The organism is Hydrogenispora ethanolica, from assembly GCF_004340685.1.
Taxonomy (GTDB): domain Bacteria; phylum Bacillota; class UBA4882; order UBA8346; family UBA8346; genus Hydrogenispora; species Hydrogenispora ethanolica.
In genome coordinates this window covers 57,672-157,895 of the sequence record NZ_SLUN01000008.1, presented here as the reverse complement: position 1 = coordinate 157,895, position 100,224 = coordinate 57,672, and the positions used below count along the sequence as shown (strand labels likewise).

Annotated in this window: 88 protein-coding genes, 2 tRNA genes, 1 rRNA gene, 2 riboswitches and 1 other annotated feature (1 of these 94 cut by a window edge); of the genes, 14 read left to right on the top strand and 77 right to left on the bottom strand. The window is 51.8% G+C overall.

Features of this window, described 5'->3' with window-relative positions:
- From EDC14_RS09040 to EDC14_RS09030, 3 genes are all read right to left on the bottom strand, one after another.
- Positions 1 to 316: ribosomal RNA gene (locus EDC14_RS09040) — 16S ribosomal RNA — on the bottom strand; the annotation flags it as partial.
- Between the two features lie 727 nt (positions 317 to 1,043).
- Entirely contained in the window at positions 1,044 to 2,078 is a 1,035-nt protein-coding gene (locus EDC14_RS09035) for a protein kinase family protein (RefSeq protein WP_132013958.1), read from the bottom strand.
- Complete coding sequence (locus tag EDC14_RS09030) at positions 2,059 to 3,555, bottom strand: hypothetical protein (RefSeq protein ID WP_132013957.1); 1,497 nt, start codon at positions 3,553 to 3,555, stop codon at positions 2,059 to 2,061. Before EDC14_RS09030 ends, EDC14_RS09035 begins: the two co-directional genes overlap by 20 nt.
- A 298-nt stretch (positions 3,556 to 3,853) precedes the next feature.
- On the opposite strand from EDC14_RS09030, the gene EDC14_RS09025 reads away from it, so the two are divergent.
- The 3 genes from EDC14_RS09025 (at position 3,854) to EDC14_RS09015 (ending at position 6,791) form a co-directional block, all read left to right on the top strand.
- Positions 3,854 to 4,864, top strand: coding sequence for a GHMP family kinase ATP-binding protein (locus tag EDC14_RS09025; RefSeq protein WP_132013956.1), 1,011 nt, complete (start codon positions 3,854 to 3,856; stop codon positions 4,862 to 4,864).
- A gap of 69 nt (positions 4,865 to 4,933) precedes the next feature.
- A complete protein-coding gene (locus EDC14_RS09020) occupies positions 4,934 to 5,662 on the top strand; it encodes a D-glycero-alpha-D-manno-heptose-1,7-bisphosphate 7-phosphatase (protein ID WP_165907905.1) in 729 nt (242 codons plus the stop codon).
- A 10-nt stretch (positions 5,663 to 5,672) separates the two neighbouring features.
- Positions 5,673 to 6,791, top strand: coding sequence for a glycosyltransferase family 4 protein (locus tag EDC14_RS09015; protein ID WP_165907904.1), 1,119 nt, complete (start codon positions 5,673 to 5,675; stop codon positions 6,789 to 6,791).
- Here EDC14_RS09015 and EDC14_RS09010 read toward each other — a convergent pair.
- The 12 genes from EDC14_RS09010 to EDC14_RS08955 form a co-directional block, all read right to left on the bottom strand.
- Positions 6,788 to 7,960: a THUMP domain-containing class I SAM-dependent RNA methyltransferase gene (locus EDC14_RS09010; RefSeq protein ID WP_132013953.1), complete on the bottom strand. Its 1,173-nt coding sequence runs from the start codon at positions 7,958 to 7,960 to the stop codon at positions 6,788 to 6,790. The two genes, EDC14_RS09015 and EDC14_RS09010, sit on opposite strands and share 4 nt — an antisense overlap.
- Positions 7,961 to 8,161: 201 nt before the next feature.
- A complete protein-coding gene (locus EDC14_RS09005; protein ID WP_132013952.1) occupies positions 8,162 to 8,359 on the bottom strand; it encodes a cold shock domain-containing protein in 198 nt (65 codons plus the stop codon).
- 182 nt (positions 8,360 to 8,541) lie between these two features.
- Positions 8,542 to 8,946, bottom strand: a complete 405-nt coding sequence (gene fliS, locus EDC14_RS09000) for a flagellar export chaperone FliS (protein WP_132013951.1) — start codon at positions 8,944 to 8,946, stop codon at positions 8,542 to 8,544.
- 39 nt (positions 8,947 to 8,985) lie between these two features.
- Complete coding sequence (flgN, locus tag EDC14_RS08995; protein ID WP_132013950.1) at positions 8,986 to 9,414, bottom strand: flagellar export chaperone FlgN; 429 nt, start codon at positions 9,412 to 9,414, stop codon at positions 8,986 to 8,988.
- Between the two features lie 29 nt (positions 9,415 to 9,443).
- Entirely contained in the window at positions 9,444 to 12,092 is a 2,649-nt protein-coding gene (fliD, locus tag EDC14_RS08990) for a flagellar filament capping protein FliD (protein ID WP_132013949.1), read from the bottom strand.
- A gap of 80 nt (positions 12,093 to 12,172) precedes the next feature.
- Entirely contained in the window at positions 12,173 to 12,535 is a 363-nt protein-coding gene (locus EDC14_RS08985; protein ID WP_243662867.1) for a flagellar protein FlaG, read from the bottom strand.
- 127 nt (positions 12,536 to 12,662) lie between these two features.
- Complete coding sequence (locus tag EDC14_RS08980) at positions 12,663 to 13,013, bottom strand: DUF8042 domain-containing protein (protein WP_132013947.1); 351 nt, start codon at positions 13,011 to 13,013, stop codon at positions 12,663 to 12,665.
- 311 nt (positions 13,014 to 13,324) lie between these two features.
- Positions 13,325 to 15,616 (bottom strand): flagellin N-terminal helical domain-containing protein, encoded by a 2,292-nt coding sequence (locus EDC14_RS27520; protein WP_132013946.1) that lies wholly within the window; start codon positions 15,614 to 15,616, stop codon positions 13,325 to 13,327.
- 537 nt (positions 15,617 to 16,153) lie between these two features.
- Positions 16,154 to 16,714, bottom strand: coding sequence for a stage V sporulation T C-terminal domain-containing protein (locus EDC14_RS08970; protein WP_132013945.1), 561 nt, complete (start codon positions 16,712 to 16,714; stop codon positions 16,154 to 16,156).
- A 116-nt stretch (positions 16,715 to 16,830) separates the two neighbouring features.
- Entirely contained in the window at positions 16,831 to 19,128 is a 2,298-nt protein-coding gene (locus tag EDC14_RS27515; RefSeq protein WP_132013944.1) for a flagellin N-terminal helical domain-containing protein, read from the bottom strand.
- Positions 19,129 to 19,742: 614 nt separating this feature from the next.
- Positions 19,743 to 22,031: a flagellin N-terminal helical domain-containing protein gene (locus tag EDC14_RS27510; RefSeq protein ID WP_132013943.1), complete on the bottom strand. Its 2,289-nt coding sequence runs from the start codon at positions 22,029 to 22,031 to the stop codon at positions 19,743 to 19,745.
- Between the two features lie 440 nt (positions 22,032 to 22,471).
- Positions 22,472 to 26,755: a glycosyltransferase gene (locus tag EDC14_RS08955; RefSeq protein WP_165907902.1), complete on the bottom strand. Its 4,284-nt coding sequence runs from the start codon at positions 26,753 to 26,755 to the stop codon at positions 22,472 to 22,474.
- 899 nt (positions 26,756 to 27,654) lie between these two features.
- Here EDC14_RS08955 and EDC14_RS08950 point away from each other — a divergent pair.
- Complete coding sequence (locus EDC14_RS08950) at positions 27,655 to 28,245, top strand: tetratricopeptide repeat protein (RefSeq protein WP_132013941.1); 591 nt, start codon at positions 27,655 to 27,657, stop codon at positions 28,243 to 28,245.
- Between the two features lie 329 nt (positions 28,246 to 28,574).
- On the top strand, positions 28,575 to 29,012 hold the full coding sequence (locus EDC14_RS08945) for a hypothetical protein (RefSeq protein ID WP_132013940.1): 438 nt from the start codon (positions 28,575 to 28,577) through the stop codon (positions 29,010 to 29,012).
- A gap of 290 nt (positions 29,013 to 29,302) precedes the next feature.
- On the opposite strand, the gene EDC14_RS08940 is transcribed toward EDC14_RS08945, so the two are convergent.
- A tRNA-Arg gene (locus tag EDC14_RS08940) sits at positions 29,303 to 29,377 on the bottom strand.
- 210 nt (positions 29,378 to 29,587) lie between these two features.
- Between EDC14_RS08940 and EDC14_RS27235 the strand changes: the two genes are divergently transcribed.
- Positions 29,588 to 32,050, top strand: a complete 2,463-nt coding sequence (locus EDC14_RS27235; protein ID WP_243662863.1) for a LysM peptidoglycan-binding domain-containing protein — start codon at positions 29,588 to 29,590, stop codon at positions 32,048 to 32,050.
- Between the two features lie 99 nt (positions 32,051 to 32,149).
- Here the strand turns inward: EDC14_RS27235 and EDC14_RS08920 are convergent, their stop codons facing one another.
- The 11 genes from EDC14_RS08920 to EDC14_RS08870 form a co-directional block, all read right to left on the bottom strand.
- Positions 32,150 to 32,551 carry a secondary thiamine-phosphate synthase enzyme YjbQ gene (locus tag EDC14_RS08920; RefSeq protein WP_132013939.1) on the bottom strand — a complete coding sequence of 134 codons (402 nt, stop codon included), beginning with the start codon at positions 32,549 to 32,551 and terminating at the stop codon, positions 32,150 to 32,152.
- A gap of 18 nt (positions 32,552 to 32,569) precedes the next feature.
- Positions 32,570 to 33,481: an MBL fold metallo-hydrolase gene (locus EDC14_RS08915; RefSeq protein WP_132013938.1), complete on the bottom strand. Its 912-nt coding sequence runs from the start codon at positions 33,479 to 33,481 to the stop codon at positions 32,570 to 32,572.
- 119 nt (positions 33,482 to 33,600) lie between these two features.
- Positions 33,601 to 33,888, bottom strand: coding sequence for a zinc-ribbon domain containing protein (locus EDC14_RS08910; protein ID WP_132013937.1), 288 nt, complete (start codon positions 33,886 to 33,888; stop codon positions 33,601 to 33,603).
- A gap of 164 nt (positions 33,889 to 34,052) precedes the next feature.
- Positions 34,053 to 35,093, bottom strand: coding sequence for a 3-deoxy-7-phosphoheptulonate synthase (aroF, locus tag EDC14_RS08905; RefSeq protein WP_132013936.1), 1,041 nt, complete (start codon positions 35,091 to 35,093; stop codon positions 34,053 to 34,055).
- A gap of 44 nt (positions 35,094 to 35,137) precedes the next feature.
- Positions 35,138 to 35,436, bottom strand: a binding site (T-box leader).
- An 89-nt stretch (positions 35,437 to 35,525) separates the two neighbouring features.
- Entirely contained in the window at positions 35,526 to 36,188 is a 663-nt protein-coding gene (locus EDC14_RS08900) for a histidinol phosphate phosphatase domain-containing protein (RefSeq protein WP_132013935.1), read from the bottom strand.
- Positions 36,189 to 36,248: 60 nt separating this feature from the next.
- On the bottom strand, positions 36,249 to 37,133 hold the full coding sequence (locus tag EDC14_RS08895; protein WP_132013934.1) for an HAD family hydrolase: 885 nt from the start codon (positions 37,131 to 37,133) through the stop codon (positions 36,249 to 36,251).
- A gap of 304 nt (positions 37,134 to 37,437) precedes the next feature.
- Positions 37,438 to 37,710 carry a YlmC/YmxH family sporulation protein gene (locus EDC14_RS08890; protein WP_243662865.1) on the bottom strand — a complete coding sequence of 91 codons (273 nt, stop codon included), beginning with the start codon at positions 37,708 to 37,710 and terminating at the stop codon, positions 37,438 to 37,440.
- Positions 37,711 to 37,821: 111 nt separating this feature from the next.
- Positions 37,822 to 38,121 (bottom strand): TMEM165/GDT1 family protein, encoded by a 300-nt coding sequence (locus EDC14_RS08885; protein ID WP_165907901.1) that lies wholly within the window; start codon positions 38,119 to 38,121, stop codon positions 37,822 to 37,824.
- Positions 38,122 to 38,275: 154 nt separating this feature from the next.
- Positions 38,276 to 38,352: transfer RNA gene (locus EDC14_RS08880), tRNA-His, on the bottom strand.
- A gap of 473 nt (positions 38,353 to 38,825) precedes the next feature.
- On the bottom strand, positions 38,826 to 40,250 hold the full coding sequence (locus tag EDC14_RS08875) for a glycoside hydrolase family 13 protein (protein WP_132013931.1): 1,425 nt from the start codon (positions 40,248 to 40,250) through the stop codon (positions 38,826 to 38,828).
- A gap of 723 nt (positions 40,251 to 40,973) precedes the next feature.
- Positions 40,974 to 41,837 (bottom strand): NAD(P)/FAD-dependent oxidoreductase, encoded by an 864-nt coding sequence (locus EDC14_RS08870; RefSeq protein WP_132013930.1) that lies wholly within the window; start codon positions 41,835 to 41,837, stop codon positions 40,974 to 40,976.
- Positions 41,838 to 42,057: 220 nt separating this feature from the next.
- Between EDC14_RS08870 and EDC14_RS08865 the strand changes: the two genes are divergently transcribed.
- Positions 42,058 to 42,657 (top strand): lysophospholipid acyltransferase family protein, encoded by a 600-nt coding sequence (locus EDC14_RS08865; protein ID WP_165907900.1) that lies wholly within the window; start codon positions 42,058 to 42,060, stop codon positions 42,655 to 42,657.
- A gap of 76 nt (positions 42,658 to 42,733) precedes the next feature.
- Here the strand turns inward: EDC14_RS08865 and hpf are convergent, their stop codons facing one another.
- From hpf to EDC14_RS08850, 3 genes are all read right to left on the bottom strand, one after another.
- Complete coding sequence (gene hpf, locus EDC14_RS08860; protein ID WP_132013928.1) at positions 42,734 to 43,264, bottom strand: ribosome hibernation-promoting factor, HPF/YfiA family; 531 nt, start codon at positions 43,262 to 43,264, stop codon at positions 42,734 to 42,736.
- 368 nt (positions 43,265 to 43,632) lie between these two features.
- Positions 43,633 to 43,827: a DUF1540 domain-containing protein gene (locus EDC14_RS27750; RefSeq protein ID WP_132013927.1), complete on the bottom strand. Its 195-nt coding sequence runs from the start codon at positions 43,825 to 43,827 to the stop codon at positions 43,633 to 43,635.
- Between the two features lie 122 nt (positions 43,828 to 43,949).
- Entirely contained in the window at positions 43,950 to 44,840 is an 891-nt protein-coding gene (locus EDC14_RS08850; protein WP_165907899.1) for a glucosaminidase domain-containing protein, read from the bottom strand.
- Between the two features lie 307 nt (positions 44,841 to 45,147).
- Here EDC14_RS08850 and yfcE point away from each other — a divergent pair, with 307 nt between their 5' ends.
- The gene (gene yfcE, locus EDC14_RS08845; RefSeq protein ID WP_132013925.1) at positions 45,148 to 45,696 is read left to right on the top strand and encodes a phosphodiesterase; all 549 of its coding nucleotides are present in this window, start codon (positions 45,148 to 45,150) and stop codon (positions 45,694 to 45,696) included.
- Between the two features lie 1,325 nt (positions 45,697 to 47,021).
- On the opposite strand, the gene EDC14_RS08840 is transcribed toward yfcE, so the two are convergent.
- From EDC14_RS08840 to EDC14_RS08695, 30 genes are all read right to left on the bottom strand, one after another.
- Positions 47,022 to 47,447, bottom strand: a complete 426-nt coding sequence (locus EDC14_RS08840; RefSeq protein WP_132013924.1) for an NUDIX domain-containing protein — start codon at positions 47,445 to 47,447, stop codon at positions 47,022 to 47,024.
- Positions 47,448 to 47,780: 333 nt separating this feature from the next.
- Complete coding sequence (rodA, locus tag EDC14_RS08835) at positions 47,781 to 48,905, bottom strand: rod shape-determining protein RodA (protein ID WP_132013923.1); 1,125 nt, start codon at positions 48,903 to 48,905, stop codon at positions 47,781 to 47,783.
- Between the two features lie 225 nt (positions 48,906 to 49,130).
- Positions 49,131 to 49,385 (bottom strand): cell division topological specificity factor MinE, encoded by a 255-nt coding sequence (gene minE, locus EDC14_RS08830; RefSeq protein WP_132013922.1) that lies wholly within the window; start codon positions 49,383 to 49,385, stop codon positions 49,131 to 49,133.
- 28 nt (positions 49,386 to 49,413) lie between these two features.
- On the bottom strand, positions 49,414 to 50,208 hold the full coding sequence (gene minD, locus EDC14_RS08825; RefSeq protein WP_132013921.1) for a septum site-determining protein MinD: 795 nt from the start codon (positions 50,206 to 50,208) through the stop codon (positions 49,414 to 49,416).
- A gap of 197 nt (positions 50,209 to 50,405) precedes the next feature.
- The gene (gene minC / locus EDC14_RS08820) at positions 50,406 to 51,074 is read right to left on the bottom strand and encodes a septum site-determining protein MinC (RefSeq protein ID WP_132013920.1); all 669 of its coding nucleotides are present in this window, start codon (positions 51,072 to 51,074) and stop codon (positions 50,406 to 50,408) included.
- A gap of 156 nt (positions 51,075 to 51,230) precedes the next feature.
- Positions 51,231 to 53,240 carry a penicillin-binding protein 2 gene (gene mrdA / locus EDC14_RS08815; RefSeq protein ID WP_132013919.1) on the bottom strand — a complete coding sequence of 670 codons (2,010 nt, stop codon included), beginning with the start codon at positions 53,238 to 53,240 and terminating at the stop codon, positions 51,231 to 51,233.
- A gap of 28 nt (positions 53,241 to 53,268) precedes the next feature.
- Entirely contained in the window at positions 53,269 to 53,769 is a 501-nt protein-coding gene (mreD, locus tag EDC14_RS08810) for a rod shape-determining protein MreD (protein WP_132013918.1), read from the bottom strand.
- On the bottom strand, positions 53,769 to 54,641 hold the full coding sequence (gene mreC / locus EDC14_RS08805; protein ID WP_132013917.1) for a rod shape-determining protein MreC: 873 nt from the start codon (positions 54,639 to 54,641) through the stop codon (positions 53,769 to 53,771). The genes mreD and mreC overlap by 1 nt, the downstream gene beginning before the upstream one ends.
- Before the next feature lie 134 nt (positions 54,642 to 54,775).
- Positions 54,776 to 55,816, bottom strand: a complete 1,041-nt coding sequence (locus EDC14_RS08800) for a rod shape-determining protein (protein ID WP_132013916.1) — start codon at positions 55,814 to 55,816, stop codon at positions 54,776 to 54,778.
- 176 nt (positions 55,817 to 55,992) lie between these two features.
- On the bottom strand, positions 55,993 to 56,682 hold the full coding sequence (gene radC, locus EDC14_RS08795) for a RadC family protein (protein ID WP_132013915.1): 690 nt from the start codon (positions 56,680 to 56,682) through the stop codon (positions 55,993 to 55,995).
- A gap of 9 nt (positions 56,683 to 56,691) precedes the next feature.
- Positions 56,692 to 57,270: a Maf family protein gene (locus tag EDC14_RS08790; RefSeq protein ID WP_132013914.1), complete on the bottom strand. Its 579-nt coding sequence runs from the start codon at positions 57,268 to 57,270 to the stop codon at positions 56,692 to 56,694.
- A gap of 2 nt (positions 57,271 to 57,272) precedes the next feature.
- Positions 57,273 to 57,533 carry a DUF4321 domain-containing protein gene (locus tag EDC14_RS08785; RefSeq protein ID WP_165907898.1) on the bottom strand — a complete coding sequence of 87 codons (261 nt, stop codon included), beginning with the start codon at positions 57,531 to 57,533 and terminating at the stop codon, positions 57,273 to 57,275.
- A 249-nt stretch (positions 57,534 to 57,782) separates the two neighbouring features.
- On the bottom strand, positions 57,783 to 58,979 hold the full coding sequence (locus EDC14_RS08780; RefSeq protein ID WP_132013912.1) for a TolB family protein: 1,197 nt from the start codon (positions 58,977 to 58,979) through the stop codon (positions 57,783 to 57,785).
- Positions 58,980 to 59,075: 96 nt separating this feature from the next.
- Positions 59,076 to 59,408 carry a magnetosome magnetite crystal formation protein family gene (locus EDC14_RS08775; RefSeq protein WP_132013911.1) on the bottom strand — a complete coding sequence of 111 codons (333 nt, stop codon included), beginning with the start codon at positions 59,406 to 59,408 and terminating at the stop codon, positions 59,076 to 59,078.
- Between the two features lie 175 nt (positions 59,409 to 59,583).
- Positions 59,584 to 60,576 carry a transglutaminase-like domain-containing protein gene (locus EDC14_RS08770; protein ID WP_132013910.1) on the bottom strand — a complete coding sequence of 331 codons (993 nt, stop codon included), beginning with the start codon at positions 60,574 to 60,576 and terminating at the stop codon, positions 59,584 to 59,586.
- A 697-nt stretch (positions 60,577 to 61,273) separates the two neighbouring features.
- Complete coding sequence (locus EDC14_RS08765) at positions 61,274 to 63,535, bottom strand: alpha-amylase family glycosyl hydrolase (RefSeq protein ID WP_132013909.1); 2,262 nt, start codon at positions 63,533 to 63,535, stop codon at positions 61,274 to 61,276.
- Positions 63,536 to 63,698: 163 nt separating this feature from the next.
- Positions 63,699 to 64,940, bottom strand: coding sequence for a DEAD/DEAH box helicase (locus tag EDC14_RS08760; RefSeq protein ID WP_132013908.1), 1,242 nt, complete (start codon positions 64,938 to 64,940; stop codon positions 63,699 to 63,701).
- 230 nt (positions 64,941 to 65,170) lie between these two features.
- Positions 65,171 to 65,662: a flavodoxin family protein gene (locus tag EDC14_RS08755; RefSeq protein ID WP_132013907.1), complete on the bottom strand. Its 492-nt coding sequence runs from the start codon at positions 65,660 to 65,662 to the stop codon at positions 65,171 to 65,173.
- Between the two features lie 3 nt (positions 65,663 to 65,665).
- Complete coding sequence (locus EDC14_RS08750; RefSeq protein ID WP_132013906.1) at positions 65,666 to 66,133, bottom strand: VOC family protein; 468 nt, start codon at positions 66,131 to 66,133, stop codon at positions 65,666 to 65,668.
- 244 nt (positions 66,134 to 66,377) lie between these two features.
- Positions 66,378 to 67,106, bottom strand: a complete 729-nt coding sequence (locus EDC14_RS08745; protein ID WP_132013905.1) for a sulfite exporter TauE/SafE family protein — start codon at positions 67,104 to 67,106, stop codon at positions 66,378 to 66,380.
- 3 nt (positions 67,107 to 67,109) lie between these two features.
- Complete coding sequence (gene fabG / locus EDC14_RS08740; RefSeq protein ID WP_243662864.1) at positions 67,110 to 67,853, bottom strand: 3-oxoacyl-[acyl-carrier-protein] reductase; 744 nt, start codon at positions 67,851 to 67,853, stop codon at positions 67,110 to 67,112.
- A gap of 11 nt (positions 67,854 to 67,864) precedes the next feature.
- Complete coding sequence (locus EDC14_RS08735; protein ID WP_132013903.1) at positions 67,865 to 68,671, bottom strand: AAC(3) family N-acetyltransferase; 807 nt, start codon at positions 68,669 to 68,671, stop codon at positions 67,865 to 67,867.
- Between the two features lie 570 nt (positions 68,672 to 69,241).
- On the bottom strand, positions 69,242 to 70,798 hold the full coding sequence (locus EDC14_RS08730; RefSeq protein ID WP_132013902.1) for an ABC-F family ATP-binding cassette domain-containing protein: 1,557 nt from the start codon (positions 70,796 to 70,798) through the stop codon (positions 69,242 to 69,244).
- A 64-nt stretch (positions 70,799 to 70,862) separates the two neighbouring features.
- Complete coding sequence (locus EDC14_RS08725; protein ID WP_132013901.1) at positions 70,863 to 71,483, bottom strand: HAD family hydrolase; 621 nt, start codon at positions 71,481 to 71,483, stop codon at positions 70,863 to 70,865.
- Between the two features lie 554 nt (positions 71,484 to 72,037).
- The gene (locus EDC14_RS08720) at positions 72,038 to 72,364 is read right to left on the bottom strand and encodes an antibiotic biosynthesis monooxygenase family protein (RefSeq protein ID WP_132013900.1); all 327 of its coding nucleotides are present in this window, start codon (positions 72,362 to 72,364) and stop codon (positions 72,038 to 72,040) included.
- A 48-nt stretch (positions 72,365 to 72,412) separates the two neighbouring features.
- Complete coding sequence (locus EDC14_RS08715) at positions 72,413 to 73,597, bottom strand: NYN domain-containing protein (protein WP_132013899.1); 1,185 nt, start codon at positions 73,595 to 73,597, stop codon at positions 72,413 to 72,415.
- Between the two features lie 300 nt (positions 73,598 to 73,897).
- Positions 73,898 to 74,422, bottom strand: a complete 525-nt coding sequence (locus tag EDC14_RS08710) for an O-acetyl-ADP-ribose deacetylase (RefSeq protein ID WP_132013963.1) — start codon at positions 74,420 to 74,422, stop codon at positions 73,898 to 73,900.
- A 122-nt stretch (positions 74,423 to 74,544) separates the two neighbouring features.
- Positions 74,545 to 75,717: a phage tail sheath family protein gene (locus EDC14_RS08705; RefSeq protein ID WP_132013898.1), complete on the bottom strand. Its 1,173-nt coding sequence runs from the start codon at positions 75,715 to 75,717 to the stop codon at positions 74,545 to 74,547.
- A gap of 313 nt (positions 75,718 to 76,030) precedes the next feature.
- Positions 76,031 to 76,735, bottom strand: coding sequence for a DNA alkylation repair protein (locus EDC14_RS08700; RefSeq protein ID WP_132013897.1), 705 nt, complete (start codon positions 76,733 to 76,735; stop codon positions 76,031 to 76,033).
- 245 nt (positions 76,736 to 76,980) lie between these two features.
- Entirely contained in the window at positions 76,981 to 78,834 is a 1,854-nt protein-coding gene (locus EDC14_RS08695; RefSeq protein WP_132013896.1) for a MutS family DNA mismatch repair protein, read from the bottom strand.
- Positions 78,835 to 79,148: 314 nt separating this feature from the next.
- Between EDC14_RS08695 and EDC14_RS08690 the strand changes: the two genes are divergently transcribed.
- Positions 79,149 to 79,595, top strand: a complete 447-nt coding sequence (locus tag EDC14_RS08690) for an RrF2 family transcriptional regulator (RefSeq protein ID WP_132013895.1) — start codon at positions 79,149 to 79,151, stop codon at positions 79,593 to 79,595.
- Between the two features lie 81 nt (positions 79,596 to 79,676).
- On the opposite strand, the gene cysK is transcribed toward EDC14_RS08690, so the two are convergent.
- Together cysK and metA are read right to left on the bottom strand one after the other, a co-directional pair.
- The gene (gene cysK, locus EDC14_RS08685; protein ID WP_132013894.1) at positions 79,677 to 80,612 is read right to left on the bottom strand and encodes a cysteine synthase A; all 936 of its coding nucleotides are present in this window, start codon (positions 80,610 to 80,612) and stop codon (positions 79,677 to 79,679) included.
- A gap of 171 nt (positions 80,613 to 80,783) precedes the next feature.
- Positions 80,784 to 81,701, bottom strand: coding sequence for a homoserine O-acetyltransferase MetA (metA, locus tag EDC14_RS08680; protein ID WP_132013893.1), 918 nt, complete (start codon positions 81,699 to 81,701; stop codon positions 80,784 to 80,786).
- A gap of 72 nt (positions 81,702 to 81,773) precedes the next feature.
- Positions 81,774 to 81,875, bottom strand: a riboswitch (SAM riboswitch).
- A gap of 209 nt (positions 81,876 to 82,084) precedes the next feature.
- A riboswitch (SAM riboswitch) is annotated at positions 82,085 to 82,198 on the top strand.
- A gap of 137 nt (positions 82,199 to 82,335) precedes the next feature.
- Here metA and EDC14_RS08675 point away from each other — a divergent pair.
- Together EDC14_RS08675 and EDC14_RS08670 are read left to right on the top strand one after the other, a co-directional pair.
- The gene (locus EDC14_RS08675; RefSeq protein WP_132013892.1) at positions 82,336 to 83,619 is read left to right on the top strand and encodes a homocysteine synthase; all 1,284 of its coding nucleotides are present in this window, start codon (positions 82,336 to 82,338) and stop codon (positions 83,617 to 83,619) included.
- Positions 83,620 to 83,930: 311 nt separating this feature from the next.
- Entirely contained in the window at positions 83,931 to 84,704 is a 774-nt protein-coding gene (locus tag EDC14_RS08670; RefSeq protein ID WP_132013891.1) for a tRNA threonylcarbamoyladenosine dehydratase, read from the top strand.
- Between the two features lie 189 nt (positions 84,705 to 84,893).
- Here EDC14_RS08670 and EDC14_RS08665 read toward each other — a convergent pair whose 3' ends face one another.
- From EDC14_RS08665 to EDC14_RS26725, 5 genes are all read right to left on the bottom strand, one after another.
- Entirely contained in the window at positions 84,894 to 85,100 is a 207-nt protein-coding gene (locus EDC14_RS08665; protein WP_132013890.1) for a hypothetical protein, read from the bottom strand.
- Between the two features lie 111 nt (positions 85,101 to 85,211).
- Positions 85,212 to 86,633 carry a sensor histidine kinase gene (locus EDC14_RS08660; RefSeq protein ID WP_243662862.1) on the bottom strand — a complete coding sequence of 474 codons (1,422 nt, stop codon included), beginning with the start codon at positions 86,631 to 86,633 and terminating at the stop codon, positions 85,212 to 85,214.
- A complete protein-coding gene (locus EDC14_RS08655; RefSeq protein WP_132013889.1) occupies positions 86,626 to 87,327 on the bottom strand; it encodes a response regulator transcription factor in 702 nt (233 codons plus the stop codon). Before EDC14_RS08655 ends, EDC14_RS08660 begins: the two co-directional genes overlap by 8 nt.
- A gap of 72 nt (positions 87,328 to 87,399) precedes the next feature.
- Complete coding sequence (gene copZ, locus EDC14_RS08650; protein WP_132013888.1) at positions 87,400 to 87,615, bottom strand: copper chaperone CopZ; 216 nt, start codon at positions 87,613 to 87,615, stop codon at positions 87,400 to 87,402.
- A 90-nt stretch (positions 87,616 to 87,705) separates the two neighbouring features.
- Entirely contained in the window at positions 87,706 to 87,855 is a 150-nt protein-coding gene (locus EDC14_RS26725; protein ID WP_165907897.1) for a hypothetical protein, read from the bottom strand.
- Positions 87,856 to 87,966: 111 nt separating this feature from the next.
- Between EDC14_RS26725 and EDC14_RS08645 the strand changes: the two genes are divergently transcribed.
- Complete coding sequence (locus tag EDC14_RS08645) at positions 87,967 to 88,857, top strand: patatin-like phospholipase family protein (RefSeq protein WP_132013887.1); 891 nt, start codon at positions 87,967 to 87,969, stop codon at positions 88,855 to 88,857.
- Between the two features lie 42 nt (positions 88,858 to 88,899).
- Here EDC14_RS08645 and EDC14_RS08640 read toward each other — a convergent pair whose 3' ends face one another.
- Both EDC14_RS08640 and EDC14_RS08635 read right to left on the bottom strand, forming a co-directional pair.
- The gene (locus EDC14_RS08640; protein WP_132013886.1) at positions 88,900 to 89,286 is read right to left on the bottom strand and encodes a hypothetical protein; all 387 of its coding nucleotides are present in this window, start codon (positions 89,284 to 89,286) and stop codon (positions 88,900 to 88,902) included.
- A 521-nt stretch (positions 89,287 to 89,807) separates the two neighbouring features.
- Positions 89,808 to 91,133 carry a S8 family serine peptidase gene (locus tag EDC14_RS08635; protein WP_132013885.1) on the bottom strand — a complete coding sequence of 442 codons (1,326 nt, stop codon included), beginning with the start codon at positions 91,131 to 91,133 and terminating at the stop codon, positions 89,808 to 89,810.
- A 400-nt stretch (positions 91,134 to 91,533) separates the two neighbouring features.
- Between EDC14_RS08635 and EDC14_RS26720 the strand changes: the two genes are divergently transcribed.
- Positions 91,534 to 91,698 (top strand): hypothetical protein, encoded by a 165-nt coding sequence (locus tag EDC14_RS26720; RefSeq protein WP_165907896.1) that lies wholly within the window; start codon positions 91,534 to 91,536, stop codon positions 91,696 to 91,698.
- A gap of 622 nt (positions 91,699 to 92,320) precedes the next feature.
- Here the strand turns inward: EDC14_RS26720 and EDC14_RS08630 are convergent.
- The 4 genes from EDC14_RS08630 to EDC14_RS26715 form a co-directional block, all read right to left on the bottom strand.
- Entirely contained in the window at positions 92,321 to 93,667 is a 1,347-nt protein-coding gene (locus EDC14_RS08630) for a S8 family peptidase (RefSeq protein ID WP_132013884.1), read from the bottom strand.
- A gap of 207 nt (positions 93,668 to 93,874) precedes the next feature.
- Positions 93,875 to 94,000: a hypothetical protein gene (locus EDC14_RS27505; protein WP_279388738.1), complete on the bottom strand. Its 126-nt coding sequence runs from the start codon at positions 93,998 to 94,000 to the stop codon at positions 93,875 to 93,877.
- Between the two features lie 454 nt (positions 94,001 to 94,454).
- On the bottom strand, positions 94,455 to 95,717 hold the full coding sequence (locus tag EDC14_RS08625) for a S8 family peptidase (protein WP_132013883.1): 1,263 nt from the start codon (positions 95,715 to 95,717) through the stop codon (positions 94,455 to 94,457).
- Between the two features lie 267 nt (positions 95,718 to 95,984).
- Positions 95,985 to 96,152: a hypothetical protein gene (locus EDC14_RS26715; protein ID WP_165907888.1), complete on the bottom strand. Its 168-nt coding sequence runs from the start codon at positions 96,150 to 96,152 to the stop codon at positions 95,985 to 95,987.
- Between the two features lie 577 nt (positions 96,153 to 96,729).
- Between EDC14_RS26715 and EDC14_RS08620 the strand changes: the two genes are divergently transcribed.
- Positions 96,730 to 97,137 carry a C40 family peptidase gene (locus tag EDC14_RS08620; protein WP_132013882.1) on the top strand — a complete coding sequence of 136 codons (408 nt, stop codon included), beginning with the start codon at positions 96,730 to 96,732 and terminating at the stop codon, positions 97,135 to 97,137.
- A 346-nt stretch (positions 97,138 to 97,483) separates the two neighbouring features.
- On the opposite strand, the gene ahbB is transcribed toward EDC14_RS08620, so the two are convergent.
- The 4 genes in view from ahbB to EDC14_RS08600 are tightly spaced (at most 22 nt apart) and all read right to left on the bottom strand, a layout consistent with a single transcriptional unit that may run on beyond the window.
- The gene (gene ahbB, locus EDC14_RS08615; protein ID WP_132013881.1) at positions 97,484 to 97,957 is read right to left on the bottom strand and encodes a siroheme decarboxylase subunit beta; all 474 of its coding nucleotides are present in this window, start codon (positions 97,955 to 97,957) and stop codon (positions 97,484 to 97,486) included.
- Positions 97,947 to 98,438, bottom strand: a complete 492-nt coding sequence (gene ahbA, locus EDC14_RS08610) for a siroheme decarboxylase subunit alpha (RefSeq protein WP_243662861.1) — start codon at positions 98,436 to 98,438, stop codon at positions 97,947 to 97,949. The genes ahbB and ahbA overlap by 11 nt, the downstream gene beginning before the upstream one ends.
- The gene (locus EDC14_RS08605; RefSeq protein ID WP_132013880.1) at positions 98,417 to 99,412 is read right to left on the bottom strand and encodes a radical SAM/SPASM domain-containing protein; all 996 of its coding nucleotides are present in this window, start codon (positions 99,410 to 99,412) and stop codon (positions 98,417 to 98,419) included. The genes ahbA and EDC14_RS08605 overlap by 22 nt, the downstream gene beginning before the upstream one ends.
- Before the next feature lie 22 nt (positions 99,413 to 99,434).
- A protein-coding gene (locus tag EDC14_RS08600) for a radical SAM/SPASM domain-containing protein (RefSeq protein ID WP_132013879.1) crosses the window boundary here: on the bottom strand, positions 99,435 to 100,224 show its 3' portion. It continues 383 nt past the right edge of the window; the window shows 790 of its 1,173 coding nt (coding positions 384-1,173); the start codon falls outside the window, past its right edge — the gene reads right to left on this strand; it ends in the stop codon at positions 99,435 to 99,437.

The following is a 100,224-nucleotide window of genomic DNA, read 5'->3' as shown; positions in this document are numbered from 1 at the left end:
GGCCGGTCACCCTCTCAGGTCGGCTACCCATCGTCGCCTTGGTGGGCCGTTACCTCACCAACTAGCTAATGGGACGCGGGCCAATCTTCTAGCGTATCCTTTCCTCTCCAAGAGATGTCTCTTTAAGAGCATATCCGGTGTTAGCAGTCCTTTCGAACTGTTGTCCCAGACTAGAAGGCATGTTGCCCACGCGTTACTCACCCGTCCGCCGCTCATGTACGGGTAAAGTGAAACCTTGCCCCTACATTCGCTCGACTTGCATGTATTAAGCACGCCGCCAGCGTTCGTCCTGAGCCAGGATCAAACTCTCCGTAAATTATTGGTTCTGCTGTTCCGGTTACCCGGTTCAGTTGAATTCTAATTCGTCAGAGCTTGATTGGCTCTTGTTTTCATTCTGGCTTTTGGTACGGAATGGTGTTAATCCATTCCCTACTAATTCGAAAAATAACCTCATCCAGTCATTTCTCTTTTTCTACTGTTCAGTTTTCAAGGTTCAGGTCCGTCGCGGCCGTTTCAACCGCGACTTTTATATGTTATCACATTCCGTAGCAGCTTGTCAAGAAGTTTTTTATTCATTCACCAGCTGGGTATCGGTCCGTGACAGCTTTATTATATTAACACAGGTGCTTTAGTTTATCAATATGTTTTTCAAAAATTTCTCTGATATAACCCGTGGAACTTGGCCATCAGTGAATTGAACCAAAATGCTCCAATGTAATGCTACCACGGATTCGATATTCGTTGAGAGTTAGGTCACAAGCACCCACCTCAGGAGGGGACTCTGCCGCCCCTCTGGGGGCGACCCTTGCCTCGGAAAAGGCAACCTTCACCCGGGACTTGGCCACCGTTGCCCCTTCCCAAATGCCTCTCGGACAAGCAGGGGCGATTCCTGCCTGTCCGCAGGCGGCATATGCGCCAGGGGAGGCGACTCCCGCCCGGCTTCGCGCAACTGTTGCCTAGCCCCGGGCACTTCTTGACCGGACGTAAGAAGAATTGGGACTGACCGAATACGAAGTAGGTTGATTTATTACGGAGGTATATAATTAAAGAAATCTCTTCAAAAAATCCTGCCGTTTGGCTTCGACGGCTAGCCGCCTTTCTAATTTTATAATGAAGTCATAGTGCGACCATGCAGACAGGTTAAAGTAATATTTCTGAGCGACCCGGAAAAGATCCCACGGAAACATGAGATATCCGATAAGCATTCGCTGCTCTAAATCAGTAACGGCGAAGTGTCGTTGATAGGCGTTCATGATAGAGTCATACCAGGCGCGTTGCCATTGGTTGGAACGCCCCGCCTTTACGAGCAATTCGGCAAGGTCCATGATTGCCAAATCCCAGCGCCACTTCTTGATATTCAAACAGATGAGACTCCCGTCTTCCCGCTTCCCGAAGTTTCTCCGGAGAAATTTATGAAGCAAAAATGTATTGCTCTCCGGCTCCTGCCTCCCATTGGGATACGTGTTGTCTCGAAGGACTTGATAAGCCCTCTCCGCCCAACTTAAAATATCGTCGACATGGGCCAAAAAAAGCCGGTCAAATCGAGTCGGACGGATCCGATACTTCGCTAATAAGGCGAACGAATGGATGTTGGCTATCATGCTTTGGATGGTTTCCAGTAAATTTAAGCCCTTGCTTTTTTCCGGGACCCATCTCATGATTTCGGCGCGGTTGAAAGCGACTATTTTACGAATCTTCGCAATAAGCTCGACCCATCCGCTCAAGGATTGCGGATCACAAAAACGAACTTTCCTTAATTCTGGCCATGCGGTGACGAAAAACCATGAACGGGGATCGACTTGGGCATAGCGGCTGCCATCCGCGAGTTGAATCGGATATAGAAAACCCTCAAAGCCTCCTTCATGAAACAAATCCAATATCTCAAGCTGGCACCGGAGGTCTTCTTCCTGACCGGCGTACATCCACAATCCAAAACGCCGTTCGGCGCCTTCCAGGACAAAACAGTCCGGCTGGTTCTGGGAGAAGCGCCGGATCGGTTCCGGAAGAAAGCTCAAAAGCTCCGGAGCGAAATTAAATTCCTTGAGACTTGAAAGTAGTTCAAGCTCTTCCAACTTCAAGCTTTTCCCTCTCTTTGATTGGTTTTGGAAAACTCGACCATTGTAAGGGTCTGACGGGTTGGGAAGTCTCCCTTGGCGCGGGGCCGTCCGGATATTGCTCCTCGGCCAGGGGATCCTCGCTTAGAACAGGAGTAGGCCCCGGTTCCGGGACGGGCTCGGTGACCACTTCAATCTGCTCTTGCGGGATGTTGGGCGGTTCTTCATTAATCTCAAAACCGCTGCTCTCGATCGCGGTGGTCGCGTCCACAATATTGCCGTCTCTCCCCCCCAGGATCCGGTCTGCATCCGGGTTGGTCAGTCTCTCGATAACTTCAGAGGGGAGTTTCTGATCGTATTGGACTTGGATGAGCGAATCGTCCCAGCCGATAAAATCTCCCCAGGATTCAACCGGCGAAAGCACCATCGAGAATTTACCCGGATCGTGGTCGGGATCCGATTCCGTTTTTGCCCAGGCCCAACGTTTCTGCGATCCCAGTTCTTTGCGCACCTTGGCCAGGCAACGCTCCTTGCGCGCCAGTTCTTTCACCACTTCTTTAAAGCTCTTATAGCCTTCGGTCTCCCCATCCTGCGATAGTAGCTCGATTGCCGGCTTGGGATATCTTAGCAGCGCAAAAAGCGCCTCGTATTCTTCCGGCCAGAACGGCAGGATCTTCGAATACTCATGAATGAAAAAGAGGATCCAATCCGGCTCCCATAGCCCGACATCGGTAATGAGTGTCGCCAGATCCATGACCCGCGGCTGGAACGACAGGTGCTCCCAGTTAATTAAGTTAAAATCATTGCCATTCCAGACCAAGTATTTTGCCAGCAGTTTCCCGTGGCCCAGCGTTCCCGATTGGCTGTGATGCTCTTGAATCGAACTAATGCCCGAGCTTCGCCAAGCCATCATGCTCTCTTCCATGGCCGACAAGGCATTTTTACGGATATCATTCACGTCTTTCCGCTCTTTCTCATGGAATGATTCTTCGGACAGATGGTCCAATTTTTCCCGCTCGGACTCCCATTCCATCTCAAGGACACTCCAACGGTCGCGATAAATCGGGATCCCTTTGCTTTCCCGGTAATCCCGGCCACTGCGGTATAATTCGGCCAAAATCTCGGCCACCCGGATAATGGCCGCCGGATCCTCGGGATTAAAACATTCTCTCCCGAAGAGCCAGGGCTGGAGCAGGTAGCAAAAGGAGTTTTCCTCCCAGATGATAGTCTTTTGCCAGGCTAAGGCCCAATTATTAAAAGAGCGCTCCTCCAGATATTCCAGCATATTGCGCAACCATTTCAGCTCATCCTTATCGTACTTGGTCAAACCCAACCGGTACCAACCATCGGCTGTGGCAATATAAACGGCCTCCCGATCCCGGACAAACTTGCGCGGTTTAAGCCCTAACCGCTGAAATAAAGGGTTCCATTGAACATAATCATTTTTCACCTGTTGAAAATCGATGAATTGCTCATCTTTCTTCGGATGTTGGTGTTTCAAGGTTCCACCTCCCAGGGACTTTTGAATAGACTATATTCCCAGATTGAGGCTTTGGTTTCCAAAGCACCTTCCCGGAGAACCATTCATAAAATATCCTATGCTTAAGTCCTTATATTTAGAAAATGAAGCTGAAACGAACAGTCAAATTCGCGCCAGTTGCATCAAATCGATCTCTTTTAGCGCCCATCCAGGGCGGATTCGAAATCACGGCCGCGTTTCGTTCATGAGCCAGACGGCCGGATATCGAATATTTCATTCCCATTGCAAATAGAATGATAGCACTCAAGGAGGAACCGTTTTGGAGATTCGTAGTAGGGCTCCTCTCCGGATCAGCTTTGCAGGCGGGGGAACCGATATCGAACCTTATCTCTCGGAAAAAGGCGGTGTCGTTTTAAGCACCACGATTAACCGTTATAGTTTCGGAACCCTGTTACCCCGCACTGATCAAGTAATTCAGATCGAATCGCTGGACGTCGAAATGTTTGCCAAGTTTTTAGCATCTCAAAAGCTGGACTTCAACGGCCAATTGGATCTGGTCAAAGCCGTCTTGAGAAAATTCGAAGGATGGAAGCAGGGGTTTTCGCTGTTTCTTCACAGCGATGCTCCGCCCGGGAGCGGCCTGGGTTCATCATCCACCATGGTCGTCACCATTCTCGGCCTATTCCGGCAATGGCTGAATCTGCCTTGGAGCAATTATGACCTGGCTGAGCTGGCATATGAAATCGAGCGGATCGATCTGGGAGTCCGGGGCGGCAAACAGGACCAATATGCGGCGACTTTCGGAGGCTTCAACTTCATTGAGTTCTACAATGACGGAACTATCGTCAATCCTTTGCGGATCTCTTCCATTATTATTAACGAACTGGAGTACCATTTACTGCTCTGCTACACCGGGAAAACCAGGCTTTCGGCGAATATCATCGCCACCCAAGTCGAGAATTACTCTAAAAAGCGCGAGAGTTCGCTACAGGCTCTGGATGAATTAAAAGCCATCACCATCGCCATGAAAAATGCCTTGCTGAAAGGCAAATTGAATCAATTCGGAGATTTGCTGCACCAGGCTTGGGTGCAAAAAAAGCAACTCGCCGGAGCCATTTCCAACCAAAAAATCGACAGTCTGTACCACATCGCGCGGAAAAAAGGCGCCCTCGGCGGAAAAATCCTGGGGGCCGGCGGCGGGGGATATCTCCTACTCTTCTGTCCTTACAATAAGAAGCATGTCATTGCGGCGGAACTCGAAAAAATCGGGACACAGATCACTCCTTTCAGCTTTGAGAGTCAAGGCTTGACAACCTGGAAAGTGCAGTAACGGCCGCTCTTACTACGCTGCTCCAGCGGCTGCAAGCCAGCATGTCTGAATTGAATGGCGAGGTTAATCATGCTTCCATACCCGCATCGTTGCACCGATCCGTTAATTTATTCGCGCTCCGGCCACTCGAAACGGATCGGTGTGTTTATTGACCGGGATGGCACTCTTATCGAAGAGAAGCACTATTTACACCGAATCAGCGATATGAAGTTCCTCCCCGGAATCGTTTCCGGGCTTCGGAAACTCACCAGTATTGGAATGTCCTTATACCTTTTTACCAACCAAGCCGGTATCGCCCATGGCCATTTCGATGAGGCAACATTAGCGGCAATCCATCATCACCTGCTACGGCAACTCCGGGCGGTCGGCATCGGTTTCCGAGGGCTCCTTTACTGCCCCCATCATCCCGAAGCGGAAATCAGCACCTACCGTTGTGATTGCGGTGGGAGGAAACCCAAGGCGGACTTATTGTTTCAAGCAGCCCTTTACGACCGGGTGAATCTGGCGAAGAGTTTTGTCATCGGCGATAAGCTGGGCGATATTGTCGCGGGGAAAAAAGCCGGAACCAAGACCATTTTAGTATTGACCGGTTATGGCCGACAGGAAGCCGCTAACATTGCGGAAAATAGCCTTCCTGATTATATTGCCCCCAATCTGGCTGCAGCCATCCATTGGGTCATCTCTCAAAGCAGCTGCGGACCGGATAATCCCTTTCGCGGCGAAGAGCTTGTTGACAAAATCGCCGACCCTCAGGATATTGGGTCCTGCACGCGGAAGAACAAGCAATACTTGCGGTAAGGAGCTGCGAATGAAGCTGGCGATCGAGGCGCGGCCGATTCGCTGGTCCTATGGGACCGGAATCGGCAATTATACGCACAGTCTAATCGAAAAGCTTTATGAAATCGACCGGGAAAATGAATATACCTTTCTTTGGACCGAAGGCGATCCCGGGACGCTGATCCCGTTCCGCAGAAAATACAGTTATTATTCGCTACCCCGGGAAGACCAACGGGAAGAGGTGGAAATCCCGCTTTGGCTGAACCAGGAAGGCGCAGAGGTTTTCCATTTGCCGCAGAACGGGTTTCGGACTCCGTCTCCCGGACAATATAAGGTTGTCGTGACAATCCACGACCTCATCCCCTATTTCTATCCGGAGTTCGTCCGCACCAGTTTTTTAAAACGCTTCGTGGCGGAGATGCCTTTCATTGTGGAACGGGCCGATCATATCATCAGTGTCTCCGAGGCTTCCAAAAACGATCTGATCACCGTCTTCGGTCTGGATCCCGACAAAATAGCGGTCATCCCTTCCGGACCCTCCGCTGCATACCAACCTCTGCCCAAGGAAAGAACCGCGCCATGGTTGCGCAAAAAGTATCGTTTGAGCTGCCGCTATATTCTGTATGTCGGAGGTTTAAACCCTCGGAAGAATGTTTCTGAGTTAGTATACGCGTACTCGAAAATAATCGGCGATCTCCCGGACCAGCAGCGGCTGGTGATCCTTGGCGGCGAAAGCAAGCATTTGGATAAGCTAAAACGTTTGGCGGAAGCGCTGAGCATTCAGGATGACGTAATCTTTCCGGGATTTGTGCCGACTGAAGATCTTCCTTATTTCTATAACGGAGCGGATCTTTTTGTCTACCCATCTTTCTATGAAGGGTTCGGTTTACCGCCCATTGAAGCGATGGCTTGCGCCACTCCGGTGATCACTTCCAATGTCTCGTCGTTGCCGGAGGTTGTCGGCGATGCGGCTTTAACAGTCAGTCCGACGGATACTTTGGCGCTGGCGGAAGCGATCTTACAAGTTTTAACCAGCCCTGCGCTCCGCGAATCCTTGATAAAAAAAGGGCTGCAACAATGCCAGCGTTATAACTGGACGAAAATTGCAACCCAAGTGCTCGAAGTTTACCGGAAAGTCCAGCAGAGTTAAGGCAAAGACTCCTCCATCACGGTTTCCCGCAATTCTCGCCGGGGTGGTCGGGGCCCGAAGTATTGATAAAACTGGCATTCGATCCGGCCGTTATATAGTTTGCGTTTACGGTCGGCTCTTTTTCCATAGACCTGCTCAAAGTCGGGAAATGCCGTCAGCACATACACCGACCAGGTGTCGAGCGGGGCGACAGCTTCCCGCAGTTCTTGATATAACCGTTTGATCTGCTGGACTTCTCCCAATCGCTCCCCGTACGGTGGATTGCAAATTAAACAGCCGTATTTGTTGCTATTCCGCAACTCCGATACGGGCATCCGCTGCAGGTGAATCTGATCGTCCAAGCCGGCCAGTTTACGGTGATAACGGGCCATGCTCAAAACGGCTTCATCAATATCCGTGCCGACAATCCGCAATTTGACATCGCGCCGGATTGAATCGTTCCCCTCATCGCGGGCGTTCCGCCAAAAAACGGCCGGAAGTTGCGGCCAAGTCTCGGAAACAAAATCGCGCCGCAGGCCCGGCGGAATATTCAAGCCGATCAATGCCGCTTCAATGGGGATCGTCCCGGAACCGCAAAACGGATCGACCAACACCCGGTCAGGATTCCAATAGCTCAGATTGATCATGGCCGCGGCGAGGGTCTCTTTGAGCGGCGCCTGACTCGTCAATTTACGATAGCCTCGCTTGTGAAGCCCGGCGCCGCTGGTATCAATCGTCAGCGTGGCACGATCTTTCAACAAGGCGACTTCTATGGTATATTTCGGACCGGTCTCCGTAAACCATTGCTGATGATAACGCTGCTTTAATTTTTCGACGATAGCTTTTTTCACAATCGCCTGGCAGTCCGGGACACTATACAATTTTGAATGCACCGATTTGCCTTCCACCGGAAAGAGCGCATCCTCCGGCAGCCATTCCGCCCATGGCAGCGCCTTGGTTCCTTCGAATAATTCTTCGTATGTAAGGGCTTGAAATTCTCCTACTTTGATCAAGACCCGGTCCGCGGAACGCAACCAGAGATTGCAACGGGGAATGGCCTCCAGATCGGCTTTGAATAGTACCCGCGAGTTCTCTACCCGTACATCGGAATAACCCAGCTCTTTCACCTCGCGGGCAACGATGGCTTCCAGCCCGAAGGTGGCGGTGGCGATTAAATCAACTGTTGACATATGACCCCCATATTTGTAAAAAGCGGACCGTAGCACCTTACGCTCCACTCCGCCAAATCTTACCTATCATAGCATAACCCACTTTGGCTGTCAAATTCATCGGTCCACCCAATATTTTGGGGCACACTGTGCTATCATGGGCATGTCATAAAATAAAAAGACTCCGGTATCATCCGGAGTCTGGTTTGACATTTTTTAAAATTATGCTCTGGTGACGTTGGCCGCTTGCGGTCCCCGCTCACCCTCAACAATATCAAACTCAACCAATTGGCCTTCATCAAGGGTTTTAAAACCATCCATCTGAATCGCGGAAAAATGGACAAACACATCTTTGCCGCCTTCTCTCTCGATGAAACCAAAACCCTTCTCGGCGTTAAACCATTTGACCTTACCTTGCATACACACATTCCTCCTAAAAAAATCTGTGGAGTACTCCTGAAAAGCCCAACCACATTTACCACTATAGCACAGTAAAAAATGGTTGTCAAACAAAAGAAATGGAATAATGATACAATTATTAGAAGAATTTGAAACAACTTTCCAGGAATAATATCAGCTCAAAGCCATATTGCTGGAACCGGCTATTTCGCCTGTTCCAAGCCGGGAGACGGCACGGGTTTCAAACTTTTCAGAGCCTGGGCCCATGTATCCCGTAGGTCCGTAACGATCGGCAATATTTCCGCTAGAATTGACGCGTCTTTCTTCAGGTTGGCCTCCACCAGCTGGCGATGGATGTAATCATAAAGCATATCCAATGATTGCGAGATTTCATATTGATGATCGAGCGTGATCCGGAACTCCATCACAATGTCTTGCGCCTTGATGATATAGTGATGGGCCTTGGCCGGATCCTTCTCTTCGATAGCATGTTGTGCCTGCATGATAAAGCGGATCAACCCATTATACAACATCAGGGTAAGCTCTCCGGGACTCGCGTTAATGACGGAATTTTCCCGATATAGATTATAAGCTTTGTTGGGTACCATATGCGCCGAACCTCCCCCTTATTTTAGTGTCACCCCTTATTAGCGCCGCTTATCCGTAAACATTCCCGCCGGATTCATATTTTGAGTGGAATTGTAGCCTGTCATTCCTTTTTTGCCGAGCCGGATGGCAGTCAGGCGTTTTTGAACCGCAGCTTTCTCTCTCTTTAAACGATTTTGACACTCATCGTTCAGTTTTTGAATCTCCGACATCGTTTGGCGCAATTCCTTATTACACGAGTCAACCATGGCCCGCCATCTCCCATCCTGATCTTCATGAAGGATGGACTGGAGGATAATCTCATTTTTAGCAATCTCGTTGATGCATTCGGATTTACGCTCCATAAAGGATTGGTATTCGGACGGATTCTCCATAAACGATAAAGCGGCCTGTTGCCGAAAATACGATAACATCATCTCATACATTTCTTTCTTCTTCCGGAGCAATTCTGCGACGTCTGCTTTATCCAACCGTTTACCATCTCCAGTTTATCAACTCATCATTGCGAATTACCAGTGTCAAACATCCCGAGGATCGCCGACAATTGACTGTTCATCCGGGCGATCATGGTGTCCATATTGTTATACATTGTATATAACCTGGATTCTTCGGCATCCAACCGGTCTTGGGTGGTCGTAATTTGTTTGCCGATGTTCGTCAGCTGTTTACCGATGACCGTCTGCGTGGAATCCGAGCCGGCCACGCCGGCCTCGGCATTGATCTTCTTCATCGTGGCATCAATCGAATCATAAAGACGGTAGAAAATACCCTGCCTGCTAACGTCGGTGGTCGGACCATCCTCAGTCGCAACCGAGCCGTTATTGGTCAAGAGAGCGATCACTCCCTCGGGATCCTCCATAATCGCCGCAGCCAGTTTATCCTTGTCCAGATAAAGCTTGCCTTTTTCCGCGTAGGCACTGGAACCGGTGGCTGTCGTAATCCCGATCTCCGCCAAACTTTTCACCTGTGGCTTCAGGGTGGCGCCATCGTTGAACCCGAGCAAATTGAGTCCGCTGTTGCTTGAGCCGTTATTTAACGAAACCTTGATACCACTGGTGGTCATGGTGAGCTGGTTGCTCCCGTTCAGCGCCACCTGAATACTGCCTTGGCCGAAGGCGGCATCCATTTTTTGTTGCACATCCTTGACCAGTTGATCATATTCACTGGCTGAATAGGAGCGCGCATCCAACTGGATCTCGCGCGTTTCATTGCCGAAAGTCACCAGGAACCGGTTCGCGCCGCTCAAGTTGATGGTACCCGAAAGCGCGGCGCCACTCATCATCGTCTGCACATTCCGCGTCGAAGCCAGATCCATCCGCATCGTCTTCAGACAACCGGATAGGATGTCATCGCTATGGAGCACGCCTTGTTTGGCTTTCTCCTCCCACTGTTTGATCTGGTCCTCGGAAAGTTCTTTGCGCTGATCGTCGGTGAGCGGCTCATAGTATGCGTATTTGTCGCCAGGGACCTTTGCCCGGGTCTCGGTAATTTCGGCATTCATCGCGGCGATAATGGTGTTGTATTTATCCACAAAGGCTTGAACCTTATCGGCGATCCCCGTGGTGTCGGGGGCTACGGTAATGGTGGCCAAGCCGAGACCGGTCAGGTTGAAGGTCGTGTTATTCATGGTAAAGCTATTGCCCTGCTGCTGCGTTTCATACCCGTTGATGGAGACAATGGCGTTCTTGCCGCTGACCTCTCCGGCGGCAGTGATATTCAACACCTGGCTCAAAAAATTGCTCGAATCGGTAATCTGAATATCCGGCCCATTAGTGTTCAGATCGCCGGTCTTGGTGGAGGTTAACACCAGTTTGTCCTTGTAACTGTCATAAAAGGCGAATACTCCGGCCGCGGTGTTGGAATTTATCCCGTTGATGATCTCATCCAGCGTATTGGATACGTTAAAGGTGAACGACTGTCCGTTAATGGAGAAGCTGAATACGCCTTTGGTAGCATCATTGGGATCCGCGTAATGGGTATCAAAAAAGTCCGAATTCAGGAAGCGGTCTTTCTGGCTAATCAGCGAAGCCGAGGTATTCAATCCGGCCTGTCCGGTGTTGGAACTGACCCCGTCGCTGAAACGGAGCACATCCAAAGCGTCGGCGGTAGAAGCCGCGCCTAGCTTGATCGATAACGGCTTATTGTCGTCGGCCACCGTCTCGATGCATAGCTGGTTGTAGTTGGTGGTCGATACCCGGACCTTATCATAATCGCCACCCAGGGCCCGGACCTTCGTCTCGATCTCCGCCGCCAACTCCGCAATGGTATAGCCGCCGTCCTTCTCGTCCAGCGTGACCTCTTGATAGGATCCGTCTCCCAACGCGATTTTGAACTTTTTATTATTGGAATCGATAACGATCTTCTGATCGGGCGTGAGAACCAACGGTTCGCTGACCAACGCCTTAGAAGTGGCTTTATTATGAAAGCCGATCACTCCCAAAGCATTATTGCTCGCGCTGTCCATCATGACCAACGTATGATTGGCTCCATCCGCCTTGGTGTAAAAGACGAGTTCGTTATCGGTGGTGGCCTTGGCGTACACCGGAACGGCGAAACCCGCCCCATTCAACTGAGTTTGAATGGCGCCCGCCAGATCATCCAGGGACTTTTCCCCTGAACTCGTCACCGGGTTCATCTTATACGTCCCATAGGCGCTCGGCGGCAATGTAATCGTCTTGGCCACGCCGTCCACCACGATGGAGAACTGATTATGTTCCGCGTCAATGACGGCTTCGGTAATGTAGTTGCCGGTCAAGGAAGAGCCGATCGTCATCGCGGTCTGGCTCGAATTCACAGCCGCGGTCGCCAATTGGGATACATTGATGCTATAGGTTCCGCTCAAGGAATTGGCGGCCGCCGTGGCATTCACCGCCTGCGAATTGGTCGTCGTGGCCTTCCGGGTGTTAAAGGTGGTTTCGTATCGTAAATCACGAACCAGATCCTGCAGGCTTGATAAAGCAGTATTCTGTTCCCTGTAAGCGTCCTGCTTCCAAGTTAACAACTGTTGTTGCTGTTTTAACTTATTCAAAGGCGCCTGTTTGGCCTTCATCGTCTGCTCGATGATGCTCTCGATGTCCAAACCGGTTCCCAATCCGGTCACGCGACCCACATTGGAGACGCCGCTGCTTGAACTTGCCACACTGGTCATTGCTATCAACCTCCATGCCGCCTGTCCTCGTTACCGGGACAGGAGAAAATAAAAACCGTGACTGTTGCGGAGAATTTTTATCAGGCCTTTTCGTCCACAAAAATCCCCCATAACTCGTACATCTTGGCGACCATCTTCAAGATATCTTCGGGCGGGAACTGTTTGATCACGTCCCCGGTCGCGTCATCGACCACCTGAATCACATCAATGTGAGTCGCCTCGTCCCGATAATACTTAAAGCTCAGATCGACCTCTTCCATCAACTGATTGGCCACTTCAACGGCTTTATCGATCTTCTTGGGATCCGCAGGCTGACTAACAGCGGCATCAGCCGGCTGATTTGATTGAAGACCCGTTTCATGATTGGGTTTGGGAGTTTCCGGCAGCATCCGTGCTGCGAGGGACGGCTGATTATTCGGGTCAGAGACAGGTTGAATCCGCATGATCTCCAATCCTCCTTGTCAAAGATTTGGCGGTTTCAAAATGAAAACCTTCTAATTATGTATCGGCTATTTCCGTAAAATAATTTAGAGGAATTTCCTTTTTTGCATCCTTCCGGCAAATCCTTGGCTACGCTTCGGAGGCGGCAGTGATCTTCAAATCGATTAATGCCGGGAACAGCGTCTGGCTGAATAGCGAATACATCCGGGTCAGGTCCTGCTTTTCGAACGTCTCGCCCAGCTCGTGGATGGTGCTTTGCAAGCATTGGAATTTCCGCTCTTCCAGCAGCCCCATGCCGACGAGCCCTTCCGCGGCGTCATAAATCCAGGCCACGCCGTCAATGATCGCCGGCAGCACTGTTTGAACCGCCTCCAGCTCCGTCTCCCGGATATCGTCGCAGATATGCCCGATCACCCCGGTCATTTTGTCGAGGTAGTCATTATACGTCAGAATCGTCTGGTCCAATTCTTCCCTGGTCATTCCGATCCGTCCCTTCAATTTTGAGGATTTCCTATTCTCTATGCAACGACATGAATCCTTCGTGGCTATGATTTGCGAAAATAACGAACGCTTCACCGTTTTTTCGCAAATCATGGGATTCAAATCATGTCGTCGCATATAATTGATCTTCGGTTTTTTCCCGAAAAATCTTTAGTTATACTTGGCTGACAGCAACTTCATTCCTCAGTTTAACCCGTAGAACCGATATCGTTGCTTCACAAAGAAAAAGGGCCGTTCCCGGAATTGCTTCCGGGACGGCCCCGCGTTTTGAAAAACGAACGGAACAAACCTTAACCTTGCAACAGTTGCAGCGCTTGTTGCGGTTTTTGATTGGCTTGGGCCAGCATCGCCTGGCTGGCTTGGCTGAGGATGTTCATCTTGGTGTACTCCATCATCTCGGAAGCCATGTCGACGTCGCGGATACGGCTCTCGGAAGAAGTCATATTCTCGGTGGCCACGCCCAGGTTGTTGATGGTGTGTTCCAGACGGTTCTGGACCGCGCCGAGGCTGGACCGTTGGGCCGACACCTGGCTTTTCGCCGCGTCGATGATGGTCACGGCTTTGGCCGCGGATTCGCGGTCGGTGACCAGGATGTTGTCCACGCCGAGCGCGGCCGCGCGCATGTCGCCGATGGCGGCGGTCATGTCCTGGCCTTCATTGGCGCCGATCTGGAAGGTTTGCGAATTATTCACCAAATTAATAGTAGTTTCATAAGAGCTGGCAGTATTGGCGACAGCTTTAAAGGTTTTGGTCGTAGCATCCCAGGTGGTGGTGATATCAGCCTGGCTGTCAAAGGCGACATCGATATTCTCATCGACCACGCCGACGATCTTATTGCCTTGAACGGAAACGTTCTGAGCAATGACGTTGGACGGGTTGGTGGCGTCGGTCACCGTCACCTTGTAGTTGCTCTCGGTGGCTTCTTGTACGTTCGATAGGCCAAGGGCCTTGACGATCTCCTCATCGCCGATGATATTGATCTGGCCGTCGGCGCCAGCTTTGGCGGAGCGGATTACCAGGGTGCTGGACGCTGTTTCAACGCCGGTAGTCCCCGGAGTGGTTACAAAGGAGACAAATTTATCGGCATCATCCGCATCGCTCAATAAAGCCTTTTGGCCAAGATCGTTCCCGATGGCGTCGTTCAATTTCTTGACCACATCTTGGAGCGTATCGCTGGCATACAGTTTGACCGTGGTCTTTTTGCCGTCGCCTTGGACCAAAGTCAAAGTCTTCGGTTGATCCAGCAAGAACTTGCCGTTCTCATCGGTGAACTTGTCAATATTGGCAAGTTTGGTGTCGAGCGCGGCCAATTTGCCGGCGCCGTCTTCGGCGGTGAAAGTGACTTCGTTGTTTGCGGCAACGGTCAAGCCGCCGACATCCAGGCTAATTTTACCATTGTAAACTTTACCATTGGCATCCACTTGATAGAAGCTCAGATCCGTTGATTTGTTGTTCAGGGCTCCAGCATCAAACACGTAAGTAGCTTTGACATTAGCGACATTGCCATCATTAATCGCGACGGTGGTATCAGCGCCGGCCGCGGCATCCGTGGGTTTGATAAATAAGGCCTGTTTGTCGCCGACTGTTATGTTACCAACAGTACCAGCAGCTATTGCAAGTTCATCGCCAGCCGCACCTATAGAACTGATATCAATATCACCGCCAGCGGTAATATCGACCGTAGCGTCAAAAGAACCTTCCGTGACGGCTCCGGTCTGAGAGATACTCTTATAAGAAATCTTATAAGTAACATTAGCACCGCTTATATCTGTGACTTCCATCAAAAGCGAAAGATTGTTAGTACCAGTATAGGTAAGAGTTGGATCAGTAGTAGAACCAAATACATTGGTAGCCGTAGAAGCGGTATTTTGCACATAAAGTCCAGCTGACGTCAGAGCTGCGGCACCACCGGCGCTAGCAGCGGCATTAACACCATAGGTCCCGTGTTGCAGACCGTCCACTTCCACTGAATTGATACCAGTCCCGTCGACAATGGTTAGATTGGAGGTCACATCGCCCGAAGCGACTTTAAAGACATTGGTTTTCTGAATCTGGCCTTTGCCTGCGGTTGCATCAATGGTCAGCTTGTAAGCGCCGCTGTTGGTGATGGCGCCGCGGGCATAGACCTGAGTGCTGGCCTTATCTGTGGAAACGATGGCCGAAGCGGAACCGTCGAGCAGGTTCTTGTTGTTGAAGGTGGTGGTATTGCCGATCCGGTCGATCTCGTCTTTCAACTGATCAATCTCTTTTTGCATCTCCAGCCGGTCGTTAGCGGTATAGGTGGCGTTCGCCGCTTGGTTCGCCAATTCGCGCATCCGGTCGAGGATCGAGTGGGTCTCAGTCAGGGCGCCCTCAGCGGTCTGAATCAGCGAGATGGCGTCCTGGGAGTTGCGGGTGGCCTGGTTCAAGCCTTTGATCTGGCCGCGCATGGTCTCGGAGATGGCCAGTCCCGCGGCGTCGTCGGCGGCCCGGTTGATCCGCAGGCCCGAGGAGAGTTTCTCCATCGACTTGGACATGGTGTTGCTGGCTGCGTCCATGCTACGGAACGCGGTCAACGCCGGGATGTTGTGGTTGATTCTCATTGTAAAGTTCCTCCTTGAAATTTTATTTTTTTACTTTTAGGATAAGCTACCGGTTCTCCCGTCCGCCTCACGGTCGGCCGCCCGCGAAAACATCCGGAGACCGGATCCATCGGCGATCCTCCTGATCAACCGACGCTATCCCCTCATAATCTTATTCGTCTATTTGACGGAAATCTTTAGGGGAATTTTTTCAACTTGAACAAAAAATTTCGACTGATACATTATGTAATGTTATGAGTCTTCGTAAAATACTGTAATACCAAGCATTTTCACAGTCTTCCCCAACAATTTGAACTTAACCGGATTGGTCCGGCCAAACGATTATTGGAAACTGGAATTTCATATCCGGAAATAAAAAAAATCACAGCCGTTATTCGCTCATTGGAGTAGGGCTGTGACTTTTGATTCCATCTAAAAATAATATTCGCGCGAAGAGGAGCTTGCTCGCCGTTTAACGATAAAAGCCAAAGTGGCGGGGCAATTACCGCCACTTTGGCTTAATCCGTTTCCATATACGGTCGAATGAAAAACCGAAAACTACTGTTTCATTTGTTTCGCTAAAAATTCGGCGGCAGTCTCGACGATCTGAGCCTCCAATTCGCCGATGGATCCATGCGGCTCCTGAGTGGAGAGGATCATGACGCCGATCGGCTCTCCTCCCGTGCAAATCGGAACAATCACCTGAGCGGTGAATCTGCAGCGCCCCGTCTCTGCCCTGGGGCATCCCGCGCAGTACGGGTGCGAGCCGGGTCTGGACATCCGCACGGTTTTGCGTTCCATGATGCTTCGCGCGACCGCCACGGCGAGGGGCTTATTCAGAAACTCTTCCGCCGGCGCGCCGGCAACGGCGATCACTTTTTCCCGGTCGGCAATGCAGACTTCATGTCCGGTCGACTCATACAGCGAGTCGGCGTAGTCCTGCGCAAAATCGCCGAGTCGGCCGGCGGGAGAATGTTTTCTGAGAATGACTTCGCCGTCCCGGTTTACCACAATCTCAATCGAATCGCCGTCGCCGATCCATAAAATTTTTCGAATTTCCTTGGGAATGACCACTCGCCCTAAGTCGTCGACCCGCCGCACAATCCCAGCCATCGCCATCCATCGTCCTCACATCGTAGTTTACGAATCTGCTAAGGAGTGGGCCGGATCGAAACGAGCCGGATGGCTGTTTCGCCGGCCACTCCCAGCATTTACATTATAAAGAGGTTACGCGCTTAGCCCTGCAACAGTTGCAGCGCTTGTTGCGGTTTCTGGTTGGCTTGGGCCAACATCGCCTGGCTGGCTTGGCTGAGGATGTTCATCTTGGTGTACTCCATCATCTCGGAAGCCATATCGACGTCGCGGATGCGGCTCTCGGAGGCGGTCATATTCTCGGTGGCCACGCCCAGGTTGTTGATGGTGTGTTCCAGGCGGTTTTGGACCGCGCCGAGGCTGGACCGTTGGGCCGATACCCGGCTCTTCGCCGCGTCGATGACGGTCACGGCTTTGGAAGCGGATTCCCTGTCGGTGATCAGGATGTTATCCACGCCGAGCGCGGCCGCGCGCATGTCGCCGATGGCGGCGGTCATGTCTTGGCCCTCGTTGGCGCCGATCTGGAAGGTCTGCGAATTATTCACCACGTTAATGGTGGTTTTGTAAGAGCTGGAAGCATTGGCGGCCGCTTTGAAGGTTTTGGTCGTCGCGTCCCAGGTGGTGGTGATATCAGCCTGGCTGTCAAACTGGACATCGACATTCTCGTCGACCACGCCGACGATCTTGTTGCCCTGGATGGAGACGTTCTGGGCGATGACGTTGGACGGATTGGTGGCGTCGGTCACCGTCACGCTATAGTTGCTCTCGGTGGCGTCTTGCAGGTTGGAAAGGCCGAGCGCCTTGATGACTTCCTCGTCGCCCACGATGTTGATCTGGCCGTCGGTTCCGGCTTTGGCGGAGCGGATGACCATGCTGCCGCCGGTGGCCTCCACGCCGGAGGGGTCGGCGGTGGTAACGTAAGAGACAAATTTGTCGGCATTGGCCGCGCCCACGATCTCGCCTTGGCCCAGATCATCGGCAATGGCTTTGTTCAATTTATTGACCACATCTTTGAGCGTGTCGCTGGCGTACAGTTGGACCGAGGTTTTTTTGCCATCTCCCTGGATCAGGGTAATGGTCTTCGGTTGATCCAGCAGGAATTTGCCGTTGGCGTCGGTGAACTTATCGATGGCGGAGAGTTTGGTATCCAAAGAAGCCAATTTGCCGGCACCGTCTTCAGCGGTGAAGGTCACAGCACCTGCTTGAGTAGTTAAACCACCGACCGTTAAAGCAATATTGCTGTCATAAACCTTTCCGTTTGAATCCAGAGAATACATTTTGAAGTCACTGGCCTTATTGTTGAGGACACCCGCATTCAAAACATATGTTTTTGCTTCTCCGGTATCAGCATAATCGCCGTCGCCGTTTGCGTCATATTTGGAGGTAACTGTGTCATTGACACCAGTGTTGGCATCCGCCTTGATAAAGTAAGTTGCCTTATCCCCAACTTTCAAATTAGTGGCAAGCCCGGCAGCATAGTCAATTGTAGGCAACCCGGCTCCCAGCGCAATGCTGCCGGCCGCGGATAAATTGGCAGAGGCTGTTGTCTCACCATCTAAAACAGTGCCATCCAGGTTAACAACATGATAACTGATCTTGTAAGATACATTATCTCCGGCAACGCCTGTCACCTCAAATAGAAGCGAAGCGTTTTGAGCCGTGTTGGCAGCAACATTAGCCGGAGCAGTTCCAAAGATACTAGCCGCACCATTTTGGAAATAATGTGATGTTTCTGTTAACGATGCATCCGGACCACCAGCGGCTGGATTTCCAGCGGCTATGTCAATCTCGTATTTACCGTGTTGGACTCCATTGACGTTCACTTTGCTGATGCCGGACTTACTGGCGTCATAGACTAGATTGGAAACTACATCGCCTTCCTTGACTTTGAAAACGTTGGTCTTCTGGATCTGGCCCTGGCCGGCGGTGGCGTCGACGCTCAGGGTATAAGCGCCGCTGTTGGTGACGGCGCCGCGCACAAAGACGCTGGTGTTGGCGTTGTCCGAGGAGATGATGGCCGAGGCGGAACCGTCGAGCAGGTTCTTGTTGTTGAAGGTGGTGGTGTTGCCGATCCGGTCGATCTCGTCTTTCAGTTGATCGATCTCTTTCTGCATCTCCATCCGGTCATTCGCGGTGTAGGTGGCGTTGGCCGCTTGGTCGGCCAGCTCGCGCATGCGGTCGAGAATGGCGTGGGTCTCGGTCAGCGCGCCTTCAGCGGTCTGGATTAAGGAGATGGCGTCCTGGGAGTTGCGGGTGGCTTGGGTCAAGCCTTTGATCTGGCTGCGCATGGTCTCGGAGATGGCGAGCCCCGCGGCGTCGTCGGCGGCCCGGTTGATCCGCAGGCCCGAGGAGAGTTTCTCCATCGACTTGGACATCACATTGCTGGCGGAATCTAAGTTGCGAAATGCGGATAATGCCGGGATGTTGTGGTTGATTCTCATTGTTTCTAAATCCTCCTTGAATTTTTCTTGTTCGGGTTTCCTTTACCCTAAGTTCCCTACGCTCTTTCGACGGCCGTCTGAAAAATGCGGGAAGCGGTATCCGCCGGGGTTCATCCTGAGCTCTGACGGTTACTTGATATTTTTTTCGTACGAATTCTCAAAAAGCTTTAGAAAAATTCCATTTTTATCCAATGTGTAAAGAAAGGTTCTCCCTCAATGATTCAGGTTAACTTATTTTGTTAACTGCCTGTGCGTCCTCTTTGACCCGTCACATATCCGGAGCGGAGATTTTCTTCGCATCTCAACAACCGAAACCCTTGGAATCTAGCCTTTTTCCCGAATTGGACTTCTGGATGAAAATCTAGGTTGACCGTATTTTTCGATCCAATATTTTGTAAGATATTTACTTTATATTACCGTCAACTTACTATGTTATTTCAATTACCTAAAACAAAGCACGAATTCCTTTATTTGTATTCGAAAGAAAAATATACAAAAAAATTTAACAATTCTTTTGATGAAACTTTTGAAAATAACTCTTCATTATTTTTTAAAATGAAAAAGCCGCCCTTGCGGACGGCTCTGATATTGAATCATTGGAATCGAAACCAATCTTACCCTTGCAGCAGTTGCAGAACGGCTTGGGGTTTCTGGTTGGCCTGGGCCAGCATGGCTTGGCTGGCTTGGGTCAAGATGTTCATCTTGGTGAATTCCATCATCTCGGAGGCCATGTCGACGTCGCGGATGCGGCTCTCGGAGGCGGTCATATTCTCGGTGGCCACGCCCAGGTTATTGATGGTATGCTCCAGGCGGTTCTGAATCGCACCGAGGCTGGAACGTTGGGCGGAAACTTGGTTGATCGCCTTGTCGATGATGGTGATGGCTTTGGAAGCGGAGTCGCGGTCCGTAACCAAAATATTGTCCACGCCGAGCGCGGCCGAGCGCATGTCGCCGATGGCGGCGGTCATGTTTTGAGCTTCATTGGCGCCGATCTGGAAGGTCTGGGCATTGCCGACCAGGTTGATGGTTGTCGTGTAACTGCCCGCTTTATTGGCCATCGTAAACTCTTTGGTCGTGGCGTTATAGGTGATGTCGATATCGGCGTTACTGGCGAACTTTACATCCACATTCTTATCCACCACGCCGACCAGGGTGTTGCCTTGAATTGAAACGTTCTGCGCGATCATATTGGACGGATTGGTGGCATCGGTCACCGTGACGCTGAACTTGCTTTCGGTCGCTCCTTGAACATCCGACAGACCCAAAGCGCTGATTAAGGCTTCGTCGCCGACAATGTTGATCTTGCCGTCCGCGCCGGCGTTCGCGGAGCGAATGACAATGGTGCTTTCCGCCGATTCGACGCCGCTGGAATCGGGGTTGGTGACGAAGGAGACAAACTTGTCGGCGTCGGCCGAATTCGTCAATACGTCCTTTTGGCCGAGCCCCTCGCCGATGGCCTGATTCAGCTTATCGACCACATTTTGAATGGTGTCGCTGGCATAAAGCTGCACCGAAGTCTGTTTGCCATCGCCTTGGATCAAGGTCAGTGTCTGCGGCTGATCCAGCAGGAACTTCCCATTGGCGTCGGTAAATTTATCAATGCTCGAAAGCTTGGTATCCAAAGCCGCGGTTTTGCCGGCGCCGTCTTCGGAAGTGAAGGTCGCGGCGCCATCCCCCATGCCGCCGATGGTGGTGGAAATGGTCCCGGCATAGCTTTTTCCGGTAGTGGTGTCCAGGGAAAACACTTTAAAGTCGGAAGTTTTATTGTCGAGCGCCCCTTCGGCGACCACGATATTGGCCAACGTGCCGGTGGCGGTCCCGCTAATGGTAACGGCGTCGTGCGCCGCGGCATCCCCATCCGCTTTGAGCGTAAAGGTTTGTTTGTCGCCCACCGTCAAACCGGCGGCAGTGCCTCCGCCAAGCGTAATGCCCACGGAATCCAGGGTCAAAGTCTGGCCGGCGGTCACATCATTCAAGGTCCAGTTGGTCGTGCCGGAGTTGGTGGTTCCGTCATTGGCCATACTGGACCATTCGATCTTATAGGTGATCGAATTCCCGTTGATCCCAGTGATCTCCGCCATGAAGGACAGGTTTTTGGCGCCGTCCACATCGGCGACGGCCAAATCGGCGCCGGCGTCAGCTCCGAAAATATTCAGCGCGGCGCCGGCATTCTGCCGGTAAAACTGCACCGCGGTCACTGCGGCGTCGCCCGTCCCGGTACCGCCCGCCGCTTGAGCGGCATCGGTCGTTAAGGTATAGTCATCATGCTGTAAACCGCCAGCTTCCAATTGGCTGATTCCGGTGGCTGCGGCAATGGTAAGATTCGAGGTCACGTCCCCTTCGCTGATCTTGAAAACATTGGTCTTCTGGATCTGGGCTTTGCCGGCGGTGGCTTCGATGGTCAGCTTAAATGCGCCGCTGTTGGTGATCGCGCCCCGCGCAAAGACCTGAGTATTGGCGTTATCGGCGGAAACGATGGCCGAGGCCGAACCGTCGAGCAGGTTCTTATTGTTGAAGGTCGTGGTGTTACCGATCCGGTCGATCTCGTCTTTGAGCTGGTTGATCTCCTTTTGCATCTCCTGACGGTCATTGGCGGTATAGGTGTCGTTCGACGCCTGATTCGCCAACTCGCGCATCCGGTCGAGGATCGAGTGGGTCTCGGTCAGCGCGCCTTCAGCGGTTTGGATCAAGGAGATGGCGTCCTGGGAGTTGCGGGTGGCTTGGTTCAATCCTTTGAGTTGGCCGCGCATGGTTTCGGAGATGGCGAGGCCGGCGGCGTCATCGGCGGCCCGGTTGATCCGGAGGCCGGAGGATAGTTTCTCCATCGCCTTGGAATTGGCTCCGGTGGCGGCATTCAGGTTCCGGTAGGCATTTAACGCGGGAATGTTGTGATTGATTCTCATGATAAGGTTCCTCCTTGAATTGAGTTGATCGGGTATCCGTACCCGTTTCCCTGTTCCGTCGCGGTTGGCCACTCCGGACGGTCAAGGGGGTAAGGCGCTGCTTCGGCATCCTTTCCTCCACCGCTGCCTCTTACTTATTCTTCGTAAAAAACGCTTCGGAACTTAACTTGTAAATTATAACAACGTCCAGTTAACGATAGGTTTTTCCAGTAATTTTATCCCAACTTTTGATGTAAAAAAAAACTTCCGGACTACATTGATTGGAGTCCCTTTTTCCCTCTTTTTATGTCAAAAACCAACCCGCTGCAACTGGTTGGTTTTTGACATAAGCCGTTAAAAGCCCGCCCATCTTTATCCATCGCCGCAACGTAATATTCGCTAAAAGCAAAAAATTTCGCATCTTCAGCGGGACCGCCCGGAAAGTTCCAGCGGATCCCGAACTAATTCTTAATACCCCGGATTAAATAAATTCTGGTATTCAACCCAATGGCAAAGGTGGAAATCTTGCCGATCCGGATCAATCGCTGATATCTTTGGATGATTTTTATTTCCGAATCAAACCATCGAACATGGCCCGCGGAATAAAAGTCGGGGACGCTGAATAAGACCTGCGCGCCCTCGCGGATTCGTTCTAAAACTTTCAGATCGTCTTCGATGTGTTCCAGTACTTCAAATAGGACCACCGTATTATAGGCCGTATCGAATATATCGGTGGTATAGGCGTTATCCACCCGAAATAATTGACGGTATCTATCGTTTCTGATTTTCGCCATTTGGATCGCTTCCACACTGAAATCGATCCCGCGGTATTGCGTCATTCCCTGATCAAAAAGATATTCCGCAAATTGTCCCGGTCCGCAACCAATATCGATGATATTCGGCTCCGGAATAGCTTTCATCATCTCCGCCGCCTGGACCCACATCGGAAAGTAATGCGTCTCGGAATAGTGCTTAAAATAAGTCTGATTCCATCCGCCGGTTTTATAGATGCGGTCATAAAATTCGTCGTTTCTTTCCGATTCGCGAGGGGCCGCCTCAGCGCTGCCGGATAAGCCGTTCGAAGCTGCGATTTCATTCAAAATTTCACTGAGACGCTTTGTTAATTCCCGGCGCTCGTATTGTTTTACTTCGTGGGTTACCGGCAGGTTTTCAATTTTCCCCTCGCGCCAAGCGCGATACATCCGGAGCAGATAGTTTTCGATGCCCGCAATATCGTTAAAATCGATGTTTTCGCCTCTACCGGTTCGCTGAATCAGCGCATCGACCAAACTCCCCCTGGGCGAAAGGGCCAGGATTGGCTTACTCAAGCGCAAGTATTCAAAAACTTTGCCGGTATACACCGCTTTATTGCTTTCTCCCGCTCCAACGACCAACAGCAGAAGATCCGCTTTCGCAGCCAACGTCAGGCTGTCTTGATGCGATAAATAGCCATGAAAAGTGACAACCTCCGCTAGATTTAATTCTTCTACGTACCGCTTCCAATGCTCTTCATTGTCCGTACCGGTGAAGGCGATCTCGATCTCTGCTTTGGGAAGCAACTTCTTGCGGATTAAATTTCGGATAGCCTGCAAAAAAGTCTCCGGCGTTCTGATCATATAAAAGATCCCGTTATGGACAATGGTAAATTTCCGCCGCTCCCGTTCGACAATGCCGATAGCTTGAAAATCATCCTCATCATAGCCGTTGGTAATCGTAACTACCTTTTCCCGATTCAGCCTGAAACCTTTGATATAGTTTTCAGCCGCCAGTTCCGTTGTGCTTAGGACCTTATGGGCGTTATTAACAATGACCTCTTCCATCCGCCGCTGTATCTTGTAGATGATGTGGCGTTTGTCGACATTGGGGAGATACGGATTATTAGTCCATTCATCCCTGAAATCCGCCACCCACGGTTTGCCGTACTTTTGTTGGAGGTAAAAGCCCACGATATGGTCGGAATAGGGCCCGGACGTCGTATAGATTCCGTCGATCGTATCGAAATCGATCTCGCTGGGGATTTTATCCAGGACTGTTTTGGCCCAGACGATCGGCTGCTCCGGCAGGAAGATAAATTTCTTGAAATTTTCCTTGGAGCGATTCAGCTCTTGGATATATTTGGCCATCAATGCGGCGTCTTGGACGACGCCTTGATACAAAGCGAGTAATTGTTGGACATCCTGACTGCCGATGGCGCTCGTCTCATGAATCCTCAGGATTTGGAGGTCCTCGGGGATTTCGGAGAGCATGGTCTCATCTCGGAAGTAAAAGTTCGCTTCCCCGACCGTCACCACGATCGGCTCCCAGCCGAATTCGCGCAAATACTTAATGAACTTTAACGTGCGCTGAACGCCGGAACCGCCCAGCGGGGGGAAGATATAGGCGATGATCAAGACTTTCTTTCTTTGGTTATACTCCTTGATGACGGCCAGTTTTTCATACTCCGCCAACTTGTCGTTGACGGCTGGCGAAATTTCAGAGCCGCACACCTTGCTCAATCGTTGGAATATCCGGTAGGCGCTGATAAGTTTATTTTTGATCTCATGCACGGAAGCCAGATTGTATAACAGATCACCGTTAAGCGGCTCCAGACTCAGCCCGGAGAGGATCATTTCACCCGCCTCATCGGGTTTTCCCTCCCTCACCGCAATGACGGCTTTGATACAAACGATCTCCGAATCCGCCGGCAACTTTTTCTCATATTCATGGACCATATATTTGGCTTCAGCGATTTTATCAAGCTGGATCAGTTTTTCCAGCATCTGCTTATAATTCCGTTTGACATCCTCAACGCTGCTCCTCGCCGCTTCGGACCGTTGCCGGGTTGCGGCCGGTTCCGGTCCCGTCCCTTCGGGTTGCACCATCGACGATTCATCCTTTGCCCGGCTGCCGCAGGAACTTCCCAGGGATTGCGGACTGACGTTGTCCGGCTTTTTCGCGGCTCGTTGCGAAGCCCACTCCATCAATTCCTGGATATTCTTGCCGCGGTACCCGGAGTCCAGCGCCTGGGCGAAATATTCCGCCGCCCCCCGGTAATCCTTCATTTTATAGCGGCAAAAACCGGCCTTGAAATAATAAACCCCGGTTCTATCCGCCCCCAGGCTCTTCGCCTGCAGCGGCTGGAGATAGACCTCCAGCGCCTGGCGAAACAGCTCCTGCCGGACCAGGATCTCGCCTAATTTAAAATAGTATTCCTCCGGAACCAGGGCGAAAAAGCTTTTTCCCAAACATACCATCCGCGCCAGGGATTCCGGGCCGCAAAGCCCGGCAAAGTCCGTTACTAGCTTCAAATAGCAGGAAAAATCCTCCTCCGTCAGCGAATCTCCCGCCCCGCCGCCGAAGAACGCACCGCTCAGTCTCCGCCATGAAGGATTCAAACCCGGCCCCAGTTGGCCCAGCCAACCGAGATCCCCGCCGAGCAGCAGCGCTCCCACTGCCAGGCGTTCCGCGTCACGATCGCCGGTTTCCCGGAAAACAGCGGCGAAATATTGAAAGGCCTTCTCAAACTGGCCGTTGCTTAGCAGCACCATTCCCCCGTATTCCCGGCGGCCGAACCGTTCCAGCCGGATTTTCTGATAATAACCCAGGACCAGCTTGGTTTTGAATCGCGACAATTCCGCCACCAAGAAGTCAAGATCCGCCGCATCGCCGGTATGATACAGGCGGTTCAACAAGAAAACCACCTCCGCTGGATTTTGAGCGGCAATGCGGAAGATTAGGCCCCGCAACGCTTCGGAGTTGTATCGCTCTTGCTCCAAGGCCTTAACATAGTGATCCAGGGCTTTGACGGGCTCATTCATTAAATTGTAAATCTTGGCGATGGTGGCATTCGCCTCCAACGCTCCCAGAAACGATTGCTGCGCGCTTCGGTATCGCCCTTGCTTCATCCAAAAACAGGCTTGGTGGAATAGAATCTCCGGATGACGGGGAAATTTTCGGACGGCCCGCTCCCGCACGGCATCGATGGCTGCTTCGTCATAGGTTCGCAGCTTCATCATGCTGTCCATCAGCGTCACATACGGCTTATAGGCGAGCATCGTCAGGAACGAGCCTTCTCGCTCGATCGCTTGATGGGCAAAACCGATCGCCTTTTCATACTCCCCCAGTTTCCAGTAACCGTCGCTCAGATAATAACAGGTCAGGTAGCGCCCCTTCCCCTGCTGTAACTCCTCTTCCAGCAACGCATTGTTGCGCCGGATCTTATCGGGCACCGTTTTCCCGGTATATCCGGTATGCCGGATGACGATCAGCCGGCCGGGGGCAGTGGCCGACCGGACGGGCCGACCGTTGCGGAAAATGCTCTCATGGACTTTTCCTTCATAACGGATTTCCCGGGAATTGCGGAACAGCCTCACGGTCGGATTGCTCCCCCGAAGGCTTCCGTCGACTCCATTCGTATTCTCCATCAGACAGGTCACTGCATCGATCTTTGGATTGCCATGCAGCTTTTCCAGCAGCGGGCGAATATTCGGGACGGTTTCGGCGAGAAAATACTCATCCGCGTCCAAAAAAATAATCCAATCCCTTTTTGCCTGCTTCAATGCGTAATTTCGCGCCGCGGCGAAGTCGTTTCGCCACTGGAAATAGAACACCCTGGCCCCGATCTGCTTGGCGATTCTTACCGTATCATCCGTCGAGCCGGTATCGACCACGATCATCTCATTGACGACCTCTCTCACGCTTTGCAGGCAACGGGCGATGGTCGCGATCTCGTTTTTAACGATGACGCATGCAGAAATTTTTACCACGTTTCCACTCCTGTAATATCCTTTCAATAGCAGCCGTTTCCTTGCTAACACAACTGCTGCTATCTCCATCGGGGATAAGTTAAACGAAGCACTTGAGTATTTTCCATCCAGCGCCGCGCGGATGGTTTGAGTCAAGTTCCGCCGTTCTGAATTGAAACAGATTGGCTGACTGAAGTATCGCTGCGGAATGTTGGAAATTCATTTAAGAAATAAAAGGATTGTTCTGAATCGGATCGTCATATGGTAAAAACTTTTCAAAGAAAAACCATGATGCCGAAGAACTGGTTCGTATCTCCAACCCCCCAAACATCCAAACCCCCTCGCTCACTCCCCGCGCGAGGCTCACGGGTTCCCAGCGTCTCCTTTCACAATTCCTGCGCAACCACACAAGGTAACCGTGTAACCTCGCTCCTAAACAGAGTGACCTTGCACGGCTATCATGCAAGCTCGCTCATCCACAGCGCAACCTCGCACAGTTACTGTGCGACCTCGCTTATTCACAGTGCATCCTTACACAGTTACTGTGCAAGCTCGCTCATCCACAGCGCAACCTCGCATAGTTACTGTGCAATCTCACTTATTCACAGTGCATCCTCTCACAGCTATCGTGCAAGCTCGCCCATTAACAGCGCAACACACTCAGCTGCAGCGCGAGCACTCTCATCAACTGATGGATCCGCCATTTTGAGCAGCGGACTCCTGTTTCGTTATTTTGAGAGAAATTTGATTCAGTCCAAATTTTTGCGCGAAAAAGAAATATCGATTTTTCCTTTTTTGTGATAAGCTCAAATGAGAAGATGGATAAGCCGCCCAATGTTCTTGAAAGTCACTTTTTCCGGCGAGACATCGGGTTCCAGCGCCGCCGGGAGCGCGCTGATTTGAAATAAGGAGGGATTGCGTTGCCCATCTGTCCCAATTGCACTCAATCGCATCCGGCGGCGGTTCATCGCTGCCCCGAATGCAGACTGGATTTAATCACCGATCAAACCATGCTTTCCGAAGCCAAACTGTATCAGGCGGCTTTTGCGCTGCAAAATCAAAACCAGTTTCAAGCCGCTTTAAATCTTTATCATTGGTTGATAGAACTCTACCCCGGCACTCCGGAAGCGGACCATGCCGCGACCCAAGTCCAAACGATCGAGTCAACTCCCATCGACCAAAGGCCCGGGCCCGAGAAGAACGCCGAAAAACCGGAAGCCCTCCCTCTTCCCGGTCCGAACCGCGAAAACAGCCTGGCGAACGTCAGGAAGCCGATGTTGACGGTCTTTTTCAACATCGTCGGCATCTTCTTTCTCTCCGGCGGCGCAGTCTATGCCAAGCTGCTCTGGCCCGATATTTACGTGACCGGCGGTTTGAGCACTGTCGCGTATATTCCGAGCGTGACCTGTTTGATTTCTGGAATCATTCTGGCCATTGTCTTTTACGCCTTGGGGAAGATCATCGATGATCTGGCCTTCATACGGCACCAAATCCGGCAGCTGAGACAATGACGCAGGCGCGGGTCGGAAAGCAAATCAAATCAGTGAAAGCACGCCTTTCCGAACCAAAAGGGCCGTCCCGGAGTCTACTTGCCGGGACGGCCCTTTTCACTTGGGAAAATTCCGTTGATTCGGCAACTTATTTCCAACATCCGGCAGGATTCTGATGAGATTTACAGAAATCCTCGGTAATATTATTTCACTCGATAAAAAATAGCTCACAATTTGAAACCACGAAAACTCGGATCAGTTTCTGAAGCTCCAAAAAAGGGCTGAACTTTCCAACATGATATTTCAATAACGGCCCGCGCGGCCGTTTTTTTTATGTGGGGGTGAGCTCATTGTCAGCCAATCAAGAGAGGAACGAATCGTTTCTACTTTTGGCGGGAATTGTCATCGTTTTGACCTTCCTCGCCGTGATCAGCGCTTCTCCCCGAAACGCCCGGCCGGCGAGTCAGGCTCAAACCGCAGCCCAAAAGGAGCATCAAGGCAGCTATCTCGATTATCCCTACTCCTATTCACGCCAAGACGGCAAATTCATTTTCCGCTTCTCGCCAACTCCCCTCCCCCCGGATGAAGGCACCGTCCTGGGAGCAATGCTCAAAGCGATCAAAGACATCGATCATCCCATGCAGCTCTCCGATACGACTCCGCACATTAAAAAGGCCTCCGCTGGGACCGAGATTGTCTACTTCATCGGAACCCATTGGACCTATAATTTTTTACGTCAAAAAAACGCCGATGGCACAGTTCGCGGATTCACGGCCTGGAAGGAATGAGGCGGAATAGAACAACCCGGCGACTGATAATTTTACCCAATCGCCGGGCTTCAAAAAGGAGGTAATGGGGGTATGCGCTTGCCCGGAGAGCCTGGTCTCACTCTCCTTACTTTATTTAACGTCTTCGGGCCGTTTTTGTTCCCGACCCGGGTTTTTCATTGCACTTCTCCCTTCCCACCCCCGGAACGGAGGAATAAGATACCCGCTGAGACGCTCGCACAAGCACGATGAACCGTTGTTTATAAAAACAAAATGACAGCCGAAAAGGCTGTCATATCAATTTCTTTGTATGGTGCGCCCGACAGGAATCGAACCTGTGCACCTGGCTCCGGAGGCCAGTGCTCTATCCCCTGAGCTACGGGCGCTCAGTCAGTAGGATTATTGTACAATATCCTGAGTGAAAAGGCAAGAGAAAAACCTATCCAAAGATGGACTTTTTTTCTGATGCACACTCCCGGGCATCGACCGGAGGTCATTGGGTCGACCGTGGGAAACACAGGTTTTTGGCACAGTTTGGGCCATCCGCCAGTATACTGTAGTATCAAGATCTATGTATCAAAAGAGGTGATCCCGAGATGGCTCGACAATGCCCCCCCGGAACGACAGCTTACACCATTAAAGCCGGGGATACCTTCTACAGACTGGCCCAAGAATACAAAACCACCGTTGCGGCGATCAGTGCCGCCAATCCGAATGTCAACCCCAACGCGCTTCAAGTCGGCCAAGTCATCTGCATTCCGCGCGAACCGACTCATCCTGCCTGCCCGGAAAAGAACTATTATACTGTTAAAAGCGGAGACACGCTGTATAAAATTGCCCGGACTTTCAAGCTTTCCGTGGATGATCTGGAAGAAGCCAACCCCAGCATCGATCCGAACCGGCTCCGAGTCGGCCAGGTCATCTGCATCCCGCTGGCGGTCCCGCCCGCGGTTTGTCCCGAAGGCACCAGTGCCTATACCATCAAGGCGGGGGATACATTTTATAATCTAGCGGTTCGTTTTAACACCACGGCGGATGCGATCGCCTCGGCCAATCCCGGACTGAATTCCGAGGCGCTTTTGATTGGCCAAACTATTTGCATCCCCGGTAATACTGCTCCGGCTCCGGCGCCGGATCAAACCGAAAAGTCCGCGACCGCCAATCCCGAGGTTAACACCTGCCCGACCGGGACTTTCTCCTACACTGTGAAGGCCGGTGATACTTTTTACTCCCTGGCCCAACGGTATCGCACGACAACCGATGCGATAATCCGGGCCAACCCGGGAATCAACCCTAATAGTCTACAGTTGGGACAGACGATTTGCATTCCCGGACCCCTGTCTACGCCTACGCCGCCCGTTACGGCTTGCCCGAGTGGTTCCACGAGTCATACCATTCAAGCCGGCGATACGCTTTATGCGCTCGCTCAAGCGTATGATACCACGGTTCAAGCCATCACCAGCGCCAACTCCGGACTTGATCCCAATAACCTCCAAGTAGGCCGGAAGATTTGCATTCCGGGCACTCCGCCCCCGGTGACACCTGCCGCGGCCTGTCCCAGTGGCTCGACGACTTATACGCTCCGGGCCGGAGATCTGCTTTATAATCTAGCGCAAAGGTATAATACCACCGTCGAGGCCATTATCAACGCCAACCCCGGGCTCAATCCCAATCTTTTGCGGGTTGGACAACGGATTTGCATTCCTCCCACTCCGTCCGTGCCAGCGCCGCCCACCGGTCCCTGCCCCGGCGCCAGTTATACCATTCAAGCCGGGGATACAGTCTACGCGCTGGCTCAGGAATATAATACCACCATCGCGGAGATTCTCGCCGCCAACCCCGGACTCGATCCCGATCGTTTACGGATCGGGCAGCGGATTTGCCTTCCCGGCACCGCTGCGGGAGGAACTCTCAGAGAGGAAACTGCACCGGAAACTTTTCATGGCGATTTCGCCGAAGCTATTTCCTGCACCATTGGCACCTTCGCTTACACGATCCGCTCCGGCGATACTCTCTATCTTCTGGCTCAAAAATACCGGACTACGGTCGACGCCATTCTCAGGGCCAATCCGGGTATTAACCCCAACGCTTTGCAGATCGGCCAGTCGCTCTGCATCCCTGGCTCCGCGCCGACCAGTTGCCCCACGGGAACCTCGGCCTATATCGTCCAATCCGGCGACACACTGTACAGTCTGGCCCAAGCACACCAAACTTCGGTGGATGCTATCGTCCAAGCAAATCCGGATCTAGATCCGAATCGTCTGCAGATCGGCCAATCCATTTGCATCCCCGGTACGGCCCAGCCTCAGCCTCCGGCGGCTTGCCCGGACGGTTCATCAGCTTACAACGTTCAACCCGGCGATACGTTGTATGCGCTGGCGCAGCGGTTCAACACCTCCGTCAACGCAATTCTTCGTGTAAACCCCGGCCTAGACGCTAACGCCTTACAAATTGGGCAATCCATCTGTGTTCCGGGCCAAATATTGAGGCCCTGCGCCGACGGGGACGAACGTTATACCATTCAAGCCGGGGATACCCTAAATACGATCGCCCGACGGTTCAATACTACGTTCGAAGCCATCCTGCTTGAAAATCCCGGTCTCCAGCCCGACCGTTTGCGAATCGGAGAACAGATTTGCATTCCGAAACGCCGCCTCATCTACACCAACCGGCAGTTTGGAGTCGTCTTGCTATACCCCGCGGGTTGGCAGCGGGTTAGCGATGAACGGTATGAGGGTTCCAGTGGCTTCTTCCAAGTTTCGGCCGCCGGAAGCGGCATAACTTCGCTGGAAGAAATGTGCCGGAATGAAGCCTTCCAAAATTTAAAACCCTATGGCAGCAATCCTACAGTCAACCGGACCACCGTCGACGGTCAGGAGGCCTGCTCCATTCTGCCCTCTTCCGACCAGCCGGCGGAGATGAAACAACAAGCCGCGGTGATCGTCCGATATCCGCGGCCAGTCGAGATTAGCGGGCAGACCTATAACTTTTTCGTGCTCTGGGCCGACCGAAACCACTTGAATGGCCTGGCGGCGACGCTTGAATTCCTGTCTTCCTAAAAAAGAGCGGGGTATCGTTGCGACAGTACCCCGCTCTTTCCTCTGATACTGAGCTTTTGTGAACACCCCGGCCTTCGGACGGGGTTTATCACAACGCTTCTAACCTTGGGATAAAAAACCGATCCGGACTTTCCGGTTGCGCGGACCGTCAAATTCGCAAAAATAAATCCCTTGCCAGGTGCCAAGCGCCAAGCGGCCATCCTCCACCGGAACCATGCAGGAAAAGCCCAATAGCGACGCCTTCAGATGGGCGTCCGAGTTGCCCTCGCCATGCCGGTAATCGCCATGGCGCGGCACCAACTTTTCAAGCGTGACCAGAATATCGCGGACCACATCGGGGTCGGCGTTCTCGTTCATCGTGATGCCGGCGGTGGTATGGGGAACAAAACAGTAGCAAACCCCATTTCGAACATTAACCCGGTCCAGCTCGGACTGGATGCGGGCCGTCAGATCAATCAGTTCCGTTCGTTGCCGGGTCGGAACTCTCAGCTCTTGCCACATGCGAACTCTCCTCTCATCCTATATCTTGCCCCACAACCATCGATTCGCTTGAAAGAAGAAACGAATCCGCTTCAATTCGTACAGGTATTTAAGAAGCGCCAGTACCAAGGTCCGGTTTAAAACATATTGAACCGGAGTAACCAGCGGCGTCGCCAAACGCTCCGCCATTTGTCCGTAGACTTCTTCCTCGCTCAACGGCCCTTTTTCTTCTAAAATCAGTTCCGTCATATCGGCCAACATCGCCAGATAAGCAAGATTCTCCCTGATTTGAGCCTGGTATTGTGATGGCGTCAAAAGCGGGCCATGACCGGGCACCAGCCAGTCGTAGGAAGCTTCGGAAAGCAGCTCCAGCGTGCGCCGGGCCTTGGCGATGTCCGAGTAAAAAGGGAACTTATATTTCTCAATGAACTGCGTCAATGTAAGCACATCGCCGCCAAACAAGATATTCCGGTAAACAATGCCGATCTGTCCCGGCGAATGGCCGGGCAGGCTCCGGATGCCGAACTGGACGCCCCCCAGCTCCCAGACACCCTCGCGCAACCTTCCGGCGATCGGCACCGGTTTGGCCAGCAGGAACTTATGGGTTAACTCAGGGATGGGTTCGGCGCCGCCAAATAAAAAAAGCGGCTCCAATAGCGGCTGTTCGATTAATGCCGCTTCGAATTCGGAAGCGAAAAAGGCGAGCGGAGCCTCACTCTTTAAAAAATGAGCCGCCCCGAAATGATCGGCGTGGGCATGCGTGAAAACTACGGCCCCGATGGCGAGGCCAAGTTCCTGAAGCGATCGCTGCAATTGCCTGGCGCTATCCCGGTCTTGTCCGGGATCAATGACCAGACAGGTCCGCCCGTCCTCCAACGTAATAACGCCGGTATTGGTCCGTCCCGGATATACCCAGCATTCTTCGGCCAAAGATAGTAACTGTTCCGCCATGGTTCCTCCATTCCAAAATACAACTATCTTTCATGTGGAATCTGAACAACTTGACATTTTGATCACACCCATATGCCGGGTTACAAAAAACCCTCCCGAAGGAGGGTTAAGGCTACGCATTATTTATGGCGTTGGAAGCAGTCCCGACAATAAACCGGACGATCCTCGCGCGGTTTGAAGGGAACCTGAGTAGGCGCGCCGCAATCGGCGCAGACCACATCATACATCTCTCGCGCTCGACTTTGTTCGCCATCCCGTCCCTGCTGTTTCCGGGCTGACCGACAACTGCCGCAACGCCTTGGTTCGTTCGTAAAACCCTTGCTGGCATAGAACTCTTGTTCTCCAGCGGTAAATACGAATTCCGCCCCACAATCAACGCATTGTAAAGTCTTGTCCTGAAATGCCACCCGTATCGCCTCGCTTGCATTATCATAATCACCACGATCGCCCTCATTATACCACCGGTACGTTAAGCGTCGCAATAGTTTCTTAGGTCGCGGCGAATACTCCAATGCATTTCGCCAGTCACGGTTCACATATAAAAAAGCATAAAATATTTTTGAAACAGATATCATCCTTGCGCGGTGGCGGCTGAAACCGAGTCGTCCGCTTCACGCCATTTCACCAACTGCCGCACCGAACCTACCAACCGTTGAAAATCCGGGATATCCAATGATTGCTCTCCATCGCTCCAGGCGTGAGCCGGATCGGGATGGACCTCGATTAATAAACCGTCGGCCCCGGAGACCACCGCCGCTTTTGCCATCGGTAGCACCAGTTTTCGTTTCCCCGTCCCGTGGCTTGGATCGACCACTACCGGGAGATGGGTAAGGCTCTTCACGAGCGGTACAGCGCTTAAATCCAGAGTATTCCGGGTTGCCGTTTCAAAAGTGCGGATACCCCGCTCACACAGGATGACTTGGTGATTTCCCTCCGCCATAATGTATTCGGCGGCCATCAGCCACTCTTCAATGGTTGCCGCGAGACCCCGTTTCAATAATACCGGTTTGGAGCACCGGCCTACCGCCCGCAGTAATCCAAAATTCTGCATATTGCGCGCGCCGATCTGGATGATATCGGTATACTCCTCCACCAAATCCAATTCAGTCAGGTTCATCAGCTCGGTGATGACCGGCAAACCGGTCTTCTCCCGGGCTTTGGCCAATAATTTCAATCCTTCTTCTTCAAGCCCCTGGAAGCTGTATGGAGAAGTACGGGGTTTAAAAGCACCTCCCCGGAGTCCATCCCCACCGGCGGCTTTAATTCCCTCCGCCGCTTGGAGCAGTTGTTCCTCGCTTTCCACCGCGCATGGACCGGCTACAATTCCGAACGAACCGCCGCCGATTTTAAGTTTTCCTACTTCAATTGTGGTCCCTTCCGGCTTGATTTCGCGGGAAACCAACTTATACGGGCTAAGGATGGGAATTACCTTCTCCACGCCGGGGATGTTCTCGAGAAAACGGAAGTCGACGCGGCGTTTATCGCCCACCGCTCCAATGACTTTCTTCTCCACTCCTTGAATCACATGAATCTGAAATTCCAAGTCTTCCAGTCGTTTGCATAGATTTGCCCATTGCTCCTCAGTGATGGCTTGACTCGTGACGATGATCATCCGCTTTTCCTCCAAAAAAATATTAGCCCACGATCCATCCCTTCGATTGGGACGAAACGTGGGCCAAATTCCGCGGTACCACCCATTTTAGTCATACACTGACTCGCTCTCGGGTACGGAAAACTGTTCTTTCGATACCCTATCCCTGTTAACGGCGGGCTTCCGGGCCAACCTAATCGGGTCGCTTGACCGCATTCAAAATAACCTGCGGTCAAACTCCGCCTTTTCAGCGGCCAACTCCCAAGGGAACTTCCCCTGATTCAATCCTAAAAGGGTTTGCAGCCGGTGACCCTTTCTCTCTAAAGGAACTCCACAGAGTACTTTCCTTGATCATTGTCTTTCAACATATATTGTAATACATTATATGCGAACTCATCCGAAATTTCAACCAGTAAATCCAAAATTTAACGATCGGCTCTGATATTTAAGAATTTAGCGGCCATGAATCCGCTCAATGAGCTGTAAGGGATTGGTCTGAAGCGCCGCCGTCACTTCAGCATCGTCTAACCCGGCACCCCGGGCCACCGTCTGTGCCCATCCATCGGTCAACAAGTTCTCCGGGTCGTGTGTATCGGAATCGATGACAAACTTAACCCCTGCCGCTCGCCCGATCCGAACTACATGTCCGTTGCCTACATTATGACCACCCCGAGCGGTAATCTCGACGAAAACGCCGTTTTGAGCAGCCAGACGAGCCGCTTCCAAAGAAAGCAGACCGGGATGGGCCAAGATATCTACGTCTTTGCAGCCGGCAGCCGCCAGATTGGTCCCCGGTTCAACCGGCTCCACCAGGGTTTCTCCGTGAACCACGACTAACCGCGCGCCCAAACGGCGGGCCTCGGCAGCCAATTCCGGAATACTGCCGGCCGGAACATGCGTCAGTTCAACTCCGGGAATCGCTTGAATCGGCCAATATTTCTCCGCCAGTTTACAGTCCTTGGTTAACTCGGCAATTACCCGTTCCATATTACTGGGAGCGGCATGATCGGTTACTCCGATCGCCTGATAGCCGTTGACCGCGGCACGCCGGATTAATTCCATCGGCAACAATGCCCCGTCGCTTAAAAAAGTATGGGTGTGAAAATCAAAAACCATATTTATCCTCCTACCTCGGTTGAGCCATACGTTTCAAACGAATAATTCCGGCAATCATCATCAAAATTTGGAATTGGAGAAGAATGCGCCCATGAACCGTTTGAACAGTGGTTTCCGGTATGATGAACCGGCAATCTCACCGTTCAGGAAACGGACAATTCCTTCCTTTTCCGGTCCGGGGATGACGAAGTCGGATTTGATCCGGACCAGATCCGGCGCTCCTTCCATGGCTACGCCCAATCCGGCGTGTTGCAACATATCAAGATCGTTAAATCCATCCCCGAAAGCCAGAATTTGTTTCAAGCGGATTGCAAGTTGCGGGGCGAGCCATTGTAAAGCTTGTCCTTTGGATGCTGCCGGATCGAATATCTCCAGAGACCAGTCATAGGTTTCCTGATCCGGAGGCCATAGAATCATATTCGGCTTAGGCTTGATCGTTTGATGAATTTGCATCGCCAAGCGTTTTATGGACTGTTCCGGTCCGGTGAAAAAATGTTTGACCACCGGCCTGGTTGGAGCGGCACCGAGAAAACATGGTTCGCCGCTGCGCTCATGCAACCACTTTCCGCCCTGAGTATTGACGTTGCCGGCATAATACGCGCCACCCTCATCCAGACAAAACTGATCGATATCATCGCCGTCCAAAATTTCCCGGAGCTGTTCGTCGATACCATGACGCAAATAAATTTGGCGAATGACCCGTTCGGTTTGAGGATCGAAAACGATGGCTCCGGCCTGCAAAATTACCGGAACGGTTACCCCGAGCTCCCGGGCTATGGAACGGGTTTGCTTCCAGCTTCTCCCGGTAGCGATTGTGAAGAGAATCCCTTGTTCCTGCAAGCGATGTATCGTAGTTTTCACATTCGGAGATACTCGATCGGAACCGTATGCGACCAGAGTTCCATCGAGATCACTGATGATGAGTCGGTAATTGTCGAATTGCATTGAAACTCCTTTCCATCTTACTCTAGCATAGTTTCCAAGCCGCGTCAAATTACTGAATCAAGTGAAATGCCCCGGTTCCCATTCCCCATCAGAAATGCAATGGCAATGACAGATGAAGCTGGGATTACACTTTTGACATCAAAAAAGTCAACCAGTCGGTTGACTCGAAACTTTTAAAAGCCATGTGATAAAGTCTTTCGAAACGGAAATCAGCTTGCGAAAAGATTTAAAACGACTTTATCACTTGCTTTTCTGAGCTTTTGTGTTCACCCCTGACCTTCGGGCAGGGTTTATCACAACGCTTTTAACTGAGACTGACTACGGTGGCCTTCTCATCCACGTAATTCGGTGCTTCTACCAGAATTACATCCACTCCAATCTTTTTAATCCGTTCCCAGGGAATTACGAAATCGTCGCTTTTGCCAAACAACCACAGAAACTTCCCGGGTCCGGGCACCACAATCGCCAGTATTCTACCGGATACGGCGTCGATCTCGAGATCGCTGGCCAGTCCCAGACGTTTGCCGTCTAAAACATTAACTACCTCGCGCTCCCGTAATTCCGAGGTCTTCGTCAACAACCAAACCGCCCCTTTCATCATTATTCATATGCAAAAGGCAACGGTTTTGGAACTACCCTGTTCTAAATTACTTCACCATGAAACGAGGAAATGCTCCAATTGACATTTTTACTTGACCACAGCTCCGCTTGAGAACACCTCGTAAAGTGTATAAAATCCGATTCCCACGAATAGCAATGCCGCCCCTATCTTCAAGAAATGCTGGGGAACATAACGAGTAACCAGGCCGCCAAACAGAACACCGATCATTGTTACCAACGCCAAAGCAAAACTGGCGCCCAGAAAAACCGAGAGCGGATTTCGAGATTCGGTAACCAGTGAAAAAACGGCCAGTTGTGTCTTATCGCCCATTTCCGCTATGAATAAGGTGGAGAAGGTTAAAAAAAACACCTGCCAATCAATGCTCATTTGGTTTGACCCCCCGGTATCGATGTTGTGGTAACGGTTCATCGGTTCGATCGTAATTTTCCATCTTCCATAGTATAACAATAAAGCTGGCCAAAAATTCCGGCAAACAAAAAAGGGACTTACGAAAGTCCCTGAATTGTTTTGCTTATTGATTTGGGGTGAGCGATGGGGTTCGAACCCACGACCTCCAGGGCCACAACCTGGCACTCTAACCAGCTGAGCTACGCCCACCATCCGTGCAGATGATATAATACCACAGTTTTGATATGGTGTCAACCATGCACGCGCAAATCTTTCATTGGAAAATCCAGGGGCTTCAATATGTAATTTTTAATATAGGGCTTGTTGGAAGCGGTGTGGTAAATCCTGGCCAAAGGCCAGGGTGAACACAAAAGCTCAGAGAAGCAAGCGATAAAGTCGTTTTAAAACTCTTTGCAGGACGATATTCTGATTCAAAAGACTTTATCACATGGCTTTTCGTTCGCCCTGGAAACGACCGATATCCTATTTATATTTCTGTTCACCATCAATTACGCTGATTTTTTCGGAAATTTCAGCCTATCATTTTAGCGGCTGCCCTCACCCCAATTAGCCTGGGGGCTAATTTCGTTTACCGTATTCTGAATACCCAGCGGACGCTATTTCCCTAAAAGAGAAGACCGGGCTCATTTCGCGCCGGTCTTCTCTTTCACTATATTCCCTCATTAACGGGATTGACTCCGCTTGAAAATACGAACTCCATTCGGAGGCATTTCCGGATAATTCAACCCGGATAAACTACAGCCGATGGCATATATCGGTTCCCAACCTCGGTTCCACTCGGCTGGTACTTCCAAGCAGCGACAATCGTTGTTCATGTTAAAACACGCCAAGATCTGTTCATTCTTGCCACTCCGGACAAAACCGAAGATCCCGTCTCCAAGGTGAAGATCATGATAGCCACCGGTCTGCAATGACGGGTGCTGGTTGCGAATGGTGGTTAATCTCTTGGTCGCTTCCAGCAGCGTCTGATCCTGACGTTCGGGCGTCCACAGCATGGTCTTGCGGCAGTCTGGATCGGCTTCGCCGGTCAGGCCCACTTCATCCCCATAGTAGATTGCGGGAACACCAGGGTACGTGAACTGAAAAGCTAGAGCTGCCAGCATTTTTCGCCGATCTTCACCGCAAAGGGTCAGAAAACGGGGCGTATCATGGCTGCCCAACAGATTGTAGGCGCTAATCACATACTCCCACGGTAAATTGTTCCGGTTATTCATCAGATCCAGCCGGAACTGATCGGCCGAAATCTGCGACTGCGCAAAATACTTGATAACCGCTTCCCGCCAGCGATAATTCATCACTGCGTCACAGCTATCGCCCCTCAACCAACCGAAAGGATCATCCCAAATTTCTCCGACAATATAGGCTTGCGGATTCAACGATTTCACTAACCGCCGGAAGATCCGCCAAAAATCCATCTTGACTTCATTGGGAACATCCAGTCTCCAACCATCAATTCCCAGGCTGGTCCAGAAGGCAACGACCTTTAAAAGGTAACGCACCACTTCCGGGTTGTCATGATTTAATTTAGGAAGCGATCCAAACCCCCACCAACATTCATAGTTTGGTTTGGGATCCTGGGTGATCGGGAAATGGTTGCAATGGTACCAATCCTTAAAACGCGACTCCTCACCCCGGCTCATGATATCCTGAAAAGCCCAAAAACTGTCCCCGGTATGATTGAAAACCCCGTCGATGATAATGCGGATTCCCGCTTGATGCAGTTTAAAGATCAATTCTTTAAAGACCTGAATATCTCCGAACTCCGGTGCGATCTTTAGATAATCGCGGGTATCGTACTTATGATTGGAAGGAGCGTCAAAGATTGGATTCAAATAAAGAGCGGTTACGCCCAGATCCTTAAGATATGGAATCTGCGCAATAATTCCTTTTAGATCCCCGCCAAAGAAATTAGTCCGGGAAGGCTGCTCATCCCAGGAAACGCTTCCCGCCGGATCGTTGTGATGATCTCCGTTGCAAAAGCGATCCGGGAAAATTTGATAGAACACCGCCCCTGCTGCCCAGCTTGGAGGGAGCATCGGAACAGAATCATGAAACTCTTCTTGCATCCGGTATTCCGGTTGACCCACCAAAGATCACCTCCTAACGTAATGCAAGATGAAAGAATGGCCGAATGCTCTCGGACGAGGTAACCCGTCTGATTCTTTCATCTTGTGAACACGGAATGTCGCTATATATGTTGCAATAAGTTTTTGTACCTTCAAAATCATTGCAACCTATTTCCTTGATTCAGAAGTTGAAATAAATACCGTGATTTGTCCTTTTCTAGCCTCTTTCACGGATGGAAAAGCTTATTCAAAAATTTATTTCAACTTATATCTATGTTCAAAGAAAAAATTGCGACATGTATTCTGTCAACAAGACTACTTTACGGGATATTGCGTAACTCTTCAACCGGTAAATTCCGGGGGGAATGGAATAAACGCAGCCGCTCCATTTTCATCGCGATGAGGGCAAGTTTGGAGCTCTGCCAGTGGTTCCAATCAAGGAGCGGCTTGTTAAAAAATGGCGGACTAGAAGGAAATATCCATACATTGGAGGGACAAGCGAGGGATAAAAAGCATCGGTTATGATAAAAAATAACCTTTTCACGCCGAATTGTTTTCCATTAAAGCCATGTGATAAAGTCTTCTAATTCGGAAATCATCCTTTCAATGGACTAAAAAACGACTTTATCACTTGCTTTTCTGAGCTTTTGTGTTCACCCTGGCCTTCGGACAGGGCTTATCACAACGCTTTTAATGAGGGGGAATTGGCATGAAAAGGTTATATGTTCGTAGCGTTAACGTGTCCTACGAATGGACTATTTTTCGGGAATCCAGATATTGAACCGCGCTCAATGCGGCAATTTGTCCTTGACCCACTGCCCGGCTGATCTGCCATGGTTTTCCCGTGCAGTCCCCCGCAGCGAACACACCGGGTAGATTGGTGGCTTGGTTGGAGTCGACGAGGATCATGCCAGATTCGGTCCGTAAATCGTTGAGCAATTGATCGACCGGGCGGTTTGCTCTTTCAATAAAAACTCCGTCCAACGGATAGTCATCCTGAGTCGTCTTTAAGGCCTCAACCCGTTCCGAACCCAGGATAGCCAAAGGTTTTCCGGAAATTATCGTGATCTTTGGCTCCAATTCCCGGGTCATTTTATATTGGGGCAAATAATAAACCTTGCCACAGATCTCAGCTAAAAAAGCCGCTTCGTGTTCCGCCTCCGGAATATACCCAATCAACGCCACCGTCTTTCCTTTAAAAAACATGCCGTCACACGTCGCACAATAACTGACTCCCTGCCCGGTGAGGCGGATTTCGCCATCTATCTCCGCGCCCAATGAGATGCCGACCGCCAAAATAACGGTACGGGCCTCAAGAGAGTTTTCGCGACCGAACAGGTGATAACTCTGCTCTTCATAATATATGCTTTGGATTTCATCTTTTAAAAAGATGGTATCCAGTTTCTCAGCATGCTCCCGCATACGAAGCGCCAAATCGCTCCCGCTAACCTGGGATATCCCCAAGTAATTGTCGATCTGGTGGGATTGAGTCAGCTTAGAACTATGCGGTTCCTTGGAGATCAGAACCGTCTCTTTATTCCGGCGGCGGGCGTTTACGGCAGCAGCCAGTCCCGCCGGTCCTCCTCCGACAATCGCAATATCGTACATGTTAGCCCCCGTTCCTGAATTGAGTAGTATTTGGTTTTAATTATCGCATGTTTTGCCGCGGTAGACAAGACGGTCGTTCCGTCAATGCCTCGACAAGAGAATTTCAACGTATCGACTAATTTACTTTTTTAAAATTTATGGTACCATAGAAACTGATTCTCAAATTACCCCATTCAATGAACCTTACTTACCATGCCGAATTTACAAAGGAGCAATGACAGTGCTTTATCTTATTTTTAAAACTTTTTTCCTTTATTTATTAAAAATCCTATCCCGGATGGAAGTCATCGGCGCCGAAAATATCCCGACCAGCGGTCCGGTTATCCTGGTTTCGAACCATATCAGCAACTGGGATCCGTTGGTTGTCGGCAGCGCTTCCCCTCGCCAGGTCAGGTTTATCGCCAAGGAAGAACTATTCAAGATTCCCGTGATTAAACAGTTGCTCAAAGCCTGGGGCGCCATGCCGGTCAAAAGGGGCCGCGGCGACCGCGAAGTGATCGCGAAATCGTTAGAGGTTTTGCGTGAGCAGAATGTACTCGGGATCTTCATCGAAGGGAAACGGAATAAAGGCAACCGGGAACAGATGCTCAAACCCCAGCCCGGCGCGGCGATGTTGGCTCTCAAAAGCAACGCCCCGGTCGTTCCGATGCTGGTCACCAACACTCATCACATTTACCGGCTGGGCAAGGTCCGCGTATATATCGGGAAAGCGTTGCAATTTCACCCTGAACCCGAGCGGGACAAAAAAGAATTGTATGCCGAAACTAGCCAGCGGATTGTCGGGGCTATCGAAAGTCTTCGCCAACAATCAAGGGCTTGAGTCCTCAAGCCCTTGAACCTTTACTACTTATCGATGTCAGACTCCTTACAGTCTAAAATTGAAACTGGGACGGTGCTTAAAACTCAGGCTCAATCAATCCATAATTTCCGTCTTTGCGGCGATAGACCACGTTAACTTCTTCGGTATCACTATTGGAAAAGACATAAAAATCATGACCGAGCAGGTCCATTTGCATAACCGCCTCTTCGACCGACATCGGTTTAATCGCAAATCGTTTGGTCCGTTTAATAACGGGCGCCGGTGCTTCTTCCTGCGTGGAGACAGGAGCCAGAACCACTTGATTCTCCTCGCCACGTAGCCGGCGGTTAATCCGAGTCTTAAACTTGTGAACTTGCCGTTCGATCTTTTCCACCGCGCCGTCGATGGATCCATACATATCGGCCGTTTTTTCCTCACCACGAAGCAAGAGTCCGTCAATTTGAACGGTAATATCGACAATATGCTTACCTCGTTCGGTACTCATAGTTACCTGAGCTCCAATCGGGCTTTTCTCAAAGAATTTGCTGACTTTCGCAACTTTTTTCTCAGCATAATCACGCAGTGCTTCGGTAATTTCCACATTCTTTCCCTTCACGCTGACTAACATGAAAATTCCTCCTCGCTCCGATTGTTTGATCTTTATTTCGGTAAAAATCAGAAATTAGTTGAGTGGTTTCACTATCTTTCAACCATAATCGTCCAGCATGGAAGGTTAAGAAATCCGAAAATCCTTCTGCCATATGGTTTGAAATGAGAAATCCACCCTTAGTAATATATAACGTATTCTTGTCCGAAATCATTCAATTTAACGCGAAAAATTTCTTGAAAAAAAATACCTGTGCTGGATTCCGAATTTGCTTGAATTTCGAAATTCGTTTTAGCACAAGTATTTTTAAACCCATCGTTCAAAGAGGTCTCGTACCGAACGGTTCACGATGCTCATACCGGTAGAACCGTCTCCCGTCATTCAAACGACTATTTGCTCTTTGGAGCAAAGGTTTCACAACAGGTTTCCATGGATGTCCGGGCCTCTGACCGGCCCTCCAAGCTGCCGATTTCCATATTATCGGTTGAGCCGAAGTTGTTCTTCACCTTGATTTGGTCCGCCTGACATACGCTGCCGTCATCATTGTACTTACAGCTACTAACATTGCATTTTATCCGGTTCATCTTTCCACCTCCGCCTTTATTATCCGCTCATTCAGCCGCGGATATACATCGTTTTTATCGAAGCGTCTCCGCGCAGCTGCAGGCGTTCGACAAACCTTCATTCACCCAACTTTCCTTTCTTGCTATGCCATGCCCCACTCCTCCATCAGCGTAATTAACTTAGCGGCATATTGTGAATCCGTGGCATACCCGGCTGCGGCGATGGCTTTGGCAAATTCTTGAGCATTTTTGGTCTTAAAAGCCTGGGCATATCGTTTGTTTTCCAAGAGGAATTGGCTGTGGCCTTTGATGGAATCAGCAAAGGAAGTGTAGGCTTTAAACTGCGAAAGCATTTGTTCCCATTCGCCGGTGGTCGGATTCTCTTCCCAACTATAATCCTGAACGGTGCCGGCCGGGCCGGTGCCCTTAATGCCAAATAAATTATAACTGTACCGTCCGGTTGCCCGGTCGACCGGAACCGATTTACCATAGTTGGATTCCAAAATCGCCTGAGCCACGGTCACTCCGGCCGGAACTGCCGTTTCTGCCTCATCGATCAGCGCATAATAAAAAACGGCGTTTACAAAATCTGCTCTGGTAGAGCTGGCGGTGATCGGAAGATTGACTCCGTTTGACCCGGCGGTTTGCGCCAAATCACGAACCGTGGCATGAGCGTAGACTTTCTCCTTGAGCCTAATTAAAGTGCCCGTCTCCAATTGACCGCTATTTGAGAGTCCAACCATGCTCTGGAAGAGTTTTACCGAAGCCTGGGATGCGGAACCGTAAACCCCATCGACCCCATTTTGATTGGGACCATAATTGCCAATGGGAAAGCCCAATGCCCGAAGATAGCTTTGGCTTAAAATAACCGTCGCATCGCCAGTGACACCTTTGGAAATTTCCTTCAAAAGAGCATCCACGGCCGGATCACTCGGTTCCTCGACCGGCTGAATGGCCAATAGTTTTTTAAAAAAGGCAATCATCCAATTCCATAATTCCTTGAGAAAAGTTAACCAAGTGGGATCTTGAGCCATGTTCACCATCACTCCTTATTCGTTCTCCTGCAACAATATATTCTTTAGGCATTATCCCGGTCACGCCCGGAATCTCGAAGCTCTGCCTTCGTCAGCATAAATATTGTATTGGAGCCTACCCTTTTGTTAAAAATAAGCGGACGACTTGATTAACTCATGCGTTCAATATTAAAATGAAACTACTCCTGTCGCGCTTTTTAAAAAAGCCTGTCTGACAGGATTACTTCTCGACAGTTGCTTGGGGACTCCCACAACTTCTTTCCGTTATATCCACCACAATTTACTTATGTTTTATGGAGGAATACGAATGAAAATCGGAATTGTCAGTGATACTCATGGTTCGCTTACCGCTTGGCGCATGGCTTATATGCTTCTAAAAGAAGCTGACGTGATCGTTCATTGCGGCGACATCCTTTATCATGGTCCCCGCAATCCCTTACCCGACGGCTATCAACCTCGTGAATTAGCCGAAGAACTTAATGGAACAACGGTACCGCTGCTTTTTGCAAAGGGTAACTGTGATGCAGAAGTAGACCAGCTTTTACTGAATTATCCATTGGAATCGCCTTATCTTCATCTCATAACCCCGGATTTTAAAATCCTCTTCCACCATGGCCATCATTTTGCGCCCGAAGAGATCCCGGCGAAAATCGCTCGGAATTATCAGGTGGTGGTCTCCGGCCATACCCATTTACCGGGTATTCAGCGATTTGGATCGGTAATCACCCTAAATCCAGGCAGTCCATCTCTACCCAAAAACCAACCGCAGCTTCCAACGGTCGCCATGATCGACGGGCGCCAACTCAAGATTTTAGAGCTCCACCACGGTACAGTTCTTGAAAGTCTTGCCATTTGATTGGATATCGTGTCGAAAAATAAAGGTTTGACGCGAAATTGTAGCCTCACATGCAATTAACATTCTATCCCGACGGATATAAGCCTATTTTTCAATTTAAGTAATCCCCGCCAAAAGCCGATGATAAATTTATCAATGCTAGAAATATAGCATCAGTTATATCCCGGAATATGGAACAAAAGAGCAGATCATCACTCGTTCATCGTAATTGAGCCAGGGAGTCCATGTCGTAATCAGCTTCGCTCCAGCCGAAGAACCATTCGACATCCATGGAAAGGGTGAGTATTCATGTTGAAGTGTTTTAGGAAGATATTTGCGCATTGGGGCCAGAAGAAACCTTTGGGTTATGAAATATTCTTTTATCCCGGAGGTACGAAGTTCAAAAAGATTAAATAATACTTATCGCCACCGTATTTCGGTGGCTTTTTGCCGTCTTGATTCTCCATAGGGCGAAACGCCGTTCCCACACCATGCTCTCTAGTCCTGCGAATTTTCTATAAAGGTTGACTCTTGAGCGACGGTTCCAGAGTGTAAAAGAATTAAAAAAATTGAGTATCAAACTTAACTCCGCTCACCCTCTGACTTTACCCGGTTTTAGCCGTACTCCCCGACTTATCCACAGCCAAAACCATTAACCCCGTTAAACGGAATCGTTTATCCACAAAAACAGATGGCTTATTCACAAAAAGAGCTTGCCGGGCGACTGAGCAAGCCCTCCCATTCATAAAACAAGCTTGCTTATCCACAAAAAGAGCTTACCGAGCGACTGAGCGAGCTTACTTATTCACAAAACGAGCTTGCTGATTCACAAAACAAGCTTGCTGATTCACAAAACAAGCTTGCTGATTCACAAAACAAGCTTGCTGATTCACAAAACAAGCTCGCTCATCCACAAAAAGAGCTCGCTGAATGACTGAGAGAGCTCTCTTATTCACAAAACGAGCTTGCCCGACGACTGAATGAGCTCTTTCAGTCACCCAAAGCGATCCGTGATTCACAAAACATTCTCTTTCAGCTCTTCAACCCGGTCACGTATCCGCCTAACAAGGCCATGACTTATCCTTCAATCCCTTCGTGACTGAGCGGAGCTAACTTGATAATCGTCGTAAAAAATAGAACGTTACGCGCTCCGACCCTTTCCGAAGTAGCGTCCCGCAACGACTCCAGAGTCTCAAAAATTGCTCGAAGCCTTACGAACGAGCTCGATAAATTCAAAAGGACGCGTATCACACCGCGTCCTTTTTTATGTCATGCCTCATTTCGTTCCCACAGCACAGGAAGTGGACCGCCACCATGGAGAAGTCGTGAAGGTAAAATCAATGCTTTTAGCCCCGCGCCAATACCCGCGGATGAATAGTCTGTAAAAACCTGCGAGTCTCGTCCCACATTTCCAAGGTTTTAAGTTGCCGGATATTGAAAAACCGAACCTGTCGTCCCTCGGGACTCTCCACTGCAGTATGCAGATATTCCATCAAGAATAACCTCGTATCGATCCGCACCGTCTGCTGCTGTCGGTTCCATAGGTATTCAATGCTGCCCATGTCGTCCAAGACTTTTGCGGCTACGCCGGCTTCCTCCATGACCTCCCGAACCGCGGCGGCGACCGCTGACTCGCCCGTCTCGATGTGCCCCGCCGGAACGATCCATCGGCTCTTACAAGAATTACTGGTCACCAATAAATACTCGGGACCACCCGTCTGATACCGTACGACAATGCCGCCAGCCCGATATTCCACCGCTTCCGAATGCATCCTCCCCACCTCTTCCCAATGCAATCATTCGTTGATGTCGAAAGCAAAAAAGTCTGCTATATATGTTGCAATAAGTTTTTGTACCTTCAAAATCATTGCAACATATTTCCTTGCTTGATTTTAATTTCAACTTATATAGCTCAATCCTTCAAGCCGATAGGTTGTCTCCCGCCTCACAAAAAAACGCATTCCTCTACGGAACACGTCATTATCTCCTCAAAAATAGGTTCATGATTCCAACGGCTTCAATACTGGATACCGAGGAGTAATATCAAAATGACCGGGCTTGCGGATTTGAATTGAATCAAAGCGAGACATATCAAGCTTCTCCGATTAAAACATAATCTTCTGGCGACGCGCCCAAATATTGACCAGAATTCCGATAGCCACCAGATTGGAGATCATCGAACTGCCGCCGGAACTGATAAATGGCAAAGGAATCCCAGTGATTGGCATAATGCCGATGTTCATTCCGATGTTCTCCAAGATGTGAAATAAAAACATCGAAACCAAGCCGACCGCAATAATCGTGCCGGCGCGATCCCTGGCCTGGTAGCCGATGCGGATCCCGCGCCAGATTAGCGAGAAGAATAAAAACAACACGCCGAAACCGCCGATAAAGCCAAGCTCCTCACAGAGAACGGCAAAGATGAAGTCGGTATGGTTCTCCGGCAAATAACCGAGCCGTCCCTGGGTTCCCCGGAACAAGCCTTTTCCAAAGAACTGGCCGGAGCCGACGGCAATCATCGCCTGCCGGACATTCCAGCCGCTGCCCTGCGGATCCCGTTCCGGATCGATGAAACTGGTCAGCCGGGCGACTTGATACTCTTTGATTGGCAACGGCGTATTGAAAAAATAATGCGAGGCAAAGAGCAACGCGATCCCGAGCACCCCGATCCCGATTAATAGCGACAGCTTCCAGCCGGGCGCACCCGCGGTATACATCATTGTAAACATGAAAAAGATAAAGACCAGGGCAGTCCCCAAGTCCGGCTGAAGCAAGATCAGTAATAATGGTACGCCGACGAAACAGAAGGGCCCAATAAAGCTGGAAAAAGTGGCTAGGCTTTCTTTATCGGCCAAATACTTCCCGAAAGTGATAATCATAATCACTTTCGCAAACTCCGAAGGCTGGACCCCAAACAACCAGCTTTGGGCGCCATTCCGGGTGCTGCCGAGCGGAGTGAGCACCAACAGTAACATGAGGATATTGAGCGCGTAAAGAAACTGCAGCATCCGGTCGGAGATCCGGTAGTCAAAGAAGAGTATCCCCACCATCAATAAGACACCGACAACGACGGCGACCGCCTGCTTTTTTACAAATGAGAACGGATCGCCGTGGGTCAAGGCTTCCTTGGCATGGGTAGCGCTGAAAACCATCAGCAATCCGATGAAGATCAATGCCACAACGACCGCTAGCAAAGTGAAATCGATATTTTTTAAAAGCCGACGATCCAACGGCTGCTCCTCCTGTTCCTCAGTCCATTATATCCCGATCTCCGCTCCGAAGTCTACCAGAAAAAAGTCCCTACCAATAATACGCCGGGACTCATATCCACAATACACATCCGCTCCTTCAGAATCTTCAAATAGGCTTAGCTTATCATGAAGGAGCCTCCTATCATATTTCCAACAAACCTGCCGTTTTGGTCGCAATAGAATAAAACGGCTCTCATGAGCCGTTTACTGTCTGCGGATCCGCTTCACGGGAATATTCGCGACCAGCGAGGCCGAACGTTCGGAGGAAGCCAAGTTGACCTCCATCGTCTGCTCATCGATGTCCATGTATTTTGAAATGACATCAATCAGATCTTCTTTCAACGACTCCATCAAGCCGGGCGAGACACTGGCGCGATCATGGACCAATACCAGTCGGAGCCGTTCCACGGCCCGGTCTTTGCTGGAATCTTCCTTAAAAAGCTTGTTGATAAAATCCATTGAAAAAACCCCCGCTCTGTTTTTGCGGTCATTTCTTGATTAACCGCAGCAGCTTGTCGAAGAGCCCCAGATCATAATCCAGGGACATGAAGGGAACATTCTCCCCTTCCAGCCGGGCAACAATATTCCGGAACGCTTCACCGGCCCGTGAGGAACGGTCGGTTACCGCCGGTTCGCCGCGATTAGTGGAAACGATGATGCTCTGATCGTCCGGCACCACTCCCAAAAGATCAATGGCCAGGATATCATTGACATCCGAGATGTCCATCATATCGCCTTTGCGGACCATATCCGGGCGCACCCGGTTGACAACCAACTGGGGTACAGCGAACTCATTGGCTTGCAACAAACCGATAATCCGGTCGGCATCGCGCACCGCTGATACATCGGGCGTGGTCACAATCACGGCTTGGTCGGCGCCGGCGATGGCATTGCGAAACCCTTGCTCGATTCCGGCCGGGCAATCGATCAAGATATTGTCAAACTCTTGGCGCAACTCGTCACAAAGCTCTTTCATCTGTTCCGGCTTAACCGCGTCTTTCTCCTTGGTCTGTGCCGCCGGCAACAGATACAGGTTCTCATACCGTTTATCCTTGATCAAAGCTTGCTTAATCTTGCATTGCTTCTCGACGACATGGACCAGGTCGTACACGATCCGGTTTTCGAGACCCATCACCACGTCCAGATTCCGCAAGCCGATGTCGGCATCGATTAATACGGTTTTGCGGCCCCGGAGCGATAGGCCGGTTCCAATATTGGCACAAGTGGTGGTTTTTCCAACCCCGCCTTTTCCTGAAGTAATTACGATAACTCTACCCGACATCCATAGACCTCCTCGTCCAATCATCCGAGCGTCCGGCTGCGCCCTTCCTCATCCTTTAGAAGCCATGTGATAAAGTCCTCAAATTCGGAAATCACTCTTTCAAAGGATTAAAAATCGACTTTATCACTTGCTTCTCTGAGCTTTTGTGTTCACCCTGGCCTTCGGAACAGGGTTTATCACAACGCTTTTAGCACGGTTTAAACTAACGCCGGTTCCACCATGATCAACCCATCCTTGATCTTTGCAACTTCAGGACCATGATATCCCGAATCTTTACGTTTCTTTGCTTCGGGAGCCCTGGTGATCACTTCGGCGATCCGGATCTGCACCGGGTTGAAATAAAATGCGTAGATTTTGGCATTTTGATTGCCCGTTGCCCCGGCGTGAGCGGTTCCCCGCAATTTTCCCAATACCACGATATCGCCGCTGGCAGCGACCTCCGCTCCTGGATTGACATCCCCCATAATGACCAGATTGCCTTCGAATTCCACCCGCTGGCCGGAACGGATCGTCCTTTTCACCGTAATCGTGCCGATAAACTCATCGTTCTCTTTGACACTGCGCTTATTATTCACGGTCGCTACCAAAACCGTTTCATCCACGATCCGAAAGAAGATTAAACCAAACTCTTGCAACAACTCTTTTAAGGCTTCCTGATCGGCCTCGGACAGCTGCCGCTTGCCGATCTTGACGGAAATTTTTACGCCTCTGAAAAACTCCTTGGACTGTTCCAAACGGGCTTTTAACTCAGTTAGATAGTGATCGAAAGGACCCTGTTCGGGAATGATCAAGGTCAAACCGCTCTTATATCCTTTAAATACCACGCTTTCGACTCGCTTGGCCATGGCCCCGGTACGTGCGATCATTGGAAACTCCTAACCCGTGAATCAAGACTTCAAATTTTTATACTCTACCAATGCTATACATTCGCTAAACGAAAAAAAAATCCTCCTATCCTGGAGGAAGATAAAACAATTTGCTGCCGATTCAAATGAGCCGGATCTTTTTTAGCTGCTGGAAACTCAGGGCGTTGTTCCGGTCGTTGTTGAGGGCATCGCGTTATTCGGAAGCGCCGTCCCACTGGGTTCTTCAGCTGCAGGCTGAGTCGGCTCCGGACTGGTCGCCGACGGTGCGGTGGGTAGCGTCGAAGGACCAGGCGATACCCGGGAATTAGCGCCGGATTGAGCTGGCGTAGCTGCTTTGGGCTTTTTATCTAAATTAAAATAAGCCTCAAGAATCTTGCGGGCCACCGGAGCAGCCCCGCCGCTTCCGGAACCGCCTTGCTCAATATAGACAATCACGACAATCTCCGGTTTATTGGAAGGCGCATATGCGGCAAAGACCCCCGAGTTATCATAAGGCGGTTTTTGGACCGTACCGGTCTTTCCCGAGACCGGATATTTATCCAAAGGAAAGCCGCGAAACGCGTAAGCGGCGGTTCCTTCACTGATTACTTCCGAGAGGCCTTCCCGAACCGTAGCCATGATTTCCGTCGGCACGTTAAGTTCTTTAACGACCTTCGGTTCATTGGTCAAAACCACTTTCCCGCCAGGGGTGGTAATCTTGGAGACAAGTTGCGGATGATAGACTTTGCCGCCATTGGCGATCGCCTCATAAACCTGGGCCAATTGCAACGGCGTCACCGTCAGATAACCTTGTCCGATGCCGAAATGCAAGGTTTCCAAAGGATACCAGCGATCTTTAAACCGTTGCTTTTTCCAGTCAGTATCCGGTATAAATCCCTTGGCTTCGCCGGGATAGAGATTGAGCCCCGTCGCCTGGCCCAGGCCGAAATACCGGGCATATTTCGCTAATGTGTCAGGACCAATCTTCCGGCTCAACTCAGCCATAACAATATTGCAGGAGTTCTTCAGGCCTTCTACCACAGTTTGACTGCCATGACCGCCCCGCCGCTCGGAGTAGATCCAACATTTGAAGCGGCTGCCCCATACCGGATCGTAGCCACTGCAGTAAAAACGATCTTTCTCGTTGACCTTATGTTCCATTAATGCCGCCAGGACAGTGATGGGCTTAAAAGTCGAACCCGGTTGAAACTCCCCTTGGACCACCCGGTTACTGAAAGGATGCAGGGGATTATTATAGAGCTTCTGAGCGATTTCCGGCGTAATCACCCCCGTGAACAGGTTGGGGTCGAAACCCGGTTTACTGACCATGGCTAAAATATTGCCGTTTCGCGGATCCAGGGCGATCACCGCACCGGATTTGGCATTCCGCCATTGGCTGTTCTTTTGGAGATTCAAGAACTGATCGTCTAAGGCTTTTTCCGCTGCAGCCTGGACCTTCTGGTCAATGGTCAAATGGAGATTGTCGCCGGGGACCGGCTCTTTATTCTCCAGCAAACGCAGCGGACGGCCGTTGATATCAACCTCGTAAATTTTTCCACCGGCTACGCCGCGTAGATAATCCTCGTAAGTCCGTTCCAGACCGGTTTTGCCGATCAGATCACCCAACCGGTAATCTTTGGATTTCAGTTCATTCAGTTCCGATTCACTGATCTCCCGGATATACCCGAACAAGTGGCTGGCATATTCGCCGTAGGGATAATAACGGAGCGGGATATCGTCCACTTCCACGCCAGGCAAATCCAATTTCGCCTCAAGAATTTTGATGACCGTGGCCGAATCCAAATCTTTGCTGATGGGTATAAATTGATAAGGATTGCGGGGCCGCTTCGGATCGGGGCTCAATTTCGCCAGAAGTTCGTTCTCGGAGATCTTCAGGATCTTGCTCAGTAGCGCAATGACCTCCGGCTTATCTTTGACGTCTTCGGGGACAACGGAAACGGTGTGGGAGATCCGGCTGCTGGCAAGGATCTTCCCTTTGCGGTCGTAGAAAATGCCACGCGGCGCATTGATCCGGCTGACACGGGTTTGGTTGGCCCGCGATTTTAGCATAATCGTCGCGCCCTGCATGATCTGGAGAACCCAGAGCCGGACAAAGAGCAACGCAAAAATGATCAGCACCATGCCGGCGATGATTTTAAACTTGTGTTCCAAGTTTCTTGCTGCCATCTCTTCCACGAGAGTTAAGCCCCCAACGTCATGAATTACTCTGCTCGCTGATGAAATGTTCCGATTTAAACAGGAAATAGTAGACTAAAGGAGCCAGAACAGCATTGTAGGCCGTCTGAGGCAGAATATTGGATATAAACATTCCCCAGAGATTGTAGTTCGCCTTGAAAGCAATATACATAAGCCCTGAGAACGAATTGAAGATCAGTGTGCCAGCCAGCACGGCAACTACCGGGACCAGGAGGTTATCCTTAAAAATGTTCTTTTCCAAAAGACCCGCGCAGTATCCGGCCATCATTTTGGAGAGCGCCTCGATGCCGATGATCCCGCCGCTATGCAGATTCAGGAAGAATCCGGCCGCAAGCCCAAAGAGGAGGCCCTCGTCAGGCCCCCGTAACAATCCGTAAGAGATTACCAGTATTAAAATCAGATCCGGAACGACCTGGCCCGGCAGATTCAACTGCGCCAACCAGGTGGCTTGGATAGCCACGCCCAGAATCACGCTGATTGTTAAGATTGCAAAGCGCATTATTCTCCTCCTCCCGAAATCGGAGCCGGAGTCACCGGTAAATCCCGTTTGGTTTTGATCACGAAAATCATCTGCAATTTGCCCAGGTGTACGGCAGGTTTCAAAACCGCTTTGCTCGCCAGTTTATTGGCGCCCCTGCTGACCTGGATAACCCGCCCGATGCGGATGCCGCGCGGAAAGATCTCACTCGTCTCCCCGGTATAAACCAGATCGCCCTTTTTCAAGCTGCTGAAATACGTTTCAACAGCGGGTTTGACGGTGCACTCGCCTTGCAGGAAGCCCCCGCCGGTCACGATCACCAGGTCCTGGGTCCGATTCACGACACCGCCGACATTGTTTCCTTCGCGGGGGTCAGTAATCAGGATGACCTCCGCGGTATTGCTGCGGACCTCACCGATCCGCCCCACGACACCCTCGGGGTTGATCACGGCCATATTCTTGCCGATACCATCGGCCGCGCCTTTATTAATGATGATGGTATGATACCAATTGCTGGGATTGACGGAGATCGGCTCCGCCCCGATTAGCTCATGCGGCTGTGATTGCTGAAATTTCAAGGCCTCACGCAAGCGGTTATTTTCAGCCCGCAATTTATCGAGACCAGCTTGACGGGCCTTGAGGCGGCTGTTCTCCGCCCGGAGCCGATCATTGTCCACCTTGAGCCGGCTCAACCGGTTGACCGTGCGCCAGCTGTCGTCAATGGCGCCGCCGATCCGGTTAAAAACGCTCTCCAGCGGCGCCATGGCGGTATTAAAAAAATACTCGATCTTACCTTCACGAGGCCGTTCCCGGGAGGTCACAAACATACCCCAAGTTATAATCAGAATAATCAATGCCACCAATAAATAGCGGCGGTCCGTAAATAGATGCAACACGGTCACCCTTTATTGGAACATTTGCGATAGCGGGTTTTACACCGGGGCTCAAAATGCTGATAGTCCACCACTCGGTTGCGAACCGGTTTTGCGCCTCGATTGTAGAACCATATCCATCGCAAATGCCTGTATTATGCCATTTTCCGGTTGGAGATCAACACCCGCTTTAGATCCTGATAATTCCGTTCCAAGGCCATTCCGGTCCCCCGGGCCACACAGGTCAACGGATCCTCTGCAATCTGAACCGGCATGCCGGTCTCTTCCATCAACAGATGATCGATGCCTTGCAATAACGAACCGCCGCCGGCCATGACGATCCCTTTATCGAGAATATCGGCGGCAAGTTCCGGCGGGGTTTTCTCCAGCGTCATCTTCACGGCTTCGACAATTCCCGAGACCGGTTCGGTCAAAGCTTCGCGAACTTCGTTGCTGGAAATCGTGATCGTCTTCGGCAATCCGGTCAATAGATCGCGGCCCCGGACATCCAGCTTTTGTTCGGGTCCCACCGGATAAGCGGATCCGATCTCCCGTTTGATATCCTCGGCGGTCCGTTCGCCGACCATCAGGTTGTAATGGCGTTTAATATAATGGCCGATGGCCTCGTTCATTTCATCGCCGGCGATCCGGATCGAACGGCTGGAGACGATTCCGCCCAGCGAAATGACTGCTACTTCGGTGGTGCCGCCGCCGATATCCACGATCAAATTTCCGGTAGGCTCTTCGACCTGCAGCCCGGCGCCAATGGCCGCCGCCATGGGCTCCTCGATTAAAAATACTTCTCTGGCCCCGGCCTGTAGGCCGGCATCCATGACCGCCCGTTTTTCAACTTCGGTTACCCCGGAAGGCACTCCGATAATCACCCGCGGCGAAAGGATCCCAATATTCTTGCCGGATTTGCTGATAAAGTAATGCAACATCTTCTCGGTGACGTCAAAATCGGCAATGACGCCGTCTTTCATGGGGCGAACCGCGATAATATTCCCCGGGGTGCGGCCGACCATCTGCTTGGCCTCGCTCCCCACCGCGAAGATATTGTTTGTATCTTTTTCAATGGCTACCACCGTCGGTTCCTGTAAAACGATCCCCCGGCCCTGGACATATACCAAGGTGTTGGCGGTACCCAAATCAATTCCCATATCCTTAGCAAAACGGCCCAATAGTGATTTAAACATTCGATAGATTCCTCCAGATCTTATTCAATTTTGTAGGTGGTTTATGTATTCAATCTGTCTTTTCGGGCTACAGCGAAAGTTATACAATACACAACGCTTGAATGCAGCGATGGTTTCAAGGTTTTCAGCATTCCAATTCATCCTGCAAAAGCCAGTCCGAAACTTTTGCCGTAGTATCAAGACAGGTGGCCGCGTTCTTTAAGACTAATATAACGATTATCGCCAAATATTACATGATCGATCACTGAAATCCCCAAAATTTCCCCGGCCTCGCGCAAGCGGGAAGTGAGCAACAGATCGTCTTTGCTGGGGGTCGGATCACCGCTGGGGTGATTATGAGCCAGAACTACGCCGGCACTGCTCATTTTAACCGCTTCTTTAAATACCTCGCGCGGATGTACCGGAGAGGAACTAAGGATCCCGATCGCCGTGGTCTCGATTTTTAAGACTTGATTTTTGGTATTCAAGTGCACCACTTTGAAATGCTCCCGGTCAAGATCCTGAAAACTTGCTTTCAAAAGATCGAATATATCCTGCGGATTCCGGATGGCGGGTTGCTGAACCGGGTTGCTGGTCAATACCCTGCGTCCCAATTCAAAAGCGGCTTTCAACTGCACCGCTTTGGCCGGACCGATCCCGTGGCAATGGGCAATCTCGGCTACCGAAGCTTTGGCCAGGCCCCGTAAATCCTTATAAGTGGCAATCAACTCCTCCGCTACATTAATGGCGGTTCGATTGGCTGAACCGGTTCGCAAAATAATCGCGATCAATTCCGCCGCCGCTAAATGCTCCGGGCCGTTATGAATCAACCGTTCCCGGGGGCGTTCCTCCAGTGGCAAGTCTTTGATCGTTGGCCGGTTTTCCACGCAACCACCTCACCAAATTGCGACTCCCATTTCGGCTAAAACCGCCGCCAAGCGGCTCAGCGGCAAACCGACCACATTAAAATAGCAACCTTGTATCTGTTCCACCAGCAAGGCGCCTTTACCTTGAATTCCATAAGCACCGGCTTTGTCGAGCGGTTCTCCGGTGGCGACGTAGCTCTGGATCTCAGCGGTTTGGAGCCGCCGAAAGGTCACCTTCGTCTCTTCCGCGAAAAGCCGGACGTTTCCTTCGGGAACCTCCAGGCAAGCCACTCCGGTGAATACCGAATGTTCTTTGCCGCTTAATGCCGTAAGCATCGCTACCGCCTGCGCCGGATCCTCGGGCTTGCCGAGGATCACTCCTTCGGAAACCACCACGGTATCGGCACCGATTACAATTCCTTCTTTTAGCGATGCTGCGACTTGCCCGGCTTTATGCGAGGCCAGGCCGATCACATATTCCCGCGGCGTGACGGAGGCCGGGGGAGGCTCTTCTGCGAACTGGCTCGGAATTATTTGAAAATCCACCCCGATCTGGCGCAGCAGTTCCGCCCGGCGGGGTGACGTTGAAGCGAGAATCAAAGGTTTCATCATTATAACCGCCGATAGATAAAGAAGGCGACCGCCACTCCCAAGATTGTGGCCAGATTTAAATTGACTTTAAAACCGAAGGTCAGTGAAAAAGCATCGGCCAGATGCAGCGTTTGCGGCGTCATATTGGCGGAAGCCCCCACTGCCATGAACGGAAGATAAGGCCGTAAAATCTGTCCCAGAATCGTCCCGAAGATGAACCCGATCAGCAATAAGATAACCAGCACCAACCAATGCGCGCGCCCGGAACGACCCAAAATCATGTCACCATCCATATTGTTTTGGGTTAATGATTCCACAATCCACCACGAAAATCCTTTTGTTTTTCCGAATTCTCGGTAAATTTATCTGGGATTTAAGGAAAAAAACTGACAGAACCAAAAAAACGCCGGGTCCATGGATTTTTTGAGCTGTGATTTCCATGGCCGCGCGAGAGCGCCACATAACACAACGTACTGATTATAAAGCAAATCGCCGGTAGGATCCACCGACGATTTTTTCCATGGATTGCTTCATGGCTCGCTTCTCCAAGTCGGGTCCGTCTTGCTTCCGGAACCGCCGCTCAGCATCAGCCAATCGTAAGTATCCGCCGTTTTGCCGGGAATGAATTTCACGCCATAGATATCGATCCTGGTATCATAGATTATCGCGGTGCTGAAAAAGAGCCAGAAATCTCCCGCCTCATCTTTGCACCAGCCCGGATGCCGATGGTCGCTCATCTTTGCCGAACCGAAATCAGCCGTGACCTGTTGCACCGCATGGTCCTCCATGCGGATCACAAAGATATAACGCGGGCCTTTCGGTTCATTTCTGGCGTCAAAGGCAAGATACTCTCCATCAGGACTCCAGCAGGGGTTGCCCGGGTCCAGTTTGGCCGGCAACGCCCGTTTGTCGCTCAAGCCGGACCCAGTGAGTTTGGCCACCCACAACTGATTGCTGTTGATATATGCCACCCAAGTGCCCGAGGGGTTAATCGCCGGCTCATAACCCTCGGTCAATTCGACGGGGCCTGACACCGCACTCCGCGTCGGAACCGACGTCGACAAACTGTATTGATAGATTCTCCCGGTTGTATTCCGGGTGGAATGGAAGATCAATATCTTTCCGTCTTGATCCACCGTCGGCTGGTTATCGGTTTTGCCACTACTGCAAAGAGCCTGGGCCGGACTGCCCGCCTGATAAAGATATAAATCCTCTTCGTTTTCGGAATTGGCATTCGAAGTAAAGATCATCGCCGTGCTTGAGACCGGAACCGGCTCGCCTTCGTGGCTCGGATAGTCGACCAGTTGGGTGACGCTCCGGGACGCCAGGTCAAGCTGGTAAATATCCCGGTTTCCACTTCGGTCACCGCTGTAAAGAATGGCTCCTTGCAACCTGATATTGCTGGTGAGATAGATATCTTCCACCGGCCGCCCCACATAATGGACGGTAAAATCGGCAGTCGGATACCACTGCCTCTCCAACCGCATCGCATAGTCACCCGGCGGCAAATCCGCTATCCGGACCAAGCCCGTACGATCCGTCTGCAGATGGTAATCGCCGATGCTGACCGCTACCCCCGAGATTGGCTCCCGGGTCTGGGAATCGATCACCTTGAATTGAAACTCGCCGCTCCGGGGGCCCGGTTTTTTGAGGCAACCCGCCGCCAGGATCGCCACTAACGCCCCCAGCGCCAAATATTTTCGGTTTAATAAAAAGAAAGAAGTCATGACGGAATGATTCGCCTGACCCCTTTGAAATTCCTGTATGTTCTTTCCATTTTTTAAAGAATTTAACCATAAAATCTCATATTTTCTGTGGCGGGATCATTCCATCAGGCCTTGCGCCAGATCGTAAATCAGCGGAACGCGAAAATAATCCCCTTGCCAACACCGGATGGCCAGTAGCAGTTCAAAAACTACCCAAACCATGACTCCCAGTCGCAGCAGAAGCGGGCCGATGAATGGAATCAGCCTCAATAGGGGACCCGCCACCAGATAGATTACAGTCCCGCAGATCCCCAAATACAAGGCTTGATAGCCATGATACCGGATGAAGCGCTCTTTGCGCAGGCGGGTGCCGACCATCAATAGGCTTACCGGCCAGACCGGATAGGAGATTGCCATCAGGAAGCGCAGTTCCGGATCCAGGTTTTCCATATACACCCCTCCAGTGATATATATGAAGGGTTCACCGGAAATATTTATCCTTCGCGATAAGGTGAAAAAAGTTAAGGAGTAGTGCAAAATCCGGCTGGCGGCTCGTGAAACGGTTGCGACATCGTTGGCTTCTTAAATTTTAGGGCCCGTTTCAAAAAAGCCTTTCTCCGGCGTCTCATAGTTTCCGGATCATGCTTCGCAGTGTGACCAGGATTCGAGCCGGCGCGGAGACCTGATACAGGTAGGTGGAATCGATTTTTTCGGCCCTTGCGTAGCTGGCAAAGAGGTGACGGTCGTCGGCCGCGATCCGGCCGAAGAATTCATAGCTGGTGACGGCCGCGCCATTCTGATAAATAAAGGAGGTGGGATCCACCACGACCCAACCCAATCCCGGCAAATAACTTTCCGCCCAAGCATGGGCATGGGGCGCGAGATCGGTCTCCGTATAACCGACCTGTCGGGGAGCGAAACGATATCCCGCCACAAAACGGGACGGAACTCCTGCCGCCCGGCAGAGGGCGATATACAGCAGGCTGAAGTCGGTACACAATCCCCGCTTGCGTTGGAGGGTCCGCACCGCGCTATGCTCGGCCTGTACCTGGGGGTCATACGTCAGGTTGGAATTGACATAGCTGAATAGTTTCCGCGCTTTCTCCAGTTGGGTCGAACATCCTTGGGTCAGTGCGGCGGCCAAAGCCTTGAGTTGCGGATCGCCGCTTTCGATGCCCCGCTCCGCCCTCAGGTAAGCGGGGTCTCCCCAATCCGAGCCGCCGGAACGCTCCAGGTGATATTCGATGGCGGAGTTAAAAAAGGTGTAGACGAATTCCACCCGGAGCCGTCCCAAGCGGGGCAGCGACGCCAGAACCAGGTCGGCGCTCAGCCCATCGGCCGCTTTACGCAAACGCAGCTCCCGTGAGGCGGGAGTGAAAGTAAAAGAACGGAGCGTTTGGTATGGCGGGAGATGCTCCGTCATCAGCAAGGGGACTTGAATCTTGACATTCGTCGCCGGTCCGCCCCGGTTGACGACCTCCAATACCAGCCGGACCCGGTAGCTCTCATAGCTGTCCAGGCTGAAGATGCTCAAAGCTTCGGCGCAGGGCATCAGCAGCACCGCCACGAGCAAGGCGAAACCGAAATAAATATGGATCGGTAGCGTTTTTTGATTCATTCCAAGTTTTGCGTCTCTTTCCAAAGAGTTGTGCTAAACCCGGCGAAAAAGCCGGCGGGTCACAACCCATTTTGCAAGCTGATTTTCGATTGAAAAGACTTTATCACATGGCTTCTAAAAGCGTTGTGATAAACCCTGTCCGAAGGCCAGGGTGAACACAAAAGCTCAGAGAAGCAAGTGATAAAGTCGTTTATAAACCTTTTTGCCTTCTGATTTCCGATTCAAAAGACTTTATCACATGGCTTCTAAAATTGAACTTCTCCGAACCATAAATGATCCAAGTGCCAAATCGAAAAATGATTCCGTAAAATTTATTCCCGGATACTACAAACTATGCATCCCGCCCTATGCCTTGCCGGAGCATCAAGTTGTGTTTCAATGTAAATATCTGTTAACGGCCTTACCGATTATTCTAGGCAAATCGGGTCATTTCCTTCTTTACACTCTCTTCCATGCCCTCCAAAAACGAAGCCCCTCACCGAATCCTAGCTCCGTTTTTCAAATAGCTCATGGATTCACAAAAAGGCTCTTTCATCCACAAAAAGAGCTTGTTGGGCGACTAAAAGAGCTCTTTCATTCACCAAAAGAGATCCATTATTCACAAAACGATCCTTTTCAGTTCCTCAACCCGATCTCTTATCCACAAATCACGCTACTACTGAGTAAAAGGAGGCGGTTCCCACCGCCTCCCGGAAAACTATTGAACCCACTTGTAAACAAAACCGCTGCTCGACGGGAGCGTAAAATGGGGGAATAATCCGGCCGTGGTGATCGTTTCCGGGGCCTCCGGCGAATTGGTGCCCAGGGGCGGGAGATCATTCACCCGGTCAATATCGGCCAGCTTCGCCCACAGGCCGGGTGTTCCGAAATCGATCTCCAAATCCACATCGTAGGGTTCGAAATTGAACAATACCACCAGTTGTTCGTAGGGAACCTCCGAGGGCTTGACACGCCAGCCGATGACGAGCCGTCCTTTGCCCCGTTCCAGCCAGGGTCCGGCGATAAATTGAAACCTCCCTTCGCCGATAAGATCGGACCCGGAAAGCTTCAAACCGGGGTAACGCCGCCGCAGTTGAATGAGATGGCTGGCCCATTGATAAAAGGAATGCTTTTTCAGGTCCGAGGGCCATTCGAACTGCACCCGGTTGCGGGGCCGGTCGACTCCGAATTCCTGGCCCATATAGATCATCGGCTGGCCTAGGGCCATGATGGTGGCCATCAATCCCAGCCTGGCCTTGCGCTCTTTGGCCGGCTCGGTTTGGAGCGCCGGACCGTCGGTGGCGACTTCATAGGCCATGCTGTTCTCGTCGTGGCTTTCGCAATAGTTGATCACGTTGTTGGTATGCGCGGCATAAAAGTTGCGGCAATAGTAAAAAACATCTCCCAAATGCTCCGGATTGTTGGTGACCCAATCCTGATAAACTCCCTCCCGGAGCAATGCTTTCATTTTGTCGTGAAACGGGTCGCACCACTGGGCAAAGCCGTTCCATCCCTGAAGATTGAGATCCGGCTGGTTGGGTAGATTCTCAACGATCAAAATCGCGTCCGGTTTAAAACCGCGGCCCCGGATCTCATACTCCAGATGGCGCAGAAAATTGTGGTCCATCCAGTCGGAATGGGTCGCGTCAAAACGGAACCCGTCGACCCGGTACTCTTTGAGCAGCAATTTGCAGACATCGATCAGGAAGTTCTGAACCTCCTCCCGCTCCGTCGCTACTTTATTGCCCCAAGGAGTGCTGCCGCTGAAATAAAAACCGCCGGGATTGCCGTCCAGGATGCTGTCCCATAAGGGGTTGAAAGAATTGGCGGTATGGTTGAAGACCAGATCCATCAGGATCGCCAAGCCGTGGCCATGGGCGGTGTCCACCAGCTCGCGAAGGTCATCCGGCGTTCCGAAGTCCCGTTCGATGGCGGCGAAACCGCATGGATCATAGCCGAGCGCCGTCGGTCCCTGCATCGAGGGGGCCTCGGAGGTGGGCATGAATCCCAGGGCGGTGACCCCCAGCTCCTTGAAAAAGCCATTGCGGATGCGGCGGATGACTCCTTGGAATTTGCCTTGTTCCGCTGCTGGAATGTCGGCATCCCCTTCGGTAAAGCCGTAGATGTTCATTTCGTAAATGATCAGGTCGGCGATGTCCGGCGTCTGCCAATCGACGCTCCGCCAGTGGTAGCGAGTAGGGTCCACCACCCGGCAGGGATTGGTGGTGATATCCGGGCCGTAGCAACGGGTCAGGGGATCGTGCAGGTACTTTTGAGGGCGGCGGCTGCCGTCCTCCAGGGGCACCCCTCCCATCACGAAGAATTGATACTCCAGTTCCTCCAAAGGCTGGCGGGGCTGATAATGATAAACCCACAGATTGGGAAGATCATAGTAGCCGCGGTACAGTTCCAGCGGCAAAAACTGTTCCGGACGGGGATCGGAATGGCCCGGGCATTGCCAGTTATTAAAATTCCCGACCAAAAAGACCTGCGCGGCCCGGGGATGAAACAGCCCGAAAAGAATCGAGCCGTCCCGCAAAACATTGGCGCCCAGCAAAGATTTTTGCAACCCCGGCCGTTTGCCGGGCGCCGGGGGAATGCCGTCGCGCAAGTAAGCGACATCGGTCTCCGGCAGGTATAACCCCTCGGGAACCAAATGCTGAATCCGCTGATAGAACTGATCGATGTGTCCCCGAGCCGTAGCCGGCCGGACCGCATAAACCTCGGCCCGCTCCGGCAGGCACCAGACTTCTTGGCCGAGATATCCGGCGTAAAAACGCTCCATCCCGGGATCGCCCGGCAGGTTTAAAAATTTAAAATGAAACGAACTCAAACCGTTGCGCGGTTTAAAAACGATCCCGTCCTCATCCCGGGCGACCGGATCGAAACGTTGCGGCGAAAATCGGTAATCATGTTGATGCCAGAGTTCCAGCCGGACTCCGGCGGGATTCGGGTGGCGCAGGTGAATGGTGACTTCCATAATCTCACTCCTGTAATCGGATTCGCATCGGTATTTTTGCCCAAATCACCAAAATCAATGAGCGCCATTCGCCCCAGGGCAGGGCGCTGAACGACGAGAAAAAACCGGAGCGCGTTGCGCTCCGGCCCGATGATCATTGATCATTCAAACTTATCTCATTCGCTCAAAACTGTTTCCCGCCGCGCCGCCGGAAATAACCGACCGGTCCGGGCTTGCCTGCCGTCGGCCGTTTGGGCGCTGAAGCCTGGGGGATGGGATCGGCCATCGTCATGGGAAAAGGGTGATCCTCGACCACCCGGATGGGTTGCGCGATTAATTTATGAATATCCTTCAGATATTCCTTTTCTTCCTGATCGCAAAAGGAGAGCGCCACCCCGCTCAAGCCGGCCCGGCCGGTCCGGCCGATCCGGTGCACATAGGTCTCGGGCACATTGGGAAGATCGAAATTAATGACGTGCGATAACTCTTCCACGTCGATCCCCCGCGCCGCAATGTCGGTCGCCACCAGGACCCGCGTCTGCCGGGACTTGAAATTATTCAACGCCCGTTGCCGGGAGGTCTGCGATTTATCGCCGTGAATGGCTTCGGCCTGCACGCCCGATTTGTTCAGATAGCGGGTCAATTTATCGGCTCCGTGCTTCGTCCGGGTGAAAACCAGCGCCGAAAGGATGGCGGGGTCTTTGAGCAAATGGACCAGCAGGGATTTCTTGTTTTGCTTATCCACGAAATACAGCGATTGGTCAATGGCGTCCACCGTCGAAGAGACCGGAGTCACCGCCACTTGGACCGGGTCGATCAGGATCGTCTGAGCCAGCTCCGCGATCTCCCGGGGCATGGTCGCTGAGAACAATAGCGTTTGGCGGCGGGACGGCAGCTGGGCGACGACTTTTTTGACGTCATGGATGAAGCCCATGTCGAGCATGCGGTCGGCCTCATCCAGCACAAACAGCTTGATGTGGTGCAGATTGACAAATTTCTGGTTCATCAGGTCGAGCAGCCGGCCGGGTGTGGCAATCAAAATGTCCACCCCGGCTTTCAAGGCATCGGTCTGACTGTTTTGGGATACGCCGCCGAAAATCACCGTATGCCGCAAGCCGGTGTGCCGGCCGTACGCGGCAAAGCTTTCCCCGATCTGAATCGCCAGTTCCCGGGTGGGAGTCAGGATCAAGGACTTAATCACCGGCTTCCTTTTGGCGTCGCCCGCCGCCTCGCCGTGCAACAACTGCAGGATGGGAATGGCGAAAGCGGCGGTTTTGCCGGTCCCGGTCTGGGCGCAACCGATCAGATCGCGGCGCCCCAGGATCAATGGGATCGCCTGTTCCTGGATGGGCGTGGGTTCGGTGTATCCTTCCGTTTTCAAAGCTTTCAGTATCGGGGGGATCAAATGTAAACTTTCAAATGACAATGATAGATGCTCCTTATTTTTTTATATAAAGTCTCGAACAACCATTTTTCGCTCAATGTCTGTCAGCACAGTTCCTTGATATTCTTGCTTCTCTTGCAAATGCTATACCCCGCGCTTCTTTCAAGACGCAGACTTTCCAGAGTCGTAGGCTATCCGCCATGGGATGCAAGGACTGCCACGCTACTTCGAAGAAAGGAATCTTCGAACGGTTTTAATCTTTCCCGGGAGTTTTATTGTCCGGCCGCGAACAGCTCCCAAGCTTTTTCTGCGACCCTTTTCCCTAATAAGCGGGCCCGCCGCTGCTGCCACTCATCGCCGTCTTTGATAGTCACCGCTCCGTAATGGGTAATCGGCCCTGCTTTAGCGCACCCCGCGGAGTAGACCAGCATGCCGCGGATCAGCATATGGCCGATGAGTCCCAGTTCCGCGACATCGGCTCCGCCGCCCAAATAGTTCTCGGTCGCAAATACGCTGCCCAGTTTCCCTTCCAGATCGATTTTGGTCGTGTCGAACCACTTCTTCATCTGCCAGGAAAATGTCCCGTAATACGTGGGGCAGCCGAAGATGACCGCCTTGGCTTCGTTGATGAATTCCTCATCCAGTCGGCCGATGCTCATCGCCGCTACTTCAATCGCTTCGCTGATCTTAGCCCCTTCGGCAATCAACTGGGCCACTTTTTTGGTGTTGCCGCCCTGGGAGTGGTAGATGATGGCGATCTTCATCCGCTAACCTGCTTTCTGCTTTTGCCAGTTTTGGATCTCGATGAAATTCCCTTCCGGATCGGTGGCGTAGACAAAGGTCAACTGTCCCAGCTCCGGATAGTCCTGCCGGATAATCGGCCCCAGCGTTGCGCCGCCATGGGCCAGCAATTTCGCGGTCAGTTCTTCCACTGAATCGACGTGAAACGCCAGATGTCCAAAACCCTGGTCGTTGATGCGCGGCGGTTCCGGGCGCAGATTCTCGGGAGCATAGGTAAAAATCTCCAGAGTCGGACCGTTTTCATAACCCGGCAACCTCAGGTGAATGCCCCGAATGTGCACCCCGTCGATCCCGGTGGCTTGCTCAAGCCAGGATCCGGAAAGATCGCGCTCGGGGTAAAGGGGTTGGCAAGCGAAGACATCGATATAAAACTGGGCCAGTTTCCGCCAATCTTTGGCGATCAGATTCGTATGGACATACCGGATTGAATCCATGACGACGCATCGCTCCGTTTCGTGATTTGTTTGCATCCGCTTGATTCAGAGAATTGCATAATTACCTTAACGAACCCCGTGGCCACAATATATAGTGCAAAGCCTAAATATATCTATCAATATATTGTGGACCAAAGATTATTTGATAAATTATGCAATTCTCTCGATTATGTATCAATATACCAAAAACAGCACCGCTTGCATGAAAACTTTCAGTTAACAAAATCCGGTCCCTTGCCTGTCATCAGGCACGGAGAGTCGCGCTCACGGTCACGATCCCGGTGATTACCAATAAACCCAAGACAATGCTGCGGAATATGCGTTCATTGATCCTCCGGGCCGCGACCATGCCCAGGCCCATGCCGGCGAGGAGTCCGGGCAGCATGGGAAAACTGTGACCGAAAACGTCCGGGTCTATGACCCGGCTGAATAAAAACGAGCCGATGGTCACAATATTCGTAATCACTGCATAAGCTGTCAGATTGGCCCGAAACTCCCCTTTGGAGCTATCCTCGTTCGCCAGGAACAGCACAATGGGCGGTCCGCTCATCGAGATGCTGCCATTAAAAAAACCGCTCAAGAAACCGGCCATTCCGCTGGAGAGCGTCCGGTGGCGCAGCTTGACCTTGAAACCAAAAAACATGGCCAGCGCGGTCAAGGTGATCAACATCCCCACCGTGGCTTTCAAAAGGTTGGAGTCCAGCAACTGCAGGGCTACGATGCCGAAAGGGATTCCAACCAGGCCAAAAATGGTAATGATCCGGATTTCCCCCAACCGGACCTGCTTTCGCGTCTCCCAAAAGATAAACAGGTTCGTCACCAAGCTGAGGATAACGACCAGGGGCACCACCGTTTTTAGGGGGATAAAAAAGGCCAGGAGCGGCACGGCAATCAGCGCGAACCCAAAGCCGGTAATTCCTTGAATCAATCCGGCCAAAAAAATGATGAGCGATTCCCAAAGTAATGGTGTCATGACTTACATAACCATCCCGCCATCAACCGGAATCACCTGGCCGGTAATGTATCGCGCCAGATCCGAAACGAGAAACAGCGCTACATTGGCCACGTCGTCGGGTTGGCCATACCGGTTCATGGGAATTTGGGCCAGCGTTTTGGCCGCAACTTCGGGAGCAAGCACCTCCGTCATATCCGATACAATGAAACCCGGAGCGATCGCATTCACGTTGATCCCGCGCTCCGCCAGCTCCCGGGCGGTAGTTTTGGTGAGGCCGATCAAGCCTGCCTTGGAAGCGGAATAATTGGCCTGGCCCACATTGCCGGTCAATCCGCTCACACTGGCAATATTCACGATACTGCCGGAATTCTGCTTCAACATTTGTTTGGAAACGAGCTTGCTGCAGAGGAAGGCTCCGGTCAGATTCACCCGTAAAACCAGCTCCCAGTCTGCCATTTTCATCATCATCAGCCGGGCGTCCCGGGTGATCCCGGCGTTGTTGACCAGAATGTCGATGCGGCCAAAACGCTCGACGACCGCCTTGACAACCGCTTTGGTGGATTCCTCCTTCGCCACGTCATGGCCCAGAGCAAGCGTCTCGACCCGAAACCGCTCACCAATGGCCGCGGCGGTAGTTTCCGCCATGGCCTCATTGATATCGGTGGCCACAATCTTTGCTTGTTCCGCCGCCAGTTTTTCGGCGATGGCCCGTCCCAGCCCGCGCGCGCTGCCGGTCACCAAAGCCACTTTTCCTTTCAATCCCAAGTCCGCCAATGCTATTTCCTCCTATTCTCCAACCATTTTTGGCCGAAGTCGACCGCCGCTCTTTGCCGAAAGAGCTTCGATTCGGCCAGGCCGATAGAACCGATGCCGACCGGATGTTGAAGTTCAAAATCGGCTCCCAATTCATCGAACCGGTCCGTATTCAACTCGATATCCTCATATTCCCGCCAAACCCTCCGGCCGGCTTCGATAATCGGCGCGCCGGCCTTGATATATTTTCGGCGGGCGGTCCGGTATTCCGCGAGATGAAATGAGGTGTTGCTATGATAGGCCACGCCCAGCAGCAATACCCAGCCGTCCAAATCATAGATCCGCGCCAGCGGGGAATCCTCTCCCAGGGAGTAATCGATGGAATGGTTTTCAGTAATGGCCTCCGCATCCTTTCCCCAAGCCGTAAAGGATACTGCCGGATGGAAACTGCGCACGACATTCGGGAACTTGCGAAACGTTTCGGCGATCGCTCCCATTCCTCGGGTCGGCGTGATCTCCGGCTGGTACGCCGGCATGGTGTTGCGAATCGGCTCGAACCAATCCGGCGGCACCGGCGGATTCTCCCAGTAACGGGGGTCCGAGTAATCGCCGGAATGGGCGGGCATTACCAGGGTGCCAGCGCCGGTCAACGTGGCCATCAGTGCTTGAATCACCGCGACCGGGCCGCCGCAAACCCAGCCCATGGCGCTCAATGAAGCGTGAACGATCAGGACCATCCCTTTTTGGACACCGAGTGCCTCAAAGTCACTTTGAAGGCTTTCGATAGTATTGATCCGCTTGGTTCTCCGGATTGCTTCGGCCTCGCCCATTTTACACCTCGTCAATCGATGTCGCAATCAGTATGCCGGACATTTGAAGGTGACTTCCCATATGCGTAGAATCGATTTCCTTTCTTTACAATTCGACCTCTACCGCTTTCTTCCTGCTCATTTCAGGCCTTATCCGTTAACCCGTCCATTCTAGAAGCCATGTGATAAAGTCTTTTGAATCGGAAATCAGAAGGCAAAAAGGTTTATAAACGACTTTATCACTTGCTTTTCTGAGCTTTTGTGAATACCCCGACCTTTCGGACGGGGTTTATCACAACGCTTCTAGAAGCCATGTGATAAAGTCTCTTTCACTTCGATTCGACCTGCAAAAGGATATTAAAACCGACTTTATCCCTTGCTTCTCTGAGCTTTTGTGTTCACCCCGGCCTTCGGACAGGGTTTATCACAACGCTTCTAGGGCAAGCATCGCGTAATTTTCCCCATCGCTTCTACCATAGTCCACGCGGCGAACTCCGCCGGAGCCGTGCCTGGTTACCCGAATTACGCCCAGATAAAAAGCCTCTATCCAAATTTGGTTAGAGGCTTTGCATTCTTTCCGTGGAAGGAATGTTATACAATCTTGGTCGTCCAGTCCTCCACATTCCAGACATCGGTTACCCAATCTTCATAAAACTCCGGCTCATGACTGACTACGACCACCGTTCCCCGGAACTCCCGCAGGGCCCGCCGGAGTTCCTCCTTGGCGTCCACATCCAGATGATTGGTGGGTTCGTCCAGCACCAGCCAGTTGATCTCCTTCAACATCAGCTTACAGAGACGGACCTTGGCATTCTCCCCGCCGCTCAGGACCATCATCTGGCTCGCAATATGTTCCCGGGTCAGTCCGCAGCCCGCCAAAGCGCCCCGGACTTCGGCGTTGCTCAGGCCGGGAAACTCGTTCCATACTTCTTCGAGCGCCGTCTGATGATTGTAACGTCCGGCCTCCTGCTCGAAATAGCCGGGCAACACAAACTGATCCAGCCTCACCTCTCCCGCCACCGGGCGCTGGATCCCCAGCAAGGTCTTGAGCAAGGTCGATTTGCCGAGGCCGTTGACGCCTTTGATGGCTACCTTCTTGCCGCGCTCCAGGATCAGATTCAAGGGCTGGGTCAGCGGTTCCTCGTAGCCGATCACCAGATCGACGGCTTGGAAGATATTCCGGCCGGGCGTGCGGCCCTCGCGGAATTTGAAGGCCGGTTTCAGCTTCTCCCGGTCTTTGGCGATGAGCTCCATCTTGTCGAGCTTCTTCTGACGGCTCTTTGCCAGGTTGGCCGTAGCCGCCCGGGCTTTATTCCGGGCCACGAAATCCTCGAGCCGTTCGATCTCCTTCTGCTGCTTCTCATAGGCTTTCTGATTCTGGACCTTTTTCAGCTGATGCATCTGTACAAAGGCGTCGTAATCTCCGGTGTACCGGGTCAGCGTGGCGTTCTCCACATGATAGATCACATTGACAACCTTGTTCAAAAAGGAAATATCGTGGGAGACCAGAATAAAAGCATTTTCATAATTCTGCAGGTAGTTCTGGAGCCAGCGGATGTGATTCTCATCCAGGAAGTTCGTGGGCTCATCCATGATCAGGATCATCGGATTCTCCAGCAATAACTTGGTCAGCAGGACCTTGGCCCGTTGCCCGCCGCTCAGATCGGCGACATCCCGGTCCAAGCCGATCTCCCCCAATCCCAGGCCGTTGGCGACTTCCTCGATCTTGGCGTCGATGCTGTAGAAACCGTTATGCTCCAAGGTGCTCTGAATCTCGCCCACATCTTCCATCATCGCGGCCAAGTCGGCCTCGGAAGCCTCGGCCATTTTCTCGTAGATCCCCTGCATCTCCGCTTCGAGATCGAACATGTGCTGAAATGCCTCCCGCAGCACTTCGCGGATGGTCTTGCCCCGGGTCAGCGCGGTATGCTGATCCAGGTAGCCGGTGGTGATCCGGTTGCACCATTCGATCCGTCCTTGGTCGGGATTGAGTTCCCCGGTGATGATGCGCAGAAAGGTCGATTTCCCCTCGCCGTTGGCTCCCACCAGCCCCACATGCTCGCCCTTGAGCAGCCGGAAGGAGGCATTGGCCAGGATCTGGCGGCTACCAAAGCCATGGCTGACATTCTCGACTGTTAAAATACTCATTTTACCTCACGTTGTCCTATCATCTTTACTTTGTCCAAGTCAATCATTACGGCGAGCTCTTTCCCTAGGATGCCTGCGTCTGATCAATTCCGAGCTTGCACAGCTCGGCGAGAGCCTCCTCCACTGCGGTAAATTCAATCGCCTGCATCCCAATAGCCCGGGCAGCTCGGACATTAGCAGCGTTGTCATCCAGGAAGACCAATTCCTCGGGACGCATCTGCAGATAGTCCATAACCGTCTGGTAAGCCTGGGCTTCCGGTTTGCGGGTGCCGATCTCGTTGGAGGCGAAGACATATTCCAGGTCCCGCAATGTTTCTTCATAAGCGGCCTTGAAGAATGGCACATGGATTGCATTGGTGTTGCTTAATGCGACTACGCGGTAATGTGATTTTAAAGCGCGAATCAATCCGGTGACGCCAGGGACCTCGCCGACAAAAATGGCATTCCAACCTTGCTCCAACTGCGCGTCGGTTAAGGGCAGATCATAGGTCTGACGAATATGGGCCAAGAATTGCGCCGGAGCCACTTCGCCCCGTTCAAACGCATCATGAACCTCGTCAAAACGGAACCGGGCATAAATCTCTCGCCAATCTAGCCCGGATTGTTCCCCCCAGTTTTGAAAGATCCGCTCCGGGAGGATGCGGATCAGTACGTTCCCTAAATCGAATACAAAAGCGCGAATCATGTTGAATATCTCCTTTCAGATCTGGAATTCCCGACTGTCAACAGCCGGGACCGTTAACCGCGTTCAATGACTCCATTTATCCACAGGAACAGATCACCTATCCACAAAAAGAGCTTGCCGAGCGACTGAACAAGCTCGCTTATTCACAAAATGAGCTTGCTGAACGACTGAGCGAGCTCTCTTATCCACAAAAAGAGCTTGCCGAACGACTGAGCGAGCTCTCTTATTCACAAAACAAGCTTGCTGAACGACTGAGCGAGCTCTCTTATTCACAAAATGAGCTTGCTGAGTGACTGAGCAAGCTCTCTCATTCACAAAACAAGCTTGCTAAACGATTGAGCAAGCTCTCTCATTGATTATCGCAAATCTCCTTTTGAAGGGCAACTGCTTTCTGACTTTTATTGTACAAGATTTGAGCCGTTACGAATATTTCAAACCTGCTGGCGAACGACGGATTCGGCCGGACGAAACAACTATCTCCATGGGCAAAGCGCCACGGCAATCTTAAAGGCTGCCCATGCTTGGCGCAGCAGCCTTCATTGCGGGATCCCAGGTTAGTCGAAGCCGGGAAAACCGGCGGGCGCTCCGACTACCTCATGATGGAGTACGATCGGATCGGCAATCAGGCCGAACTTCCGGTCCTCCGGATAATCCACCGCGATTTGCGGATCGGGACCGGCAAAAATCCGGATCGCCTCCCAATTGTCCCAATAAGACACCATAAAGAAATGCTCCCAACCATCCCGCTCCCGGCTGTGAATATAAGACCCCCGGTTGCCGGGTATCGCCTGAGTTTCAGCCACGCCGGTCCGAAGCAGATAGTCCCGGAAAGCCTCGCCTTGAGCGGCCGGCACCACACCATGCCATGATCGGACAATCATTGATGCGTCTCCCTTCGTTCACGCGCTCCGTTTTTGGGGGGGTCACCGTCATTTCCGTTCCAATAACGCCTTGATATCGTCGTCGGTCAGAGCGGAGTAGCGGTTTTTGAGGATCTCCACGACCCGGTTGATATAGATCTGTTCGAGCGTCTCCGGGTTATTGACGGTTCCCCGCAGCTTAATCGGACGGAACAGCAATGGACGTTGGCGCCCTTTTTCGATCTGCTCGAAGGCCTTGCCGGAGAAGAGCAGGTTGATGAACTTCCGGATATCGACTTTGGCCAGATTCTTCATCTTTTCGCTGGTGAAATCGATCATCTGGCTCATGGTCATCTCTTTGTTCTCTTTATATTCATCGATCAGAAACTTGGAAATGGCCAGCCGTTTTTCTTTATTCTTCTGGAAACGGATGTTCTTGGCCAAAAAGGCCTGGGCTTCTTCTTTCAAGTTAGTCCGCTTGTTTTGCGGAATGTCCACGTCATTGAGGTAAACCAAGAGCAAGCCGTCCTTCTCTGTCTGATCGACCCGGTTGACCAGATTGCCGAGGAATGAATTGATAAACTTTTTGAATGAGGAGAACCCCAGTTTCTTCTCGGAGAAGGAAGGGTCCAACCGCAGCAGATCCTGCTTTAGCGTTGCCAACAAGACCGGCTCATCATTATTGCGGTTACGGATATAACGGATCAATAACTCCCGCCCATAGGAGATATCCCGCTCCTGCACCAAGTCGGAGGATAACGAATTTGCCTCCGGCTTGCCGATTAACTCTTCGAGCGATTTGAATTCGGCACTGTTATTCTTGACCAGGTTGCCCACACTGTGATCGAAACCGATGCTGATCACTTTGATCCCCCGGGCCCGGACCCGCTGGATCAATGGCACAAAGTCGGTGTCGCCGGAACCCAGCACGATGGTGTTGATGGTCTCGAATAACTCCAAATTTTCCATCACATCGATGGCCAGCCGAACATCGGAGCCATTCTTGCCCTGAAGATTAGTGGCCGGCAAATGGACCAGCTCGAAACCTTGCTCCATCAGTACGTTTTGATATTGGGAGAATGTGTCTTTGGACCAGTCGGCATACGCTTTCTTAATGCAAACATTTCCCTGAGTCGTGGCATAATCGACAATCGGCTGCATCACCAGAGGTTTATCCTTGGAGGGATATACCTCTTCGGCGGAGATCGCCAGATTTTCGAAATCCAGATAAATTGCGACTTGTTGTTCTTCCATTCATAACTCCTTTGTCTTTTCATTTCAGCTTAACACCGGCAATTCCGCTGTCAGGGGAGACCCGTCATTTCGTCGCTCCGAATCTTGAAAGAATAGCCTCATGATAGTCGGCGCTCCGGCGAGAAATTCTTTAATGATCCCGATACGCTTCGGTCCTCTGTCATCGCCTATCGGGAGCCTGTTCCCTTTATTGTGCTCCAAAGGCTGTTGCCAGACTCATGAATTTCCCGAAACGCCGCAATTCCCGGCAACCTGCAATCTGAGCGGTTCATTTCCAAGCCCGGTCCGGGCCGACCGGACTTATTCTCTCCCGTTCCATTGCAAGTAGATCGCATAATTTTCCGCATCGAAGCAGACCAGCATCACTGCTTCCAAATTTCGATCTTGCCGTAGAAAGTCCCCAATCTCCCGTAGAGCGATCCCAGCGGCCAATTTCTTGGGAAAACGGTATACTCCCGTACTGATATTCGGAAATGCGATGGTCTTGACAGCGTGGTCCACCGCCAATTTCAGACTATTCCGATAACAAGCGGCTAGTAACTCAACCTCATTCTCTCCGCCGCCGTTCCAAACCGGGCCAACCGTATGGATCACATATCTCGCCGCCAGTCTGCCGGCAGGCGTAATGACCGCCTCCCCAGTCGGGCATCCCCCTTGGACGTTGCGAATCCTTCCACAGGCCTCGCTCAGCTCCGGACCCGCGGCCCGATGGATCGCTCCGTCTACTCCGCCGCCGCCCCATAGTCCACGGTTCGCCGCATTGACAATCGCATCCACTTTGAGCCGGGTAATATCCCCCTGTATCAGCTGAATCCGTTCATCCAAGGATTTCAAGCGCACTGCAGATCACCTCGCCTCAGCCACACCCATGATTATACCATTTCGGATGCAATCCGCCAGCCTCGATTTGTTAAAACCCGACAGTTCTTTGGGTTATAGCATAAGAATCATGCCAACCGCTGCTTTTTTGCGCGCCGGCATAGCTTCAGGATTACAAACTTCCCAGGCTCGGAAGGAGCAAATCCGGCCCACAGTAAAACCCGGCCGCGGTCCTGTTCGGCGGAGGGATTGGTCTCCGCGTCGCATTTCACAAAGAATGAGTCAGCCGCAGTCGTTCCTTGGAACGCCTGTTCCTCGTACAATTGTTGCATAAAAGCACTGACTTGCTCCCGGAGTTGCTCCCAGAGTTTTTCATCGTTCCACCTGTCGGAGACCCATTCCGTGCCGCGATGCAAACTCTCCTGAATCATGAAAGACAAGCGGCGCGCCGCAATGGAACGCCAGTTGGAATCGGAGGCTTCCGCCTGGATAGTCGTTCTGGAACCGGCAATGACCGTTCCAAACTCCCCGAATTTGCGCAGGCCATTGATGCCCAACGAATTTAAAAAAGCCGCCTCTTCATCGCTGAGGCTGTATCCCAAGCCCATCACTCCCAGCAGCGGCAATTCGCCGCCGCAGGGTTCGGACCAGACCTGATGATTGAAATCGTGCCGGGCAAAGGCCCCGGCAATCGTTCCACTGGGTCCAATCAAGCGATGCAGGTTCATGTTCAAGGGATCGACAATCTTCAAACGGGGGAAAAAGCTAATCACATTCGGATGGCGCAATGATTCGTGTTCCGCCAACCAGCGTTTGACCCCATTGGGTTCGACGAGCTCCGGCGGCAGATCAAACAGCAGCATTCCGCGCCGGCTCTGACAGTATTGGCGGATCGGAGCCAGGGCCGACTGCAGTTCCCAATCGGGCAAATGACTGAGCGCCGGGATACAAAGCAGATTAAAAAGATCAACCGCATCCAAGGCGAAGATTCCAGTCCCGTCCGCACTGTTGCCGACGATGTCCGACGCCCGGCTGTCCCGTCCGACCCGGACGAACCACGCTTCCCTGCCGCCATTCTTGAAAAATTGCGAGACTGCGTACCCTGCCTCCACGGCAGGGTTAAAATCACCGAAGACCGTTAGAAAATCGGCAATACCCGTTAAACGGACCGCCCGGTTTAAAGGACCGTCCTGCGTGATGCCGATAAACGCGCCGATTCCGGTCGGGGCTTTTTGAATGGTTGGAAGTTCGGCTCCAGTTTCCAAATGAAGAGCCGGTAAAGACTCCGCTTGTCTCAACATTTTTTCACTTCCTCATCCCTTAAAATCAGAGTTCCAAATCGTCAAGCTTGAGCTTTTGGAGCAGTGTCCAATTGCTCTGACTCAATCGTTTTTAAAAGCGTTGTGATAAACCCTGTCCGAAGGCCAGGGTGAACACAAAAGCTCAGAAAAGCAAGTGATAAAGTCGTTTTTTAGTCCATTGAAAGGATGATTTCTGAATTAGAGGACTTTATCACATGGCTTTTAAATCGCCTGACAAAAAACCGGCTTTGCTGGGTGCCGGTTCAACGGAAAATATAATAAAGCCAAATTCGAGAAAATTCTGCTTGTGTACTTAAGAGACCAAACCCCGGCTACCCAGCCGCTCCAAAACCGCCGCGCCTTGAAGTTCACGCAAGGCATCCCCCGCAATCCACCGGGCACTCTGATTCTCCATTTGCTTGAGCCGCAGCGCAACGACGATCGCCTGCTCGTTTAGGTACTCATTCCGCTTGCCAATCTTCCGTAAAGCCCAACTCAGCGCTTTTCTGACGGCGAGCCGGTTATCCGTCGCTTCTTTCTCGATCAGCGGCAAAAAGGCCAGGAAATGCGCATCCACCATCTGTCTCCCGTTCATCGCCAAGCGGGCCATCATGACAAAACCAGCGCGCTTGACGAACTCTTCCGGACGGGAACTCCACTCGACCGCTTTGGAATAAGCCAAGCAGGTCTTTTCAAACAGATTCATACAGGTCTGATCACAGAGTTCCTGATCCGCAACGGCAGCGAGCCATTTTTCCATCAACTCCACGGTTACCTGGTCGGGATCGGCAATCATTCCGGCCAACAGCCGGGTCTCCCGGATCTCGATCTCCCAAAGCCGTTGTGCCAGGAGATGATTCCGACCGATTGCCCTTGCCAGTTTTCGCAACGTAGGGATGGAAACTCCATAAGCGCTCCGCGTCGTCAATCCGGCCCGGACCCCTTCCTCGGCTCGCGGAACGGCCGCCACCTTTAGATTTTTGAGAACTTCATCCAACCCCATTCTCGCTCTTGCCATCAGCTTGCTCCTCTCTCCCAAATTTTACTTTAAAATCAAAAGCGAAACGTGCTTAACGCGAACTCAGGTCAGGAATGAAACATTACAATAGTTGCAAATTGTTGGGTACCCAGACATCCGCTCCGCGGCAACATTGTTTTAGCTGGTATGTTATTCAACAAATAACTTTATTTTCCTTCTTATCCAATGATATTTATTCCAAATGATGATTTGGAATGGATTGCAAGTCGGTCCGGAATATCCGCTCACTCCGGATCGTCGACAGTAATCCCGGCTGCCCGGAGCAGGTAAAGTGCATTGCGGGTTGTGGAAACCCCCGGCCGGAGCTTAAAATCGAATAAAATCTCGTGCTCCCGGTACTGCTCCTGAAAATGGCAGTTTTTAATTCTTCCCCCGGTCTCCTCTTCCAAATCGGCCAGCTCCAAATCGTGGGTGGAGACCATTCCAATCGCCCCGGCCCGGCTCAGTTTCTTAATCAAAATCCGCGCTCCGGTATGGCGGTCCTTGGAATTGGTTCCTTTAAAGATCTCATCCAGCAGAAAAAAGACCTTGTGGCCGGCAGCTGCGGCATCGACAATCTGTTTCACCCGCAAAACTTCCGCATAAAAGCTGGAAATATGCCGGCTCAAATTATCGCCGACCCGCATGCAGGTATGCATTTCCATCAAGGAACAGGTCAGTTCGCGGGCACAGACGGGAGAACCGGCATAGGCCAAAATCAGATTGATCCCGGCGGTTCGTAGAAACGTGCTCTTTCCCGACATATTTGATCCGGTGACCAGGAGAACCCCGGAGGGCCGGTTGAGCACCAGATCATTGCAAACCCGGTTTTCCGGAAGCAATGGATGGCCGAGTTCCAGCGCCAGATAAACCGGCTCCCCTTCCAGAATACCGGGTATCGCCCATGCGGGATGATCATACCGGACCACCGCCAGCGAGGCGAGGGCTTCCATCTCGCCGAGCACCTCGAACCAACGGCGCAGACGGCTTCCCGACCGCTCCTTCCAGTCCGCCAGGGCGAAGAAACATTGGTAATCCCAGAGCGTCAGCACATTGAGAAAGAAATAAAAGGCATTGTGCCGATTGGATACGGCATCGGCAATCTTGGCCAACCGCTGAATCTGACGGTATACCGGCCTGCCTTTGGACCGGATCTCGGTCTGCAAGCGCACCAGAAACGAAGACTGAAAACGGCGTGACTCCATCACCTCGAATAGCTTGGCATAGCTTTGAAGTTGCTGATGGTAGGGAGCGATCCGTTCCAGGATGCTCTCCCGCTCGCGGCGGCGATACCGGAGCAACAGATATTGAAGCAGGATGACGGCGCCGGGAAGATAAAAGGAGATCTTCAAAAGATAGGCCGTGATCAGGAAGACAGCCGTCACGATCGGCAATAGCCGCACCGCAGACCATAACCACGGCAGATCGGCCAGTGAATGCCGGTCATTGGCCCAGGCGATCAACGTTTCCGGATCCCGTTTCAGATCGGCCAGATATACCGCTTCGGCCATCAGCCGCTGGCGCCAGCCAAGATGGCCGGCCAGTTCCGTGACGGCCTCTTGCCGCTCGCGAATTACCGCCCCGGACTCGGGAGGATGGGTCAACCAACGCGCCAATTGCCTCCTGCCGTGAAACGTTCCGGCAGTATTCAACCATTGAAACAACGAATCCGGGCCAAAAACATCCAAATCGCCGGCAAATTGGTGGTCTTCCGTCTGAAAATCGGCTCCTTGATCCTGAAAACCGCTCCATTCGCCGTTCAACCGTTTGCAACAATTGGCGTTGATCGTCTCCAAAGCGCCGGCCAGGCGCTGCCGGGTCATGGCCTTGACCTGCCAAACATCCACCGCAATAAAGAGGAATATCCCCAAAACCAGCGCCGCGCCGCCCATGGGAAAACTCTTGACCATAAACGCCAGCCCCAAAAGGAACAGGCCGCCCCAAAAGATGAAAATTTTCCAGCGATACCAGCGGTTGAACGCCGTCTCCGCCTTGGCTGCGCACTTTTGGTAAGCCCGACTTCTCCGTTCATAATTTTTAAAAGACTCCCGCAAAATTGTCACCTCATTGCCGATTTTCGAACCGTTCCAACGTATCAACTTAATTCGTTTCCACTCCCAATTCGGCGCCGCCGATGGAAAACCCTGCCACCCGGTTGTGCTTTATTCCTAGTTTGGGTTATTTCTTGAAATAGCATGATTTTTATGATACATTAAAATTAATCCTAATTAAATTGATAGGTATTCCCTAAAAGAGCTGTGATAAACCCGGCTAGAAAGCCGGCAGGGTCACAGCGATTGCTTGAAAAAGTGATAAAGTCGTTTAAAGCCTTTTCGTAAGAGGATTTCTGATTTGAAAGACTTTATCACACGGCTTCTCAATCATCAGCATTCTCTCAATAAAAGGAGTTAACATGCAAATTTCCACGCGCGGACGTTATGGGTTAAGAGCCATGGTTGACTTAGCGATGCATAATCAGGAAGGTCCTTTGGCCTTGCGGGTCATCGCCGAACGCCAGGAAATCTCCGAATCCTATTTGGAACAGGTTTTTACCAGTCTCCGCAAGGCTGGTCTGGTGCGGGCCTCCCGCGGCGCTCAAGGAGGCTACGAGTTGGTTAAAAAGGCGACGGAAATTACTGTCGGCGACGTATTACGGGCGTTGGAAGGGCCGATCGCGCCGGTTCTGTGTGTTGAATCCGCGCCGTTTTCCAAGCAGTGCGAGCGGGAGAAGAACTGTATAACCCGGCAATTTTGGCAAGAATTCAAGGAGACTATCGATCGCTTCCTCGACGGAACCTCTCTCCAAGACCTGGCCGATCGCGCGGTATCCAACAAGGTCAACGTAATGTATTATATCTGACTCTATCGCGCGCAGCAAAATAAACACGAGGCCGTCCTTGATGCAGGGACGGCCTCGTGTTTCGATAAGGCTTTTCTACAGTTATTCCGACTGAAACAAAGTGGTCGACAAATAGCGTTCTCCCGTATCCGGCAGGAGTACAATAATGGTCTTGCCCCGGTTCTCCGGCCGCTTGGCGATGGCGGTCGCCGCGCAAGCCGCCGCCCCGGAAGAGATTCCCACCAGCAACCCTTCAGTCTTGGCCAGTTGCCGGACAGTATGGAAGGCTTCCTCGTTTTTCACTGGATAGATCTCATCGATAATCGAACGATTCAAGATATCCGGCACAAATCCGGCGCCGATTCCTTGCAGCATATGCGGACCCGGGGTTCCTCCCGACAGAACCGGGGAATTGAAAGGTTCCACTGCGATAACTTGAAGGCCGGGTTTCCGCTCTTTTAGGACTTCCCCGACTCCGGTGACGGTGCCGCCCGTGCCGACGCCCCCTACAAAAATATCGACCTGGCCGTCGCTGTCTCGCCAGATCTCCTCCGCAGTGGTCCGGCGGTGAACCGCGGGGTTCGCCGGGTTCTTGAACTGTTGCGGAATGAAGGAGTCCGGTATTTCCGCGGCTAACTCCTCGGACTTGCGGATCGCGCCTTTCATGCCTTCGGGTCCGGGAGTCAGGACCACCTCCGCACCCAGCGCTTTCAGAAGATTCCGCCGTTCGATGCTCATCGTCTCCGGCATGGTCAGAATTAACCGGTATCCTTTGGCCGCCGCCACCATGGCAAGGCCGATCCCGGTATTGCCGCTGGTCGGCTCGATGATCACCGAGCCTCGTTTTAAAACGCCCCGTTCTTCGGCATCCCGGATCATGGCCGCTCCGATCCGGTCTTTGACACTGCCCGCCGGATTAAAATATTCGAGCTTGGCAACGAGTTTCGCTTCCAATCCGTGCGCGCGGTTATAATTGGCCAATTCCAGCAGCGGCGTATTGCCGATCAGGTCGATCAGGCTGCAGGCAATCTTCGCCATCATAATCCCTCCCTGAAGTATTCGAAGTATTCATTGCTGGAAGATATGTCGCATTGAACACTCCAATGGATTGCGACCTATTTTCCCTAATTCATCAGATGGTTGATCAAAGACTTTTTTCATCTTACTATAGCCATCATAATTTTTCCTACCGGAGTTGTCAATGTCAGCTCACTCAATTGCATTGAGATCGTAGGGAGTCTCCTGATACACATAGTAATTCAGCCAATTGGTGAATAAAAGATTCGCATGGCCCCGCCAGCGCACGATCGGCGGCTGGCTGGGATCATCATTGGGATAATAGTTCCGGGGGATACTGACGGTCATGCCCTTCGCGACGTCCCGGTCGTATTCCCACTTCAAGGTCAAGGGATCATACTCGGCGTGGCCGGTGACAAAGATCCGGCGGCCGTCTTTACTGGCGACAATATAGGTTCCCGCTTGCTCCGATTCGGCCAGGATTTCCAATTCGGGCACCTTCAGGATGTCTTCCCGGCGCACCTCGGTATGGCGGGAGTGGGGCGCCAAAAAACAGTCGTCGAAGCCGCGCAGCAATTTTACATACTGCTTGGTAACGCGGTGGCTGAAGACCCCGAACATTTTGCTGGCCAGCGGATACTTGGGCACTCCGTAGTGGTAAAACAGACCGGCTTGCGCCGCCCAACAGATATGCAGCGTAGAAAAGACGTGGTGCTTGGTCCATTCCATGATTTGGCCCAACTCTTCCCAGTAGGTCACTTCTTCGAAATCCAGCTGCTCGACCGGAGCGCCCGTAATGACCATTCCGTCAAACTTCTGGTCCTGTACTTCCCGAAAGGTTTTATAAAAAGCTTCCAAATGTTCCGGAGCGGTATTTTTGGACTGATGGCTTTCGGGAAACAACAGGGTGATGTCGACCTGCAGCGGCGAATTGCCGAGCAGCCGCAACAACTGCGTCTCCGTGGTGATCTTGGTAGGCATCAGGTTCAGGATCGCGATCCGCAGCGGCCGGATGTCCTGATGAAATGCGCGGTCCTCCGGCATGACGAAGATGTTCTCATTCGTCAGCGTCTCGGTAGCCGGCAAATTGTCCGGGATTTTGATGGGCATGGAAAGACCTCCTTGAAAGTAGTATTCGCAAAAAAACCTCTTCCGAAAGGAAGAGGCTTGGTTGGCTCGTTCCTCTCATCTCCCAGGTTTCCCTGTAGGAATTGGCACCGCGCGACGCTGCCGCCGGTTGCCGAGGGATCATCGGGCCTTTCCCTTCCCCTCTCTGGATAAGAGCGCTTGCTTATGATTATTGATCAAAATTATAAGTATTGCCATATCATTAGTCAAGTTAAATTCGAAACTTCCGCCAAGTTTTTGGGCGGACGCCAGCGGGTTTTCCCATCCGCTGCATGCAAAAATTTTACTTGACACTTCATCCGGCTTATAATATAGTATATACAAAATATTCCTATTAAATTTATAGGAATTGACAAGATTAGAATACCTTATCCAGAGAGGTGGAGGGACTGGCCCGAAGATGCCTCGGCAACCATCGTGATATCCAGACGACATGGTGCCAATTCCAGCGAAACTGAGCAAGTTTCGAAAGATAAGGGGGTTTAAAAAAGCTACCCCCTTTCTTGACAAAGGGGGTTTTTATTTTTGGGAAGAACTAGAAGCCAGCCCTCGTCAGCTCCCTGCCAAACCCCACGATTTGAACGGCCATCGACTCATTACGAAGGAGGAATTATCCATGTCCAACAATTATCACTGGGAAACTCTCGCGGTACACGGCGGCCAAGAGGCCGATCCGACCACCGGAGCGCGGGCGGTGCCGATCTATCAGACCTCATCGTACCAATTCAAAGATACCGAACATGCCGCCAATCTTTTCGGCCTGAAGGAGTTCGGCAATATCTACACCCGGCTGATGAATCCCACCTCCGATGTTTTCGAAAAACGCCTTGCCGCGCTGGACGGCGGCGTCGGCGCCTTGGCGGTGGCCTCGGGCCAGGCCGCGATCTCGCTGGCGATTTTAAACATCGCCCAGACCGGCGATGAGATCGTCTCCGCCGACAATCTTTACGGCGGCACCTATAACCTATTCCATTACACATTGGCGCGGCTTGGAATCACCGTCAAGTTCGTCGATTCCAGCGATCCGCAGAACTTCGAAAAAGCCATCACCGAAAAGACCAAAGCCATTTACGGCGAATCCATCGGCAATCCGAAGCTGGATGTCCTGGATTTCGAAGCGGTGGCGGAGATCGCGCACCGGCATGGCCTGCCGTTTATCGTGGATAATACCTCCACTCCCTACCTGATTCGCCCGATCGAACACGGCGTGGATATCGTGGTTTACTCCGCCACCAAGTTCATCGGCGGCCATGGCACTTCCATCGGCGGCGTCATCGTCGATTCCGGAAAATTCGACTGGACGAACGGCAAATTCCCGCTGATCGCCGAGCCCGACCCGAGCTACCATGGGATCAATTTCGTGGAAGCGCTCAAGCCCATCGGCAACATCGCCTATATTCTGAAGGCCCGCGTCACGCTGCTGCGCGATCTGGGGCCCGCGCCCTCGCCCTTTAATTCTTTCTTATTCTTGCAAGGCCTGGAGACGTTACACCTGCGGATGCCGCGCCACAGCGAAAATGCCTTGAAAGTCGCGACGTTCCTCAAAGAGCACCCCAAAGTCTCCTGGGTCAACTACCCGGGGCTGCCGGACAGCCCGCAATATCAGAAGGCGCAAAAATACTTGCCGCAGGGCGCCGGCGCCCTCATCGGATTCGGCGTGAAAGGCGGCAAGGAGGCGGGCGTGCGTTTCATCAATCATGTCAAGCTCCTCTCGCACCTGGCCAACATCGGCGACGCCAAGTCGCTGGTGATCCATCCGGCTTCAACCACGCACCAGCAGTTGTCCGAAGCGGAACAACTGGCCACGGGAGTGACGCCCGACTTCATCCGGCTGTCGGTCGGAATTGAGCATGGCGCCGACATCATCGCCGATATCGACCAGGCGCTCGCCCAAGCCTGAGCCCGCTGCCGAGCCAAGCCTCGCCCGAGGACCCGGAGCTCTCATCTCCGGGTCTTTTTCATGCCGCAGTTTATGAAGGCTTTTTCAAGCGCCGGGGTTCCGCCCCGGGAACCAGTCGCGGCCCGTCCATAAAACAGGGTCCATCGGGCCAGAATAATCCGGATGATATTTCACTTTGACAGCGGGAGCTTCGCCATATATAATTTTAGTGATTCAAACGAAACTTGCAGGGAAAATGGCAGCACGCCGGGCCCGGAATGGTGGAGGCCATCCGGGACGGCCCGGGCCGCTTGTTTCCCAAGGAGGATAGGATGTCAGAACCTAAGCAACACCGTTTTAGCCGTTTCGAACTCCTGGTCGGAGCGGAAAAATTAGCCAAGCTCAACACCGCGCGGGTCGCCGTGATCGGACTGGGCGGCGTCGGCTCATATACCGTCGAAGCGCTAGCCCGTGCCGGAGTCGGCTGGTTGATCCTGGCCGACTACGACGAGATCTGCCTCACCAACACTAACCGCCAGCTTCATGCGGTTCATGGCAACTACGGCCGTTCCAAGGTGGAAGTCATGGCCGAACGGGTGAAAGCCATCAACCCCGAGGCAGTGGTCGTCACCTGGAAAGAGTTCGTAACCCCGGAAAACATGGAGACTATCCTGCATGGCCGGATCTCTTACGTGGTGGATGCCATCGATACCGTCTCCTCGAAAGTGGCGCTGATTCGCCACTGCCGCGAACAGGGGATTCCGGTGATCTCCGCCATGGGGACCGGGAACAAATTCGATCCGCTGGCCCTAACCATCTGCGACATCAGCCGGACCCACACCTGTCCGTTGGCCAAGGCGGTCCGGAAAGCCCTGCGCGAGCAGGGGATCACCGACGGCGTCAAAGTGGTCTACTCCACGGAACAACCGGTGGAACCCCGCGGCGATGTTCTCACCTGTCACGGCGGCTGCATCTGCCCCCACCGCGACGATCAGGTTTACAACTGCACCAAGCGGCGCCAGATTCCCGGCAGCACCTCCTACCTGCCGCCGATCGCCGGCCTAATGATGGCGGGAGCCGTGATCCAAGATCTGCTGGCGGAATAAACATCCTGCCAACCGGTCCGGCTGAACGAGAATGATTGGATATCGCAAAAACCGCTTTCCCATCTTTGGCAAGCGGTTTTTTCGTGGATTGGCAATGGCCCGGCTTCGCAGCGGCTTTCGATTTCAGATTCGGAGCCTTTCATGATAATTTCCGGAAATCCAATTTTATCCCGCCACATTTTTATCAAATTATCCCGTAAATTTAATTTTAATGATGGATTTTTCGATTTGAAATTTCGCCAATTGAATTTCCCGGCTGGAATTTTCAATTTCTCCTCTTACAAATCCGATCTGCCGGCGTGAATTTGCAATTTTCCATCCTGCAAATTCAATTGGCGCGAGTGAATTTACAATTTGTCCCCATGCAAATTCAATTGGCGAGATCGCTTTTCCCATTTGCAGGCATGCAAATCCGTTGGGCGGTCCCGATTTTCATGAGGATGAACCCGCGCCGCCTCTCTTCGGCCCTCATGTCAAATCGTCCATCGTGCCCTATCCGTTCCGGGATTATTCCCTGTCTTGCGGCGATGGCGCCGCCGGGATAAAGACCGTGAATGTCGATCCCCTGCCGGGTTGGCTCTCCACCGTGACGGTCCCCTGATGGGCGTCGACGATCGCCTTGACGATGGCCAATCCGATGCCGGAGCCGCCCGAGAGACGGTTGCGCGAGGGATCGGCGCGGTAAAAACGCTCGAAGATATTCGGCAGATCCGCGGCGGCGATCCCGATCCCGGTATCGCGGAGTACCATTTGGACGCCCCTCTGCTGTGGGGCGATGACCATTTCCACCCGCCCGCCCGCAGGCGTGAACTTCAGCGCGTTGGCCAGCAGATTCACCAGGACCTGACTGAGCTTGTCGCGATCGGCGAGGACCGGGGCCGGGATCGGGCCGGTCCGCAGCTCCAGCGCCACGGATTTATTCTTGAACTCATGCTCAAAATTCAAAACAATGGCCCGGGCCAGTTCTCCCAGATCAAACCGGGTCCGCTCCAGTTTGAGATCCTCCCCCTCATATTTGGAGAGTTTATGAAGGTCCTGAACCATTCGGCTGAGCCGCAGGATCTCCTCATGGCAACTTTTCAAGCGGGACGGGTCGGCCGCCCAGATCCCGTCGATCATCGCTTCCAAATGGCTCTGGACCGTCGCCAGCGGGGTCCGGAGCTCGTGGGCCACGTCCGCCGAGAGCCGTTTCCGGAGCAGCTCCTGTTTTTGAAGGGAATCGGCCAGGCCATTGATGGCTCCGGTCAACTGATGCAACTCCTTGATGTCGGTGCGGTGCTCGACCCGTTGTTCATAGCGGCCCTCGGCAATCCGCCCGGTGGTCTCGATCACCCGGGAAATGGGCGCGCTGACGCTCCGGGCCATCGCGACCCCGACCACCAGGGCGACCAATAAAGTGCAGACGGTCACTCCCAAGAGGATCCGGTTCAAAGTGTTGATAAAGGCCAGGTCGGTATCGGTATAAAAAAACGGTCCGTAATATCCAATCTCTACCGAACCGACGGTTTGAAATTGATTTTTGGCGGAATAACGGGCCACGGTATAACCGCCGTTCCAGTTGGGGTAACGGCTGGACATATTCCTGGCCATGTGCGACAGCATCTGCTGGCAGAGCCCATTGTTGTGCCGGGTGGCGTCCCAGATTACTTCTCCCCCGGCATCCCTGACCTTTACGATCATTCCCTGCTCCAGGGCGTTGATGCCGATGGCCTGCACGGTGGTTTCCTTCCAGACTCCGGGGGCCTGATACTGGCGGGCGAGCAACGCCACAGTCTGGCGGTTCCGCTCCTCTTGCCGCTCTTTGACATAGTCGCGGAACTGCCGTTCCAAGAGAAAGTTCGCGGCCAGACTGACCAGGCAAACGACGCTGATGGCCACCAGAACATAGGATAAAGACAGTTTCCAGCGCAGGCTAATCACGTCATTCACCGCCAAATCGGTATCCGACCCCGTGAACCGTGATCACATAGCCGGGATTTTTGGGGTCGGATTCGATTTTCTGCCGCAAATTCTTGATGTGGGTATCGATGGTCCGGTCGAAACCGTCGTAATCCTCGCCCAACGCCATGAAGACCAGTTCTTCCCGGGTAAAAGTCTTGCGGGGATACTTCACCAGGGTCAGTAAGATCTTATACTCGTTGGGAGTCAGATTCACTGCCGCTCCGTTCTTGCGCACCACACGCGTCAGGCTATCGATCTCCAGGTCACCGTCGCGGAAAGAAAGCAGATTGGCCAGAGGCAGGCTGTCGGGATCGGTCCGGCGCAGCACCGCCTCGACCCGGGCCACCAGTTGCCTGGGACTGAACGGTTTGGTAACATAGTCATCGGCCCCGATCTGCAGACCGTTCAAAAAGTCGGCCTCGTCCACCTTCGCGGTGAGCATGATAATGGGCACCCGCGAGATCCGCCGTAACCGCCGGCAGACCTCTTCTCCCGGGATATCCGGCAGCATCAGGTCCAGGATGACCAGCGACGGGTGAAACCGGCCGAAGAGATCGAGGGCCTGCTGGCCACCGGCCGCCTCGCCGACCTGATAACCCGAGTTTTCCAGATATGATTTGACAACTTCGACGATCTTGGGTTCATCATCCACTACCAGGATCCGTCTCATCTCGCTTGCCATTCCAAACCCCGCTTTTTGATGGTGGTGTTTCTCGTACGAAGAGGAACCCCCTCTTTAAGGAGGGGGAGTTTATCACGACTTGACGTCGTATCCTTGCTCTTCGATGGCTTCCCGGATCGCTGTCAATTGAACCCGGTCCCCGTCATAATTCACAGTCACTTGCCCCGCCGCCAGATCGACTTCCACGCCGGAGACTCCCGCCAGCGCGCCGACCGCCTGCTTGACGCTCTTCACGCAATGTTGGCAAGACATTCCTTCCACCTTTAAAGTCGTTACTTCCTGAGCCATGTACTCTGCCTCCTTTTGGATTCATTATAAACCAAACCGGCCATTCTGCAAAGCGCTTAAGGCAGTTTCGCCGCCGCCCGGGGATCCGATCTATTTTTCGCCGCCCGGAGCGGGCTTATCCCACAAAATCCCGGCCCCAGCTGCGGTGTTGCCGGTTTTCCCTCCCATTATAAAATGGAAATGTGAAGATCTGATGAAGATCCGCCGGAGAAATTCTTTTTTGATATCCAGTTCCTGCATCCGGCATCCCGTGATACCATCGGCCCAAAAGGCTGTTGGAACGCAATATTATGCCTTCCGTCGCGGTGCTCGCAAAGCCGGAAGCCCGTATTATAACAAGGGGTGAGATGATTGACACGGGCTTTGGTTTTATCCGGCGGTGGCGGCAAGGGCGCCTTCGAAGTCGGAGCGTTGCAACAATTAATCCACCAGCAACAATTGGATTTCGATCTTTTCTGTGGCACCAGCGTCGGGGCGATTAACGCGGCTTTTTTGGCACAAGGCGCCAGCTGGTCGGAACAGGCTGAAGGAATCCAAACCTTAGCCGCCAAATGGTTTACGCTCTCCGGCAGCCGCGACATTTACCGGAGAAACCGTTTTGGCCTGTTGAACCTGTTATTTGGCGGCGCATTGTTCAGCCCGGTCGGGTTGAAGCGGTTGATCCATTCCCTGATTCGACCGGAAAAGTTACGGACCGGAAAAAGGCTGATGATTCCGGCGGTCGCCCTGGAAGACGGGGAGCTATACTATGCGGACAGCGGCAAGGAAGCCGATTGCCTGGAGATGGAGCGTTTCGTCCTGGCCAGCGCCAGCATTCCGGTGTACTTTCCTCCGGTGATCATCCGCGGCAAACATTGGGTGGACGGCGGCACGCGGGATCTGACGCCGCTCAGCGTGGTGGTCAAGGAAGCGCCGCAAGAGATCGTGGTCATCACCACCTATCCCATCAACTCCGACCTGGAACCGATCTTTCCTCCGTTCCGCCAGTTCAACAACACCTTAGCCATCGTGAAAAGAATCCTTGACATCCTCAATGCGGAGATCGGCAGTAACGATCTGCGCGTCGTCAATAAAGTCAACCAAAGGATGTCCATGTTGCCGCGGCCGCAGAATACCCGGATCATTCTGGTCGCCCCAAAGCAACCGCTGCCCACCGGCGGCTTGAGCTTCTCTCCCAAGCTTATCCGGGAGTATTTTCAACACGGCCAGCAAGCGGCGGTGAGTCCCCGGGTCTTTCGCTGAAGCCTCCCCTGACATCGTAGTGTGATTGGTGCCTTTTAGCTGCTAGGTGACAATCCCCATCGCATTAAGAATCGCCTCAATCACTTGTTCAGCGGGCAACTTGACAATCTGTTCCACCATCTTGTCCAGTTGCGTTTTACGCCGCAAAGTTCCAGTCAGCACCACCTGAACTGTCTGCTGTTTATCGACCAATAGGGAATCGACCGTCAATGCTCCGGTTAAGAGAGAAGCGATAACAATCAGGTTGGAAGGATTTACGGACAAGCAACGATTTTTGAAATCTTTTTCCAAATCGTCCGGGGGAACGCCTGGTTTGCCTTTATCCTTGCATGGTTTGGCATTTTTTTCAGCGGTTGAATTATTCATAGCCGGATTCAGTTGGTTCAAGATCTGCTTGAAAAAATCTTCCAAATCATCTCCAGAGAACACAGGCCTCTCCCCTTAAACCTTTATGGTATCACAATCGGTCCCGGCGTGACGGCGGGGGGTTTCCCGATTCCGAGCGCCATTAAAATGAAGAGTGCGGTCATCAAGATTAAAAAAATATCGTGTTGAACGTCTTCCCGTAACGGCAAAGGGCTCACTCTCCCGGCTTACTATCTTACAAAACAGAGCTTCCTCCAAACGATAGAGTCCAAAAACTGCAGTCCAATTTTTTCATCCGTTATAGCGCCGGATGAAAATTCGCTCCGTGTATGATCAAGAAATCGGTTGAACTCCATTCAATAGGGCAAATCTTTGGGTGAACATCTATATCAGCAGTATATTTCGGACCGGAGAGATTGTGTTGCCACCCCCGCCAGATCCGGCGATAGTCCCATTCAAAAGCCAGTCGTTCTCATCCCCATATGGATGATCGAATTTAGGCCACTGATACCCAGCGGCCTATCGCTCCACCTTCAAGTGGCCAATCATTCCGGTAGTCTTTGAGTGAATCTTGATGGACTGGATTAGCTTTCGATCAAGGCCAACCTTGGCTCAAAACTAAAGATTAGTAAGATGAGAATGAGAAAATAGACAAAAGGGTTGGTTTTTGGATCAGGACTCGTAAAGCTGAAGATGAGCAGGATGAGAATTAAAAATAGACTGAACGGGTTGATCCAAAGGTAGCCTTCTCCAGCGGCGGTTCCCGCCGCGACAATTTGCGAAGCCATTCTCGCCAAGGATTCACCGGCTCCACCGATAGTAGTGCTCATCCAGTTCGGAATGGCCGGCGTCCGGAATTGCCGGTCGAGCCGTTCGGTCGGCCCGGCGGTCCAGTCTATTTTCCCGATATGCTTTGACAGCAGCAATTTTACCTGTCCCGGCCCGAGATAAGGCCATTGCTCCAAGATTTGCGCGGCCATCCCGGTCGCCAATGCCGTCGCGACCGACGCTCCGGAGAACGTGCGATAACCCTGCAACGGCCGTAAAGAAGTCACTGCCATCTCCGGCAATATCAGATCGGATTGGATTAAAGGATTGGTGCCGACGCGAATTCCTTTGATACTTCCATTCCAACCCGGGTTATCGTTCCAGGCACAACAGACGATGATCCCCTTTCGCCAGGCCCAATTCAATGCCTGTCGCAACGGCCCCCAGTCGGCATCCGCCGCGGGAGTCGCGCCGCAGGACAGATTGATTAAGCGGATCTGATACAGCGCTTGGTTTCGGATGCACCATTCCACTCCGGCGACCAATGTCGCCATACTCCCGATGCCGCGCCGATTCAAAACTTTCACGCCGACCAGTTTGGCATTGGGCGCCAGACCGGTCCACTTCCCCCGGGAGCTTCGTCCGTTTCCGGCAATGATTCCAGCCATATGGGTGCCGTGCCCATGATCATCATAAGGAGCGGGCCGTTGCTGAACCAGATCCACCCATCCTACAATCGGATTCTCCGGTCCGGATAAGTCGGGATGCGCTGCGATACCGGTATCAAGGATCGCCACGGTAACTCCTTTGCCGGTTAACCCAAATCCCAGGGATGGTATCTCCCGGACCGGCGGACTCATTCCCAAGGATTTGGTCTTCACTTCGGGGTCGTCCCAAATCTTTTTTACCTGCTTCAGTTGGGCCAATTGGGGCAGCGCCGAGCGGGGCACCTCCACCACCCATGACGAAAGCAATCCGATCTCTCGGACGACCCTGCCATGATGCTGGGCAACGATTGCAGCAACCATATTCGGATTGTGATCGGCAATTTCAACAATGATGCGGCATCGTTCATTACTGGTTGCGGTTGCTCTCCGAAGTGCGGGCGACAGCTTTTCCTCCCAGTTATACCCGCTAAACATATTCCCACCTCCAACCTGCCTTCCCCGGCGGTATTTCGTTTGGCATGAGTGCTTTCCAGAAGAGCTTGCTGACCCTCTTGAATCGGTCGCTACATTATATTATTGAAAAAAAAGACGATGTATAGGGTGTTGTAATTTTCCTCCATTCCTCCGGAATAAACTTACCCTCCTGTTAAACCGTTTCGGAGATGCAATTGCCGATATGACAGCTTACCAAAACATCCATGCCGGAATAATATATAACGACTGAATGTTAATTCGGTATGCTTTTCCATGCTCATCGTTCATCGCCCGAAAAAACCTATCCCAGGGATTCCCCCTTTTAGGACGGAATCGAGAGTATGGAGTGGCTTTTATTCAGGCTCAAATAATTGATAGATTCCGAAAGGAGGCTTTGTGTATGGTTAACGAAGATATTAATCGTTACGCAGATAAAATCTATGCCAAGGTAGGGAATATTCCCGGGATTGACCGAACCTTTATCCAAAAATGTTTACTGGGAATATCATCCTTGAACGATCAGGAAGTTGAGAATAAAATCCGGCAGCTCATGATGTTTTTATAAATCAATTGCACCCGAGGGCGGCAATCCCAAAAGATACCGTTTAAATGGCCCGGCCAGCAGGGATTCACGATTTTTTAAAAAATTCAAACTATCCCGGCCATGCGCCCTTCAACTCGGCTGAGCCGGATCAAACACAGACTGGAATCCCAATAATCCACTGAACCGCGCCAAAAAAATTAAGAAAACGAAAAGCAGCCACAATAAGTCAATCACTAAGTTTTCCGGACTAAATATCATCGGAGGCTCCTTTCAGAATAACCAAACCGGTAATTGGCGGTAGTAAATCGGTATTCCATACAGTTCAAAAAGCCCGGGTTTCCCCGGGCTAACTTTTACGTTAATCTTTTAGAATCCTCCGCCGCCATCAAAAAGCAGAATGATGATAAAAAAGAGGATAATCCAGATCCACCAGTTTCCACCGAATAATCCTTCAATTTTTGCATCTGCCATGAAAAACACCTCCATTTTTATTTTTGGCTATGAAAAGTTCAAGGTTCCTATTCAATAGCCGATGGGAAAAGTAAATTTTATTCCTTGAGTCTAGATGGTTCATTTTATGTAATTTATTCTAAAATGCACTATTCCAAAGGAACAAATCAAAAATCCTGAGCCTAGCCTTTTATTACTGTAAGTTGTTGAATATGGACAAGATCGTCTTCAGGAACTCATTTCCTTTCGGAGATGAATCATTCGTTGACGAGGAGCGTTGGGATAACAAACCAAGCAAGGTTTTGAACAAAAATTCTCCGGCCATCTGCTCCAAGGGTTGAGCCGTCTTTGGTTCTCGGGTCCGGGGACGACCGAAAATCTTTTCCAAGTCGAGTGCGCCAAATCCTTGAAGTGCTCTACCCAAGCCTAAGTCGCGCGAACGTTTGATCATCAGCATCTTTACTTGATCTGGCTTGAGTTGCGGCCATTTTTGGAGGATTAAAGCGGCTGCCCCCGCAACCAACGGGGTTGCCATGGAGGATCCGGATAATTCGGTATATCCTCCATCTACCTTAAGTGAGGTAATTTCACTGCCGGGAGCGACGAGATCGGGGAGTTTCTCCTGAGCTAAGACCGTTGCAATGCTATTCGCCTGCAAAGACGAGTTATTCTCTAAGACCAGCGTCTGCTGATCATCGATATTGCCAACACGAATAATTCTGCGATTGAGCGCCGGGGAGTAAACCGTTCCCTGCTTCAGCCCCCCGTTTCCATTGGCGGCGCAAACGACGATGCCCCGTTGCCAGGCTCCGGTCGTTGCTCTGGATAACGGATCCCAACGGCTATCGGCTTGTGGAATGCCGCCCAATGATAAGTTGAGTACCTTGATGTTTAACGTTCGCTGATTTTGAATGCACCATTCAATCCCCGAGATTACATCGGAGGTCCAACCATTGCCATATTCATCAAGCACTTTTATTCCGACCAGCCGCGCTTCCGGAGCAACCCCGCAATATTTTCCCGCGAAAGAACTCCCATTGCCGGCGATGATCCCGGCTACATGAGTACCGTGACCATTGTCATCGTACGGTGAGCGCCGCCCATTCAATAGATCGTTCCAAGCTAGAATTCGATTATACGGCGTGGTCAAATCTTCATGGGGAAAAATGCCTGTATCCAGTACGGCTACGACAATTCCGGCGCCACTGAATCCTAATTGTCGGGTAGATGCTGCTCCGATAGCCGGGATCGTCACATCCAGCATCGCCTGGACAGGAAGATCTTGCCAAACGCGCGATACCTGTGAGAAATGAGCGAATTCTTCTAATGAAGCATACGGTAGATCAATAACCAAAGCCGGCATCAGATTCATCCGATGATGCAATCTTCCCCCGGCGGCCTCTACCCAGCCGAGGAGGCGGTCGGTTTTTGACGAAACAACCTCCGCAATGCAACGGACTACAGAATCCGGGGTCTTGCCTGTCGTGGCTTGCCGTAATTGCGAAGACAGTTTGTCGGACCAACTGAATTGAAGAGGCAATCTTTTCACCTCCTGTCACATTGTCAATAATCATTATATTCCTTTGTTCCTGGTTGTTACTGGAATAAAGGCATGAACTCCAAATGTATTGCCTAAGGCACGAAGCGATTCCAAGAATTGGCTATACAAAGATAAAACCCAGGGCAAATACCCTGGGTTAAAATAGACGGTTTATAGCAGGCTTTATATTGCATTGATAAAAGCGGTTTACCAAACGCCGCCACCCCAGAAAGCGAAACCAACCACTAATAAGACGAGAATCAAGAAGAGCAAGAAGGCAATACCAATGCCCCATCCTCCGCAGCCGTCAAACAAAGCTTTTAAATCGGCCATTCAAATTCACTCCTTTCGAATAACCGAGCCTGAGGCCCGATTGTCCCTTTAAATCGTTGTAATCAACGTCCTTGATTAAGAGCTGATTCCCGTAATTTTGGCAGCCTACCAGCCACCCCAAAAAGCAAAGCCAACGACTAACAATACCAGAATCAAGAAGAGTAAGAAGGCAATACCGATGCCCCATCCTCCAATACCGTCAAACAGAGCTTTAAGATCTGCCATTTCGATTCACTCCTTTCGAGTAACCGAGCTTGATGGCTCTTGGTTATCCCTGTAATACATTATATGAACCGCCTTAGACCGCGGAATTAGGCAAATGAAACAATGTTACCTTTCTTCCGGCGACGATGTCAATTAAAAATACTCAATTATTACAGCATAATGTCGAACTGCCTTCGATACGTACTGCTGTTCGGAATGACTGTCGCCACACGAATATCCTTCCCATTCATTAGAATCCGAATAACACCGGAATCAACATTAACATGGCGTATGGCGCATATTGCCCTAAATTTTCAAGTGAGAATCGCGCCGATTTGCCTGATGATTCTTCAAACAAGCCATTAAGCTGAAGGGCTCCCGCACCTTGCATTGTGGTTTCCAAATTCATGTTACGGGCATTCCGCGCCAATTCCTGTTTTACTTGATTTGGCCGGAAAGATGGATTCTTTTCCAGCACTAATAGAGCTGAGCCTGTAGCAAAGCCAGTGGCCATCGATGTTCCGGTTAGTGCCCGGTAACCCATAGGGACCCGCAACGAGACAATTCCCGTTCCCGGAGCCAGGATATCCGGTTTTGCGATATTGTCAATCGTTGGGCCCCGACTAGACGATTCGCTGAGCTGATCGTCCGCAGGATCGATTGTTCTTTTGTCATCGAAATTGCCGATGGTAAGCACTGTCGGAGTAATTCCGGGAGAATTAATGGTTTGGGCGTCGGGTCCACTATTTCCTGCGGCCACACAAACCACCATTCCACTGTTCCAAGCGGCCGTTACGGCCCGACACAGCGGATCAGACCGGTAAGAATCTTGCGCTGCGGAACCGAGCGACATATTAATGGCTTTGATGTTATATTGGGCTCGATTATCAATGCACCATTCCAACGCGGTAATGATATCGGAAGTATTGCCAGATCCGGAATCATCCAGCGCTTTGACCCCGACCAGACTGGCTTCGGGCGCCACGCCTTTATACCGGCCGTTGGATGCTCTGCCATTTCCAGCGATAATTCCTGCTACATGGGTTCCATGCCCGTTATCGTCATAGGGTTCTGTTTTTCCATTCACCAGATCGTTCCAGCCGATAATCCGATTTTCCGGAGAGGCAAGATCGGGATGAGGGTAAATTCCGGTATCAATGATCGCTGCAGTCATTCCTTTGCCAGTAAAACCGGATTCTTGGGCTTTCATCCCGCCCATTACCGGAACGGCGACATTCAGTAAAGCCTGTACTCTACTATCATACCAGATCCTCTTCACCTGATTGGACACGGTTAAATCCTGGATTGCTTCATAGGACAGTTCAACCACTAATGCGGGGAACACCTTTAATTCTTTATGAACTCGGCCCTGGTTATCTTGAACATAATTTGAAATCCGATCCGCACCCCTACTTTGGCATTCTACGATGACCCGATGGGTTTGGCCGGGATCTTGGGCGAACTCCGGTTTTTTTAGCGTTGTGGAAAGTTTATGCAATAATCGTTGAGGCAAATAGTTCACCTCCAATCGTCTTTAGAAATATATATCGCAATCCTCCTCAAGCATCTCAATATACGATATATATAGCATATTATATTATCAATTTCCCGGGTTGTTTCTGGAAGGAAAGCATGAATTCCCCGTCCGAAGGCATCATGATCCGTTGTCGAAACTCTAATGATTCCAAGGTTTTCTAAAAATAATAGCGCCCGGATCGCTCCGGGCTCCGTGAATCCCTATTATGTTATATCGTACCTTGCAATATTCAAAAAATATGATTTACCAAAAGCCTAAAAAGCCAAATCCTACAACCAACAACACCAGGATTAAAAACAGTAAAAAGGCAAGTCCAAGGCCGCAAAACCAACCCCCATCATAAGCCGGGGAAACAGGGGCTGCCGGCGCTACGGCTACGCTGGTCTTTTTTGCAGCTGGATACGCTCCCATCGTTCAGCACCTCCTGCCATCTTTAGAGATTAATCACGATTAACCCCTTCATTCAATAGCATATTACTCATTACACCAAGTCGGAACCGGCCAATATCTCATGCTTCCAAAAGTAATAAAAAGCCCGGGGCATCCGGACTTTTAGCAATATTGACACTTTAGAACCAACCACCCACACTAAATCCGACGACCAGAAGAATTAAGATTAAGAAAACCAAAAACGCGATACCCCAGCCGCCTCCGAAACCACCACATTCAATATCCGGCATGAAAATTCCCTCCCAAAACGATTCTTTGCTCTGCGATGAAGCCTTTGTTAATACAGTATATGATCACTTTTCATCATGGCGATTGGGCTTATGTTATTTTTGTAACATCTGACATTGGCCTAGCTCTCTATTGCTTGGATCATGAATTCAGTACTTTAACTGTTGTTTTGATATATGAGCACGGGGGACAACCCGGACCATTATATTATTTGAGCACCTTTTCAAACCGGGACTGCCGCTTTTGAGCTTTGAAGCCAAGCGATACATATGATATACAGAAAGCTTAAAAAGATAAAGGATGATATGCTATGGACCCTAAGATCGCCGAGATCACCCGCAAATACATAGGGATTCCTTACCGTAACGCCGGAAGGGATCTTACCGGACTCGATTGCCTGGGACTGGCGTACTTGTTCTATCAAGATTTCGGAATCAAGATTCCCGACGGAGATGGCCGGGAATATTCCTCAAAATGGGTATACGAGGATCCTGAACGATATTTGCGGGGTATTCAAAAAGTCGGCCGGGAAGTATCCTTCCATGAGATTCAACCGCTGGACTTCGTCTATTTCCGTATCGGCCACTATATTTCGCACGGCGGGATCATGGTGGATGAACATCAATTCATCCATGTTTTGCAGAATACGCGAGTTCATTTAACTCCAATGAACTGGATCTGGCGACGCAGGTTGGTCGGAGTACGCCGGTTCGCGTAAATCGAACTTTTCAGTGTGTTCGGATTTCCTCCGAACGGAACATAGGACAATGTTCCAGTTCCACCGTGACTTACGACGAATAGAATAATACCAAGAAAACCAAAGGAGGAACCACTTTGGACACGGAAAAACTTGAACTCTTACAACGTTTTTCAATGCTAATGGGGCCAAAAACGCGGATCGACAGGGAACTTTTAAAAAATTTTTTGGTTGTATTGTCTCTGATAGCAGACCGGGATGTCAGTGACGAATTGATCAAAGTCTTGCAAAGAATCTCTTAGTCACTAGGACCGTTGAGAATGAACTAAAAAAAGGCCCGAAGATCTCGGGCTGTTTTTTATGGAAACTACGATTCAAAATAAACCAGGCTGGTTTTTTTTAATTCTTCGATGCTATACAGCAGCTCGTATTCTTCAATACCGAACGCGCCGACAAAACCAGCCACTGCTTGCTCAATTTCGGAGCGTGTCCGGTGATGCATCATGGCGTAGAGGTTATACGGCCAATCCGGCTGAGGCCGCCGTTGATAGCAATGGCTGACCTCGGGCAATCCGGCCAGTTGTTGGCCCGCCGCTAAAACCAATCCGGCGGATACCTTACATACTAGCATGGCATTGACCGTAAAGCCGGAAACCTGGTGATGCAGGACCGCTCCGATCCGACGCAAGCTCCCTTCTTGCCGCATCGTCCGCAGCCGTGCAATGACTTCCTCCTTGGAACACCCGATCTTCTCGGCAATCGTCGCGTAGGGATCCAGATTCAACGGAATATCCCGCTGAATCTCTCGAATCAGAAGTTCATCCGTGAGGTCAAGGTGCATCGGCGGAACTCCTCTCCAGATCGAAAAAAACATTCAGTTTGAATATTCGCTCCGCGGGAAACTCCATTGGCTCCAATCCGGTCTGGAACCGGATACTACCCAAAATAACCTCTTTTTCCGAAGGATCCCGCGTGGCCAGGGTAAACCAGATGTTGAGCCGGTTCTGGCGGCGGTAGTTGTGGGTCACTCCCGGGAAACTGTTGATAACGGCGGCTACCTCATCCAAACGTTCTTCCGGCACGGCCATTGCCAATAAGGTACTGCTGTATCCGAGCCTGCGAGAGTTAAATAACCCGCCGAAGCGGCGGATGAAACCCTTTTCTTTTAAAGCTGTCAACCGCTGAATGACTTCGTCGGGCGCAATCCCCAACTCCTCCGCCACCTCGTGAAAAGGTTGCTCGGTCAAGGGCAGGCCAGCCTGAACCCTGTTTAACAATTTCCGGTCGATCGCATCCATCTTCAAACCGCACCGCGATAACACCAAGGTTCCTCCGCCAGATAGTTCCGGTCATGGTAATAGTAAGCTCTGGCCCGGCACCCGCCGCAACTGGCTATCTCGGGGCACCGGCCACACCTTCCCTCGTAGGCTTGGAAATCCCGCAGTTGCGCAAAGACCGCGCTCTCCCGCCAGATGATGTCGAAGTTTTCTTCCCGGACATTGCCGACCTTGACGGGAAGATAAGGGCAAATATGGACATCGCCATTGGGGAGGATGCAACAATAGGCGGTCCCGGCGAGGCAACCGCGGCTAAAACGCATCGGCAACCCCATCTCCTTGGCCATCGGTAAAAATTGTGGCGCGCAGGTGGGCTTCAACTCGATCGCCGCCTCATGCTGCTTCGCCAGGACGGTCCGAATCATTTCGAAATACCTTTCCCGCTGCAAGGTTTCGTCCGCCAGATCACGGCCCCGGCCGGTCGGAACCAGGAAGAACGGATGCAAGGCCCGGACTCCCCAACCGGAAACCCGGTCGACGGTCGCAGCAAAGCGATCTAGATTGGCCTCCGTAAGCGTCATGTTGACCTGGACCCGCAATCCCGCCCCCACTGCATTGTGAATTCCTCGAACCGCTCCGTCCCAAGCGCCCGGGCAATTACGGAACCGATCGTGATACTCGGGAGAATCGCTGTCCAGGCTGACGGCAACTCCACTGACTCCCGATTCCCGCAATTGGCGCGCCAGATCCGCCTCCAGCAGCATACCGTTGGTCCCGAGCACCGGACGCAAGCCGATCTGTGAAGCGTAAGCGGTCAACTCCAAGAGATCCTCCCGCAATAGCGGTTCTCCGCCGCTGAAGATGACCAGTTTAAACCCGGCGGATTTGATCTGATCCAGCAACTTCAACCCTTCGGCGGTGGTCAACTCCTGCGGATGGCGGCGGCCCGGTCCCGACTCCCGGTAGCAATGGCGACAGAATAGATTGCATTCCCGGGTCACATTCCATGATATCAGCATCGCTGGACTCCTCTTCTTTCAATCAGGCAGTGCCCGTCTCTTCATCAGTCAGATAACAAGCCGGATCGGACCCCCACAGGTTGCCCGCTGCCAACGCCCGGGCCCGGAAATTGCCGTTGCAGAGGCTAAGCCATTGGCAACGGCCGCAACGGCCTTGCAACAGCGGTCCGCGGTTGCGCAGCTGCGCCAGGACCGGCGTGTCCTCATTCGTCCAAATCCGGCCGAAACTACACTCCCGGACATTGCCCAAATAAAGCTCATGCGTGAATTGGTCCGGATGAACATTGCCCTCCCAATCCACCCCGGCGATGGCGATTCCCGACCGGTTACCCCCGTTGCGTTGCAATAATTCGAAAATCCGCTCCGCGCGGGCCGGATCGTGCTTTCTGGCCCAGTTATAGATGTAAATGCCGTCCGCATGGTTATCGACGGTCAGGATTTCGACCGGTAGACCGCGCCGCCGGAATTCCAGTGTCTTGGCGATGATCAAATCAAGCGCCTGGCGCGTCTGAGCGCCGGTTAGATCGTCCTCCCGCAGGTCGCGGCCACGCCCCGTATAGACCAGGTGATAGAAGCAGACCCGTTGAATCCCTTCGGCCGCGATAAAATCGAAGATCGCGTCCAAATCATGATAATTGGCCCGGTTGAGAGTCAACCGCAAACCCACTTTCTGCCCGATGGCCCGGCAGTTGCGGATTCCGGCGACCGCCCTTTCGAAGGCGCCAGGCACTCCCCGGAAGCCATCGTTATTCCGGCCGATTCCGTCGAGGCTGATCCCCACGTATTGAATTCCTGACTCCTTGATGCGGGCA

Coding starts and splice junctions, on each gene's coding strand:
- minE (WP_132013922.1), bottom strand. CDS start 49,385: ATGGATTTTATCAACAAGCTTTTTAAGGAAGATTCCAGCAAAGACCGG.
- minC (WP_132013920.1), bottom strand. CDS start 51,074: ATGATCGCACGTACCGGGGCCATGGCCAAGCGAGTCGAAAGCGTGGTA.
- EDC14_RS08745 (WP_132013905.1), bottom strand. CDS start 67,106: ATGACACCATTACTTTGGGAATCGCTCATCATTTTTTTGGCCGGATTG.
- metA (WP_132013893.1), bottom strand. CDS start 81,701: ATGCCCATCAAAATCCCGGACAATTTGCCGGCTACCGAGACGCTGACG.
- aroF (WP_132013936.1), bottom strand. CDS start 35,093: ATGATCATCGTCACGAGTCAAGCCATCACTGAGGAGCAATGGGCAAAT.
- EDC14_RS27515 (WP_132013944.1), bottom strand. CDS start 19,128: ATGAGAATCAACCACAACATCCCGGCATTATCCGCATTTCGCAACTTA.
- EDC14_RS08715 (WP_132013899.1), bottom strand. CDS start 73,597: ATGGAAGAACAACAAGTCGCAATTTATCTGGATTTCGAAAATCTGGCG.
- EDC14_RS27750 (WP_132013927.1), bottom strand. CDS start 43,827: ATGAACCGGATAAAATGCAATGTTAGTAGCTGTAAGTACAATGATGAC.
- EDC14_RS08915 (WP_132013938.1), bottom strand. CDS start 33,481: ATGGCGGAACAGTTACTATCTTTGGCCGAAGAATGCTGGGTATATCCG.
- EDC14_RS08780 (WP_132013912.1), bottom strand. CDS start 58,979: ATGACTTCTTTCTTTTTATTAAACCGAAAATATTTGGCGCTGGGGGCG.
- EDC14_RS08970 (WP_132013945.1), bottom strand. CDS start 16,714: ATGGCGATGGCTGGGATTGTGCGGCGGGTCGACGACTTAGGGCGAGTG.
- EDC14_RS09010 (WP_132013953.1), bottom strand. CDS start 7,960: ATGTCAACAGTTGATTTAATCGCCACCGCCACCTTCGGGCTGGAAGCC.
- EDC14_RS08775 (WP_132013911.1), bottom strand. CDS start 59,408: ATGGAAAACCTGGATCCGGAACTGCGCTTCCTGATGGCAATCTCCTAT.
- EDC14_RS27235 (WP_243662863.1), top strand. CDS start 29,588: ATGGCTCGACAATGCCCCCCCGGAACGACAGCTTACACCATTAAAGCC.
- EDC14_RS08770 (WP_132013910.1), bottom strand. CDS start 60,576: ATGAATCAAAAAACGCTACCGATCCATATTTATTTCGGTTTCGCCTTG.
- EDC14_RS08840 (WP_132013924.1), bottom strand. CDS start 47,447: ATGCATTCGGAAGCGGTGGAATATCGGGCTGGCGGCATTGTCGTACGG.
- EDC14_RS09005 (WP_132013952.1), bottom strand. CDS start 8,359: ATGCAAGGTAAGGTCAAATGGTTTAACGCCGAGAAGGGTTTTGGTTTC.
- EDC14_RS08620 (WP_132013882.1), top strand. CDS start 96,730: ATGGACCCTAAGATCGCCGAGATCACCCGCAAATACATAGGGATTCCT.
- minD (WP_132013921.1), bottom strand. CDS start 50,208: ATGTCGGGTAGAGTTATCGTAATTACTTCAGGAAAAGGCGGGGTTGGA.
- EDC14_RS08895 (WP_132013934.1), bottom strand. CDS start 37,133: ATGCAATTCGACAATTACCGACTCATCATCAGTGATCTCGATGGAACT.
- EDC14_RS08605 (WP_132013880.1), bottom strand. CDS start 99,412: ATGCTGATATCATGGAATGTGACCCGGGAATGCAATCTATTCTGTCGC.
- EDC14_RS08690 (WP_132013895.1), top strand. CDS start 79,149: ATGCAAATTTCCACGCGCGGACGTTATGGGTTAAGAGCCATGGTTGAC.
- EDC14_RS08730 (WP_132013902.1), bottom strand. CDS start 70,798: ATGAGTATTTTAACAGTCGAGAATGTCAGCCATGGCTTTGGTAGCCGC.
- EDC14_RS08655 (WP_132013889.1), bottom strand. CDS start 87,327: ATGGCAAGCGAGATGAGACGGATCCTGGTAGTGGATGATGAACCCAAG.
- fliS (WP_132013951.1), bottom strand. CDS start 8,946: ATGGTACCCAACAAAGCTTATAATCTATATCGGGAAAATTCCGTCATT.
- hpf (WP_132013928.1), bottom strand. CDS start 43,264: ATGTTAGTCAGCGTGAAGGGAAAGAATGTGGAAATTACCGAAGCACTG.
- EDC14_RS08765 (WP_132013909.1), bottom strand. CDS start 63,535: ATGGAAGTCACCATTCACCTGCGCCACCCGAATCCCGCCGGAGTCCGG.
- EDC14_RS08665 (WP_132013890.1), bottom strand. CDS start 85,100: ATGGGAAAAGCGATCTCGCCAATTGAATTTGCATGGGGACAAATTGTA.
- mrdA (WP_132013919.1), bottom strand. CDS start 53,240: ATGGCAGCAAGAAACTTGGAACACAAGTTTAAAATCATCGCCGGCATG.
- EDC14_RS08870 (WP_132013930.1), bottom strand. CDS start 41,837: ATGTACGATATTGCGATTGTCGGAGGAGGACCGGCGGGACTGGCTGCT.
- EDC14_RS08980 (WP_132013947.1), bottom strand. CDS start 13,013: ATGACCAGGGAAGAATTGGACCAGACGATTCTGACGTATAATGACTAC.
- EDC14_RS08670 (WP_132013891.1), top strand. CDS start 83,931: ATGTCAGAACCTAAGCAACACCGTTTTAGCCGTTTCGAACTCCTGGTC.
- EDC14_RS08705 (WP_132013898.1), bottom strand. CDS start 75,717: ATGTTGAGACAAGCGGAGTCTTTACCGGCTCTTCATTTGGAAACTGGA.
- EDC14_RS08720 (WP_132013900.1), bottom strand. CDS start 72,364: ATGATTGTCCGATCATGGCATGGTGTGGTGCCGGCCGCTCAAGGCGAG.
- EDC14_RS08675 (WP_132013892.1), top strand. CDS start 82,336: ATGTCCAACAATTATCACTGGGAAACTCTCGCGGTACACGGCGGCCAA.
- ahbB (WP_132013881.1), bottom strand. CDS start 97,957: ATGCACCTTGACCTCACGGATGAACTTCTGATTCGAGAGATTCAGCGG.
- EDC14_RS08800 (WP_132013916.1), bottom strand. CDS start 55,816: ATGTTTAAATCACTATTGGGCCGTTTTGCTAAGGATATGGGAATTGAT.
- EDC14_RS08755 (WP_132013907.1), bottom strand. CDS start 65,662: ATGAAGATCGCCATCATCTACCACTCCCAGGGCGGCAACACCAAAAAA.
- EDC14_RS08700 (WP_132013897.1), bottom strand. CDS start 76,735: ATGGCAAGAGCGAGAATGGGGTTGGATGAAGTTCTCAAAAATCTAAAG.
- EDC14_RS08725 (WP_132013901.1), bottom strand. CDS start 71,483: ATGATTCGCGCTTTTGTATTCGATTTAGGGAACGTACTGATCCGCATC.
- EDC14_RS08785 (WP_165907898.1), bottom strand. CDS start 57,533: ATGATTTTGGGTCGTTCCGGGCGCGCGCATTGGTTGGTGCTGGTTATC.
- EDC14_RS26720 (WP_165907896.1), top strand. CDS start 91,534: ATGGTTAACGAAGATATTAATCGTTACGCAGATAAAATCTATGCCAAG.
- mreD (WP_132013918.1), bottom strand. CDS start 53,769: ATGCGCTTTGCAATCTTAACAATCAGCGTGATTCTGGGCGTGGCTATC.
- EDC14_RS08885 (WP_165907901.1), bottom strand. CDS start 38,121: ATGAGCATTGATTGGCAGGTGTTTTTTTTAACCTTCTCCACCTTATTC.
- EDC14_RS08985 (WP_243662867.1), bottom strand. CDS start 12,535: ATGCGGATTCAACCTGTCTCTGACCCGAATAATCAGCCGTCCCTCGCA.
- EDC14_RS27510 (WP_132013943.1), bottom strand. CDS start 22,031: ATGAGAATCAATCACAACATTCCCGCGTTAAATGCCTACCGGAACCTG.
- EDC14_RS08735 (WP_132013903.1), bottom strand. CDS start 68,671: ATGGGCGAGGCCGAAGCAATCCGGAGAACCAAGCGGATCAATACTATC.
- EDC14_RS26725 (WP_165907897.1), bottom strand. CDS start 87,855: ATGCAGGAACTGGATATCAAAAAAGAATTTCTCCGGCGGATCTTCATC.
- EDC14_RS09020 (WP_165907905.1), top strand. CDS start 4,934: ATGCTTCCATACCCGCATCGTTGCACCGATCCGTTAATTTATTCGCGC.
- fliD (WP_132013949.1), bottom strand. CDS start 12,092: ATGACCAGTGTGGCAAGTTCAAGCAGCGGCGTCTCCAATGTGGGTCGC.
- cysK (WP_132013894.1), bottom strand. CDS start 80,612: ATGGCGAAGATTGCCTGCAGCCTGATCGACCTGATCGGCAATACGCCG.
- EDC14_RS08920 (WP_132013939.1), bottom strand. CDS start 32,551: ATGTGGCAAGAGCTGAGAGTTCCGACCCGGCAACGAACGGAACTGATT.
- EDC14_RS09015 (WP_165907904.1), top strand. CDS start 5,673: ATGAAGCTGGCGATCGAGGCGCGGCCGATTCGCTGGTCCTATGGGACC.
- EDC14_RS26715 (WP_165907888.1), bottom strand. CDS start 96,152: ATGGGAGCGTATCCAGCTGCAAAAAAGACCAGCGTAGCCGTAGCGCCG.
- EDC14_RS08750 (WP_132013906.1), bottom strand. CDS start 66,133: ATGGATTCAATCCGGTATGTCCATACGAATCTGATCGCCAAAGATTGG.
- EDC14_RS08635 (WP_132013885.1), bottom strand. CDS start 91,133: ATGTTTAGCGGGTATAACTGGGAGGAAAAGCTGTCGCCCGCACTTCGG.
- EDC14_RS08900 (WP_132013935.1), bottom strand. CDS start 36,188: ATGGTTTTTGATTTTCACACCCATACTTTTTTAAGCGACGGGGCATTG.
- yfcE (WP_132013925.1), top strand. CDS start 45,148: ATGAAAATCGGAATTGTCAGTGATACTCATGGTTCGCTTACCGCTTGG.
- EDC14_RS08790 (WP_132013914.1), bottom strand. CDS start 57,270: ATGAAACCTTTGATTCTCGCTTCAACGTCACCCCGCCGGGCGGAACTG.
- EDC14_RS08850 (WP_165907899.1), bottom strand. CDS start 44,840: ATGGCTCAAGATCCCACTTGGTTAACTTTTCTCAAGGAATTATGGAAT.
- EDC14_RS27505 (WP_279388738.1), bottom strand. CDS start 94,000: ATGGCCGATTTAAAAGCTTTGTTTGACGGCTGCGGAGGATGGGGCATT.
- copZ (WP_132013888.1), bottom strand. CDS start 87,615: ATGGCTCAGGAAGTAACGACTTTAAAGGTGGAAGGAATGTCTTGCCAA.
- EDC14_RS27520 (WP_132013946.1), bottom strand. CDS start 15,616: ATGAGAATCAACCACAACATCCCGGCGTTGACCGCGTTCCGTAGCATG.